General features: G+C 52.4%; 94 protein-coding genes and 2 tRNA genes (1 of these 96 running past the window's edge). 59 read left to right on the forward strand and 37 right to left on the reverse strand.

Annotated features, from left to right (window positions below):
* Window positions 1-29: 29 nt before the first annotated feature.
* The 4 genes from MWU62_RS13310 to MWU62_RS13325 form a co-directional block, all read right to left on the reverse strand.
* Window positions 30-299, reverse strand: a complete 270-nt coding sequence (locus MWU62_RS13310; protein ID WP_247115376.1) for a hypothetical protein — start codon at window positions 297-299, stop codon at window positions 30-32.
* Window positions 289-1,872 carry an IS66 family transposase gene (locus MWU62_RS13315; protein ID WP_247115488.1) on the reverse strand — a complete coding sequence of 528 codons (1,584 nt, stop codon included), beginning with the start codon at window positions 1,870-1,872 and terminating at the stop codon, window positions 289-291. Before MWU62_RS13315 ends, MWU62_RS13310 begins: the two co-directional genes overlap by 11 nt.
* Before the next feature lie 97 nt (window positions 1,873-1,969).
* On the reverse strand, window positions 1,970-2,314 hold the full coding sequence (gene tnpB / locus MWU62_RS13320; RefSeq protein WP_247115377.1) for an IS66 family insertion sequence element accessory protein TnpB: 345 nt from the start codon (window positions 2,312-2,314) through the stop codon (window positions 1,970-1,972).
* On the reverse strand, window positions 2,311-2,595 hold the full coding sequence (locus MWU62_RS13325) for an IS66 family insertion sequence element accessory protein TnpB (RefSeq protein WP_247115378.1): 285 nt from the start codon (window positions 2,593-2,595) through the stop codon (window positions 2,311-2,313). The genes tnpB and MWU62_RS13325 overlap by 4 nt, the downstream gene beginning before the upstream one ends.
* 73 nt (window positions 2,596-2,668) lie before the next feature.
* Here MWU62_RS13325 and MWU62_RS13330 point away from each other — a divergent pair, with 73 nt between their 5' ends.
* Entirely contained in the window at window positions 2,669-3,064 is a 396-nt protein-coding gene (locus MWU62_RS13330; RefSeq protein ID WP_247115379.1) for a hypothetical protein, read from the forward strand.
* Between the two features lie 423 nt (window positions 3,065-3,487).
* Here the strand turns inward: MWU62_RS13330 and MWU62_RS13335 are convergent.
* Together MWU62_RS13335 and MWU62_RS13340 are read right to left on the reverse strand one after the other, a co-directional pair.
* Window positions 3,488-3,564, reverse strand: a tRNA-Pro gene (locus MWU62_RS13335).
* Between the two features lie 148 nt (window positions 3,565-3,712).
* Window positions 3,713-5,356, reverse strand: a complete 1,644-nt coding sequence (locus tag MWU62_RS13340) for an FMN-binding glutamate synthase family protein (RefSeq protein WP_247115380.1) — start codon at window positions 5,354-5,356, stop codon at window positions 3,713-3,715.
* Window positions 5,357-5,619: 263 nt separating this feature from the next.
* Here MWU62_RS13340 and MWU62_RS13345 point away from each other — a divergent pair, with 263 nt between their 5' ends.
* On the forward strand, window positions 5,620-7,209 hold the full coding sequence (locus MWU62_RS13345; protein WP_247115381.1) for a BCCT family transporter: 1,590 nt from the start codon (window positions 5,620-5,622) through the stop codon (window positions 7,207-7,209).
* Between the two features lie 64 nt (window positions 7,210-7,273).
* Here the strand turns inward: MWU62_RS13345 and MWU62_RS13350 are convergent, their stop codons facing one another.
* From MWU62_RS13350 to MWU62_RS13365, 4 genes are all read right to left on the reverse strand, one after another.
* Window positions 7,274-8,221 carry an alpha-L-glutamate ligase-like protein gene (locus MWU62_RS13350; protein WP_200365733.1) on the reverse strand — a complete coding sequence of 316 codons (948 nt, stop codon included), beginning with the start codon at window positions 8,219-8,221 and terminating at the stop codon, window positions 7,274-7,276.
* Between the two features lies 1 nt (window position 8,222).
* Window positions 8,223-9,740 carry an inactive transglutaminase family protein gene (locus MWU62_RS13355; RefSeq protein ID WP_200365730.1) on the reverse strand — a complete coding sequence of 506 codons (1,518 nt, stop codon included), beginning with the start codon at window positions 9,738-9,740 and terminating at the stop codon, window positions 8,223-8,225.
* A 2-nt stretch (window positions 9,741-9,742) separates the two neighbouring features.
* Window positions 9,743-10,534: a RimK/LysX family protein gene (locus MWU62_RS13360; RefSeq protein WP_200365728.1), complete on the reverse strand. Its 792-nt coding sequence runs from the start codon at window positions 10,532-10,534 to the stop codon at window positions 9,743-9,745.
* Between the two features lie 163 nt (window positions 10,535-10,697).
* Window positions 10,698-11,072 carry a hypothetical protein gene (locus MWU62_RS13365; protein ID WP_200365726.1) on the reverse strand — a complete coding sequence of 125 codons (375 nt, stop codon included), beginning with the start codon at window positions 11,070-11,072 and terminating at the stop codon, window positions 10,698-10,700.
* Between the two features lie 282 nt (window positions 11,073-11,354).
* Here MWU62_RS13365 and rmuC point away from each other — a divergent pair, with 282 nt between their 5' ends.
* Entirely contained in the window at window positions 11,355-12,773 is a 1,419-nt protein-coding gene (gene rmuC / locus MWU62_RS13370) for a DNA recombination protein RmuC (RefSeq protein ID WP_200365724.1), read from the forward strand.
* Between the two features lie 5 nt (window positions 12,774-12,778).
* The gene (locus MWU62_RS13375) at window positions 12,779-13,657 is read left to right on the forward strand and encodes a hypothetical protein (protein WP_227714361.1); all 879 of its coding nucleotides are present in this window, start codon (window positions 12,779-12,781) and stop codon (window positions 13,655-13,657) included.
* A gap of 28 nt (window positions 13,658-13,685) precedes the next feature.
* Here the strand turns inward: MWU62_RS13375 and MWU62_RS13380 are convergent, their stop codons facing one another.
* The gene (locus MWU62_RS13380) at window positions 13,686-14,693 is read right to left on the reverse strand and encodes an AraC family transcriptional regulator (RefSeq protein WP_247115382.1); all 1,008 of its coding nucleotides are present in this window, start codon (window positions 14,691-14,693) and stop codon (window positions 13,686-13,688) included.
* 177 nt (window positions 14,694-14,870) lie between these two features.
* Between MWU62_RS13380 and MWU62_RS13385 the strand changes: the two genes are divergently transcribed.
* Together MWU62_RS13385 and MWU62_RS13390 are read left to right on the forward strand one after the other, a co-directional pair.
* Window positions 14,871-15,974, forward strand: coding sequence for a CaiB/BaiF CoA-transferase family protein (locus tag MWU62_RS13385; protein WP_200365705.1), 1,104 nt, complete (start codon window positions 14,871-14,873; stop codon window positions 15,972-15,974).
* 119 nt (window positions 15,975-16,093) lie between these two features.
* A complete protein-coding gene (locus MWU62_RS13390; RefSeq protein WP_247115383.1) occupies window positions 16,094-18,763 on the forward strand; it encodes a penicillin acylase family protein in 2,670 nt (889 codons plus the stop codon).
* A gap of 141 nt (window positions 18,764-18,904) precedes the next feature.
* Here the strand turns inward: MWU62_RS13390 and MWU62_RS13395 are convergent, their stop codons facing one another.
* Both MWU62_RS13395 and MWU62_RS13400 read right to left on the reverse strand, forming a co-directional pair.
* Window positions 18,905-21,766: an MECDP-synthase gene (locus tag MWU62_RS13395; RefSeq protein WP_200365682.1), complete on the reverse strand. Its 2,862-nt coding sequence runs from the start codon at window positions 21,764-21,766 to the stop codon at window positions 18,905-18,907.
* A gap of 352 nt (window positions 21,767-22,118) precedes the next feature.
* Window positions 22,119-22,892, reverse strand: coding sequence for an enoyl-CoA hydratase (locus MWU62_RS13400; RefSeq protein WP_200365680.1), 774 nt, complete (start codon window positions 22,890-22,892; stop codon window positions 22,119-22,121).
* Window positions 22,893-23,069: 177 nt separating this feature from the next.
* On the opposite strand from MWU62_RS13400, the gene MWU62_RS13405 reads away from it, so the two are divergent.
* Entirely contained in the window at window positions 23,070-24,584 is a 1,515-nt protein-coding gene (locus MWU62_RS13405; RefSeq protein WP_200365678.1) for a fumarate hydratase, read from the forward strand.
* 75 nt (window positions 24,585-24,659) lie between these two features.
* Here the strand turns inward: MWU62_RS13405 and MWU62_RS13410 are convergent, their stop codons facing one another.
* Window positions 24,660-26,114: a protein adenylyltransferase SelO gene (locus MWU62_RS13410; RefSeq protein WP_247115384.1), complete on the reverse strand. Its 1,455-nt coding sequence runs from the start codon at window positions 26,112-26,114 to the stop codon at window positions 24,660-24,662.
* Between the two features lie 111 nt (window positions 26,115-26,225).
* Here MWU62_RS13410 and MWU62_RS13415 point away from each other — a divergent pair, with 111 nt between their 5' ends.
* Window positions 26,226-27,191: an NAD(P)H-quinone oxidoreductase gene (locus MWU62_RS13415; protein ID WP_247115489.1), complete on the forward strand. Its 966-nt coding sequence runs from the start codon at window positions 26,226-26,228 to the stop codon at window positions 27,189-27,191.
* A 28-nt stretch (window positions 27,192-27,219) separates the two neighbouring features.
* On the opposite strand, the gene MWU62_RS13420 is transcribed toward MWU62_RS13415, so the two are convergent.
* Window positions 27,220-28,245 carry an NADP-dependent oxidoreductase gene (locus MWU62_RS13420; protein ID WP_247115385.1) on the reverse strand — a complete coding sequence of 342 codons (1,026 nt, stop codon included), beginning with the start codon at window positions 28,243-28,245 and terminating at the stop codon, window positions 27,220-27,222.
* Between the two features lie 111 nt (window positions 28,246-28,356).
* Window positions 28,357-29,277, reverse strand: a complete 921-nt coding sequence (locus MWU62_RS13425; protein WP_247115386.1) for a DUF1853 family protein — start codon at window positions 29,275-29,277, stop codon at window positions 28,357-28,359.
* A gap of 139 nt (window positions 29,278-29,416) precedes the next feature.
* Between MWU62_RS13425 and MWU62_RS13430 the strand changes: the two genes are divergently transcribed.
* The 3 genes from MWU62_RS13430 to MWU62_RS13440 all read left to right on the forward strand — a co-directional run bounded on the left by MWU62_RS13430 (window position 29,417) and on the right by MWU62_RS13440 (window position 31,782).
* The gene (locus MWU62_RS13430) at window positions 29,417-29,857 is read left to right on the forward strand and encodes a VOC family protein (protein ID WP_247115387.1); all 441 of its coding nucleotides are present in this window, start codon (window positions 29,417-29,419) and stop codon (window positions 29,855-29,857) included.
* Between the two features lie 127 nt (window positions 29,858-29,984).
* Window positions 29,985-31,421 carry a hypothetical protein gene (locus tag MWU62_RS13435; protein ID WP_247115388.1) on the forward strand — a complete coding sequence of 479 codons (1,437 nt, stop codon included), beginning with the start codon at window positions 29,985-29,987 and terminating at the stop codon, window positions 31,419-31,421.
* Window positions 31,408-31,782 carry a hypothetical protein gene (locus MWU62_RS13440; protein ID WP_247115389.1) on the forward strand — a complete coding sequence of 125 codons (375 nt, stop codon included), beginning with the start codon at window positions 31,408-31,410 and terminating at the stop codon, window positions 31,780-31,782. Before MWU62_RS13435 ends, MWU62_RS13440 begins: the two co-directional genes overlap by 14 nt.
* 343 nt (window positions 31,783-32,125) lie before the next feature.
* Here the strand turns inward: MWU62_RS13440 and MWU62_RS18940 are convergent, their stop codons facing one another.
* Window positions 32,126-32,677 (reverse strand): cold-shock protein, encoded by a 552-nt coding sequence (locus tag MWU62_RS18940; RefSeq protein WP_281494908.1) that lies wholly within the window; start codon window positions 32,675-32,677, stop codon window positions 32,126-32,128.
* Between the two features lie 250 nt (window positions 32,678-32,927).
* Between MWU62_RS18940 and MWU62_RS13450 the strand changes: the two genes are divergently transcribed.
* Window positions 32,928-33,146: a SlyX family protein gene (locus MWU62_RS13450; protein WP_200365652.1), complete on the forward strand. Its 219-nt coding sequence runs from the start codon at window positions 32,928-32,930 to the stop codon at window positions 33,144-33,146.
* A gap of 68 nt (window positions 33,147-33,214) precedes the next feature.
* Here the strand turns inward: MWU62_RS13450 and dapE are convergent, their stop codons facing one another.
* The 6 genes from dapE to map are packed head-to-tail and all read right to left on the reverse strand — an operon-like array spanning window position 33,215 to window position 40,352.
* Window positions 33,215-34,345: a succinyl-diaminopimelate desuccinylase gene (dapE, locus tag MWU62_RS13455; RefSeq protein ID WP_247115490.1), complete on the reverse strand. Its 1,131-nt coding sequence runs from the start codon at window positions 34,343-34,345 to the stop codon at window positions 33,215-33,217.
* Window positions 34,338-35,366: a 2,3,4,5-tetrahydropyridine-2,6-dicarboxylate N-succinyltransferase gene (gene dapD / locus MWU62_RS13460; protein ID WP_247115390.1), complete on the reverse strand. Its 1,029-nt coding sequence runs from the start codon at window positions 35,364-35,366 to the stop codon at window positions 34,338-34,340. Before dapD ends, dapE begins: the two co-directional genes overlap by 8 nt.
* A gap of 31 nt (window positions 35,367-35,397) precedes the next feature.
* Complete coding sequence (locus tag MWU62_RS13465) at window positions 35,398-35,739, reverse strand: ArsC family reductase (protein ID WP_247115391.1); 342 nt, start codon at window positions 35,737-35,739, stop codon at window positions 35,398-35,400.
* Window positions 35,740-35,742: 3 nt separating this feature from the next.
* The gene (gene dapC, locus MWU62_RS13470) at window positions 35,743-36,939 is read right to left on the reverse strand and encodes a succinyldiaminopimelate transaminase (RefSeq protein ID WP_247115392.1); all 1,197 of its coding nucleotides are present in this window, start codon (window positions 36,937-36,939) and stop codon (window positions 35,743-35,745) included.
* Window positions 36,936-39,581: a [protein-PII] uridylyltransferase gene (locus MWU62_RS13475; RefSeq protein ID WP_247115393.1), complete on the reverse strand. Its 2,646-nt coding sequence runs from the start codon at window positions 39,579-39,581 to the stop codon at window positions 36,936-36,938. Before MWU62_RS13475 ends, dapC begins: the two co-directional genes overlap by 4 nt.
* Entirely contained in the window at window positions 39,582-40,352 is a 771-nt protein-coding gene (map, locus tag MWU62_RS13480) for a type I methionyl aminopeptidase (RefSeq protein ID WP_247115394.1), read from the reverse strand.
* A 263-nt stretch (window positions 40,353-40,615) separates the two neighbouring features.
* Here map and rpsB point away from each other — a divergent pair, with 263 nt between their 5' ends.
* The 17 genes from rpsB (at window position 40,616) to MWU62_RS13565 (ending at window position 57,757) form a co-directional block, all read left to right on the forward strand.
* A complete protein-coding gene (gene rpsB / locus MWU62_RS13485) occupies window positions 40,616-41,362 on the forward strand; it encodes a 30S ribosomal protein S2 (protein ID WP_247115395.1) in 747 nt (248 codons plus the stop codon).
* A 93-nt stretch (window positions 41,363-41,455) separates the two neighbouring features.
* On the forward strand, window positions 41,456-42,325 hold the full coding sequence (gene tsf / locus MWU62_RS13490) for a translation elongation factor Ts (protein WP_247115396.1): 870 nt from the start codon (window positions 41,456-41,458) through the stop codon (window positions 42,323-42,325).
* Between the two features lie 181 nt (window positions 42,326-42,506).
* Complete coding sequence (gene pyrH, locus MWU62_RS13495; protein ID WP_247115397.1) at window positions 42,507-43,235, forward strand: UMP kinase; 729 nt, start codon at window positions 42,507-42,509, stop codon at window positions 43,233-43,235.
* Window positions 43,236-43,277: 42 nt separating this feature from the next.
* Window positions 43,278-43,835 carry a ribosome recycling factor gene (gene frr / locus MWU62_RS13500; protein WP_247115398.1) on the forward strand — a complete coding sequence of 186 codons (558 nt, stop codon included), beginning with the start codon at window positions 43,278-43,280 and terminating at the stop codon, window positions 43,833-43,835.
* A 70-nt stretch (window positions 43,836-43,905) separates the two neighbouring features.
* A complete protein-coding gene (uppS, locus tag MWU62_RS13505) occupies window positions 43,906-44,676 on the forward strand; it encodes a polyprenyl diphosphate synthase (protein WP_247115399.1) in 771 nt (256 codons plus the stop codon).
* A gap of 21 nt (window positions 44,677-44,697) precedes the next feature.
* On the forward strand, window positions 44,698-45,537 hold the full coding sequence (locus tag MWU62_RS13510) for a phosphatidate cytidylyltransferase (protein WP_247115400.1): 840 nt from the start codon (window positions 44,698-44,700) through the stop codon (window positions 45,535-45,537).
* 2 nt (window positions 45,538-45,539) lie between these two features.
* Window positions 45,540-46,724 (forward strand): 1-deoxy-D-xylulose-5-phosphate reductoisomerase, encoded by a 1,185-nt coding sequence (gene ispC / locus MWU62_RS13515; RefSeq protein WP_247115491.1) that lies wholly within the window; start codon window positions 45,540-45,542, stop codon window positions 46,722-46,724.
* Window positions 46,725-46,771: 47 nt separating this feature from the next.
* Window positions 46,772-48,121 (forward strand): RIP metalloprotease RseP, encoded by a 1,350-nt coding sequence (gene rseP, locus MWU62_RS13520; RefSeq protein ID WP_247115401.1) that lies wholly within the window; start codon window positions 46,772-46,774, stop codon window positions 48,119-48,121.
* A 44-nt stretch (window positions 48,122-48,165) separates the two neighbouring features.
* Entirely contained in the window at window positions 48,166-50,484 is a 2,319-nt protein-coding gene (bamA, locus tag MWU62_RS13525) for an outer membrane protein assembly factor BamA (RefSeq protein WP_247115402.1), read from the forward strand.
* 63 nt (window positions 50,485-50,547) lie between these two features.
* Complete coding sequence (locus tag MWU62_RS13530) at window positions 50,548-51,042, forward strand: OmpH family outer membrane protein (RefSeq protein WP_247115403.1); 495 nt, start codon at window positions 50,548-50,550, stop codon at window positions 51,040-51,042.
* Window positions 51,043-51,090: 48 nt separating this feature from the next.
* Window positions 51,091-52,116 carry a UDP-3-O-(3-hydroxymyristoyl)glucosamine N-acyltransferase gene (gene lpxD, locus MWU62_RS13535; RefSeq protein WP_247115404.1) on the forward strand — a complete coding sequence of 342 codons (1,026 nt, stop codon included), beginning with the start codon at window positions 51,091-51,093 and terminating at the stop codon, window positions 52,114-52,116.
* A gap of 11 nt (window positions 52,117-52,127) precedes the next feature.
* On the forward strand, window positions 52,128-52,565 hold the full coding sequence (gene fabZ / locus MWU62_RS13540; RefSeq protein WP_247115405.1) for a 3-hydroxyacyl-ACP dehydratase FabZ: 438 nt from the start codon (window positions 52,128-52,130) through the stop codon (window positions 52,563-52,565).
* The gene (gene lpxA / locus MWU62_RS13545) at window positions 52,565-53,356 is read left to right on the forward strand and encodes an acyl-ACP--UDP-N-acetylglucosamine O-acyltransferase (RefSeq protein WP_247115406.1); all 792 of its coding nucleotides are present in this window, start codon (window positions 52,565-52,567) and stop codon (window positions 53,354-53,356) included. The genes fabZ and lpxA overlap by 1 nt, the downstream gene beginning before the upstream one ends.
* A 20-nt stretch (window positions 53,357-53,376) precedes the next feature.
* A complete protein-coding gene (gene lpxB, locus MWU62_RS13550) occupies window positions 53,377-54,558 on the forward strand; it encodes a lipid-A-disaccharide synthase (RefSeq protein ID WP_247115407.1) in 1,182 nt (393 codons plus the stop codon).
* The gene (gene rnhB, locus MWU62_RS13555) at window positions 54,559-55,248 is read left to right on the forward strand and encodes a ribonuclease HII (RefSeq protein ID WP_247115408.1); all 690 of its coding nucleotides are present in this window, start codon (window positions 54,559-54,561) and stop codon (window positions 55,246-55,248) included.
* A 67-nt stretch (window positions 55,249-55,315) separates the two neighbouring features.
* A tRNA-Met gene (locus tag MWU62_RS13560) sits at window positions 55,316-55,392 on the forward strand.
* Window positions 55,393-55,618: 226 nt separating this feature from the next.
* Entirely contained in the window at window positions 55,619-57,757 is a 2,139-nt protein-coding gene (locus tag MWU62_RS13565) for an autotransporter domain-containing protein (protein ID WP_247115409.1), read from the forward strand.
* Between the two features lie 42 nt (window positions 57,758-57,799).
* Here MWU62_RS13565 and MWU62_RS13570 read toward each other — a convergent pair whose 3' ends face one another.
* A complete protein-coding gene (locus MWU62_RS13570; RefSeq protein ID WP_247115410.1) occupies window positions 57,800-58,381 on the reverse strand; it encodes a DUF2799 domain-containing protein in 582 nt (193 codons plus the stop codon).
* Between the two features lie 265 nt (window positions 58,382-58,646).
* On the opposite strand from MWU62_RS13570, the gene MWU62_RS13575 reads away from it, so the two are divergent.
* Window positions 58,647-59,651 carry a hypothetical protein gene (locus tag MWU62_RS13575; RefSeq protein WP_247115411.1) on the forward strand — a complete coding sequence of 335 codons (1,005 nt, stop codon included), beginning with the start codon at window positions 58,647-58,649 and terminating at the stop codon, window positions 59,649-59,651.
* Window positions 59,652-59,710: 59 nt separating this feature from the next.
* Here MWU62_RS13575 and MWU62_RS13580 read toward each other — a convergent pair whose 3' ends face one another.
* Complete coding sequence (locus MWU62_RS13580; RefSeq protein WP_247115412.1) at window positions 59,711-60,745, reverse strand: AraC family transcriptional regulator; 1,035 nt, start codon at window positions 60,743-60,745, stop codon at window positions 59,711-59,713.
* A gap of 130 nt (window positions 60,746-60,875) precedes the next feature.
* On the opposite strand from MWU62_RS13580, the gene MWU62_RS13585 reads away from it, so the two are divergent.
* Window positions 60,876-61,733, forward strand: a complete 858-nt coding sequence (locus tag MWU62_RS13585) for a sterol desaturase family protein (RefSeq protein WP_247115413.1) — start codon at window positions 60,876-60,878, stop codon at window positions 61,731-61,733.
* Here the strand turns inward: MWU62_RS13585 and MWU62_RS13590 are convergent.
* Entirely contained in the window at window positions 61,693-62,592 is a 900-nt protein-coding gene (locus MWU62_RS13590) for a LysR family transcriptional regulator (RefSeq protein WP_247115414.1), read from the reverse strand. The genes MWU62_RS13585 and MWU62_RS13590 overlap by 41 nt on opposite strands.
* A gap of 162 nt (window positions 62,593-62,754) precedes the next feature.
* On the opposite strand from MWU62_RS13590, the gene MWU62_RS13595 reads away from it, so the two are divergent.
* The 11 genes from MWU62_RS13595 (at window position 62,755) to MWU62_RS13645 (ending at window position 75,173) form a co-directional block, all read left to right on the forward strand.
* Window positions 62,755-63,213, forward strand: coding sequence for a DoxX family protein (locus MWU62_RS13595; protein ID WP_247115415.1), 459 nt, complete (start codon window positions 62,755-62,757; stop codon window positions 63,211-63,213).
* 61 nt (window positions 63,214-63,274) lie between these two features.
* Window positions 63,275-64,234 carry a zinc-binding alcohol dehydrogenase family protein gene (locus MWU62_RS13600; protein WP_247115416.1) on the forward strand — a complete coding sequence of 320 codons (960 nt, stop codon included), beginning with the start codon at window positions 63,275-63,277 and terminating at the stop codon, window positions 64,232-64,234.
* A gap of 49 nt (window positions 64,235-64,283) precedes the next feature.
* Window positions 64,284-64,982: a pirin family protein gene (locus MWU62_RS13605; protein WP_247115417.1), complete on the forward strand. Its 699-nt coding sequence runs from the start codon at window positions 64,284-64,286 to the stop codon at window positions 64,980-64,982.
* Window positions 64,983-65,098: 116 nt separating this feature from the next.
* Window positions 65,099-65,698: an NAD(P)H:quinone oxidoreductase gene (gene wrbA / locus MWU62_RS13610; RefSeq protein ID WP_200365594.1), complete on the forward strand. Its 600-nt coding sequence runs from the start codon at window positions 65,099-65,101 to the stop codon at window positions 65,696-65,698.
* Between the two features lie 154 nt (window positions 65,699-65,852).
* Window positions 65,853-69,578 carry an ATP-binding protein gene (locus MWU62_RS13615; protein ID WP_247115418.1) on the forward strand — a complete coding sequence of 1,242 codons (3,726 nt, stop codon included), beginning with the start codon at window positions 65,853-65,855 and terminating at the stop codon, window positions 69,576-69,578.
* Window positions 69,571-70,206, forward strand: coding sequence for a hypothetical protein (locus MWU62_RS13620; RefSeq protein WP_247115419.1), 636 nt, complete (start codon window positions 69,571-69,573; stop codon window positions 70,204-70,206). The genes MWU62_RS13615 and MWU62_RS13620 overlap by 8 nt, the downstream gene beginning before the upstream one ends.
* Window positions 70,206-71,450 (forward strand): hypothetical protein, encoded by a 1,245-nt coding sequence (locus MWU62_RS13625; RefSeq protein ID WP_247115420.1) that lies wholly within the window; start codon window positions 70,206-70,208, stop codon window positions 71,448-71,450. Before MWU62_RS13620 ends, MWU62_RS13625 begins: the two co-directional genes overlap by 1 nt.
* Entirely contained in the window at window positions 71,440-72,288 is an 849-nt protein-coding gene (locus MWU62_RS13630) for a hypothetical protein (protein ID WP_247115421.1), read from the forward strand. Before MWU62_RS13625 ends, MWU62_RS13630 begins: the two co-directional genes overlap by 11 nt.
* Before the next feature lie 328 nt (window positions 72,289-72,616).
* Entirely contained in the window at window positions 72,617-73,165 is a 549-nt protein-coding gene (locus tag MWU62_RS13635; RefSeq protein ID WP_247115422.1) for an outer membrane beta-barrel protein, read from the forward strand.
* A gap of 219 nt (window positions 73,166-73,384) precedes the next feature.
* On the forward strand, window positions 73,385-74,596 hold the full coding sequence (locus MWU62_RS13640) for a hypothetical protein (RefSeq protein ID WP_247115423.1): 1,212 nt from the start codon (window positions 73,385-73,387) through the stop codon (window positions 74,594-74,596).
* A 178-nt stretch (window positions 74,597-74,774) separates the two neighbouring features.
* Complete coding sequence (locus MWU62_RS13645) at window positions 74,775-75,173, forward strand: fibronectin type III domain-containing protein (RefSeq protein ID WP_247115424.1); 399 nt, start codon at window positions 74,775-74,777, stop codon at window positions 75,171-75,173.
* Window positions 75,174-75,219: 46 nt separating this feature from the next.
* Here MWU62_RS13645 and MWU62_RS13650 read toward each other — a convergent pair whose 3' ends face one another.
* The 4 genes from MWU62_RS13650 to MWU62_RS13665 form a co-directional block, all read right to left on the reverse strand.
* Complete coding sequence (locus MWU62_RS13650; RefSeq protein ID WP_247115425.1) at window positions 75,220-77,787, reverse strand: CHASE2 domain-containing protein; 2,568 nt, start codon at window positions 77,785-77,787, stop codon at window positions 75,220-75,222.
* A 30-nt stretch (window positions 77,788-77,817) separates the two neighbouring features.
* Window positions 77,818-79,455 (reverse strand): FecR domain-containing protein, encoded by a 1,638-nt coding sequence (locus tag MWU62_RS13655; RefSeq protein ID WP_247115426.1) that lies wholly within the window; start codon window positions 79,453-79,455, stop codon window positions 77,818-77,820.
* Complete coding sequence (locus MWU62_RS13660) at window positions 79,452-80,156, reverse strand: response regulator transcription factor (RefSeq protein ID WP_247115427.1); 705 nt, start codon at window positions 80,154-80,156, stop codon at window positions 79,452-79,454. The genes MWU62_RS13655 and MWU62_RS13660 overlap by 4 nt, the downstream gene beginning before the upstream one ends.
* Window positions 80,157-80,269: 113 nt before the next feature.
* Complete coding sequence (locus tag MWU62_RS13665) at window positions 80,270-82,432, reverse strand: DNA topoisomerase III (protein WP_247115428.1); 2,163 nt, start codon at window positions 82,430-82,432, stop codon at window positions 80,270-80,272.
* A 278-nt stretch (window positions 82,433-82,710) separates the two neighbouring features.
* Between MWU62_RS13665 and MWU62_RS13670 the strand changes: the two genes are divergently transcribed.
* Together MWU62_RS13670 and MWU62_RS13675 are read left to right on the forward strand one after the other, a co-directional pair.
* Entirely contained in the window at window positions 82,711-83,037 is a 327-nt protein-coding gene (locus MWU62_RS13670; RefSeq protein ID WP_247115429.1) for a BolA/IbaG family iron-sulfur metabolism protein, read from the forward strand.
* Between the two features lie 42 nt (window positions 83,038-83,079).
* A complete protein-coding gene (locus tag MWU62_RS13675; protein ID WP_247115430.1) occupies window positions 83,080-83,700 on the forward strand; it encodes an L-threonylcarbamoyladenylate synthase in 621 nt (206 codons plus the stop codon).
* Between the two features lie 6 nt (window positions 83,701-83,706).
* On the opposite strand, the gene MWU62_RS13680 is transcribed toward MWU62_RS13675, so the two are convergent.
* Window positions 83,707-84,372 carry a hypothetical protein gene (locus tag MWU62_RS13680; RefSeq protein WP_247115431.1) on the reverse strand — a complete coding sequence of 222 codons (666 nt, stop codon included), beginning with the start codon at window positions 84,370-84,372 and terminating at the stop codon, window positions 83,707-83,709.
* Window positions 84,373-84,598: 226 nt separating this feature from the next.
* On the opposite strand from MWU62_RS13680, the gene MWU62_RS13685 reads away from it, so the two are divergent.
* Window positions 84,599-86,221, forward strand: coding sequence for a methyl-accepting chemotaxis protein (locus MWU62_RS13685; protein ID WP_247115432.1), 1,623 nt, complete (start codon window positions 84,599-84,601; stop codon window positions 86,219-86,221).
* 45 nt (window positions 86,222-86,266) lie between these two features.
* On the opposite strand, the gene rnk is transcribed toward MWU62_RS13685, so the two are convergent.
* Window positions 86,267-86,650 carry a nucleoside diphosphate kinase regulator gene (rnk, locus tag MWU62_RS13690; protein WP_247115433.1) on the reverse strand — a complete coding sequence of 128 codons (384 nt, stop codon included), beginning with the start codon at window positions 86,648-86,650 and terminating at the stop codon, window positions 86,267-86,269.
* Between the two features lie 375 nt (window positions 86,651-87,025).
* On the opposite strand from rnk, the gene MWU62_RS13695 reads away from it, so the two are divergent.
* The 5 genes from MWU62_RS13695 to MWU62_RS13715 all read left to right on the forward strand — a co-directional run bounded on the left by MWU62_RS13695 (window position 87,026) and on the right by MWU62_RS13715 (window position 92,144).
* Window positions 87,026-88,156, forward strand: coding sequence for an aminotransferase class V-fold PLP-dependent enzyme (locus MWU62_RS13695; RefSeq protein WP_247115434.1), 1,131 nt, complete (start codon window positions 87,026-87,028; stop codon window positions 88,154-88,156).
* 261 nt (window positions 88,157-88,417) lie between these two features.
* A complete protein-coding gene (locus tag MWU62_RS13700) occupies window positions 88,418-89,290 on the forward strand; it encodes an ABC transporter substrate-binding protein (RefSeq protein WP_247115492.1) in 873 nt (290 codons plus the stop codon).
* 3 nt (window positions 89,291-89,293) lie between these two features.
* Complete coding sequence (locus MWU62_RS13705) at window positions 89,294-90,454, forward strand: ABC transporter permease (RefSeq protein WP_247115435.1); 1,161 nt, start codon at window positions 89,294-89,296, stop codon at window positions 90,452-90,454.
* Window positions 90,451-91,398: an ABC transporter ATP-binding protein gene (locus MWU62_RS13710; RefSeq protein WP_247115436.1), complete on the forward strand. Its 948-nt coding sequence runs from the start codon at window positions 90,451-90,453 to the stop codon at window positions 91,396-91,398. The genes MWU62_RS13705 and MWU62_RS13710 overlap by 4 nt, the downstream gene beginning before the upstream one ends.
* Window positions 91,398-92,144 (forward strand): ABC transporter permease, encoded by a 747-nt coding sequence (locus MWU62_RS13715; protein ID WP_247115437.1) that lies wholly within the window; start codon window positions 91,398-91,400, stop codon window positions 92,142-92,144. The genes MWU62_RS13710 and MWU62_RS13715 overlap by 1 nt, the downstream gene beginning before the upstream one ends.
* Window positions 92,145-92,292: 148 nt before the next feature.
* On the opposite strand, the gene MWU62_RS13720 is transcribed toward MWU62_RS13715, so the two are convergent.
* Complete coding sequence (locus MWU62_RS13720; RefSeq protein WP_247115438.1) at window positions 92,293-92,922, reverse strand: PEP-CTERM sorting domain-containing protein; 630 nt, start codon at window positions 92,920-92,922, stop codon at window positions 92,293-92,295.
* Between the two features lie 143 nt (window positions 92,923-93,065).
* A complete protein-coding gene (locus MWU62_RS13725; RefSeq protein ID WP_247115439.1) occupies window positions 93,066-93,440 on the reverse strand; it encodes a MerR family transcriptional regulator in 375 nt (124 codons plus the stop codon).
* 81 nt (window positions 93,441-93,521) lie between these two features.
* Here MWU62_RS13725 and MWU62_RS13730 point away from each other — a divergent pair, with 81 nt between their 5' ends.
* Window positions 93,522-94,592, forward strand: a complete 1,071-nt coding sequence (locus tag MWU62_RS13730) for an SDR family oxidoreductase (RefSeq protein WP_247115440.1) — start codon at window positions 93,522-93,524, stop codon at window positions 94,590-94,592.
* Window positions 94,593-94,819: 227 nt separating this feature from the next.
* Complete coding sequence (locus MWU62_RS13735) at window positions 94,820-96,175, forward strand: site-specific integrase (RefSeq protein WP_247115441.1); 1,356 nt, start codon at window positions 94,820-94,822, stop codon at window positions 96,173-96,175.
* A gap of 306 nt (window positions 96,176-96,481) precedes the next feature.
* Here the strand turns inward: MWU62_RS13735 and MWU62_RS13740 are convergent, their stop codons facing one another.
* Complete coding sequence (locus tag MWU62_RS13740; RefSeq protein ID WP_247115442.1) at window positions 96,482-96,835, reverse strand: hypothetical protein; 354 nt, start codon at window positions 96,833-96,835, stop codon at window positions 96,482-96,484.
* A gap of 162 nt (window positions 96,836-96,997) precedes the next feature.
* Between MWU62_RS13740 and MWU62_RS13745 the strand changes: the two genes are divergently transcribed.
* The gene (locus MWU62_RS13745; RefSeq protein ID WP_247115443.1) at window positions 96,998-98,251 is read left to right on the forward strand and encodes a hypothetical protein; all 1,254 of its coding nucleotides are present in this window, start codon (window positions 96,998-97,000) and stop codon (window positions 98,249-98,251) included.
* 1,075 nt (window positions 98,252-99,326) lie between these two features.
* Here the strand turns inward: MWU62_RS13745 and MWU62_RS13750 are convergent.
* Together MWU62_RS13750 and MWU62_RS13755 are read right to left on the reverse strand one after the other, a co-directional pair.
* Window positions 99,327-100,316: an integrase domain-containing protein gene (locus MWU62_RS13750; RefSeq protein ID WP_247115444.1), complete on the reverse strand. Its 990-nt coding sequence runs from the start codon at window positions 100,314-100,316 to the stop codon at window positions 99,327-99,329.
* A 968-nt stretch (window positions 100,317-101,284) separates the two neighbouring features.
* A complete protein-coding gene (locus MWU62_RS13755) occupies window positions 101,285-101,503 on the reverse strand; it encodes an antitoxin Xre/MbcA/ParS toxin-binding domain-containing protein (protein ID WP_247115445.1) in 219 nt (72 codons plus the stop codon).
* Between the two features lie 254 nt (window positions 101,504-101,757).
* Here MWU62_RS13755 and MWU62_RS13760 point away from each other — a divergent pair, with 254 nt between their 5' ends.
* The 6 genes from MWU62_RS13760 to MWU62_RS13785 form a co-directional block, all read left to right on the forward strand.
* The gene (locus tag MWU62_RS13760; RefSeq protein ID WP_247115446.1) at window positions 101,758-102,240 is read left to right on the forward strand and encodes a hypothetical protein; all 483 of its coding nucleotides are present in this window, start codon (window positions 101,758-101,760) and stop codon (window positions 102,238-102,240) included.
* 47 nt (window positions 102,241-102,287) lie between these two features.
* Window positions 102,288-103,508 (forward strand): hypothetical protein, encoded by a 1,221-nt coding sequence (locus tag MWU62_RS13765; protein WP_247115447.1) that lies wholly within the window; start codon window positions 102,288-102,290, stop codon window positions 103,506-103,508.
* Complete coding sequence (locus tag MWU62_RS13770) at window positions 103,501-105,537, forward strand: phospholipase D-like domain-containing protein (protein ID WP_247115448.1); 2,037 nt, start codon at window positions 103,501-103,503, stop codon at window positions 105,535-105,537. The genes MWU62_RS13765 and MWU62_RS13770 overlap by 8 nt, the downstream gene beginning before the upstream one ends.
* The gene (locus MWU62_RS13775; RefSeq protein ID WP_247115449.1) at window positions 105,534-109,427 is read left to right on the forward strand and encodes a DEAD/DEAH box helicase; all 3,894 of its coding nucleotides are present in this window, start codon (window positions 105,534-105,536) and stop codon (window positions 109,425-109,427) included. Before MWU62_RS13770 ends, MWU62_RS13775 begins: the two co-directional genes overlap by 4 nt.
* Window positions 109,428-109,642: 215 nt before the next feature.
* Window positions 109,643-113,050: a site-specific DNA-methyltransferase gene (locus tag MWU62_RS13780; RefSeq protein ID WP_247115450.1), complete on the forward strand. Its 3,408-nt coding sequence runs from the start codon at window positions 109,643-109,645 to the stop codon at window positions 113,048-113,050.
* Between the two features lie 10 nt (window positions 113,051-113,060).
* Window positions 113,061-115,343, forward strand: the 5' portion of a protein-coding gene (locus tag MWU62_RS13785) for a DEAD/DEAH box helicase family protein (protein ID WP_247115451.1). It continues 579 nt past the right edge of the window; the window shows 2,283 of its 2,862 coding nt (coding positions 1-2,283); the start codon lies at window positions 113,061-113,063; its stop codon lies off the right edge, out of view.

Below are 115,343 nucleotides of genomic sequence, written 5' to 3' on the forward strand. Positions count from 1 at the left end.
GTAAGCGTTCATTCCGCGACGTAGTTGACTTACTTCACATCTCGAAGCGGTCGTAATAAGCCCGGTGAGATCTTGTATTGCCGGGCACCATCGTCACCTAACACGATCACACTCTTGCGGTTGATCTTGGTAACTATCCCCAGCACCGGACCCTCCCGACCTTCGAAGGTCACTTTCAGACCAACCCGCAGTTGACTCAGAGCCTGCAGGTTTTCCCGATCTTGCAACTCATCGATGCGCCGGCAGATGTATTTGTTCAGTTCCAGCAGTTGATCAATGCTCATGTCGTCAATGCGCATGGACGGTGGCCTCCGGCTGTGGGCTCTGTCGATCTGGGTGGCGTCGGTCGATCAGCGAGCGTAACGGTTGGTTTGCGAACCGGATTTTCCAGAGTCGCGGTGTCAGATCCACTACGTCGCGGGCCGGATGTTGGCTGATACGTTGCAGTACATCCACCAGATAAGTGTACGGGTTCAAGCCGTGCAGTTTGCAGGTGGCGATCAGACTCTGGATGATGCCAAGGTGCTCCGCACCCAGTTCGGTCCAGCAGAACATCCAGTTTTTCTTACCCATTGGAATGGGCCGCAAGGCCCGCTCCAGGTGGTTGGTGTCCGGCTGCACATCCGGATCTTCCAGGAACACGGTCAGACTGGTTTCCCGGCTGAGCACGTAGTTCAGGGCTTTGGTCAGTGGATCACTGGGCAGCAGGCCGCCGTGTTCCAGTTGATCCCGGCACCATTGGAAGAAGTCACTGACCACCGGTTTCGAGTGGTTCAGCCGGTACTGGCGTTTCTTCTCGCCAGCCAAGCTTTGGGTTTTGATAGCTTCTTCGTTCTGGTACAGCTTCGCAATCTGTTGCAGAGCCTCCGTCGCTTTCTCAGGATGCTCCTTCTGCGCCTCAATAAAGTAACGGCGACTGTGCACCCAGCATTGGGCGTGGGTGATGTTTTGTTGTGTGGCGGCATAGCGGGCATAAGCCGCGTAACCGTCACTGATCAGGGTGCCGCTGAACTGATCGTTCAGAACCTGTTCGATATGGGCGCGCCCTCGGCTGTTCGAGTAGGTGAACACCACTTCGTCGGCATCGCCGTACAGTGGCCAGAACCAGCCAGACTTCATTTTGCCTTTTTGCGGGCCCGCCCGGCCCTGGTGGCCAGCCTTGATGGGTGTTTCGTCCATCGCCAGCACTCGGCTTCTCAGAACGTTGTCGGTCTGGGCATCCACAATGGGGCGCAACAGGTCAATAGCGCGCTTGACCAGGTTGGTCAGGGTGCTTCGACTGACGGTGACACCGGCCTGCTGGATGCGCTGGTGTTGGCGATACAACGGCAGATGGAACTGGAACTTGTCTACCAGCAAACCCGCCAACAGGCTGACGTCGGCCAAGCTGTTATCCAATACATTGAACGGAGCCGGTGTGGTGATGGGCTTCTCGCTGCCCTTGCGCCGGAACACCGGGCGTTCGATTTTCAGCACCACATAGCTGGACGCCCACTGGGCCAGTCGGTAGGTGGTTTTGGTGCCAAGGATGTCGTACTGATCGGCCTGCGGGCCAGTCAGCTCCGGGGGCAGGTGTTCAATCACTTCCACAGGCACATCGGCGGTAAAGCGCAGACCGGTGTCATTCAGGCAATCGTCGTCTCGCTGTTTTTGACCGGTACCACGTTGATAGGCTTTGATGGTGCGCTTTTCTTCATCGGCAGGCTTCTCCGGTGCAGGTGCGTCTTCGGGCTGGAACAAATCATCTTGGCCCGGCAGGTCATAGACCTGCTTCTCGGATTTGGGGCCGAACAGCTGTTTTTTGAACCAGTCCAACTGACGGGCCAGCTGTCGAATCGCGTCTGCCTGAGCATCCAGCTGCGCCCGCAACATGGCGTTCTCTTCGGCCAGAGCCGAGGAGGAAGATGTGTTGGAATGGAGAGCGGAAGCCGTTGAATTCATGACCGATATTATACCGGAAGCTCGCGTTTTATACCCCTCTAAAACGCTTGAACTGACGGTATTTTTGCACTTCAATACCGTCAATCAGTAGCTGTAAATCCGTCAGGGTCAGGGCCCGTTGGCCAGAGGACGAGGGGCGCACCCGGAACTGCCCTTGCTCCAGGCGCTTGGCCCACAAACAGTACCCGGTAGGCGTGAAGTACAGCATTTTCATCTGGGTCTTGCGGCGATTGACGAAAACAAAATACTGGCCGCTGAGCGGGTTCTGCTTCAACTGATTCCGCACTAACGCACTCAGGCCCCGGAAGGATTTGCGCATGTCGGTGGGTTCCGTGCACAGCCAGATCCGGGCCTGGCTATCCAGACCGATCATCCGTTCTGGCTCAGCCGCAACTCCACGCCGTTGCCCAGACTCAACACAATATTCCAGCCCGGCCCAGCGGAAGCGCCCATCAATGAGGACACATCCAGAAAGCCGGCATTGTCAGAGTGGGACGTCTCGCTCTCCGGCTCAACTGACAGGCGCTTGCGCCAGTTGCAGAAACTGGCATAGCCAATGGCCTCTCGCTGACAAAACTGTGGTGCTGATAAACCACTGTCACGCTGCTGATCAAGCAGGGCCTGCCACTGCTCGGGAGTGCGGTGTTTTCTCATGGGGGTAACCTCGTGTTGATGAGTGAGAGGTTACTGTAGGGCGGAATTCAGCGGGGTGGCAGGGTGTCCTGGAATGAACGCTTACAGCCATGACGGACTGGGACTGAAAACGCCTCAGCCAGAATCGGAGCCCGAGCCAGTTCCAGAACCAATGGTGACATTCCCCGACTGGCAAGATATTAGCCAAGCGGGCGGTATTTTCGACGATTCAGAGGCTGAGCCTGTGGTCGATGATGAAAGCATGCTCACAGGCGACTTGCTTGATGATTGCTCCAGCCTATTAGGCAATGACGGCGGTATCTCAGGCGGTGGCATCAACCCCGCGACCGGGCTGCCTATGGCAGACAGCATGATTGATGTCGGTGGTAACGTTTACGGAATGAGCGACGATAGTATGAGCATCGGGACTGGGATGGATAGCGGCTTTGGCATAGACACCTTTGGCAGTCCCGATGATGGTTTCTTGTAGCCTTCCCTAAATTCCGGCCTGCCGTTCAATCTTCGCCTTGTTCGGTACTTACGTAACGCCTGATCCACTCCATAACTTCTGATTCACTCCACCTGGCGTCGGTTCCACGGAGTGTCGCCGGCGCCATGGTTGGAGCCGGTCTTCCAGGTAGTGGCCATTGCGCTTATGTACGTTTTCTCGACTTACGCGGTGAGCATAATGCTTGGCAAGGAAAAACAATCTCTTTGGTGCTGGCCAGCCGTTGTGATTTTTTCGCTCATTTTAACCACGTTCATGGGCTCGGAATGGTCATTCGCGGGTACTTCTGAAATTGTAAGTCAAATATTGATGATGTAATGGAGAGGGCAAAAATTGAAAATTGGGACAATCTTGGGACATAAAAAAATCAGCCACCGCTAAGTGACTGATTCTTTTGTAAGGAATTGGTCGGGACGGTAGGATTTGAACCTACGACCCCTTGCACCCCATGCAAGTGCGCTACCAAGCTGCGCTACGCCCCGATTCGCTAATTGTTGCCTTTTCAAAGCTGAGCCTTGACGGCGATTGCCAAAGAGACTTAAAGAGGAATCTCAGTGGCTTAGCGGGAGCGAAGTCTACACTAGCCCGGATTGAAAATAAACAGGCATTGTAGGAATTGCCCCTGAATTTTTAGCGCAACTTAGTTTCTCTGAGCTGCCGTATGAATTCCGGCGGATCAAAGCTGTCCGGTTGCGAGTCGGCCCAATATTTATCGAAGACTGCCATGCCGGTTTTGCCTTCAAGCAGGGCACCGGGTTCCAGAAAAGGAAACAAGTCGATGTAGGAATGCACCTCGGTTTTTGAAACCCGGCGAACAACATGTTCGGGGCCAAGTTCCGAAGTGTCCCCCAAGCCAGCGGCTTCTAGCAGGTTTTGTAGGGCTTCCAGAGTTTTTTTATGGAAGTTGTATACTCTCTGACTTTTGTCCTGCACGTCCAACTTGCTGCCCCTTCTGGGGTCTTGGGTAGCTACTCCACTCGGGCAGCGCCCTGTGTGGCAGTTCAAGGCTTGAATGCAACCCAGCGAGAACATGTATCCACGGGCTGAATTGCACCAGTCGGCCCCCAAGGCCAAGGTGCGAGCAATATTAAAGGCCGAAGTAATTTTGCCAGCGGCGCCTATGGATATGTCCTCTCTCAGGTTGGTGCCTACCAGCGTGTTGTGCACGAGAAGCAGGGCTTCTGTCATGGGGGTGCCGATACGGTTAATGAACTCCAGCGGCGCGGCACCTGTGCCGCCTTCGCCCCCATCAACAACAATAAAGTCCGGTTTGCGACCGGTTTCGAGCATGGCTTTTACAATGGCGAACCATTCCCAGGGGTGACCGATTGCGAGTTTGAAGCCAACCGGCTTGCCGCCCGAAAGCTCACGGAGCTGATCAAGAAACTCTAACATTTCAATGGGTGTTGAAAATGCCGAATGCTGTGCAGGCGATACGCAGTCTTCGCCTACAGAAACGCCCCGTGCTTCGGCAATTTCCGGTGTTACTTTGGCGCCCGGAAGGATGCCTCCATGGCCGGGCTTTGCGCCCTGAGATAGTTTGACTTCTATCATTTTTACCTGATCTAGGGTGGCGTTTTTCCGGAACGCCTCAGCGTCGAAAGTCCCGTCTGTGTTACGGCAGCCAAAATATCCCGAGCCAATTTCCCACACCAGATCGCCGCCGGGCTGCTTGTGGTATCGGGAAATCGAACCCTCGCCTGTGTCATGGTAAAACCCGCCCATGTTTGCGCCCGCGTTCAAACTTAAAATAGCGTTAGCAGAGAGAGCCCCAAAACTCATTGCGGAAATGTTGAAAACGCTGGCGCTGTAGGGCTTTGCGCAGCGTGAGCCGATCTGAACGCGAAAGTTGCTGTCTTGTATTTTTGAAGGTCGGAGGGAGTGGTTGATCCACTCGAAACCGTCTTCGTACATTTTCAATTGTGAGCCGAAAGGGCGCTTGTCCAGTACGTTCTTGGCGCGCTGGTAAACGAGCGTGCGTTGGTCGCGGGAAAACGGCTGCTCGTCGTTGTCAGACTGGATGAAGTACTGGCGAATCTCGGGGCCTATGGATTCAAACAGGTAACGAAAATGCACCATGATGGGATAGTTGCGGCTGATTGTGCGCTTCTTTTGCAGCAGGTCATAGGTGCCAAGAACAGTCAGGGCGCCAAAAATAACAGGGAAAAAATACCCTGCCTCAAAGTGTAGACTCAGCGCCAATGAAACAAGGGAGCCCGTAATACTCATAACGTAGGCCGAGTAGCGCATTGGGAAGGTTGTCGTTTTCTCCATAAATATCTCGCTTGGCTCCGTAATACTTTGAGTAGAGTGCGTTACGCCATGTGATATCCAGTATATCGATACGGCACCGGACTGATAGTCGATTGCTTGAGCTTTTAGCTTTTAGCGCGTCCCCTTTGGTCTATGCTGAGGTGAACGCGTTGCGCTTTTGATGTTTTGAGCTCAAAACATTAACATGGCGCGTCTGTAATGTTTGAGTCCAGATTTATGACGAGTTTTCGATACCAAATTCAGAAATCAGGAGGCGCCAACACGTGGGCGACGTAGTGAAAGACGAGTATCAAACGGATTACGTAGCTGGTCAGGATAATATAAGACCTTTCGGGCTGGATCTGCACGCACCGGTTTTTCCGATTACCGCAATACTGGTGGTGGTTTTTGTTATTGGAACCTTGATGTTTCCAACGGTTGCCAAAGAATTGCTGGATGGCGCCAAGAACGACATCATCGAAACCTTTGACTGGTTCTTTCTCCTCAGCGCCAACATTTTTGTCATCGTGTGCATTGCGTTGATTTTTATGCCCGTGGGGAAAATTCGCTTGGGCGGTATGGACGCCAAGCCGGAGTTTTCAACCATCTCCTGGTTCGCGATGCTCTTTGCGGCTGGCATGGGTATCGGCCTGATGTTTTGGGCTGTAGCAGAGCCAGTGGCCTATTACACGGGTTGGTTCGGCACGCCGTTTGGCGTAGAGGCGAACACGCCAGAGGCCCGTAATCTGGCCATGGGCGCTACCATGTACCACTGGGGGCTTCACCCTTGGGCTGTGTACTCTATTGTTGCGCTTTCTTTGGCCTTTTTTGCTTATAACAAGAACATGCCGTTAACTATCCGGTCGGCGTTTTTCCCGTTGCTGAAAGACAAAGTGTGGGGTTGGCCTGGTCATATCATCGATAGTCTGGCGGTTGTGGCTACCATTTTTGGCTTGGCAACGTCCCTAGGCTTTGGTGCACAACAAGCAGCTTCCGGCCTTAATTATCTGTTTGGTATGGGCTCCGGCATCAACGTTCAGATGGCCATTATTGTTGGTGTAACAGCGGTTGCGCTTGTGTCGGTGCTGCGAGGCCTCGACGGCGGCGTGAAAGTGCTGAGTAATATCAACATGTCGCTGGCAGGCATTCTTTTGTTCTTCGTAATTTTTGCCGGGCCTACCATGAGTATTCTGGAAAACCTGTGGGCGACCAGTTCCAGCTATGTGAGCAACGTTGTGGCGTTCAGCAACCCGTTTGGCCGTGACGATGAAGCTTGGATGCGGGGTTGGACTGTATTCTATTGGGCCTGGTGGATTTCTTGGTCACCGTTTGTGGGGATGTTCATCGCCAGAGTGTCCAAGGGTAGAACGGTTCGTGAATTTGTCATGGCGGTTCTGATTATTCCGACGGTGATTACAGCCGTATGGATGAGCTCCTTTGGCGGTGCGGCACTTGAGCAGATCGATCAGGGCATTGGTGCGCTAGCGGAAAACGGTATTACCGAGGTTTCTCTGGCGACCTTCCAAATGTTCGCAAACCTTCCGCTGACCGGCATTCTTTCGTTTATTGGTATTATTCTGGTTTTGGTGTTTTTCATTACGTCTTCGGATTCCGGCTCGTTGGTTATCGACAGCATAACGGCTGGCGGTAAAACCGATGCGCCAACCGCGCAGCGCGTGTTCTGGGTCGTTATGGAGGGGGCGATTGCAGCCGCATTGATCTTTGGTGGCGGTGCGGATGCCTTGGGCGCTATTCAGGCGACTGCGGTGAGTGCAGGCTTACCGTTCACGGTGATTCTCCTGATCATGACCTGGGGCTTGCTGAAAGGTCTTACTCATGAGCGCAAGTTGCTGATCGCCAGAGGCGAGATGTAATAAGCAATGAGGCATAAAAAAACCGGAGCAACAATCTCCGGTTTTTTTATGCCTGTTATACAGGTCAAAGGCTCGCAAATGTTTTCATGGCGTAGTTAGCCCGTTCTCTCGGGGTAAAGTGAGGACGTTTCAGGCTTTCTACGGCACGCAGTCGGGGCAGTAGCCCACGGCCATTTGCCATTTGAATGGCTAGACCGGGCCGGGCGTTGAGTTCAAGTAGTAATGGCCCTTCGTTGGCATCTACCACAAGATCAACCCCCATATAGCCTAGGCCTGTCGCTTCATAACAGCGGGAGGCCATTTCCAGCATTTCTTCCCAATCATCAATATTGATATTTTCTAAAGCCAAACCTGTGTCGGGATGAAGTGTTATAGGGCGGTTAAACTGTACCGCATTGAGGCTCCTCCCAGTGCCTATATCCAGACCAACCCCTACAGCGCCTTGGTGCAGATTGGCTTTGCCGTCGGAGTCTGTGGTTGCAAGGCGCAACATAGCCATTACCGGGTAGCCTTGGAACACCACTATGCGTATGTCAGGTACGCCTTGATGGGAATAGCGGGCTAGTGCCGGAGCTGATTCCACCAAGCTCTCGACAATGGCCACATCGGGTGTGCCAGCAAGCGAATAAAGCCCGGCCAGAATGTTGGTGAGGTGTCGCTCCAGCACAGAGGCACCCACGCGAGCGCCAGAGGCTTTTACATAGTCGTCTCCATCACGGCCGGTGATTACCGTGATGCCTTTGCCGCCAGAACCTTTTGCGGGCTTGATGGCAAACCCTGCAAGCCCTTCGGCCATTTGCCTAAAACGGGAGATCTCGTGCTGCTGTTTTACGACCTGCAAGAGCTTTGGCGTTTTTACGCCATATTCAGCAACGGCCAGCTTTGTTTTAAGCTTGTTGTCTACCAGCGGATAGGACGAACGTTCGTTATAACGGGCGATGTAGTCTACATTGCGCCGGTTCATATTCAGCATGCCCAGCCGGTTTAGTGCGCGCGGAGAGATCCAGTCCATATCAGTCGTAGACCTTCATTGGCGTGAAACGTCTGAGCTCGCTGAGTTTGTAGCCTGTGTACTGGCCCATCAGCAGAATCAGCCCCAGAATCGCGAAGTGCAACTCGGGGAAGTTGAACGTTAAGTGGCCCGCCAAGGGTGTGCTCATTAGCAAGTAGGCGCAGATAGCAACGAACAGGCTGCCAGAACCTTGTACAAGGACCTCTTGGCCGCCCTCTTCTTCCCACAGGATGGACATGCGCTCAATCGTCCAGGCAATAATAACCATGGGGAAGAAGGTTACGGTCATGCCTGTGTTAAAGCCCATTTGGTAACCGAAGATACTTAGGCCCGCGGTAATGAAAATAACCAGAATGATCAGCGCCGATATTCGCGATACCAACAATAAGTTCAGGCTGGAAAGGTAGCCCCGCATTGCTAAGCCAATGGCTACGACGGACAGAAAGGCAACGAGCCCGGGTACCAGTGTGGTTTGAACAAAGGCAACGGCAATCAGTACCGGCATGAATGTGCCTGACGTGCGAATACCAATGACAATCCGCATAAACGCAACCACAAGGGCCCCGAGTGGCAGCAACAGGAGCATGCGGAACATGCTTTGCTCTTCAATGGGAAGTTCATAGAAGCTTAAAAAACCCAGACCGTCGCCGTCGGATTGCATGGCAGCAAGCTGCAAGGCAGGGACAGTTTGGCGCAGCATGGAGAAGCTGATTTCGGAGTTGTCACCACCAACCACATCCAGCAAAGACTCAGAGCCCTGCCGCCACAGTAGTAGATCTTCCGGCACGCCTTGGGCGGCGGTTTTCGGGTTTAGGGTAAGCCATCGCTCACCGTTGTATATCTGCAGGAAAGGCGTGAGTTGTTGCCGCCGACGGGCGTCTTCAAGCTTTAAGCCATCGGCTGTCCGTGCCGGAATCCCCGAGTGGTTCAGCATGTTCACGAGCAGCTGAAGATAATTTTCCTCGGATACAAGAAGAGTTGTGTTCTGAACACGGGTGTCAGGCTGCATTAGTCGGATCAGCTCACGGGTCATGCTTTCAGGTGTGCTTGAGCGAGCCTCGGCTTGAGCCAAAATTTCCCGTACTGCGGTGGCTTGGGGCTCTTCCCAAAACAATCGTTTGGTCTTGGGTGGCTGGGCAGGAGGAATAGGTTCTGCATTGGGGTCTGGTATGAACTGGGCTTTGAAGTACAGTGTTTGCGGGCCAACTACTTCTCGCTTGGTCCACTCAGCCCGCCGACTGCCGGCCTTATCAATAATCGAAAAGCCATAACCTGGTGAAGCGGCTTGTTCAGTCAAAATCCGGAACCCGGGCGGTTGCTCGGGAACGTTCAGGCTGGCTACCACAGATTCATTTGAGCCATCAAAATCTACCCGTGCCTCAACCATCCAGACCGGGCGCTGCTCCCCGGTTAGCCAGGGGATTCCAAGTTCAACATGTCGCCAAACGGCAAGTGAGATACCGGCAGCAATGAGCAGAAATACAGCAATATAAAAGGGTAGGCGGGAGGGGCTGGTCACTATTATTTCCCGTTGTCTGTACGGATGGATTCAGGCAACTCGGTTGCGTACTCTTTGCCGACGTCAATCAGCATGACGTCCCTAAGCACGTTGCGGCCAATAAGGGCCTGATAAGTGAGATTGCTTCGGTCTGCGAGCGTAAACTCTGCCACTTGCTGGTGGTCACCAATAGAAAACTGAAGCTCTACAACGACACGTCTTTCTGCGCCATCTGCACTGGCTTGAATAACCTTGACGCGTCGGGAAATTTCTTTCTCAAGGGTAACAAACTCTTCAGCGCCGGGAACAGGAACATCAAAACGAACCCAATTGCTGCCATCGCGTTCGAACCGAGTAATGTTTCGCGCGTCTATAGAGGATGTTTCCGCTCCGCTATCAATGCGAGCTTTGTAGATAAGCCCGGGGCCAGCCAGATAAAAGTTCTCTACCTCGCCAACAATGACTTTTCCTTTCAGACGATCAGCCCGCCCTTTTGATTTGTCGGAGGCTGGGCAGGCTTTCTGAGCTGGTATGGGAGGGCAGGAAGGCTTGGCAACTTGCGTTGCAATGGCTTCAAGGACCTTTTGGGTTGAGGCATCGGTATGCTCCAGAACCTTTTCATGTCGAACCTTGGCATTATCTTCCATGGTGACCAATGTGGCACGCTGACTCTGAACCGAGGTTTTGAGCTCGCCAAGATCGGATTTTGGAACCATGAAATAGCTGTCTGTCGAACAACCCGCTAGCAATACAGTGCCGGTAAGAACCGTTACGGAGAGCGCCGATAGACCAGCCCGCAATCGTTTAAAACACATGAAAAACCCCTGAGCCCGTTGTCGGTCACACCCCGAAAAAGAAAATGTGACGGTCTGAAAGTTTATACGGAGAAGATCCGGAGCGGGAGTATACAACAACCAACGTGTGTAGTTGTTTTACAGTTGGTTAAGGGGATGCATTTTATCCGTCTGAAGAAGCGGTTCAGCGGGATAAGAAATGACTGGTGCCAAGCACTTCATCAGAACGCAAATGCTCCTGCACCACTGGCGAACAGTTGAGATAAAAAAGAAGCAGTTCTTTTTGTATGTCTTGGTCCTGAATGCGCGCGGCAAAAACGATTAGATCACGTATCGCATCGTCACTAAGGGCGCTTTCCGCTTCCGAACTTTTTCCATATCGGCTTTTCAGCAGCGCCGTGAGCCGTTCAAGGTGAAACTCGCCGGTGTGGGTGATATGGGGGAGAATCCTAAAATCCGCTGAACCATAACCTTCAGGTGCTATGTCTCTGCACTCGTCATATGGGCTGTCGGCTTGTAGCAAATCTGCACCTAGCTTTCGCCAGAGTTCTTTCAGCATTGTTAGTAATCCAGTTTGGTTCTGTGCCGACCTGAAAGCCGTTAAAAAAGTGTAATGCCATTTGTTGCGGACGACACTACTCTTTTAATCGATATTGTGTTTTGCGTCCAGAGCCGACTCTGGGTGTGTGACTAAAATGCCAAGCAGTCGTGGTGCAGGCCGTGCATGTGCCTCACGACACACAAGGCCAGCGAAAAAATCGTTATGTTCCTATAGAATGTAATACGCGATTAACATTACGCAAATCCATAGAAATACGGATAATCCAGAGGAGTTTTACTTGTGCCTACGGCCGTGAGCGAACTGATGTTATCCCGGCCAGAGATGATGGCGGCACTTGTTGCCCTGCTGTTCGTAACCACGGTTGTCATTGTGGGGCTTCTGGTTAGGGCCAAATCGGAAAGGCGGGCGGCTGGCCTGCAATCGGATGTGGCTGCACAAAGCAGGCGAATAGAAGAGCTGTTAGAAGAGCGCCAAAACCAGCAAGCGAAGATGGATAGGCTCGGCGGGGAGTTGGGCGAAGCCCGCGCCTTGTTGCGGGAACAGCAGGCTGTCCTGAAAGAGGAAAGGCGCTCGGCTACGGAGAAACTCGCGCTGCTTGAGCGTAACCGGGATGCCTTGAAACAGGAATTCGAAAATCTTGCCAACCGTATTTTCGAACAGAAGAGTGAGCGCTTCACCCAGCAAACGCGCACCAGTCTGGATACTCTGCTCAACCCCTTCCGTGACCAGTTACAGGATTTTCGAAAGCGGGTGGAAGATGTATACACCACTGAAACTCGGGACAGACAGGCTCTTCGCAGTGAGATAAAGTCGCTTCAGGATCTAAACCGGCAAATTACCGAAGAGGCCGCTAACTTGACCCGCGCCCTTAAGGGCGACAAAAAGGTTCAGGGCAACTGGGGCGAGTTGATTCTCGAGCGTGTTTTGGAAAAATCCGGGTTGCGCAAAGGCATTGAGTACGACACGCAAGGCAGTTACCGGGACACCGAGAACCAGTTGCTACGGCCGGATGTGGTGGTGCATCTCCCGGATAACCGTAATTTGGTGATTGATTCAAAAGTATCCTTGGTGGCCTATCAGAAGTGGATCACGGAAGAAGATGATAGTGCTCGGGAAGATGCTCTAAAAACTCATGTGGACGCTGTGCGCAATCATATTCGCACGCTCAGTGAGAAAGACTATAGTCAATTGGACGGCCTGCACTCGCCAGATTTTGTTTTTCTTTTCATGCCCATCGAGCCAGCATTTGTGGCGGCTTTTCAGCAAGACGAGAACCTTTTCTCGGAAGCCTTCGAACGAAAGATTATTGTAGTAACACCCACAACACTGCTGGCAACCCTGCGCACTGTTGAAAACATCTGGCGATACGAGCGCCAGAGCCAGAATGCGCGGTTGATAGCAGAGCGCGCGGGCGCTGTTTATGACAAACTCAGGGTGTTTGTTGAAGCCATGGAGCGCCTTGGCGGGCAGCTTCATACCGCTCAGGTTACATACGACTCCGCCATGAACACGCTGACTCGGGGTCGGGGCAACCTTATTTCACAAGCGAATAGGTTTGTTGAGCTTGGCGTGAGGGTAAAGAGAGAACTGCCTAAAGCTATCGTGGATCAGGCAGAGGTGGATTCCGAGCCGGAGCTAACCCGTGAAGAGGCGGATTCGGAGACGCAGGCAATTGGTGCAGATAACGATCAGGAGTAAGTACCATGGCAGTATGTTTTGGGAATAGCCGCTTACCGGTTTGGAGGTTAAAAGGTCGCCAAATGGTTAAAGTGGCGGTTATGGCTTCGGCACTGATGGCCGGGCAGGTGGCAGCGCTTGCGCCCGAGCACGAAGCGCGTCGGCTAATGCTTGCTATTGAAGAAGCGGTAACAGAGGAGAGCTGGGGCGAAGCCGGTGAATACCTAAACCGCTTGCAGTTGTTGGAGGCAGAAAAACCGGTCGACTATCACTATTACCGTGGCAAGGTAATGCTGCAATCTTCGCACTTCAACGAAGCTCAATCAGCACTTGAAGCCTATGTGACGAAAGCGGGCACGGAAGGCGAGCATTATCAGGACGCCCTAAAACTCCTGACCAACATCGAGCGCGCGCGCAAAGCAAAAGCTCAGGCGCCGCAAACCAGCAGCGATACCAAAATAGCCGTGATTGAGCCTGCCGGTGACAGCCGGCTTGAATCTTTGCGGAAGCTGTACTTGGCAGACTCCGACCGAGAAGCCTTGGTGTTGCACCTCAACAGTTTGTTGGGCACCGCAGCATGGCGGGAAGATCAGGGGGTTGTGCGCCTCGATAAGCGGCCGGATATCGAATATCGCGTAAACGTGAGCGGAAATGCCATTGCCGTTCAGGAAATTAAACGGAACAGTGCTGGCGGTGCTACCCGAACAACGGCGCAGGTGCAGGTCTTTGGTGTAAATCCCCAAGTCGAGTGGGGCTGTGAGCCAGCGGTAGCGACCTGTTGGGTATATGACCCACGAGACGGCTCGCGCTTGTTCCAGCTGGCGCCAAATCGAACCCAGGTAGAAGAAGTTGCCCAGACACTGGGCAAACTGATTCGCAACCTGCAGGTCCCTTCGGGCTCCTAATGATTAGAAGGCAGACTGCCAGCGATTTTCAACCCCGTTCGCCCTCACGATAGGCGCCCGGGGTTACGCCGGTCCACTTCTTGAAGGCCCGGTGGAAAGTTGAAGGCTCAGTGAACCCGACTTTCTCGGCAATATCGTTAATCGATAAGTCTTGCCGCCCCAAATAATAGATCGCCATATCTCTGCGTAGTAAATCCTTTATCTCCTGAAATGACGTGTTTTCCTGCTTCAGCCTGCGACGCAAAGTTTGAGGGCTGGTGTGCAGCTCGCTTGCAATCCATTCGAAATCCGGCAGGGGCTTTGAAAAATCTCTGCCGATGAGGGCCCTGATCTTGCCGGTGAAAGTATTGCTCTCGTCCGGACGGGACAGCAGGTCTGCAGGTGAGGTTTTCAGAAACTGCAATATCTCCGGCTTGTCTCTTATCACCGGTGCCGACAGAAAGCGTTTATCAAACGTTAGTGCTGTGCGGTCAGAATCAAATTCTAGGGGACAATGAAAGATATGACGGTATTCGTCGCCATGAGCGGGTCGGGGGTAATTAAACTCGGCTTTTTCCAGCTCTACCGGTTGGCCTACCAGCCAGCTGCCCAAACGGTGCCAGATAACCAGAATGCTCTCGCGCAGAAAATAATCCGGGTCGTGAATCTCGCCTTCAATGCGTGACACCAGTTGTGCTTTCTGACCACTGGTTTCCAGCTCCATTGTGGCCATGGGATCAAACAGCCGGGAAAACTGATACGCGCGGCGATAAACAGCTTCAAGGGTAGGGCATTCGATAACCAGCGCACACATGGTGGCAAAGGTGCCGGCCCGGGCGCGCCGAGGCCCCATTCCCAGAAATTCATCATCCATACGGTGCCAGGCAATCTGTAGCAGCGAACTGAATTGATCGCTATTAACCCGGGCCATTTCAATGCGCAAAAGATCAGGTGATATACCTGCGTCGCGGAGCATGTCGCCGGTATTAAGCCCCAAGCGTTTTGCGCCCGACAGAGCAGCCTGCACAAAGTGCCGTGAAACCGTCAGATCAGACATTAATTTCGCCATTCGATAAGAAGCAGCCCCATCATAAAACCCCCTAGCCACAATGCAACCGGAGCTGCTGTAACAATTGGCTAATTGTTATGGCGCAACAGGCAGTTGGCCCCCATTGCAAAACCGTGCAGCATGGGGCTATAGAGAACAATACATGGCACAACAAAGGAGAACACCATGGCAGGTCCGTTGACCTCAATGAAGATTCTGGACTTCAGCACCCTGCTGCCCGGGCCATACGCAACCATGCTTTTGGCCGACATGGGTGCAGAGGTGCTGAGAGTTGAGGCGCCAGACCGGGTAGACCTAACCCGCGTGATGCCGCCCCACGATGCTGGAGTAAGTACCGCCCATGCTTTTTTGAATCGAGGCAAACAAACCCTTGCACTGAACCTGAAAAAAGAAGGCAGCAAAGAAAAGATTCTGGAGCTGGTTAAGCACTATGACATTGTGATTGAGCAGTTCCGCCCGGGTGTAATGGACCGGTTGGGTATTGGTTACGAAACCTTGAAGGCGGTTAACCCTAAGCTGATTTACTGCGCCATCACAGGTTATGGCCAGACCGGTCCCTACAAAGATCGAGCCGGGCACGACATAAATTACCTCTCTCTTGCTGGCGTGAGCAGCCACTGCGGCCGTGAAGAAACTGGCCCTCCACCCATGGGCATCCAGATTGCCGACGTTGCAGGGGGCTCCCACCATGCGGTAATGGGCATATTGGCGGCGGTGATCCATCGCCAACAGACCGGAGAGGGGCAGTTTGTAGACATCAGCATGACAGACGCCGCTTTTGCGCTTAACGGCATGGCCGGCGCCGCTAATCTGGCGGGTGCTCAGGAGCAGAAGCCCGAAAGCTCTATGCTCAATGGTGGTTCTTTTTATGACTACTATAAAACGCAGGACAACCGCTGGCTCTCGGTGGGAAGCCTGGAGCCACAGTTTTCTGCGCGACTGTGCGACATTCTTGAGTTGGCTGATATGAAGAGCTTTGCCATGAGCCAAAACCCCGAGCATCAAACGTCATTCAAAGCCGCACTCAGTGAAAAGATACAGCAAAAAACGCTAGAGCAGTGGCAGGCTGTTTTCGCCGATGTCGACGCATGTGTAGAGCCGGTTTTGAGTATTGCGGAGGCGGCAGAACACCCACAGCTCAAAGCGCGGGATATGGTGATTGGGGTTGATCGAGGTGACGGCACGATGCAGAAGCAAATAGGGTTTCCGATTAAGTTTGAGAAAACGCCCGCGTCGACCACACGAATCGGGCGGCCTATGGGCGAGTAATTAAAAGCGTAGCCGGGATTTAATCTGAATATAGGTTCAGTTTTCCCGGCCTTCTGCTAGGTTTAATAGTGTCGCCGACGACGGCGAATCCTGCAGTTAACAATTATAAGGATGACACTATGCAAACCTGGAGTAATCGGGCCGCGCGATCAGCGCGCGGCGCAGCGCTGGTGCTTTTAGGCAGCACAATGCTGGCAGGCTGTTTTGATGGCAGTAGCTCATCATCGGGATCAACCGAGCCTGAACTCAACACCAACTTGTTTCCCGCCGATGGAAAGCTGGAAGCAACCATAAGGAGAACCGAAGGGGGTGTTCCCCATATTAAAGCCGACAACTTGAAATCAGCGGCATTCGGGCATGGTTATGCGCAAGCGCAAGATAATGTTTGTTTGCTGGCGGAGGCGGTTGTCAAGGCGCGTAGTGAGCGCTCCAAGTACTTTGGGCCGGGGCCAGACGCTGGATTCGGGGTAGGCTTGAATATTGTTACCGACTTCAGCTACAAAGCGCAGAAAATTTACAGTGGTGCGGAGTCAGAATTACCCACGCTGAGTGACGAAAGCCGCGCGTTAATCGAGGGGTTTGTTGAAGGCTATAACCGCTATATTACCGAAACAGATCCGGCGACTCTACCGGCTGAGTGCCGGAGCCAGCAATGGGTTAAAACGATTACGCCGGTTGATCTACTCGCTCATTATCGGATCGTAGGGCAATACGCTAGCGGGAACTCCTTTGCCACCGGTGTAGCTTTTCTTGCGGTGCCCCCGGGTGTGAGCCCGGCGCCGAACCCGGTGGCTGCGGTTGGTGCCAGCGATGCCGTTGAAAAGTTACAACAAAATGTTGTTAAGACAGCCTTAGCCTCCGCACAATCCGTTCAAGACTTTAGCGATACAGGTCTGGCAAGTAACGCTTGGGGTATCGGTAAGACTATGACCGAGCAGGGGCGTGGAGCACTGCTGGCGAACCCCCACTTCCCCTACACAGGCCACCGTCGCTTGTATGAAACGCAAATGACTGTGCCGGGTTATATTAATGTTCATGGTGCGGGGCTACTCGGTACGGCCATTCCACTGATTAACTTCAATGAAAATCTAGCTTGGTCACATACCGTGACAACAAGCCGCCGTTTCACTTGGTATGAACTGGTGCTGAAAGATGGCGATGACCTAACCTATGTTAAAGATGGTCAGGAAAAGCCGATTACCGTTGAAACCTACCAAATCGAAGTGGCTATGCCGGGCATGGCAGACCCGCTGGTGCTGGAGCGGGACTTCTACTTCTCCGAGTATGGCCCCATGATCGCAGCCAATGCAATCAACCCGCAGTTGCCCGCGTGGGGAGGGAATGGCGCTCTGAACTCCGGGAAGAGAATCGCGATGACCTATCGCGATGCCAATGCCAATACCGGTGGTCTGCTGGATACTTGGCTGCAGATGAGCCTTGCAAAAAACCTTACCGAGTTTCAGGACGTTTTTAAAAACTGCGGCTCGACGCTTTGGACGAACACCACCTATGCCGACGATCAGGGAAATGCGTTCTACATAGACAGCAGCTCCGTGCCGAATCTTTCGGATAAGGCAGCTGCACTCGTTAATTTAAGGCGGTTGCAGCCGTCCTATGCAGGGCTGTTTGACCAAGGCGTTACTTTGCTTGATGGCAGCAAGTCTATTGAAGATTGGGTAGAAACCGAGTGTGGTGCCCTCACAACTTATGAGCAGAAGCCGAAGCTGTTGCGCACGGACTGGGTTCAGAACTCTAACAGTAGCCACTGGGCAACCAATCCAAGCGAATTCTTGACCGGGTACTCACCGCTCTATGGTGACGAGAATGCACCCATTAATGCCCGGACTCGCCTTGGTATTAAGATGCTGCAGAACCCAATGGCTTCCGGTTTCCCTTCAGCTCCGCTCATTGCTGGCCAAGATGGAAAGTTCAGTGCTGAAGAGCTTTTAGGTGTTATCTGGAATAACAGAGCATGGTACGCAGAGCAGCTTCTCCCTGAGTTACGGAATCGTTGCAACACTATTGGTACCACTCCAGTCGATGGCCGTGATCTGACCCCCTGGTGTCAGGCGCTTGATAATTGGGATGGCCTTTATAACCTTGATAGCAAAGGCGCGCATATCTTCCGGGTGTTCATGGCGAACTATCTGAGTGATATGGATTCTGACCTGACCAAGCCGTTCAGCCCGGCAGACCCCGTAGGAACGCCTGCGCTACCTAATACCCAGAATGCTGGAACGCCAGCTGACACCATGCTTCAGGCTCTCTCTGCGGGAGTTGGTGCACTGCAATCCCAAGGTATTCAGCCAACCGATGAACTTGGCACTCTCCAATACTATCGTGCATCCGGCGGTGCAGCACCTGACTCCGGCGACACACCGACCTTCCAAATGGTTGGGATTCCCTGGCATGGCGGCGACGGTAATATCGATGGCGCTTTTAATGCTATAGGCGTTGTCGGTAGTCCGGTTGCTGAGGACACGAGACTGCCTCGAATTGCGCCCAGCACGATCCCCAACACCGCAGGACTTTCTGATGGCAGTGACGGGATTGATGGTTGGCTGATGTCCAGAGGGACAAGCTGGCACTTTGGGCTTGAGTTCACTGAAAGCGGACCAGAGGCTTATGGCCTTGTAAGTTACTCACAGTCATCTGACCCTATGTCGCCTTACTTCAAGGATCAGAGTCAGATGTATTCCGATAAAATGTATCGCAAGTTGCCGTTCACGGAGGATGAAATTGCGGCGAGCCTAGTTACCAGTGGTGAGTCGACTATAAGCAGTCAGTAGGCAATTTATAGTGAAGAGAATGTGATTGAGTCCGACCCTATGGAAGGGGTCGATACAAAAAAACCGGCGGATGATCAGTCATCCGCCGGTTTTTTATTTTTGCGCCCCGGCCAAGCTCGGGGCTTTGGTGCTTATAGTGGCTTACTGGTTTTGGTCCAGAGCCTTGTCGATTGTCTGGCTGCTGCCAAGCGAAGCGCCAACGGCAGGGGCAGATTGCCCCGGGATGGGCTGTGCGCTGAGGGCTTGAGCGGTTTGAGTGATCATTGCACTAAATGCAACGCTAGTATCCGCCGCTCCGCCGGGGCAGTTTTCGTTAGGCGCAATTGGCCCAATAAAGGTACCGTGGTTCGCGTCGGCGCATGGATTGGTTCCATCGAAGAAACTCGCAACGGGCATTGCACTACCGGTTGGCGTAGTTGTATCGATGATGCCAAGGCCTTCAGATCCATCAGCCAAAGAACTTCCGCCAGCACCCAGATCGATTAGGGCCATGAGCGGCTCGGTTCCCGCCAGCGGCGCTGAGAAGGCACTACCAAGCGTATTCACGTTTGCTTCATTGGGGACAGTAGTGTCGCCAACAACTTCTGTGATCAGGATGTTGTTTGTTGAAGCACCTAGATCTTTAGCGAAATTGACAGGGTCCGATGCATCCACAACAGACTGGAACACATAAAAGAAGCTCTCGAAGTTGGAACTTCCCTGAGTAACTCCAGCGGCTTCCAATCCCCCGAGCAGGCTGCCAGCGAGGGATGTGGAGTTTTCGATCAGTCGGGTTACCTGCCCACTACTGTTATGCAGTACAACAGAGTTCAAACTGGGGAATGAGAAACTACTTAATGGTGTGCCAGCAGACTGGTAGATTCCATTGAGAGTGGTATTTAACGTTCCATCATTTGCAAGTGATGCAAATGCGGTTCCGGAAATACCGCCCAGAGAATGCCCTACGAAATTTACTGGAACGCCAGCAAGGTCACCTTGTGTGGCGTAGTTGCCATCTATGTCAAAGGTTTGAATAGACGCTGCGACGTTCAACAGATCCACAACACCTTGGCGCAAGTTATCACGGCTGTTCATCATGTTGCCCGGGTTGATAAACAGGCTGCCTGAGGAGATGTCAGCTGCACCAGCTTCAACGGGCTGCAACTGAGCGTTACTGGTGTAGCCGAAGTGACGCTCACCAATATAGTCCGCATTGATCAAGGCGTTTAGCTGAGGTTCCAGCGGTGAGCCAGCAACGCCGGGGGCCTGAAGAACCTGACCAATCGTTGCCGTCAGAGTCGCTTCATCGAGCGTATCAAGACCCGGCACACGGCCATTTGTTGCGCCCGCCAAACCGTGCAGTGGCTGGTCAATAGCAACAACGGTTTGGCACGCGCCCTGAGCAAGTGCTATGCCCGGAAGCATTGAGCCACTGCGGTCTACGGTAATGCCATGCTGGAAGATGGTCACGCCGTTAGGCTTGCCAGACTCTGCATTGACGCAGGCCGCAGGCTGCGCAGCTGTTCCATCCAGTACCGGATGGAAAACAACCACTGGTACGGTGGTGTTTGCTTTTTGTTGCGGGAACGGGAAGTAGCCGTTCACGTTCAGTTTACCGTCGATGTCCCTTAGGAATGAGAAGGTCTGCTCGCCCGGTTGTAGGCTCTCATTCAGGCCAGCCTCTAGGCTGGTACTGCCAGACCAGCTACCCGTTACAATGCCTGTGCCGTCGTCACCGGGGAGGGATTGGAAGTACGGCAGAGTAATTGCGCCCTGAGATACCTGTACTTGCTGTGCGGCCGCCTTGATGGGATTTGCGTCATCTAAATTGGCAATGGTCGCCAAGGTGGCCGCAGATTTTGCTGGATAGAAGAACGACGGGCGTGGAATCGGAATATGCAGGGATTTTCCAACTTCGTTCGCTATTGCAGCACCAATGTTCTCCGGAGTAATACGCGGCGTGATTTGGCTCAACCGGGTAATTGACGCCAATTCAGCGGCTGTAAGCGTGCTTGGGTCAAGCTCGCCTTGTTGCAGTTGGCCAGCCTTAACAGCTATAGCTCCAAGCTTTTCCGTAAGTTGTGAAAAGTTCAGAGTGGGGTAGTTGTCTCTAATAACCTTCAACTGTGCCGTAAAGCCGATTTTTTGGCCTAGAGCTGTGCCGAAGGCGGCCGGTGCCATCATGGCTTTCAGAACGTTTTTGTCTGAGTTCGTAGTAAACGAATAAGCGAGGGCCGAATTGGACCCAGTGTTGTTGGCTTCGAGGAATCCGTTTGCCAAAGCATCCAGATTTTGAAGCAGGGACTTAACATTGCCTAGAGCTGGGTTGCCAAGAACACCGTTAGCCAGTTCAACGTCTTGTACAGAGCGCGTAATTGATTTGCCGTTTGCGCCTTGGACAGCGTCAGAAACAATGACCAGATACTTCTGGCCTTCCTCAAGTGGCTCAAGAGGCACCACGCGGATTGCGTTGTCGGTACCGCCATCCAGACTGACTACATCGGCTCGGAATTTGGGCTGCACAAGAGGCGTCTCTAGCCCTTGGCCGAACGGATCGGCAGTTACGATACTAGTTGGGTTAGTGTTCGGAAGCGCCAGTGGTGCTGAAGCTACGGCTGGACCTACGTTAAGCGGAACTAGAAAAACAGATGCATTGGCCAGCACAGACGCAGGGTTCAGGGATCCATCAAACTTTAGGCTAAACGCACCGGAAGTGGAAAACCCGGAGAGGCGGTTTACGGCATCGTCGGCAGGAGTAGACCCAGTTGAGAGGCCGGTAAAATCAAAATTTGCACTCTGAGTTGCACCCAGCAGCAGGATCAGGTCCGAGTTAATCGGGAAGGCAGCATTTTCACCAGCTAACGGGTTAGGATGATAAACCGGCCTTACAAGGCTGCGATCAATGGTTGTATCGTCAATTTTATAATCCGGGTTAGCATTTGCCCCCTCGTCAGCGCCGCTAAGGCAGCCTGTTAGCCCAAGGGAAGACGCCACGGCAAGACTTATTAGTGTTTTCTTGAACATGGGTGGAACCTTTTCCTGTTGTTGTATCGTTATGTTCGGCAACTAACGGGGCCGGTCTGATGCGGTAAACCCGATGTCAGTGGCCTGTTCTGCTTAAACGGTTGTCTGAAATTGTAGCCAGCGCTTCAAGCCAATTTCTGTATTTATGACTATAGCGACACTAAAGCCAGTGTTGATCAGCCAAAAGTGTGATTCTTGCTATTTGGATCCTCCTCGCACAAAAGGGGAGCTTGGCCTTAATGAAAAATAGTCGGCTGGGCGGCGTTTGTCGAGCCCAAGCCAAAGATATGCTGGGGTTTTTACAAAATGTATCAAATGCCCACCAGACTGGGTGTTCCGGCGGGCGAGTGGGTTATTTGAATCGCGAGAAATCGGGTTTGCGCTTTTGCATAAAAGCACTGAAAGCTTCGGCTGCTTCCGGCGATTTCAGGCGCTCTGCAAATAGCTCACCCTCGGCCATCATAGTGGCGGTAAGTGCTTCTTGAGTTGGGCTGCCTAGCAACTTTTTGGTGGCGCGGATGGCGGCCGGAGGTTGGCTGGCGAGTTTCTGGCAGGCTTCCCGAGCGACGTTGTCCGTTTCGGCGGGATCACATATTCGATTTATCAAGCCCATACGATACGCATCCTCTGCACTGAAAGCTCCGCCCAGCATTAACAGTTCGGCGGCACGCACCCGGCCTAACCAAGTAGGTAACAGCAGGCTGGAACCGCCCTCCGGGCACAGTCCCAGACTGGCAAAGGGCATTTGGAAGCGGGCATTGCTGCCTGCAAACACCATATCGCAGTGCAGGAGCATGGTGGTGCCCACACCTACCGCTGGCCCATTTACCGAAACCACTACCGGCTTCGTAGCCTTTGCCAAAAGAAGCAAGAAGCGCCCCACGGGCGTTTCTGTGAAGGCGCCTTGCAAACCGCTGGCAAAATCGCCCAAGTCGTTTCCAGCGGTAAAGCAGTCTTGGCTGCCGGAAAATAAAACGCAACGGATATCAGCATCCGCTTCAGCCTGCTCAAGCGCATCGCCAAGCGCGGTATACATGGCGTGGGTAAGGGCGTTTTTGCGTTCTGGGCGGTTAATGCGAACGGTAAGAATCTGGTTGCTGAGTTCGGTTTGAATGAAATCTGCCACGGTCTCTCCTAACTGGGTGTTTTTTGTCATTTGGTTAGGATGATACCTTTTTTCCGGCAATTGTTAAGAAAACCTTTGCCTTCTGTCCAGTGCCTCGTGCTCATGAATTTCTGGTAAACTGTGCCACCTGTTTTTTTGACGTATCTACCATAACGAGACCAACCTGATGAGGCGCCTATGACCACTGTAATCCGCCAGGATGACCTGATTGAAAGCGTAGCGGACGCGCTGCAGTTCATTTCTTACTATCACCCGAAAGATTTCATTCAGGGTGTTTACGAGGCTTACCAGAAGGAAGAGTCTCAGGCGGCCAAGGATGCTATGGCACAAATTTTGATCAACTCGCGTATGTGCGCGCAGGGCCACCGTCCGCTTTGCCAAGATACCGGTATTGTGACCGTGTTCGTTAACATTGGCATGAATGTTCAGTGGGACTGCGAGATGGCTCTGGACGATGTCATCAATGAGGGCGTGCGTCGTGCCTATGCCAACCCGGACAACGTACTGCGGGCGTCAATTCTTGCCGACCCTGATGGCAAGCGCCAGAACACGGGTGATAACACACCAGCGATTATTCATTACAAAATGGTGCCGGGTGATACGGTTGAGGTTCATGTAGCGGCCAAAGGCGGCGGCTCTGAAGCGAAATCCAAATTCGCTATGCTGAATCCATCCGATTCCGTTGTGGACTGGGTTCTGAAAATGGTGCCGCAAATGGGTGCGGGCTGGTGCCCGCCCGGTATGCTGGGTATTGGTATTGGCGGCACGGCTGAAAAGGCTATGCAGTTGGCGAAAGAATCGCTGCTGGACCCTATCGACATCCACGATCTACAGGCGCGCGGTGCATCCAACCGTGCCGAAGAACTGCGCCTTGAGCTGTTCGACAAGGTGAATGATCTGGGCATTGGTGCTCAGGGTCTTGGTGGCCTGACAACCGTGCTGGATGTGAAGGTAAAAGACTATCCTACCCATGCAGCGAACAAGCCTGTAGCGATTATCCCGAACTGTGCCGCCACCCGCCACGCACACTTTACGCTTGATGGCAGTGGCCCCTCTCTACAAACCCCGCCAAGCCTAGAAGACTGGCCTGAAATCACTTGGGAAGTAGGCGAGGGTGTACGCCGGGTTAACCTGAATACCGTCACGCCGGAAGAAGTAAAAGAGTGGCAGCCGGGTGAAACCGTTCTGTTGTCTGGCAAGATGTTGACAGGCCGTGATGCAGCCCACAAGAAGATGGTGGATATGATCAACGCAGGCGAAGAACTGCCGGTGGACCTGAAAGGCCGTTTCATTTATTACGTGGGCCCGGTAGACCCAGTACGTGAAGAAGTGGTTGGCCCCGCAGGTCCAACTACTGCGACCCGTATGGATAAGTTTACTCACACAATGCTTGAGAAAACCGGCCTAACCGGCATGATTGGTAAAGCCGAGCGTGGCCAGGTGGCCATCGATGCCATCAAGGAATTTGGCGCCGTGTATCTCATGGCTGTGGGTGGTTCAGCCTACTTGGTCTCCAAAGCCATCAAGCACGCGGAAGTAGTTGCTTTCCCAGAGCTGGGTATGGAGGCCATTTACGAGTTTGATGTGGAAGACATGCCGGTAACCGTGGCGGTGGACTCCAAAGGCACGTCGGTTCACCAAACAGGTCCGGTGGAGTGGCAAGAGAAGATTATCGCTGCGAAGGCATTGTGACATTAGCTAGGCCTTGACACTGAGGGCCAGATTTCTAAATCTGGCCCTCAGTTTTCCTATCCTGTTTCTCCGCAGTTAACTTGAACAGCTAATGTTCAAATGCTTGCCCCAATCTGGCGGTAGCTCTGCATATTTTTCAAAGTCTGGTTGCTCGTCGAAGGGCTTCTCCAGAACCTTTAACAGTTCCTTCATTGGCTCAAAGTCGCCGTTCTGTGCCTCCAGAATCACTTTCTGCGCCAGATAGTTCCTCAGAATGTACTTAGGGTTCACCCTGCGCATTTCGTATTCCCGTTCATCCCGGGCGCGGGTTTCTTTTTTAAGCCGTTGCTCATAACGCGCAAGCCATTCATCTGCCACTTGGCGGTCTACGAATAGATCCCTCAGGGGCGCGTGGCCGTGGTCATAAAGGTTGGACAGTGCGCGGAAGAAGGCCGTGTAGTCGGTGCGGTGCTCGTTGAGCATGCTGAAGGTGTCCATAACCAGCCCGAGATCGCCTTCGTCCTCCTGAACAAGTCCAAGTTTGTCCCGCATGTTTTGTAAAAAGCGCCCGTTGTAGGCCGTTTCGTAGCGCTGCAAACCCTTGCGAATGGTGTCTTCATCCATTGCCGGCAGCAACGCATTGGCAAGGTACTGACAGTTTGCAAAGCCTACCTGAGGCTGGCGGTTGTATGCGTATCTGCCACCTTGATCGGTATGGTTGGATATGTAACCGGCATCAAAATCATCCAGAAAGGCGAAAGGTCCGTAGTCGAAGGTGTCGCCGATGATGGACATGTTGTCGCTGTTCATCACGCCATGGCAGAAGCCTACGGCTTGCCAGTCGGCAATAAGGCGGGCCGTGCGCTCAACGACTTCTTCAAACCAGCGCCCATGGCGCTCTTCCTCGGCTAGCTGTATCAGGTGGGGGAAGTGAAGCGATATAACGTGTTCGAGAAGGGTTTTAACGGTTTCCGGACCTTCGTGGTGCGCCGCAAACTCGAAGTGGCCAAAGCGGATATGGCTTTGTGCTACACGCACCAGTGCGGCTGCAGTTTCAATAGACTCTCTTCGAACCGGGTCCCGGGCACTGACCATGAACAGGGCGCGGGTGGTGGGAATGCCCAGCCCGTGCATGGCTTCGCTGCACAGGTATTCGCGGATAGTGGAGCGCAGAACTGCTCGGCCATCACCAAAACGGGAGTAGGGCGTTGTCCCCGCGCCCTTCAGGTGCCAGTCCCAGCGGCGGCCATCAGGGCCTATGGTTTCCCATAAGAGCAGGCCTCGGCCATCACCCAGTTCCGGGTTGTACATGCCAAATTGGTGGCCGGTGTATTTCATGGCCACCGGGTCCATACCTTCGAGCAGTTCCGTGCCGCCACCAATCTTTGCCCAATCGGCTTCGTTGGTAACGTGAAAACCCATTTCTCGCGCCAACTTGTGGTTAAAGCACGCCATTTTCGCGTCTTTGAGCGGCGTGGGCTGAACCCGGGTGTAGAAGCTATCCGGGAGTTCCAAATAGCGGTGTTCTACACGAAAACCCTTGTTGCCCATAAAGTAATTGCACTCCCATGAAGGCGACTCTTTACAACCCTGAAGGCAGTTGGGGTATCCTGACGTGATATTCCCTGACCTGCTATTCAGAGCGCTGAGATTTAAAACATGATGAAAGCAATCAAGATAACCGATGGCTCCCTTGCATGGGAAGACTGCGCGAGCTATGAAGAACTGCCAGCGGATCACGTGGCAATCGATGTTGTCTGGAGTGCCGTTAACCGTGCGGATCTGTCGCAACGCGCCGGTGTTTACCCTCCGCCTCCGGGTGCGTCTGAAATTTTGGGACTGGAGGTGAGCGGTCGTATCTCTGCCGTTGGCGAGGCCGTTACGGGCTTTGCGCCGGGCGACGAAGTGTGTGCCCTGCTCACCGGTGGTGGTTACGCCACTCAGGTAGTGGCTCCTGCCGCACAGGTGTTGCCTATTCCGAAAGGGTTCTCACTGAAAAAAGCAGCGGCACTGCCAGAGGTGTATGCAACGGCATGGCTGAACCTGTATCAAGAAGCAGACCTGAGACCCGGTGAGAGGGTTTTGTTGCATGCGGCCGGCAGTGGTCTAGGGACCACCGTTATTCAAATTGCTACGGCTTTTGGTAATCCGGTATTCGCGACCGCAGGAGATGACGAAAAGCTGGAAGTCTGCCGCAAATTGGGTGCAACCGGCACCTGGAACCGCAAAAATGGCTCATTTGTTGACGCAGTGAAGAGCTGGGGTGGTGTGGATATGGTGCTGGACCCGGTTGGTGGCAGTTATATCAAGGATGACCAAAAGGTTCTCAGTGCCGATGGTCGGATTGTTTTAATCGGTCTTCTCGGGGGGCGTTATGCGGAGGTCGACTTGGGCTTGATGTTAGTTAAGCGCCACAAGTTGATTGGTTCTACACTGCGTTCCCGGTCAGTAGCAGACAAGGAGCGTGTGATGCAGGACCTATACCGTCACGTTTGGCCGCTTCTGGTCGCCGGGCAAATTGAGCCTGTGATCGACAGTGCATGGCCCATCGAGCAGGCTGAGGAAGCCATGGCGCACGTGGCGGCGAACAAAAATACCGGAAAGGTACTCCTCCAGATAGGGGAGTAGCCTTCCCGGTGCTCTAAGGCAGCTTAAGTTAGTCGGCGATGTGTACCAGTTGCTTGCCGAAGTTTTTGCCCTTCAGCATTCCCTTGAAGGCCTCAACTGCGTTTTCGAGGCCTTCAGCAACGGTTTCCCGATACTTGATCTCGCCGGACGCAATGCGGCTTGTGAGGATATCGGTTATTTCCTGATGCTTGTCCTGCCACTCGGTTACCAGAAAGAAGCGGTGCTCAGGTACCGGGTCGAGGCGCTTGAGAATATCAAACGGCGTCTCTACTTTGTCTGTGCTCTTGGCATTGTAAGCCGAGACATAGCCGCAAATCGGCACTCTTGCTCCTGCATTCAGCAGTGGCGCAACGGCTCTGGTTACATCACCCCCCACGTTTTCGTAGTAGATGTCGATGCCGTCGGGGCAGGCAGCTTTCAAGTCGGCTTCCAAATTACCGGCTTTGTAGTCTACGCAAGCGTCAAAACCAAGCTCGTCAACGACATAGCCGCACTTCTCCGGACCACCGGCAACACCGACAACACGGCAACCGTTAGTTTTTGCAGTTTGGCCAACCACTGTGCCCACGGGGCCTGATGCGGCGGAAACCACGACGGTCTCTCCCGCTTTAGGCTTGCCTACATAGGTTAAACCGCAGTAACCGGTGCGGCCAGGCATACCGGCAACACCAAGGTATGTTTGCAGCGGAACGCCTTCTTTTTGATGGATTTTGTAAACCATTGGGGCGTCTGCCGGAAAGGTTACATACTCCTGCCAGCCTGAGTAACAGGTGATTAAATCACCGACTTTTAGTTTGTCTGAACGAGACTCGACAATCCTCGCTACACTCTCGCCTACGATGGGTTCGTCGATCCCGATAGGATCCATGTAGCCCTTGGCATCGTTCATGCGTGGGCGCATGTATGGGTCTAATGATAACCAAAGAACCTGTGCAACAACTTCACCCTCTTCGGGTTTGCGCACTGGGCGATCTTCCATAACGAGATCACCGTCTTGGATTTCCCCGTTGGGGCGTTTTTTCAGTACGATGGCATGATTTTGATACTGACTCATAGTATTCCTCCCTATCTGTAGTGAGGCTTTTCGGAGCAGGCTTGCTCCTTGGGTTGCGTAACGAAACCAGATTAGCCTGCAGCAGAATAGCTTTGGGGTCAACCGCCCGACTTATTGGAATGCTGACCGATTTACTCCCGGCCAAACTCCCGGCACTACAAACACTCGATCTATTTCTAACCAGTATCCTGTTTCCGGGTCTTTTTGCATCATAGCGAACAGTTGGGGCACGGCTCTGTGTTCCGCGCGTTCCAGTGCTTCCAGAGTGTGCGTAGTATTAGGCGGATCACTCTGATACCAGTTACCAATCCAGTGCGGTTTGTTAAGAACAACCCAGTGTGACGTGTCCAGAGCCTTGGCCTCGGCAATATACATCCAACTCCCGCGCAGGTGCCCATCGGGAACATAAGCGGGCGTTTGCACCTGTTCGTTGGTGGGATAGAACAGGTATCCCGGCATGAACACTCGCGGTGTCAGTGGGCCAGCTATGTCGAATTCAGAAAGGAGTGCGAGGGTTTCAGGACGCTGTGTTCGTTGGCTTTGTTGCTTAAGCAGGCTGGTTGTTTTTATATCCAGCCTGTCCCGGGCATTGGGACCGTACCAGAAGGTACGGCCGTCTGACGCCGGTACACCAAGATAAAACTTGATGGCGATTTCGTGGTGCTCAATCCGGTCGTCTATTAGGTTGTGCACTACAAAGTCGAGCTCTCCGATGGTGCGCCCGCTCGATTGGATTTGCTGGTTTTTTAGTAGGATGGGCCAACCTAGCAAGTCGTTTAATAAAATTTGATACAGCCGCTCAAAATAAAAACCCAGCCTCCGCTGCGGTGGTTCGCTCAGCAGGAGCGGTGCGGTTTCAGGTTTCTGGTCCCAGCGTTTGAGTAAATCGGGGTAGTTTGGGGGCAAATAGTGCGAGGGATCGATTGTGATCGGCGAGTGCAGCAGTTGCGGTGTTTGGCACAACCAAGCGAGATGTCGTATAGCTGGTGTTTGGTAAGAATTGATCAGCTTGGCGGCTAGGTTTGCATTCATACACCCAGAATACCGTAAACTGTCGGTGAATAAAGGTGCGAGGTTTGAAAGGGCTGCTAGCTTAATCGAAAGGCCCGCAGGCCTAATCGCAACAAGTTGCCGCACAAAGCGCCAGAGAACAGAGAAGGGAGAGAGCAACATGCAATTTCTACACACGATGATTCGCGTTAGTAATCTCGAACAAACTTTGCACTTCTTTTGCGACTTGTTGGGCATGGTTGAGATTGACCGTAAAAGCAGCGAAAAAGGCCGATTTACTCTAGTATTTCTGGCGGCACCGCAAGATGAGGCGCAAGCTCGTGAAAACAGGGCTCCCATGCTGGAGTTAACCTATAACTGGGACCCGGAAGCGTACGAAGGTGGGCGTAATTTTGGTCATTTGGCATACCGGGTGGACGATATCTACTCGCTTTGCGAGTCATTACAGGCGAACGGCGTTACCATCAACCGCCCACCGAGAGATGGGCGCATGGCGTTTATCCGCACCCCGGATAATATATCTATAGAGTTACTGCAGAACGGGGAGCCACTGGCGCCTAGGGAACCTTGGGCAAGCATGGAGAATACGGGCACCTGGTAAGCTGAATAGGCTTGCGGGAATTGCAGATGTAAGAAAACGTCCATAGAATCATTGGATCACTTTTACTTTGCTTGTTGGTATCACGCTCAAAGCATCAGGACGATGCGCTAAAACAGGGAGATAATTCATGGAAGACTGGCAAGGATGCTTGGCCCCTCAATGTCAGACTGCATTGCTGAATGCCCGTGAAGATGTTGATCGTCGCGGCGGCGCAGTAATTACGGTCGAAGATTTTCTGCTTGCATTGCTGAACACCAGCCCTTCTATAAGCCGCTTTTTGCGTGGATCCGGTGTCGATATGGATGAGCTTATCCGCACCGTTCAGTGTGAACAGCCGATTGTGACCGAAGTGGGCGGTGAAGGGCTGCTTTCTTCTCAGCTGATCTACTGGTTGGCGACTGCACGAGAAACTTATGGGACGCCTGCTTGGCTCGATTGGCCGCAACTCCTAGAGGTGCTTGCACGATACGCAGAGCGCCTGCAGGAAAAGGCGTATGTTTCGGTTCTTGAGTTGGTTTCACGGTGGCCGACCGCAATTGACCAGATGGATAGCAATCACTTGGATAGTGATCAACTAAATAGTGACGGAAGCCTCGCAAACTCAGGAATTAATGAGGAAACGGCTCCTGTTGTTATTACCGATACGGACTGGATTGAACTGGCGGAAGACGTTGCTATCACTCTGGCCGCAACACCAAATGCGCTAGTTTGGGTAAGGGGAGAGCGTGGCGCGGGTAAATCTGCTTGGCTGCGTTCGCTGTTATCATCGTTCGCGCAACCCTATGTTGAAATGGACCTGCGCCGCGAAGCGGAATTAATGGCTAGCGAACTCGCCGTTATTCCGGCCACTGGCAAAAGGTCCTGGCCAGTGTTGGTGCTAGATAATGTGACACCGGCCGACTTGCTTATGTTGATGGGTAGCCCGTCGGGTCTTGCTTCTGAACTGGTTCAGCGGTGGCAGGGGTCCGTGATGCTTTTGGGGCCGGATGTGCAGCCTGAAGGTGCGGAAAGCTGTCGTACATTGGAGCAGCGGCTTGGGCGGGCACTGGAGGTCTATAATGCGCCGCTTTCCAGTGAGATGCAGCGCAAGGCAATCTTGGTCGCACATCAGGCAGCTATAGAGCGCCGATGGAACATTCATTTGCCGCAACCGGTGATTCAGTTTGCAGCCTCCCGGCGTAGCCGGTGTGTTTCTACCCCGGGCGGAATGCTCCAGTGGGTAGAGCGAGCTGCTGCACGGCTGGAGATATTTGCCCGGCGTGGGCCCGTGAAGTCGGTAGCGCTTTCCGGGCAAGAAGATACGCTCCGGCGCCAGAGTCTTGTTGCCATGGCGAGGCAAGAACCACTGGATGAAATAGCCCAGTCGCTTGAAGATGTGCAATTGTTGCGTGTGGCTGCGGAAGTCGACTGGTACGAACGGCAAGCAGCAGGCACATTGCGCCAGCTTACGGTGGACGATTTACGGTATGAACTGGAACGCTGGCTTGCAGCGCGGCCCGGGCCGGTTCACTATGTGCTGCATTGTGATCACCAGCATGGAGAATCTGCGAGTGCAGGATCTTGAAATCTACATTCGTGACCTGAAAGCAGGTGCCGTTTCCCGTTGGCTGGAAAGCCATATAAAGCAGTTGGTATTTGATGACAGTGATGTTGCATCCGTTATCAAAGGCTCCGCGTATTTTGGCGAAGTGCGGCTTAAAATCACCTTGTATCCACAGGCTTTTGGTAAGCGATTTACCTCGTTGATTATTGAAGGTGAGAAGTTACCTTGGAGTAGCGATCTGGATTGTGCACGCAGTGCATGGCGAGCGATGGAGACCGAAGTCCGTTGCAGCCCGGGGGAGTGGCAAGAGGGTGAGGCGGTGGAAGATGAAAAATGGTGGCGGTTGGACGACCGGGGAGAGCAGCTTGTTGTTTGGAATTGACTAGTGTCCCGTCTGGCTAATTCGCTGACCTACTGCGAGCCGCTAAGGCTTCTGGCCAAGGCGCCAGTGCGCAGGTGTGGTGGTTCCACATCAAGGGCTGGCAACACCGGCCAGAAGCCTTAGCGGCTCGCCCTTTGGGAGCCCCTGCGGGCTTTGATAGCCGCGTTGCGCTGTCTCGATTTGGAACCACCAAACCTTCGCCACCGCGCCTAGCTCTCAAAGCCCGCAGGGGCTCAGTAGGTCAACGAATTAGCCAGACGGGACACTCGCTGCGTGCCATCCAGAACGAAAAAAGGCAGCCCCTAGTCAAATAGTGGGCTGCCTTTTTGTATCGGCTTAGGTTTCAGTCGCTCAGGATTGAAACGTTATCTGCTTGCAGGCCTTTATCGGCGTCAACCACACTGAAACGAACCAGTTGGCCTTGGCGAAGAACCCTGCGACCACTTCCACGAATAGCACGGAAGTGAACAAAGACCTCGTCTCCGCTGTCGCGGACAATGAAGCCAAATCCCTTCTTGACGTTAAACCACTTTACAGTGCCTTCTTCGTCGCCTTCCGGGCTGTCGTCGTCATAGTCGGCATCATCGTTATCGGAGTTCGCATAGCCTTGGCTAGAACTCTGGCTCCGAGACGGTGAGCTGCTGCGCTGCGGCGCACTGCGTGCCGGTTGCTGTTTAGCGGCAACTGCTACGGCAATAAAGCCGGTAATACCGAAAACAATGAAGGTTATGACGTATGCGGCAATGCCACGGGTGCTGCCCAGAGCCTCTACAAATTCGCCAATGGCAATCAGGCGAAGTGGTTCAGGGGTAAATGAGAGCAGCAGGGCAAGTACCAATGGTGCTGGGATAGCGATCAGGAGAGCAACAAGGATCGCTTTGGCTGGATTACGCATTGACTGAGAATTCTCCATTTTTCATTAACGCTGACGATAAAAAACCGGATATCGGGTAAAATCGCTTATCCGGCCAGTGATTACCACCTGATTCCCTAAAAAACGGAAGCTCGGGCGGGCAAAAGCGGCATGATAGCAGATTATCCCCGCGGCATACCAAACGGCTGTGGCATCGAATGCTCTTGGCAGGATCTGGATCTCATATTTACCCATTCACGCGAACCAATTATCCAAGAGGGTTGAGTAGTTGATGAGTCAAAACGATTTGCAAACCAGGCTGGACGAACTCGAAACACGGCTTGCCTTTCAGGATGATGTTATCCATACCCTGAGCGAGCAGGTGGCGAAGCAGGAGATGGATATTCGTGAACTGTGGGATGCGAAGCGGTTACTGCATAGCCAGATCAAGGATTTTTCGTCGTCTAACATCAAGCGTGAAGAGGAAGAGTTGCCGCCACCTCACTATTGATTCGTGAAACAAAGAGGCCAGAACAATGTTCTGGCCTCTTTGTTTGCGTTAGTTTTCAAGCGAGCCGCTCAGGCTAGCAATTCCACAAGAATCTGCTCATAAATTCGGGATAGAGTGTCTAGATCCTCAGCTTTTACGCATTCGTTTACTTTGTGAATGGTCGCGTTGATGGGGCCAAGCTCTACAACCTGCGCGCCGGTTGGTGCGATGAAGCGCCCATCAGACGTTCCACCAGACGTAGAGAGCTCAGTCTCGCGCCCGGTTACGTTCCGAATGGCGCTCTGGCTGGCAGACACCAGCGCGCCCTTATCCGTTAGGAACGGGCGGCCACTGAGGTGCCATTGCAGGTCGTATTTGAGATTGTGTCGCTCAAGTGTTGCCACCACCCGCTCTTCAAGGCTCTCCGCCGTGTTTTCTGTGCAGTATCGGAAGTTGAAGTGCACCAAACATTCGCCGGGGATGATGTTGCTACCAGTGCCAGCTTCCATTTTTGTAATCTGGAAGGTTGTAGGCGGGAAATAATCGTTGCCGTTGTCCCAGAACTCATTCGCCAGCGTATGCAGAGCTGGTGCGACTGCATGGATGGCATTCTCCGCCAGATGGGGATAGGCAACATGGCCCTGAACGCCCTTTACCGTTAAGTAGCCGTGCAGCGAGCCCCGGCGGCCGTTCTTTATGACATCACCGACTTCATGAGTGCTGGAGGGTTCGCCAATCAAGCACCAGTCAATCTTTTCTGAACGGGCTTCCAGTGCTTCGATAACCTTCACAGTGCCGTTTTGGGCCGGGCCTTCCTCATCACTGGTAATCAACAGGGCGATGGAGCCGCGATGATTCGGGTGAGCACTTACGAAGCGCTCACATGCAGTGATGAAGGCCGCGAGACTGCCTTTCATGTCGGCAGCGCCCCGGCCATGGAGGTAGCCATCCTTGATAACCGGATCAAACGGCGGGTGAGTCCAGTTTTTTTCAGGCCCGGTAGGAACCACGTCGGTATGGCCAGCAAACGCAAGCACAGGCCCCTCTGAGCCTTTGCGCGCCCAGAGGTTGTCGGTGTCGCCAAACCGCATGTGCTCTCCGGCAAAACCCAAGGGAGATAGCCGCGACATCATGAGTTCTTGGCAACCCGCATCATCTGGCGTTACTGATGGCCGGCTGATCAGGTCGATGGCCAGTTTGAGTGTTGGTGAATCAGTTATTTGCATGGAGTTCGTCGTTCAGCTCGATAGCGGATTGATTGGTTTTACATTCAACCGCGCCGGTTTGGCTGTTACGGCGGAACAGAAGGTCTGGCTTGTTGGCCAGATCGCGGGCTTTGATGATTTCGACCAACTTGTTGCTGTCGTCCAGCAGAGCCACTTTGGTACCGGCAGTAATGTACAGGCCTGCCTCAACCTTGCAGCGGTCACCCAAGGGAATGCCAATACCCGCATTGGCGCCGATCAGGCAGTTTTCGCCAACAGAAATAACCATGTTGCCGCCACCAGACAGAGTACCCATGGTGGAGCAGCCGCCACCGAGGTCTGACCCCTTGCCCACCATCACGCCTGCAGAAATGCGGCCTTCAATCATGCTGGTGCCTTCGGTGCCAGCATTGAAGTTGATAAAGCCTTCGTGCATAACGGTTGTACCTTCACCCACGTATGCGCCAAGGCGCACGCGCGCTGTATCTGCAATGCGAACGCCATTGGGCACTACGTAGTCCGTCATCTGAGGGAACTTATCTACAGATTTTACTTCCAGAGAACGGCCTTCAAGGCGGGCCCTGAGCTGACGCTCCGGTAGCTCGTTCAGGTCAATGGCGCCCTCGTTGGTCCATGCCAGATTAGGCAGTAGGCCGAAGATGCCGTCCAGTTTCAGCCCGTGGGGTTTCGCTTGCCGGTGGGAGATCAGATGTAGCTTAAGATAAACCTCCGGCGTGCTTGAGGCAGTATCGTCTGTTTCCAGAACGGTCACTACAACCGGTCGTTTGCTGTCGGCGGCTTTCTCGGCGAGTGATGCCTGATTTGTTGAGCCGATTTGGCGCAGAGCCTTCGCAAATTGAACCAGTTGTTCAGCGGTTGCATGGATTGCCCGGTTTCCGCCTTTATAATCCAGAGCAGTCCCCACTACATCAATCAGCTCTGTCTCGGGTGTGATGATCGGTTGCTGGTAAAAAACCTCCAGCCATTCTCCCTGATTATTTTGGGTGCCGATACCTATGCCGAATGCAAAGCTCATGCAGTGAATGCTCCTGTCTATATGGTGATGTTTATTTGATTATTGATGCCCAATCATCGGCCTTGAAGCCGATATAAACCGCGCCGTTATATTCGACGACGGGCCGTTTAATGATGGAGGTGTTTTCCAGCATAATATCGTGGGCAGATTGGGCGCTGATAGTATCACGAACCTCGTCGCTGAGTTTGCGCCAAGTGGTGCCACGGCGGTTCAGGAGGCTTTCCCAGCCCACCGCTTTTTCCCACTGGGATAACCGGTTTTCATCCAGCCCTTCTTTTTTGAAATCGTGAAACTCGTAGCTAATGCCTTGCTCATCAAGCCATTTACGGGCTTTTTTTACGGTGTCGCAATTGCGAATGCCATAAAGCTTCATAATTCAGTTTGCCTTTACAAATTCAACGATGCGCCTTGCGGCTTCTACGCACTCTTCCAGTGGTGCAACCAATGCCATGCGAACTCTGTTCTTGCCCGGATTGTGGCCATCCACAGTACGCGATAAATAACGGCCGGGCAGAACATGAACGTTTTGCTGAGCTGACAACTCTTTTGCAAAGGTTTCATCGTCCATGGGGGTGGTAGGCCAGAGGTAAAATCCCGCATCGGGAAAGTCCACTTCCATGACTTCGCGCAGAATAGGCACCACGGCTTCAAACTTGGCACGATAAGCCGCTCGGTTCTCCCGCACGTGATCTTCATCTTGCCAAGCGGCAATGCTCGCGAGCTGGTTATGAACCGGCATGGCGCAGCCATGGTAGGTTCGGTAATTCAGATAGCCTTTCAATATGCTTGCGTCACCCGCTACAAAGCCGGATCTCAGGCCCGGCAGGTTGCTGCGTTTTGACAGGCTGTGGAAAACAACACAGCGTGCGAAGTCGTTACGACCTATAGCAGCGCAAGTCTGTAGTAGGCCTTCAGGCGGGTTGTTTTCATCAGGGTAGAGTTCCGAATAGCACTCGTCTGAGGCAACAATAAAGTCATACCTGTCTGCAAGCTCAATAACCTTGGTCAAGGTACTCCGTGGCATGACTGCCCCGCTGGGGTTTCCAGGAGAGCAAAGAAATAACACCTGACAATCCCGCCACACGGATTCCGGCACCGCGTCGAAGTCCGGAATAAAACCGTTGGAGCCATCGCAGGGCAGGTAAACCGGCGTAGCACCTGCTAAAAATGCTGCCCCTTCGTATACCTGGTAAAAGGGGTTGGGGCTCACAACTGTGGCCTGCCTGCTTGCATCAACCACCGCCTGCACAAGTGAAAAGATGGCCTCACGGGTGCCGTTTACCGGGACGATATTGTGTTCCGGGTCCAGAGAGCCTGCTTTCAGCTGAAATCGTTGAGTGGCCCATTGGCTAATGGCCACCCGCAGCTCACCCAGACCCCGGGTGGTGGGGTAGTTGGCCAGCCTGTCGAGATTGTCTGCAATCACCTGTTTTACAAACTCAGGGGACGGGTGTTTGGGCTCGCCAATACCGAGGGAAATAGCTGGCAGATGCTCTGGTACCGAAATACCGGCTTTGAGTTTCGCCAACTTCTCGAAGGGGTAGGGGTGTAGCTTTTTCAGGTTGGGGTTCATTGAGTTTCGTCCAGCATTTTGCATAGGTCTTGCTGTAGGGCGTGGCACACGGAAGGGTCGCTGATTGGTTCGCCTTGTTCGTCGGTCACAAAGAAAACGTCTTCCACGCGCTCGCCCAAGGTAGCAATTTTGGCATTACTCAAGCGTATACGATGATCCAGCAGCACCTGACCAATCCGTGCCAGAAGGCCGGGACGGTCAGGCGTAATCACTTCAATCACCGTGCGCTCGTTAATGGTGTCGTTGGAAAACAACACTTCGGTTGGGAAGGCAAAGTGCCTGAGCTGTCGCGGCGTGCGGCGGTGAATGATGTCAGGGTAATCCTCCGGATCATCCAGCTCTTCGATCAGGCGCCTGCGCACCCGCTCTTTGCGGGCAGGGTCCACACCCAGTGGTTGGCCCTTCTCGTCCAGAACCACATAGGAGCTGATGGTGAAGGGGCTATCATTCGAGCTGATGCGGGCATCAACAATGTTCAGGTTGAGTTGCTCCAGCACGGCTGTTGTTGCTGCAAACAGGGTAGCCCGGTCTTTCATGTAAATAATGATTTGGGAGAAGCCATCGGTTGGGCCGCCATGGGTATCTCGAATAAGCACCAGTGGTCCGGGCGTGTCGCCATGATTGATGATTGCGGCTGTTTGCCAAGCAATATCAACCGTGGAATCCTGCAGGAAGTAGTCCTCATCGACAGTATCCCAGATAGCATCTATCTGCTCGTTAGTGATGTTTTGGGCATGGAGAATATCCCTTGCCTCAGACTGGGTCGCGCGTACCCATTCCTGTCTGTCTACAGGGATTTCCGTGCCTTGCCTTAGGGCTCTCTTGGCTTCTAGATAAAGTTGACGCAGTAGGGATGCCCGCCAGGTGTTCCAGAGTTTTGGGTTGGTGGCGCTGATATCGCAAACCGTAAGGATGTACAGATAATCCAAATGCGCCTGGCTGGGCACTGCGCGAGCAAAGGAACGAATAATGTCCGGGTCAGAAATATCTTTTCGCTGCGCCGTCATCGACATCAAAAGGTGGTTTTCTACCAGCCAAGAAACCAGTTGGGTGTCGCGCTCACCTAAGTGGTGGCGCTCACAGAAGGATTCGGCATCTACGGCGCCAAGCTCTGAATGGTCTCCGCCACGGCCCTTAGCAATATCGTGGTATAGGCCGGCAATATAAAGCAGTTCTCGCTTGGGTAGGCCGTGGATCAACCGGGCGGCCAGCGGATAGTCGCCGCGAGCCTCCGGGCCACTCATTCGCACCATGTTGCGAACAACCCGCATGGTATGCGCGTCAACGGTGTAAATATGGAAAAGATCGTGCTGCATCTGGCCAATAATCTGGCCGAATTCGGGCAGGTAGCGGCCCAGCACGTTGTACTTTTTCATGGCGGAGAGCGTTGTATCCAGCCCGTGGGGCGTTTTCAGCAGTTCCATGAACAGGGATGTCACGGCTAAGTCAGCCCGAAAAGCGTCATCAATCAGGTGTCTGTGTGCCCGCAAAGAACGAATGGTGGTCGCCCGAATACCCTTTATTTCAGGGTGCTGCGCCATCAGTACGAAAATTTCCATAATCGCGTAGGGCGAGTAGGCAAACACCTGATTGTTTACCGCTTCTATATAGCTGTTGCGAATCTGGAACCGCTTGTTGATGGGCTGTATGTTGTCCTCTGTGCCGGTGCCGAGTATCGCCTCATCGTAGAACTGAAGAATAACGTCAGCCAGTTCGGCAAGCGCCAATACTGCCCGATAGTACGATTGCATCATAAGCTCTACGTCGAGCCGCTTGCCTTCGTCTTTAAAACCCAGCATTTGGGCTAGGGCCCGTTGGTGGTCAAACAGTAGGCGGTTTTCATTCCGGTTTGCGATCAACTGCAACCCATAGCGCAGCCGCCAAAGCAGAGTTTCACCTTGTACTAAAACTTGATGCTCTTCATCCGTTAATATGCTGAAGCGGGTGAGGTCGGCAATGCTTTGTAATCCAAAGTGCCGCTTGGTAATCCAGCCGATGGTTTGTATATCCCGCAGGGCGCCAGGGGAGCTCTTTACGTTGGGCTCGAGGTTGTACTCGGTATCGCTGTATTTTTTGTGGCGCCGCTGCTGCTCTTTGCGCTTTGCAATAAAGTAGTCGCGGTCTGTGATGATGTTGTCGGAGTATGCTTGGTCACTGAGCTCTATGCGCAGTTCGTCCGGGCCCGCGATTGTGCGGGTTTCCAATAGATTTGTGAGGGTGGCTATATCGCCCCTTGCAGCAGATTTGCTCTCCTCAATACTGCGAACGCTATGGCCGATGTCTAGCTTGAGATCCCAAAGCAGAGTGACAAAGGCGCCAAGATCTTCCTGCCATTCCGGGTTCATGCCATTTCGGGTGAGAATGAGCAGGTCTATGTCCGAATGCGGATGCAGCTCACCCCGTCCGTAGCCGCCAACGGCGATTAGAGCAATATCTGGTGAGCTGGAGAAGGGGTAGCGGTTCCAGATCAGCCCCAGAACGGTGTCTACCGTATCGGCTCTGGAACGGACCAGAGCCCTTACATCGGCGCCCTGTCGGAAGGCTTCGGCATCTGCATCATAGCGTTCTTTCAGCAGTTCTCTGGCTGCCTTGACCGGGGAGGGGTCCCCGCTGATTCTGGCCACCAGCTCCTGACGCGTCACTTAGAAAGACTCCTCCGATCGTTTCGTCAGCACTTCATAACCATCGGATGTCACTAGAATGGTGTGCTCCCATTGCGCTGAAAGTTTGTGGTCTTTGGTGACCACCGTCCACTGGTCTGGCAGCAGCTTGGTGTGGTACTTACCCTGATTGATCATAGGCTCTATGGTGAAGGTCATGCCTTCTTTGAGTTCCATGCCTGTGCCGGGTTTGCCGTAATGCATAACTTGCGGCTCTTCGTGGAACACTTTGCCGATACCGTGGCCGCAGTAATCCCGAACTACAGAAAATCGGTGTTTCTCGGCATGCTGCTGGATAACATGACCTATATCCCCCAAGCGCGCCCCGGGCTTCACCAACTCAATACCTTTATAGAGGCATTCCTGCGTGATACTGATTAGGCGCTCGGTGCCGGGCTTGGGCTTACCAACAATCCACATTTTGCTGGTGTCGCCGTGGTACTCGTCTTTTATAACCGTTACGTCAATGTTCACTATGTCGCCGTCCTTCAGAATCTTTTTTTCTGAAGGTATACCGTGGCAGACAACATGGTTTACGGATATGCACACAGACTTAGGGAAACCCTTGTAGTTCAGAGGAGCAGGGATTGCTTGCTGCTCGTTAACGATATAGTCGTGGCAAATCTGGTTAAGCTCTTCCGTGGAAACGCCGGGCTTAACGTGCTCCCCGATCATTTCGAGAACTTCTGCTGCCAGGCGGCCTGCCACACGCATCTTTTCAATTTCTTCCGGAGTCTTGATCGATACTTGCATTGAGCTTCCCATTGATTTGTGTCAAACGAGCATTTTAAGGGTCCCGCGCTCAGGGTACAAGGAACGCCCGGTGCAAAATTAATGGCGTTGGGCCGCCGATTTGTGGTATAAACGCGCCCGCTGGAAACAAATCCGGCAAATTCACACACGTGTCAGCACGTTGCCCCAGGGTGCCTGCTCCCGCTTTAAGAAGTGTAAGGGATGTCTGGTTGGGGTAATTGGACGCGTGGAGGACTAACCCGAAGCTAAACTAAGGTAATATCATGGCTCAGGTAAATATGCGTGACCTGCTCAAGGCAGGTGCTCACTTCGGTCACCAGACTCGCTACTGGAACCCGAAAATGTCGAAGTACATCTTTGGCGCCCGTAACAAAATTCATATCATCAACCTTGAGCAGACTGTTCCTGCTATGAATGAAGCTCTAGACTTCGTTCAGAAGCTGACAGAAAGCAAGAACAAGATCCTGTTTGTAGGCACCAAGCGCGCCGCAGCCAAGGTCATCAAGGAAGAAGCAGAGCGTTCCAGTCAGCCTTTCGTTAATCACCGCTGGCTTGGTGGCATGCTGACCAACTACAAGACTATTCGTCAGTCCATCCGTCGCTACCGTGATCTGGAAGCCCAGAGTAAAGACGGTACTTTCGACAAGCTGACCAAGAAAGAAGCCCTCGAGCGCACCCGTGAAATGGACAAGCTTGAGCGTTCTATCGGTGGTATCAAGGATATGGGCGGCCTGCCTGATGCCTTGTTCGTTATCGACGTAGACCACGAACGTATTGCTATTAAAGAAGCCAACAAGCTGGGTATCCCCGTTATCGGTGTTGTTGATACCAATAGCAACCCGGACGGCGTTGATTTCGTTATCCCCGGTAACGATGACGCTATCCGTGCGATCCAGATTTACGTAAAGGCTGTTGCTGATACCTGCCTGGAATCAGCACAAGCCGGTGGCGCTGACGAGTTTGTAGAAGTTGCAGAAGAATCTGCAGGTGCCGCTCCAGCTGCTGAGTGATGCATCCGCGTCACTGATGAGATGTAAGGCATGCCCGGGTGAATTGCCGGGCATGCCTCCCTACCGAATTCGGAAAAGTTAAGAGGACTGAACATGGCTGCTATTACCGCTGCAATGGTCAAAGAGCTGCGTGAGCGCACTGGCCTTGGCATGATGGAGTGCAAAAAGGCTCTGGTTGAATCTGAAGGTAGTGTAGACGCGGCAATCGAAGAGTTGCGTAAGTCTTCCGGCCTCAAAGCCGCCAAAAAAGCTGGCCGTACAGCCGCTGAAGGTGTGTCGCTGATCAAAATCTCTGACGACAACACTGTGGCTTACGTTTTGGAAGTAAACTCCGAGACAGATTTTGTTGCTCGCGATGACAACTTCCTGAACTTTGCCAACGACGTATTGAGTGTTGCTTTCGAAAAAGACGAAACCGACGTTGCCAAGCTGATGGAAGGTGACCTGGAAGCCAAGCGCGAAGCTCTGGTTCAGAAGATTGGTGAGAACATCACTGTTCGCCGTCTGGTTTCAGTGAAAGGCCCGGTTGTTGGTGGTTACGTTCACAGCACCAACAAAATTGCCTCGGTTGTGGCTTTGACAGCCGGCGACGCTGAGCTTGCCCGCGATATCGCCATGCACGCTGCTGCGGTTAATCCGCGGGTTGCCAAGCCAGAAGATATGCCTGCTGAAGAGCTGGAAAAAGAGAAAGAAGTAATCAAAGCTCAGCCCGATATGGAAGGCAAGCCTGCCGAAATCGTTGAAAAAATGATGGGCGGTCGTATTCAGAAGTTCCTCAAGGAAAACAGCCTTGTTGAGCAGCCTTTCGTAAAGAACCCAGAGCAGACTGTTGGCCAGCTTATCAAAGCGGCTGGTGGTGAGCTGGTTGGTTTCGTTCGTCTGGAAGTAGGCGAAGGCATTGAGAGAGAGGAAGTGGACTTTGCTGCCGAGGTTGCTGCTGCAGCCAGCGAAGGCAAGGCCTAATCCCTTTTAGGCGCTTTGACACCGAGTTTCAGCGCCATTCTAGTCTGCCACGTTGGCCGGTTTTTCCGGCTCTCGTGGCGGGCTTGTATCTGAGATGCCCCTTTTTTTAAGGGATATGTCAGATACAAGCCTGCAACGCGTATCACGCCGGATAGCAGCCAACACACGAAAGGGGATCAATATGCCGACATCACCTAAAAACCAGCCAAGATACAATCGGGTTTTGCTCAAGCTCAGTGGCGAAGCCCTGATGGGCGAGCACGATTTCGGTATTGATCCCAAAGTTCTTGATCGTATGGCCCTTGAAATCGGCGCACTTATCGGTATCGGTATTCAAGTGGGCCTGGTGGTTGGCGGTGGTAATTTGTTCCGGGGTGCATCGCTGAGTCAAGCAGGAATGGACAGGGTAACCGGTGATCATATGGGCATGCTGGCAACCGTTATGAACGGTTTAGCCATGCGCGATGCTCTTGAGCGCTCGAACATTCGCACCCGGGTAATGTCGGCCATTCCCATGAGTGGTATTGTTGAGCATTATGATCGTCGGCGGGCCGTTCGCGACCTGAAAGATGGTGATGTGGTTATATTTTGTGCAGGCACTGGCAACCCGTTTTTTACCACCGATTCGGCAGCCTGCTTACGTGGTATCGAAATTGAAGCAGATGCAGTACTGAAGGCAACAAAGGTTGATGGTGTCTATTCTGCGGATCCTTATCTCGACCCGACCGCCGAAAAGTATGACAAGCTGACGTACGATGAAGTGTTGGATAAGAAACTCGGCGTGATGGACCTGACCGCAATCTGTTTGGCGCGGGATCACGGCATGCCGCTGCGAGTATTTGATATGAACCGTGCGGGCGCTCTAACGCGCATCGTGACCGGTGAGAAAGAAGGTACACTGATTGAATAATGGGCGCTGTGTTTGCCCGTCGAACGAATTGAGGATGATTACGTGATTGACGATATAAAAACTGAAGCCGAAAAGAAGATGAAGAAGAGCCTGAACGCTCTGACCTCGGCGTTCAATAAAATCCGAACCGGCCGTGCCCATCCGTCTATTTTGGACAGTGTGATGGTTAACTACTACGGTCAAGAGACGCCACTGAAGCAAGTTGCCAGTGTAAACGTGGAAGATAATCGTACTTTGGCCGTGTCGCCTTGGGAAAAGAATCTGGTACCTGTTATCGAAAAGGCTATTATGGCTTCCGATCTAGGGCTCAATCCGGCCACCAGCGGCGATCTTATCCGCATTCCTATGCCTATGCTGACCCAAGAAACCCGCAAGGAAATGGTTAAGCAAGCCAAAGCGGATGCCGAGAATGCTCGTGTTTCTGTGCGCAATGCGCGCCGTGATGCCAACAGCATGATGAAAGAATTGCTGAAGGAAAAGGACATTACGGAAGATGACGAGCGCAGAGGTGAAGACGAAATCCAGAAGTTGACAGATCGCTACATCGCCGAAGTCGAGAAGATGCTCAAGGCAAAAGAAGAGGACCTGATGGCGGTTTGATCGCCTCGGTTCACTTGAAAGCGAAACATACGGCCGGCAGTGGCTTTCTGCAGGCCGTACAGGGGATTTCATGACGGGAACAGTATCCGCAGAAATTCCGGTGTCGGCTGATAACCGGCCCCGGCATGTGGCCATTATCATGGATGGTAACAACCGGTGGGCGAAAGAACGCCGGTTAAAAGGGGTGGCAGGACATAAAGCCGGTGTTGATGCTGTAAAGGCGGTTGTTGAGACCTGTGCCCGCGAGGGTGTAGAGGTGCTCACACTGTTCGCCTTTTCAAGCGAAAACTGGCGGCGACCCAAGGACGAAGTATCGGCTCTGATGAAGCTGTTTCTTTTTGCCTTGGAGCGGGAAGTTAGAAAGCTTCACCGCAATGATATTCGCCTGCGCATCATTGGTGACCGCTCTGCGTTTAATGCAACCTTGCAAGAACACATGGCTAAGGCAGAAGCCCTTACACAGCACAACACCAGAATGACACTTGTCATTGCTGCAAACTATGGCGGCCACTGGGACATCACCCAAGCGACCCGGCAGGTTGCGGAAATGGTGAAGAGCGGCGAGGTTTCACCCTCTGACATTACCGACGATCTCATTCAGCAACACCTGAGCATTGGTGATCTCCCAATGCCGGATTTAATGATCCGAACCGCAGGCGAGCAACGGATTAGCAACTTCATGCTTTGGCATCTGGCCTACACCGAACTGTACTTTTCACCCGTTTTCTGGCCTGAATTCAAAGAAGATGAAATGCGCAAAGCACTGCAGGCCTACGCAGGACGTCAGCGGCGCTTTGGTCAAACAGACGACCAAATTGCTGCCAAGCCCGTACAACAATAACGAATTACAGCGACCTTTATTGTGCTAAAAACCCGGATCATCACAGCTCTTATTCTCGCGCCCATTGCTATTGGTGGCATCTTCTTCCTACCACCAATGGGTTTTGCGTTATTTACTGCTGCGATAATTACGCTAGGGTCTTGGGAGTGGGCAAATATGTCTGGCTTTGAGCAGCAGCCGGGTCGGATTGCCTATGCTGCTGTTATCGCACTCACTCTCTACAGTCTTCTCGACGTCTCTGCTGTGCCAGTTCTTTGGTTGGCACTTATCTGGTGGGTGGTCTGTTTTTTATTGGTACGCAGTTATCCCACAGGTTCCGAACGCTGGGGTGGTGCGCCAATGAGAGCACTCATGGGCGTGTTGGTTCTAGTGCCCGCATGGGTGGGGCTAAACCACCTTCGAACCGGCGGTTTTCAGTTCGGCACCACAGACAACAATCTGCTGCTGATTTTGTATGTGTTTTGTGTGGTTTGGGTTGCAGATATAGGTGCCTATTTCTCCGGTAGAGCATTCGGCAAAGCCAAGCTAGCGCCTAGAGTCAGCCCCGGAAAGTCTTGGGCGGGAGTATACGGCGGCTTGATTGCGGTAGCCGTTTTTGCGCTGATTGTGAGCATGCTTGCCTCTGCAAGCGCTATTGAAACCATTTTGCTGGTTGTCGCTACTTTAGTGACGGGCTTGGTGTCAGTGCTTGGCGACCTGCTTGAAAGCATGCTCAAGCGCTTCCGAGGCATCAAGGACAGCAGCGGGCTGTTGCCTGGGCATGGCGGCATTATGGATCGCATTGACAGCTTAACGGCGGCCATTCCTGTGTTTGCGCTCATAATTACGCTATTAGGTTGGCTAGCGGTTGGGCCTTTGTGAATATGGTGAACCGCTCTATTACGGTGCTGGGAGCTACCGGTTCAATCGGGCTCTCCACTTTGGATGTTATCCGCCGTCACCCGGAGCGATTTTCTGTTTACGCTCTAACCGCCGGTACCCGTGCCGAAGAGCTTGCAACGCTATGCCGTGAATTTCATCCGAAAGTTGCGGTGATGGCAGATGCAACAGCCGCAAAAAAATTGACTGAATTGCTTTCAGACCTACCGGATATATCTGTTTTGAGTGGTGAGGCGGGGCTTTGTGAGGCAGCTTCCGCCCCGAGCGCCTGTACCGTAATGGCGGCGATCGTTGGAGCGGCGGGGCTGGCGCCGACATTAGCCGCCGTGCGCGCTAGTAAACGGGTGTTGTTGGCCAACAAAGAAGCGCTGGTTATGTCCGGTCAGCTTTTTATGGATGCGGTATCTGCCTCTGGGGCAGAGTTGTTGCCCATAGATTCTGAGCACAATGCAATCTTCCAGTGCTTGCCAGCAGATAAAATACGCGACCCTGAAGGCGCGGGCATTACCCGAATTCTTCTTACAGCGTCCGGAGGTCCATTCCGACAGCACAGTACGGAAGATCTAAGGTCGGTTACGCCAGCTCAGGCCTGTGCCCATCCGAATTGGTCTATGGGCCAAAAAATTTCTGTGGACTCGGCCACCTTGATGAATAAGGGCCTTGAGCTGATTGAAGCCTGTTGGTTGTTCAACACCACGCCAGAGCGCATCGAAGTTCACGTACATCCAGAGAGCATTATTCACTCCATGGTAGAGTATGCCGACGGTTCGGTGTTGGCTCAGCTCGGCAGCCCTGACATGCGCACGCCCATTGCCAACGGTTTGGCCTGGCCCGAGCGTATTGATGCGGGTGTTGCCCCCTTGGATCTTTTTTCAATCGGGCGGTTTCATTTTGAACGGCCGGATTTGTTGCGATTCCCCTGCCTGCGCCTAGCGGCAGAGGCATTTCAGTTGGGTGGAACCGCGCCCGCAGTGCTTAACGCTGCAAATGAAGTTGCGGTAGGTGAGTTCCTCAAGGGGAATCTCGCGTTTACGGACATTCCGGTTGTCATTGAGCGAACACTAGCTGCAACCCCCGTGGTGCCAGCAGACAGTTTTGATACCATCTTTGCGAAGAACTCAGAAGCACGGCAGCGGGCTCGGGAACAGATTGGCCTGTTAACTGTCTGAAATAACTTAGAGATTTTCGCCAGATTGGCGTTTACACCGGGAATGTTATGCAGATTATTCAAACCGTACTTGCTCTCGCGCTTACTCTGGGGATACTCGTTACCCTGCATGAGTACGGCCATTTTTGGGTGGCGCGTCGCTGTGGCGTGAAAGTGCTACGCTTTTCCGTGGGCTTCGGTAAACCCTTGTTCTCTTGGTACGACCGCCACGGAACTGAGTTTGCAATAGCAGCTATCCCATTGGGTGGCTATGTTAAAATGTTGGACGAGCGAGAGGGACCTGTTCCCGAAGAGCTCAGAGATCAAGCCTTTACCTCAAAACCGCCGTCTCAGCGGATCGCGATTGCAGCCGCAGGCCCGATAGCCAACTTCCTGTTTGCTATTTTCGCCTATTGGTTGCTTAGCGTTGTGGGTGTTACCCACGTCGCGCCGATTGTAGGCGATGTGGCGGTAAACAGTGTCGCCAGCAATTCCGGCTTGCAGGAAGGCATGGAAATCCATGCAATTGATGGTCACCGTGTGAGCTCGTGGCGCGATGTAAACATGCGCATTCTTGAGCGTGCCGGGGAGCAGGGTTTGATAACCTTGGATGTCTCCAGTTCAGGCGCCCGCGGAACATTGAGTGGCGAGCTTGGTGGCTGGAGTCTGAGTGATGAAACACCGAACCCACTCGGTGAGTTTGGCATTACGCCCTGGCGACCAGACGTACCTGCCATACTTGGCCAGATTGCTGACGGTGGCCGCGCCCAGGCGGCAGGTCTTCAGTCGGGAGATCGCGTAATTGCGGTCAACGGTGAGCCGGTGGGCAATTGGTTTGAGCTGGTTGATATTGTTCGTAACGCACCAGAGCAATCGCTCGATCTTACCATCGAGCGTGCCGGGGCCGAGCGATCTGTTCGAATTACACCAGCGGAAAAAGTGCAAGACAACGGCGAGACAATGGGATTTGTAGGTGTGGGCGTTCAGCCGGTCTCATGGCCAGATAGTGTCATGCGGGAAGTCCGCTATGGTCCCTTGGCGGCGATCCCCATTGCGCTGGATGAAACCTGGGCTGATACCCGCCTTACGCTTGTCGCGATCAAAAAAATGATTACAGGGCTGCTTTCACCCAGTAACCTCAGCGGCCCAATTACAATTGCCCGTGTAGCTGAAGCCAGTGTTAGTTCCGGATTTGAAGATTTCGTTCGTTTTCTGGCTTACCTAAGCGTCAGTTTGGGAATCCTGAACCTGTTACCAGTTCCTGTGCTGGATGGTGGTCATATTGTGTATTACACCATCGAAGCCATCCGCAAAAAACCGGTATCAGATGCCGTTCAGGAGCTTGGGTTACGAATTGGTATGGCAATGATTCTTACATTAATGGTGTTTGCTCTTTACAACGACCTGATGCGGTTGTGAGAATTGCGGGCTCCTTACGCGCATTAACCAGGCGAAATAATTGAATGAGACGTTCTCTTCTAGGTTTAGCCGTTGGCCTCGTTGTTGCCGCAACCGGCATGACGCCAGCATTTGCAGATGAATTTACGGTTGCAGACATTGAAGTGGAAGGCTTGCAGCGTGTTTCTGCGGGTACTGTGTTTTCTGCTTTTCCCGTTAACATTGGCGAGCAGATGGACGAAGCCGAACTGGCCGATGCGATTAAATCACTGTTTCGGACAGGCCTGTTCACCGACATAGAAGCTAGCCGCGACGCTGGCATTCTGATCCTCACCGTGCGGGAACGGCCTTCGATTACGTCAATCGACATTGAAGGCAACAAGAACATAGAGACCGATATGCTCATGGATGCTTTGGCTGGCGCCGGGCTTCAGGAAGGGCAGGTGTTCCGCCGTGCAACACTGGAACGGTTAGAGCTGGAGATCTTACGCTCGTACATCGGGCAAGGGCGCTACAACGCCCGAGTCAAAGCAACAGCTGAGGTGCTGCCGCGTAACCGTGTGGCCATTCGTCTAGACATTAACGAAGGTACCGTGGCTGCTATCCAGCATATCAACTTGGTCGGAAACCGGGAGTTTAGTGACGAGGAGCTACGCGACCTGTTCGAGCTGCGTACCACCAGTTGGTGGAATTCCCTCACAAATTCAGACAAATACGCGCGGGAACGCTTGAGCGGTGATCTCGAAACCTTGCGTTCGTTTTATCTCGACCGTGGTTATCTGGACTTCAATGTAGAATCCAGTCAGGTTTCTATCTCGCCAGATAAGCAACAGGTCTTTATTGCGATCGCATTGAATGAAGGACCGCAATACACGATTTCAGATATAAAGCTGCGCGGCAATCTCATTGTTGATGAAGAAGAGTTGCGTGAGCTGATTCCTGTGGATGCGGGCGATGTATTCTCCCGTGCCCGTATGACGGCGATTTCAGAGACGCTGGCCTTTCGGCTGGGCAAAGAGGGTTATGCCTTTGCCAACGTAAATGCCGTGCCGGAGCCCGGCCCCAACAACACAGCAGCCGTTACGTTTTATCTTGAACCCGGAAAGCGGGCCTACGTTCGTAGGATTAATTTTGACGGTAACGTATCCACCCGAGACGATGTGTTGCGTCAGGAAATGACGCAGATGGAAGGCGGTATTGCCTCATCGGACCGCATAGAGTTCTCCAAAACCCGCCTAGAACGGCTTGGTTTTTTTAAGACCGTGAATGTGGACACGGTACCGGTACCCGGAACCGATGACCTTGTAGATGTGAATTACTCAATTGAAGAGCAGCCGACAGGGAGCCTTTCGGCATCTATAGGTTTCTCTCAGGATTCAGGCATTATTCTTGGTGCGAACGTATCAGAAAACAACTTTTTTGGTACAGGTAAGCGGGTATCCTTTGGCGTAAACGCCAGTGACTCGGTCAAAAGCGCCAATATTTCTTACATGGATCCTTACTATACTGTCGATGGAGTGAGCCGAGGTTTCAGTGTGTTCGCCAGAGAGACGGATTTTGAGCAAGAGGATATTTCTTCCTACTTGCTCGACGAGTACGGTGGCCGTGTCACCTTTGGTTATCCGACCGACAACATTACTAGGCTGAACTTCGGGTTGGGCTATACGCTTTCCAAGCTGAAGGGCGGCGTGTTCACCTCGCAGGAAGTCACGAATTTTATCGACGAAGAAGGCGACTCCTTCAATAACTTTTTCCTCTTTGGTAGTTGGCGTCGTAGCACCTTAAACCGGGGCGTTCTGCCAACAGACGGCTATAGCCATTCACTGTCTGTTGATGTGGCCGTGCCGGGTAGTGACCTTACGTTTTATAAGGCCACCCATAAAACCGACTTCTACTTCCCGATCACAGACAACAATCGCTGGGTTGTGCGCACAAGAACGGAAGTAGGCTATGGCAATGGCTACGGTGATCGTTCACTTATGCCGTTTTACGAGCACTTTTATGCGGGCGGCTATGGCTCGGTTCGAGGCTATCGAGCTAACTCGCTGGGGCAGCGTGCTACCAACGCCCCCAACGATTTTTCGGATCCGGATCCTTTTGGTGGTAACCTCCTGACAGAAGGTTCTCTAGAGCTGATTTTCCCGACGCCGTTTGCCGGTGACAGTCGCTCCATGCGCACCGCATTCTTTATAGATGCAGGGCAAGTGTTTGACCCGGATCGCGGGTTCGAACCTGAACTCGAGGAGCTACGACTTTCTGCAGGTGTCGGGTTCCAGTGGATTACGGCGGTAGGCCCGCTGGCATTCAGCCTTGCCAAACCGCTGAACGATGAGCCTGGAGATGATACACAGGTATTCCAGTTCTCGCTTGGCCAGACATTCTGATTCCTCGGCATTCAGATTAAGCATTACGAGAAATAAAAACGAACGATACACAGGAGACCCAACATGTTCAGAACCCTATTGATGTTTGTAGCCGCCACTGCGCTGGCGTTGCCCGCTGTAGCAGATACTCGAATCGGTGTGGTAGATCTTCGCCAAGCCTTGTTTTCGTCGAACGATGCCAAATCATTCAGCGAAAACATGCAGAAAGATTTTGCGGGTGATGAGCAAAAAGTGCGCGAAGCTCAAGAAGCAGCACGCAGTTTGAAAGAGCGTTTGGAAAAAGACGGCGCCATGATGAACGATAGCGAGCGCAACAAGCTAGCCGGGGAGTTTCAAGAGAAGGTAAAAGAGTTCAATTTCCTCAAACAACGTCTCGATACGACTGTTAATCAGCGCAAGCAAGCGTTTCTGGAAGAGGCTCGCCCGGAAGTGGATGCGGCCGTTAAAGAATTGTTGGAAGAAAACGACCTTGACCTGATTCTTCCGAGCGAAGCGGTTGTTTACGTGAAGCCGGATATGAACCTAACACCGCAGCTTCTGGAAAAGCTTAACCGTTAATTCTTGCCGGAGAGCCTTTGGGCTCGCTAGCGTGTTGTGGAGCGCGTGATGACAGTAAAGTCTTACCGGCTTGGAGAGATTGCAAATGCGTTAGGGGCAGAGCTTCGTGGCGATCCCGACGTTATGGTTTCAGGCCTCGCAACGCTTCAGGCTGCGGGCTCGGGCCAGCTCAGCTTTCTGGCAAATCCTGCCTATGCCAAGCATTTAGCAGACACCCAAGCGGCAGCGGTCATTCTATCGCCTGCCGCTGCGGATAACTGTCCGACCAACGTCCTCTTACTTGAAAATCCGTACCTAGGCTATGCTCAACTGAGTCACTGGTTCGACCCTACGCCCGTTGCGCCGCAGGGAGTTCACCCTTCGGCCGTGGTTGATCCCGGTGCATCCGTGGCTGCCAGTGCTAGTATAGGGCCAAATGCCGTGATTGAAGCGGGTGTGGTTATCGGGGAGCAGGTTGTTATCGGTGCGGGGAGCGTGGTTGGTGCGCGCACCAGTATTGGTTCCGGCTCCATTATAAGGTCTAGAGTTAGCCTCGCCCATGATGTGGTGGTGGGTCAGCGCTGCCACATTCTAAGTGGCGCAGTGATTGGCTCTGATGGCTTTGGCTTTGCGAATGAAAAGGGCCAATGGCACAGAATTGCCCAGCTTGGCCGTGTGATCCTTGGTGATGACGTGGAGGTTGGTGCAAACACAACGATTGACCGTGGCGCTCTGGATGACACAGTTATAGGTAACGGCGTTAAACTGGATAACCTAATACAGATCGCTCACAACGTCCGCATTGGTGACCATTGCGCCATGGCTGCAATGGTTGGGATTGCGGGCAGTACAAAGATTGGCAGCCACTGTGTATTTGGTGGAGCTTCCGGAGTAGCTGGCCATCTGGAAATTGCAAATCAGGTGCACCTTACCGGCATGACTCTAGTAACCGGAGATATCCGGGAGTCAGGGGTCTATTCCTCCGGCACCAGTGCAGATACGAATCGGCAATGGCGCAAAAACGCTGTACGTTTCCGTCAGCTTGATGCTCTGGCACGGCGTGTTAAAGAGCTGGAAAAGAAAACAGAGGGCTGAGGCCGATTACGATGATGTATATTGATGAAATAATGGAACACCTGCCGCACCGTTATCCGTTTTTATTGGTGGATCGGGTTACCGAAATTGAAAAGTCCAAGTCAATTAAGGGCTACAAAAACGTTTCATTTAACGAGCCGTTTTTTACCGGCCATTTTCCCGATAATCCGATCATGCCAGGTGTGCTAATTATTGAAGCCATGGCACAGCTTTCTGGCATTCTCGGTTTTGTGACAGTGGGGCGGAAACCTTCTGACGGGCTGGTACAATACTTGGCAGGTACCAGTAAGGCGCGTTTCAAGCGCCCTGTGTTACCCGGGGATCGGCTCTGTATGGAGTCGGTGATTGTCTCGGAAAAACGTGGTATCTGGAAATTCGATTGTCGCGCACTGGTCGATGGTGAGATTGTTTGTGTGGCAGAGATACTGACCGCTGAGAGAGAAGTGTAATGGCGACTAATGATTGGTCGGGTGTCCATCCTCAAGCGATTGTAGATCCATCAGCCAAACTCGCGGATAACGTAACGGTTGGCCCTTGGAGCTACATTGGCCCGAACGTTGAAATTGGCGAAGGCACAGAGATTCTTTCCCACGTGGTTGTGAAAGGCCCAACAGTCATTGGCCGTAACAACCGTATTTTTCAGTTTTGCAGCGTTGGTGAAGAGTGCCAAGACAAAAAATATGCCGGGGAGCCGACCACGCTTATCATTGGCGATAACAACACGATTCGTGAAAACTGCACTATTCACCGTGGCACAGTTCAGGATCAGGGTGAAACTCGAATAGGCAGTAATAATCTGCTTATGGCCTATGTGCATGTGGCCCACGACTGCGTGATCGGTAACGACACAATTCTTGCAAACTGCGCAACACTCGCAGGCCATGTGTCTGTAGGTGACCATGCCATTCTGGGCGGCGGCACTATGGTTCACCAGTTCTGCCATATAGGGCCGCACAGTATGGCTGCTGGCGGCAGTATCGTACTAAAGGATATTCCCGCTTATGTTATGGCGGCGGGTCAGTCTGCGGAGCCTCACGGCATGAACGTCGAAGGCCTCAAGCGTCGTGGATTCGATAAAGAGGTGTTGATGACCCTGCGCCGAGCTTACAAGGTCATTTACCGTCAGGGCCTGACAACTGAACAGGCCGTCGAAAAGCTGGAAGAGGCATACTCCGAGGCGCCCGAAGTGCGCGTGTTGATCGACTCTCTGCGCGGAGCTCATCGCGGGATTATTCGCTGAGCGGGCAGGAGCCTTTTTGGATGGACCATCCCCAAGCTGCGGTTGTAAGTGAGCGCAGAACGACCTTTGGAATCATTGCCGGTGAGGCGTCAGGAGATATTCTGGGCGCCGGTCTGATTCGTTCACTTCGCAAGCGCTATCCAAACGCGCGTTTTGTCGGTATTGGCGGCGATGAAATGATCGCAGAAGGCTTCCACTCTCTGGTTCCTATGGAACGTCTTTCCGTTATGGGGCTGGTGGAAGTTCTAGGGCGTATCCGAGAACTTTTTAGTATCCGTGCTCGCCTCCTGAGCTATTTCTTTGCCACGCCCCCGGATGTAGTGATTGGCATTGATTCCCCGGATTTTACCCTGGCCATTGAACGGCGCTGCCGCGAAGCAGGCATCCCCTCAGTTCATTATGTGAGCCCCTCTGTTTGGGCATGGCGTCAAAAGCGCATCTTCAAAATCGCCAAGTCCGTGGACTTGATGCTCACCTTGTTGCCCTTTGAAGCCCAGTTTTATGAGGAACATCAGGTGCCAGTCGCCTTTGTGGGGCATCCTCTTGCAGATCGCATCCCGCTGGTTCCCGAGACAGGTAGAGCCCGTGAAGAGCTTGGGCTAGATGAAAGCGCCCCTTTGCTGGCGATATTGCCCGGTAGCAGAGCCGGCGAGGTTGAGCGGCTTGGCACTTTGTTTTTGGAAGCTGCGCGCTGGATACAAGCCAAGCGGGCGGATATGCAGTTGGTTATACCCTGTGTTAATCGCGAGCGTGAACAACAAGTTCGCGATCTTATCGAAGCGCTGGATGTAAAGTTGCAGGTGACTATTGTAAGAGGTCGATCCAGAGAAGTGATGGCCGCCTCTGATGTTGTTTTGTTAGCCTCAGGAACCGCGACTCTTGAAGCGATGTTGCTGAAAAAACCCATGGTTGTGGGTTATCGCTTGAGCAACGTAAGCTGGGCACTGCTTTCTCGGTTAGTGAAAGTGCCTCACGTTTCCTTGCCCAATCTGTTGGCGAAGCAACCTCTGGTTCCCGAGCTGTTGCAGGATGAAGCGACGCCAGAATCACTTGGTGCAGCAGTTCTGGAGCGTATGGAAGACCAACAAGAGCGGGATAGGCTGATACACGCCTTCACGGAACTTCATCACACATTGAGGCAGGATGCCGATGAGAAAGCTGCTCAAGCCATTTCCATGCTACTTAAAGAGCGAACAGACTGAGTGGCCCGGGCACTCGTATTGCCACCGTTCGAGTGTGCCTACCAGGGTCGACTTCTGGCCGGTGTAGATGAAGTAGGGCGTGGCCCGCTCATAGGTGCGGTAGTTACCGCTGCGGTAATTCTCAACCCTGATCGGCCCATTGCAGGGCTGGCGGACTCGAAAAAACTCACAGAAAAAAAACGCAATGCGCTGTATGACGAGATCATCGAGCATGCGACTGCCTGGTGTTTAGGCCGCTGTGAAGCTCATGAGATAGATCAGATCAACATCTATCAGGCCACGATGATTGCAATGGAGCGCGCCGTAGCCGGTCTAAGCGTTGCACCGGAATATGTCTTGGTAGACGGCAACAAATGCCCGAAGTGGCACTGGCCCTCAGAACCCGTGATAAAAGGCGATAGCCGGGTAGAGGCAATCAGCGCCGCGTCAATACTCGCCAAAGTGACCCGGGACCGGGAGATGGCGGAGATGGAAGAAAAGTACCCGGGTTATGGCCTTGCCAAACACAAAGGCTATCCGACGCCTGTACACATGGAAGCTCTATTCAGATTGGGTGTGACACCAGAGCATAGGAAATCATTTCGGCCAGTCCAGGAAGCGATGGAGCAGGTGGGTTTCTTTAAAGAGCCAGCATCGCCAGCGGCAGATAACCTCCACTATCCAACCGACCTCTTTGAAAACAGTGATTGACAACACCCTCTGGAATCCTTAGTATACGCGCACGTTGATCGGGGCAGCCCGGCAACAAACAGTTTGATGCGGGGTGGAGCAGTCTGGTAGCTCGTCGGGCTCATAACCCGAAGGTCGTAGGTTCGAATCCTGCCCCCGCTACCATCTTTAAAGGCAAATCAGTAATTTACTGGTTTGCCTTTTTTTCTTTCTGCTTTCTGAATGTCCTCTTTGCCCACGCAGCGCCCAATGTTATTTGGGAACTGTGGATTGCCTCCAAAATCAACCGCAATAGCGTGATCATTAATGTACTAGGTCTGCGGTGCTAAAGTTACGCAAAGTTTATGTTCTGCTCTATACTTAGGCTCACCTATTTTCTTTCGGTGTGATTATGGAAAATCAAATAAAAATTGTTATTAGCGCGCTGTTACTGCTTCTAACTAGCCCCTTCGTTTTTTCGGCCACTGCCGTTAATGATTTTTATTCTATCAATATGCAGAATAGCACTACGCTTTTCTTTTATCCGAGTGAAAATGATACCTTTGACAGTGGTTTTAACGGCTTCACTAATGCAAGTTTTGAGCTTATAAAAGGTCAGGGGGACATTAATATATCCCTCGATGGGCCTACGTTTGAACCGAATGCTGGGTATTCTGGAGTTGCAGAAATCCGCTATTCGATCACCGACAGCACCAGCACTTCTGAAGCTCTCATCTTTATTACGGTAGAGAATACTAACGCTATTTTTCAGGCCATAGATGATACGTTCGATGTGCCTGAAAATGCGGACGCTACGCCGTTGGATGTGCGGTTAAATGATCAACCTGTGCATGATATTATTCCGTCGCCAGTTTTATCGATCGACAACGCGACCACCTCCAATGGTGGAGCCGTTGCGATCCTCACTTTCGAAGACCGTCCTACTATCTACTACACTCCACCGGCCAATTTTTCTGGCACCGATTCATTCACCTATACTTTAACGAGAGGGAATGACACCTCCGTAGCATCCGTCACAGTGAATGTTGGTGAAGCGCCCGTCAGTTTTGAAGCCGTCGACGATACATTCGATATCCAGAAAAACGCAGACACGGTCACGTTGAATGTCCGAGAGAATGACCTACTTGCGGGCGCAAATGAGGTTGTTGATAGTATCAGCGAGACGGCGGAGGGCGGGGTGGTTGTTATCCAAAGCGAGTCATCTATTAGCTATACGCCTCCCACCGATTTTATCGGAACCGATACCTTCGCTTATACCTTGAGGGGAGAAAACGGCTTCTCTGAGGCAGTCGTCACGGTGAATGTTAGCGAGGAGTCGGGGCAGGAGGAGCTTGAGATGCCCAGTAACCTCACAGAGGAAGAGGCCCGCGTCTTCGCTGTTGTTATTGATGCTTGCGGGCAAGATTACGAAGTTCTGCCTTGTGGCGAAATCGCAAGCATGTCCCCAGATCAGCAAAAGCAACTGATACAGCAGGTCTCGGGGCGTCACACTAAGCTGCAATCACGAATTATGCGGCAGATGCTACAGCTACAAACCAGCAATATTAGTTCGCGTTTGCGAGAAATTCGTGACCAACGTAATCAACTTAGCATTGATGATTTAAATCTGGCCATCATGGGGGAAAGCACGCCTTTGGCTCAGGCCCTGCAAGGTAATTTGCGCGGCGGCGCAGCTGGCGATGGTGAGCTGGTAAGCCCTTGGGGTGCATTCGTCAATGGTAATATTAGTATAGGAAAAAGCAAAGATACGAGCACCCGGCCAAGCTATGATCAAGACGGCTACGGCCTGACGTTTGGTCTTGATTACCGTTTTAGCAATACCGTCGTGCTGGGCGCTGCCGCCGGGGTTAGTAAATCCGATACGGACTTTACCTCGATGCAAGGGCATCAGGATGCCCAGTCTATTTCCCTGATATCGTTTGGCAACTACTACCCAGTCGACAATCTCTACGTAGACGGCTTCGCTATGTGGACTGAGGGTGATATGGACATCAACCGCCGTGTTGATGTGGCAATGGTTCAACAGGATTTGGCTTCAGACACCAAGAGCCGACAATTAACGGCCGCTACCAGTGTTGGTTATGAGTTTAACTACCAGAGCTGGCAGAGCACTGTCTACGGCCGCCTACAATACTCTGACCTGGATATTGAAGGGTATACTGAAACCGGAGGCAGCATGGCGCTTACCGTAAAAGAACAAAATACTAACAGCTTTACTAGCGCTATGGGTGCGCGGATTAACCATACCTTCAGTTGGAGCCGTGGGGTTATAATTCCTAGCATTGATTTGGAATATGTTAAAGAAAACAATAAAAAATATAATATCAGTAACAACTTTGCGAATGCGGCTACCGCCGGAAATTTCAGTATTAGTGCCGATGAGTCAGACACTGAATATATGAGCTTAGGCACCTCATTAACCGCAGTATTCGGTGGCGGGCAATCAGCTTTTATTCGCTATGAACGACTGTTGCTACAGGACCGCTATGATTTTAGCTCCTACGCTCTAGGTCTTCGCATGGAGTTTTAGGGGCGCGGCTACTCGACTTTGCCGGGAGTTTGTAGAGTTTAATCAAAGATCGAGCAAGTAAAGCCGCTCCAACCGAAACAAATCACGATTCAGTTCACGTAGCTTGTCGTAGAGTTCCCGCAGCTCCCGGTGCAGTTCGAGCCGTTCCTTAGACGATGTATCATCGTCGCTAAGGAGCTGCTCCTTGCGTGATATGTCTCTCTCGACAGCATCTATGTCCATATCAATTTCGTGAATCATTTCGCCTTTGCTAAACGCAGCGAGAAACCCTTGTTCCAATTCTGCTGGGCATACGCTGCGGTAGCGGTTGCCTTCGCGTCCTTCATCAAAACCTTTTCGGGGTGTGCAGTATTGTTGTAATCCAGCCTTCCGCCCCGCGTAGTAGGGATCGTCTTGTGGTTTAACATTGTACTCAGAGCAAGCTTCATAATGTTTGTGTAAGCGGGCGCGGGTATAACCTTTGGCTCCGTCTTTTCGGCCGATTTCGTGCCAGTCGGCCGTTTTACACTCGCCTTCGGAGAGAGTGGCGCAGCCAGAAAACTCCATACAAAGTAATCCAATGAGCGCAGCCTGCGTGATGCGATGAAAGTAAGGCTTTCTGGAGAAGGTGTTAGCTTTTTGCATCTACTGTGATCTCCGTATCTGGCCCGCACTTTCATGCTTAGTAGCGGCGGCTGTCTTATTGGCTAGCTTATAACTCTATCTTTTGCAGGTGCAGAATAACAGTGATGTGCGCCAGAAGACGGCGCCTGTGCTGATACGAAATAGTGTAAAGAGGGGAGAGGCTAATGGTGGATTCTGGCAAGTGCTTGACGGGAGGTGCACGGCTACTAAATTAAGAGTTTAATAGTAATAGAATCCACTCATCTGGGAACGATAGGTAACAATCATGAAGGATTTTGAAGTAGGAACTATTATCGGACTGCTCCGGCGCACGGCGCCGTTTTTGATCTTTCGGTTTTTGATCTATTTTGGCATCACTTTAGGGTATGTAATTATCACCGGTGCTGGTGCCGGGGTTGGCTATGGTGCGGGGGCTGTGTTTGGGGATTCAGCCGTTGGTGGTACCTATGGCGGTCTTATCGGCTTTGGTCTCGCCAGTGGGATCATGTATTTCCTGCGCGAGTACCTTCTGTATATGGTCAAAGCCGGGCACATCGCTGTGTTGGTGGAGGTGATGGACGGTGGGGAGATTCCAGAAGGTCGTGGCCAAATTGATCATGCGCAATCGGTGGTGAAAGAGCGCTTTGCCGAATCCTCTGTGCTGTTTGGCGTGGACCAGCTTATAAAGGGTGTACTCAAATCATTCAATCGGGCTTTCTTCACCTTGGCTGCAATTCTGCCGATCCCCGGTATTGAAGCGGTTGCCAAGTTTCTGAACACCGTGATTCGGTTGTCGCTCACTTATCTGGACGAAGTGATCCTTGCCTACAACATACGTACTCAGTCCGACAATCCTTGGGCTTCCAGCCGCAGCGCGCTGATTCTTTACGCCCAGAATTATCAAGTTTTTCTAAAGAATGCAGCCTTTCTAGCGCTGATTATCTGGTTTTTAACCTTCATCGTTTTCTTGATTATCCTTGCTCCGGTCGCCGGGCTGGTGGCGTTATTCCCTGGTACTGCCGGGCCGCTGACCTTTGCAATTGCTTTGGTATTCGCTTGGGGTATTAAGCAGGCGGTGATTGAGCCATTCGGGATGACGGCTTTGATGCAGGTGTTCTTTAAAGTTACGGAAGGCCAGCAACCGAACCTGGAGTGGGAGCAGAAGTTGGATTCAGTTTCGGATAAGTTTGAGGAGCTGAAGGTAAAAGCGAGCCAGTGGGTCGGCAAAAACGATGCGCCAGTGAAAACGGCTGAGGCGACTGCGGGAAAAGATACGCAAACGCCTGAGTAAACTCAGCTGCCTGAATACCTTCGTTGTTATGAATTCTCCGCGCCCCCGCTATGGGGGTGCTAGCTTTTTATGGCCTTAGTCTTCTCTTGCCACTTTTTAGGCGATGAACCACAGCCCCTTAAAAAGAAATGGTTAAACGAGCTTTGCTCTCTAAACCCGAGTAGCTGGCTGATCTGCAATATGCTCAAGTTCGAATACTGCAGATAATCCTGTGCGTGGTGTAAGCGAACGTCAGCCAGTAATTGCTGGTAGCTTGTGCCCTGTTGCTTCAGCTGCCGCTGCAGGCTGCGTTCGCTTTGCCCCAGAATAGCCGCAATTTGAGCGAGTTTGGGGCTGTTCATTAAATTTTTCCCAAGCTGGTTTTTTACCTGCTCGACCGCATGCTTGGAATCTGCCTCAATAACGGAAGGGCGTGTTATCTGCTGTAGAGGCCATGCCAAAACATCGGCAGCGATCATGATGCTATTATGGCTCTGACCGAACCGGCATTGAGCCCTAAACCCATGCTGGTATTCCGCCTCGTGGTAATCATTGGGCCTTGGGTGCACAAAGCACACTTCCATTACCGGAATCAGTCGACCGGTCAGTTGTTCTGCCAAATGAATAATCCCTGCCAATACACTTTCGCACACTAGTCGAGCAGCTTTGTGCTGCTGAAAATGCGCGCGCCATATCAAGCGTACATGCCCACCATCAGACTCTATGCGAGAAGTGCCCAAACGGTGAACGAGCCGCTCTAGCGTCATAACCTGTTGAAGTGCGTGGCCCAGTGTCAATGATTTGGCCCGAGTATTGGCTAAAGCTTCGCCCAGAACATCAAAGTTTTCTAGCCCTGCATTTTGTCCTGCTTTAATACCGAGGAGGGGGTCTTGCACCAGATCGCTGGCGCTTAGAAAAAGCCGGAAATAATCTTCGACCCTTATTTTTTCCGGTGGGTTGATTAGCCAAAGGTCAGTGACTGATGCTGCATCTGCGAGCGCTGATAACCGGCCCCCTTGTTGAAGGTACGCCAGCAGGACAGGCTGAATGTACGGTCCAACCACATGATTGGTGGGATGGTTAACTAACGCTTTTGAGGCTGGTTTATCACTCATGCTTGCCGCTTTATAGTAATTTTTATTCGTAATCCAACAATTAAGCCAGAGTAGGGCAGGCTAAGATGCGATGCAAATGGCAGGTCAAAATATAAACACAATAATAGCGAGTGCCCCGTCTGGAGCAATTATGAATGTACTCGGGTATTGGGATGGATTTTATTACGACCCTTGGTTTTGGCAGTTTCCTATGGCTACGCTCGCCATCAGCATGGCGGCATTCCTTATTGTTGCAACGCCTTGGACGATTGTTGCCGGGTTAGACCCAGCACCACTGAGAAAGTACAAAATTCAGCAGAAGCCGTTTGAGGTCAGAAAGTTTCTGCTGCCATCTCTGGGCCGAATTCTTATAAACAATATTATTTTGGCCGCGCTTTTGATACTCAGTTGGCCGGTGTTGAAGCTCACTGCTGTGCACAATAACGAATTGCCGGTTTGGTATGTGATCGTCGCGCAACTCGTGTTTTTTGTATTGCTGGATGACTTCTTGTACTACTGGATGCACAGGTACATGCACGAGAATAAGTGGCTGCTCCAAAACGTGCACAGCGTGCACCATCGCGTACGCAATACTTGTGGTATTAATGGGAATTACATGCACTGGCTGGAGTTCACCTTGACCGCTGCGGTCACCCTGATAGGGCCGATTCTTTTGGGCGCGCACATTTATGTGGTTTGGCTGTGGGTGATTATTCGGCAGATTGAAGGTGCTGATGGCCACATCGGTTATGACATTCCGTGGAACCCGGTACACCTGCTTCCTGTGTATCAGGGGCCGGTATATCACGACTTCCACCATGCCAAGTTTAAAGGCAACTACGCAGGGTTTTTGCCTTATCTCGATAAATACATGGGTAAGACCTACATTCCGGCCTACTTAAGCTACCTGAAGGCTAAGAAACGTGGGCTGACGGCTGGCGAGATTGACCAACAGAGCAAGGCGGAGCTCAATCCCAGTAGGGCGGATCGCCAAAATACCCATCAATAAAATCAACAAAACTCCGAACCTTGCTGGCCAGAAGCTGCCGGTGCGCGTACACCGCATAGAGCCCCATGGGCTCGGGCTCGTACTCCTGTAGGATAACCTTCAGCTTTCCCTCCTTAATGGCCGGGCCTGAAATAAACGTAGGCTGCAAGGCGATTCCCGCTCCACCTATAGCGGCTTCCACCAGCACATCCCCGTTGTTGCTGGTAATGCCATTTCTGTCGTTCTGACCATTGTTTAGCAGCCAGCGGTGCAGTGGTTGGTTGGAATCCAATTCTATGTAGCTATAACGCAAGTAACGGTGGCCCTGAAGATCTTCGAGATGTTTGGGCGTGCCATTTTGCTTCAAGTAGTCCGGTGAAGCGCACACCGCCATTCTGATTGGGGCAATTCGTTTGGCAATCAGTGAGGAGCTTTTCAAGTGGCCGATACGCAGCACTACATCGAATCCCTCTTCAACCACATCCACTTTGCGGTCATTCAATTGCAAGTCGATGCCTACCCCCGGGTGAGCCTTTTGATACTCGCTCAGCATGGGCGCCATGTGGCGAATTGCGAAGGACACAGGCGCGCTGATTCTTAGCAGGCCGCGAGCTTCGGTTTGCAGGTCGCCAATCTGGCATTCCATATCTTCAATGTCGTGTAGCACCTGCTGTGCTCGCTGGTGATAGCTGGCGCCTGCCTCAGTCAGATGAATCTGCCGTGTGGTGCGGTTGAGCAGGCGCACCCCCAAGTGTTCTTCGAGCTGGGAAACATACTTGCTGACCAACTGTGGCGACATGTCCAGCCGGTCTGCGGCTCGGGTAAAGGCACCTTCACTCACCACCGTAACAAAGGCGCGCATGGCATCGAGGCGGTCCATTGGCTCATCCTGATTCTGCGGTTTTCATTGATTATCAACGCTGTGTTGATAGTAACTCAATAGTAGCCCGCTTATTCTTTCGATTTGGCGATAGTAAAGTGGTTCCATCATCTGGAGCGAGGCTTCAGGAGCAACCAACAAACTACCAAGTGAGGACTTACCATGGGCTCCAAACTTTCACAAGCACTGTTCAACTCCAACGGCGGATACGCTGCGCTGATTCTGCGGGTACCGGTTGGTCTGATTCTGGCAGCACATGGTGCTCAGAAACTCTTCGGTTGGTTCGGCGGCTATGGACTTGAAGGAACCGGTCAGTGGATGGCCAGTATCGGGCTGGAGCCGGGCTACTTGATGGCTTTGATGGCCGGTAGTGTCGAGTTCTTCGGCGGGCTGGCAATGGTTCTGGGCGTGCTGACACGGCCTGCCGCGCTGGCTTCGGCCTTTGCCATGCTGATCGCTGTGTTCGCCGTACATATCGGTAACGGTCTGTTCATGGAAAACAATGGTTATGAGTTCGCACTCACGTTAGTTGTAGTCTCTCTGGCTCTTGTTGTTCAGGGCGGCGGGCGCTTTGCAATGGATAATGTGCTTTTGGAACGTTTCGGTGGAACTAGCCGGTAAGGCTTCGCAGTAACGGTTCACGGATAAAGTAAAACTCTAAACCTAATTATCGAGGTCGATTATGCAAGCCTTACAGTTTTCAGCAACCGGCTCACTCGATTCGCTGCAAATTAACGATATACCCAAGCCGGTGCCGGGTGTTGGCGAGGTTTTGGTAGAGGTTCGCGCTGCAGGCCTGAACCCCAGCGATTTGAAAAACGTGCTGGGGCTTTTTCCCTACACCACAACGCCGCGTATTCCCGGTAGGGATTTCTCTGGTGTAGTTGCAGACGGGCCAGCAGAGCTTATAGGCAAGGCAGTTTGGGGCGGCACAGGTAAAGGCTTTAGCTTCACTCAAGATGGCTGTCATGCGCAGTATGTGGTTGTGCCCGCGAATGCCGTGGCGCCCAAACCGGAATCGCTTACCTTTGCCCAGGCAGCCACGTTTGGCGTTCCGTACATTACAGCTTGGGATGCCTTGGAACGGACCCAAGTTGCGGAGGGTACCCGGTTTTTGATCATCGGTGCTGGAGCTGTAGCCAAGGCAGCGCAGGCGCTGGCTAAAACCAGAGGCGCCAATGTTGTACTGGGTGTTCGCCGTGCCGAGGTTGCGCAAGAGTTGGAAGCACAGGGTATTAGTGCGTTTCAACTACCAGAAACCGAGAAGCTGCCGCAGCAGGCACAAACTCGCTTTCAGGGGCAGTCGCCGGAGGTCATTTTCGATACCACTGGCCACTGGCTACCAGCTGCGGTGAAGGCGCTCGGGCCCTTCGGGCGCATAGCGGTTATTGCTGCACCGGCAGACGGGCTGATTAGCATGCCCATTCTTGACCTTTACCGCCGTGGCGGCTCGGTCATCGGGGTTAACTCGCTGCTATACAGCTTGGAAGATTGCGCAAAGATGTTTGAGCGAATCAGTGCAGCGTTTGATGGCGACTTGCCTATTCCTGACAGCTTTACCGAGATGCCGCTCTCGGAAGCTATTGCGGCTTACAGCAAGGTACATAAGGGTGGGTCTGAAAAGATCGTTTTAATCCCTTAAAGCAACATGATTTGACCGTCATGATTTACACGAAACAGGAGATCACACAATGATTGAACTTAGACCCCACAGTGAACTCGGCGGTGCCCATCACGGTTGGTTGGATACTCGCCACCACTTTTCATTCGCAGAATATTACGACCCGAATCGCATGCACTGGGGAAATCTCAGAGTATGGAATGACGATACTATCGCTCCGCGCTCTGGCTTTCCCCGCCACCCGCACCGCGACATGGAAATCATTACCTATGTCCGCAAGGGAGCCATAACGCACCAAGACAGCCTTGGCAACAAAGGCCGTACCGAGGCCGGTGATGTGCAGGTGATGAGCGCGGGAACAGGCATTGCCCACAGCGAGATGAATGAAGAAGATGAAACCACGCAGATCTTCCAGATCTGGATTATGCCTAATGAAGCGGGCCTGCCGCCCACCTGGGGCACTAAGCCATTTCCCAAGGGTGAGCGCAGTGGATCATTCGTTACTCTCGCCAGCGGTATTCCCGGCGATGACGATGCTTTGCCTATACGAACGGATGCCCGGATGGTGGCGGCAACGATTGAGGCAGGTAAGAGCACTGAATACCGTATTGCCGCTGGGCGCAAAGTCTACTTGGTGCCTGCAACCGGCAAGATAGATGTTAACGGAGTCGTCGCTTCTGCGGGCGATGGCGTTGCGATCAGTGACGAGGAATTGCTGAATGTGAGTGCTCTGGAAGACAGCGAAATTGTGCTGGTAGATGTTGCGTAAGAAGCCAGCTTGGCTTGTTGGAAGCGGGCTGCACTACTACATTGAGTTGGAGTGTTGCCCGCCTCTGTCCTGAAAACATGTACACGTTTAAACCAAAACAGAAAAGGGATATATAAATGACGAAGATTCTGGTTCTTTACTACTCCATGTACGGCCATATCGAAACCATGGCAAACGAAGTGGCTGAAGGGGCCCGCAGCGTGGCGGGTGTGGAAGTTACCCTGAAGCGTATACCAGAAACCATGGATGCCGAAGCTTTCAAAGGCGCGGGCGGCAAGGTTGATCAAGCGGCACCTGTTGCTTCACCCACCGAATTGGGTGACTACGACGCCATTATCGTTGGTACACCGACCCGTTTCGGTAACATGGCGGGACAGGTACGTACCTTCTTCGACCAAACCGGCGGTCTCTGGGCGAAAGGTGCTCTGGCAGGCAAGGTGGCGAGTGTGTTCACTTCGACAGGCACCGGTGGTGGTCAGGAAATGACGATCACGTCGACCTGGACCACTCTGGCACATCATGGCATGGTTATCGTTCCAATCGGCTACACCACGCCAGCGTTGTTTGATGTTTCGCAAGTAGGTGGTGGCACGCCGTATGGCGCATCCACAATTGCCGGTGGCGACGGCTCACGCCAGCCAGACGAACGTGAGCTAGGCATTGCCCGCCATCAGGGTGAGCATGTCGCAAAAATTGCAGCCAAGCTTAAAGGCTGATCCGGCTGCCATAGCGAGATCCAGAGCCGTTGGGCAGATAGATTATGCCCAGCGGCGCTGAGCGATGTTTGAACCAGCTCCATAGCTTTGTCCGGAAACTAATCCCTGTATACTGCGGGTATCAAGAACGACCTGCCGTTACGGGGAAATCAGTTTGTCTGGCGAGACTGTTAGCTACGGACTAGAAAGCATCATCCTGCATCACTCCTTCAAGCAAGTGAAGGGGCGAACCATCAAAATCGACTGCCACGAACGTACGCACCTGGGTGGCGTGAACGGGGCCGGTAAAACCTCTATCTTGGCGTTGATACCGGCATTTTTTGGCGAAGAGCCTGAGCGCATCGTTACCAAGGCATCGGGCAAACTGTCCTTTCTGGACTACTACCTGCCCACCTTCCAAAGCCTGATCATATTTGAGTACCGACGAAGCACAGGGCTGCACTGTGCGGTGATGTATCGCCATGCACAGGGGAAGCCTTGCTACAGGTTTGTGGCTGGCTCTGCTGAGGAGACCTTTTTCTCGCCAGAGGTGAAGCCGTTGCTTCAAGCCGGGGCCAGTGCAGATGACGTGTTTGCCGCGCTACGTAGCCGGGGTGTTAACCCTTCGAAAATGATCGATACCATTACCAGCTACCGGGCCATTATTCAGCGGAATCAAAAGTTGCTGAAGCGGTTGCCTGCGGATGCACGGGCCCTCCGCGCTATGGCTGCCGAGCATGGCCTGGGTGACAGCGACACCCAGATGACCAACATTGAACGGCTTACCCACGTGGTGTTGAACAAACACCGGCTCCTAAGCAGCTTCAAGACCATGATCTGCGAAACCCAGTTTGAGAATATCCATCAGCATGCCAAGCCTCGCGCCATTGATCGCAAAGATCTGATAGAGGATATACGCAGCCTTTCTGCCTTTGCAGGTGAAGAAGCAAAAATTCGTGAATGCTTGAGAAAGGATGCTGAGCGCAGGGCAATTCATGAACAGGCGGATAAATCAGTAGCCAACTTGCACGCATCTGTTGATGAAGCCCGAGAGAAGGTCAGCGAACTGGGGGAGCAGAAAGAGCGGCTTGAGGCGGATAGAAGCAATCGAAGAGCGGAGTTTGAAGACAGCGATCGCCAGCTGGCCCGCGAGGTTACGGATCATAATGCCGAGTTTGAATCCCTGGATGGGCAAGTTGCAGCTTTACACAAGCAGAACGATAGATATGAAGAGGATGGGCTCTCAGAGTTGGCCCAGAGTTTCGATAATCTTGCCGACTACCGCCAGCGTTTGGCAACAGCGCAAGCAGATTACGACAGCCTGACGGGTAAGGCCTCTGAGATAGAAGGTGAGTATGAGCAAGAAAAGCTGAATATCCAGCGCGAGCACGAAAAGCAACAGGCCCAACGCCAGCAGCGTTTAAGGGAAGCCACTGACGCGCTTACTTCAGCAAAGCATGCCTATGACCTGAAACTGAATACCATCAAAACAAACCAGGTTGCTGCGGTATCCGAGTACAAAGGTGGTCGCTCAGAGGAGCGCTCGGAGCTAACGAGTGAGCAGGCTCGCCTGTTAGCACTGAGGGAGAATCCTGGCCAAACGGAAGCTGAGCAGCAGGAAATTGCAATTGCGGAGCAGGCCGCAGAAGAAGCGTCGGATCAGGTGTCCCAAGCCCATGAAAATCGCTTGGAAGCTGGGCGTAAAAGAGATCAGGCAGACCGGGACTGGAAAACAGCACAGGATCAGGTTCAGCAAATGGATGACAAGGTCCAGGTGCTGGAAGACAGGTTCAACGAACTGCAGCGACAGATTGCTCCTGAAGACGGCACCTGGTTATCAAGTCTTCGCGCCCAGGACCCTGAGTGGGGCAACCACCTGGCGAAGGTCGTCAATCCCGACCTGCTGCACAGAAAACACCTTGCGCCTACCCGCGATCATGAGGCGAATAGCACGGCTGTTATGGGTTGGCAGCTTGCGCTGGATGCCTTGCCCATTCCGGATTTTGCCGCCTCTGAAGAAGCCTTGCAGGAAAGCAGCCGGAGCATAGATGCAGAGCGCCAGGCAGCGTTCAAACAACGGACGGAAACCGAGCGTGAGGCTCAGCGCAGGCATGAAACCTACAAGGAGCGAGCCGCCGCTGCCGATCGTCTGGAAACCGAGTTCTCGCTGTTCAAACGTGCCCGCGATAACGCGCAGAATAAACTGGCTAACGTGCGCCAGCGTGTCAAAGAAGCGCAGGCTGCCCGGATCGCAAAGATCACCAACGAGCTTGAGGCCGTCCAGAGGAAACTTCAGGCCTTTGATGAGCAAACGGGCGAAGGTGTGCGAGAGGTTGAATCCGGATTCCAGCAACAAGTGTTGGACATGCGGGCTCATTGGGCGGAGAAAGAGTCTGAGCTGCAATCCAGCATAGACCACCAAAGCGAGCTAATTGCGACCGCAGAATCCGACCACAAAGCCCGGCTCAAGAGCAAACGCCAGATATACGATCAGCGCCTTTCGGAGGAGGGCATTGATCCAAAAGAAGTTCAGAAGGCTCGCGAGGCGTTAGCCAAGCTTAAAGACACCGTCGAAACCATTGTGGCGTCTGAAGACCTTGTTCGTGGCTATCGCAAATGGCGCGAGCAGGAGTGGTGCAAGGTTGAAGTGCTTACCGAGCAAGCCAATCAGGCCAAAGCCAAGTGTGAGGCTGCCGCGCGTACCCGAGAGCAAGCAGAGCGCGCGTGGAAGGAGCAGGACAACAAGCTGAAGGTATCTATTGCCGAGCATCAAGCGGCAATCAAGAACCTGAGGAATCAAACGGAAGCGGCCGATGCCGTGCTCAAGCATTTTCAGGCGAATACCTTCTCCGAAGGTTTTCCGGGCAATATGGCCGATCTTACCCAGGAGCTTCAGGGTGCTTACCAAAAACTGGAGCAGCTGCGCAGGGAGGTCGTGGGCACGTTCGATCAGGCAACAGCAATCCTGAACCGATACGACAACACCCAAATCCAGCAGGCGTGGCAGAAGCTGTCAGCCTATCGGCGCGGACAGATGACGGGCGAGGTGTTGGACCATGAGGAAAGCTTCAAGCTGGCGCGGGTTCCGGATTTGCGAGAGTTATTGGATACCGATATACCCCAGCTTCGCGATGCACTGATTGACCAGTTTGTATCGGAAGCCGGCAGCCTGGTGAAGTATTTCGACAGCCTGGAAGTCATGGCTAGAGAAGTGAAGGCGGTTTCCAGCCTTCTGAAAAGAAAAATTAATACCGATCAGCAGATAGAAAGCCTGAGCGATATACAGGTTGTGCTCGAACCCAGAATTTACGAGGACGAAACCTGGCAGCCGTTGAAGGAGTTTGTGGATCAATGGCAAAACTGGATTCAAATGAACCGGCGCTCTTTGCCCAGTGATGCCATTCTGCGGCGCTTTAAACTGGTCACAGACACACTCAGTGATGCCAAGGTAAAAGACAGCGTTGAATCGATGATAGACATGCGTCTGGAAATGAAAGAAAACGATCGTCAGGTGGTCATCCGCACCGATGCGGACTTCCTGTCAGCCAGTTCCACTGGCCTGACCTATCTGGCCATCATGACCGTGTTCATGGGGCTCACCCGTTACCTGTGCCCGGATTTGAACACGCGTATCACCTGGCCCATTGATGAACTGGGCACACTCAGCCCCAACAACATCTCTCATCTTGCAGATATGCTGGAAGCCAACAATCTGACGATGATTTCTGCCTGCCCTAAGCTCGACAGAAGCTTGAGGAAGTTCTTTGAGAACAAGATCTCCCTCAAACAGGGACGGATTCACACCTACGAATCCTCCGGGATTGAAGGAAAACACGCGGAGCTATTCTCCAGCGTGAGCCAGGATGATAACTCAACAGCAGAGGAGGCAAACCATGAGTAGTCCGTTGTTCGAGCGAACCGTAACGGCCTTGCTGCAGGAGCGGGTTATCTGTGAAGTCAGTGATGATGAGCTCTACAACTACCTGCTGATGCCCGCCAATCAGGACTCTGTGAATCGCTTTCTGGGGCAGATAAACCGAACGCTTCGTCAGACCAGCGCTCACGATGCCTTCGTTTGTGCGTATCTGGATACTTCAGACGCAGACACCAAAGATGCGATTCGGCACCAGTTCCGGGACGTTGCCAACAACCTTGAAGCCTTTGTGCAGTTCCTGCGACTTGTGATGATGCTGGAAGCAAATGATCGGCCGATACTGCCCGGCGACAAGCTGTCTGAAGGTGCCATACTGGATCGCATTGCGGCAGCGCCAGCACTGGAGTCGAAACTGAGATCGTTGGCGGAGAAAAGGGTATTTCACACCAAGCGAGCAGATTCTGCCGGCCAGATTCGTGCGGTGCTTTCCAGCCTGGAAAAGATGGGCTACTTGAAGGCCGTAGGTACCAGCGGCAGCCTTTTCAGAGCCACCGGCCGTTGGAGTTGGCTGTACGACGCCATGACATTCATAAAGACCCACGAAGGCATTCAGGGCTCTGACGATACAGATTCCGAGCAAATGAGGCTGCACTGATGGCGCGCGCTCATGATGCCCACGGAACCCTTCGTGCGCTTGCCAAGTATGGCGAAGCCATTCTGGAGGCGCACCTGCGTAACGGTAACCGGGTGCCGGATTCCGATGACAACCTTGGCCTGATCGAAACCCTTGAGCACCACCGCCTGGTTTGGCGGATTGGTGACAACGAAGATCTGCAGCTGAAGAAGGTGCTGGTTCAGTTTCTGGATCACATCACCGAGTCTGAGCGGCGCCGATACGCCAATGCCCAGGTGGATATTCTTTGGCAGCAACTCAGTGAACTGTTTCTGGAATATAAAGAAGCTAAAAAGCGATCGGCTCTGAGCGATATTGATCGGCTGGAAGGGGAAATCAAAGAATGCCTGGCGGACGTCATTGAGGACATCCGAAACGCCACTGAGGCGTTTGCCACCTACATTAATACCGGCTTTGCCTACATCACCGATCTGCAACTGCGCTTTCGTGAAAACGAGCGAGTCATCGAACGGGCGGGTCGCCTCATCACCTTGTTTGAAAGTTTCCGTATTCGCGAGTTGGCGGAGCAGGCGGGTTCCGATGCCTTCCTGAAACGATTGTTATTGCGGCATTTGCCAGCGACTTTGGAATCCTCACAGAAGAACCTTTCCTATGCCCTTAACCAGCTGCGAAAAATGCTGGTGCGCATGCGTGAGGACCAGCGGCTGAGCCGAATGGTGGGTGCCTTCGAGGCGCACTTTATTAACAACCGCGGATTTGAACCCTCCATAGATCACCTGGACTTGAGATATGTTCCAGAGTTTTTGAATACGGTAGAGCCGTTCCAGATAAAGGGCTTTGGCGATATTTACGATTCGTCTGACGATCTGGAGTTGATAGAGATTGCCGCAAAGGCGCGCACCATCGCTATAGAACTGGAAGATAAGCCTGTTCCAGACGGCGTCGCCACAGTCAACTTCGACGTTGAGGGTGAAATTGAAATTGAGGAAGACGACCCGGTGGAAGAAGCTATCGAAGAGCTGATTCAGTTGGTGGTTGATGGTGCACTTGGTGAACGGAGTATTCTTGCCTCAGAAGCCCTGGCCAGCACGGGACTGGAGATAGATAAGGCCGATTGGCTGCAGGCCATTGTTTCAGAAATTGAATCCTTGTCGGATGGCGATCAGCAGTATATCGAGGTGGTCTACCATCAGATGCCACACCGGACTTTTCCAGACAATGTGATGGTTTCTGATCTCACCCTAAGGCACAACAATGCTGGCTGAAATCGCAGCGATTGAGCGTCTGCTAAGGACTGGAAAAGCCAACGTTAGACGCGGCAAAGTCTGGGATCAGATATGCGCAGAGACGGGTGTAGGGCAGGTTATTGGCAAGGAAATTCACTTCACCCCGGAAGAGCGGCAGAGGTTGCGAGAATACGCCAAAGCCGAGCATGGGTTAGACCCGCAATATGATTCCCGCGCTGGCGGCCGCATGGCGATGGCCCACCACGACGCCAGCGAAAAGCTCAGCCCGGATTCGGTCTTCGGTGAGCTGCTTGTATTGGCGACCGCCGGTGCTGCGATTGTAAAGGTGAACGGCAAAAATGCCTCAACTCCTTCGGGTAGTGTGCTCAGCGTGCGACCGCACTGCCTGGACCTTAAACACCTTCAAACTCAGAATTTGGTCATCATAGAAAATGGTGGTTTGATGCCTTACTGGGCGGATATCAAGCTTCCGGATTCCCTTGCCAACGCAATCATTCTGTATCGTGGGCACCGGGAAAATGTTCGCTCTGTTGCGGAGATAGTCAGCCATCAGCCCGCAGACAAACTGGCGTGGTTTTTCGATTTTGATCCTGCGGGGCAATGCCTTGCATTCGATCAGGCAAAAGGCAGTACGCTCGTACCTTCTGGCTGGCGTAAACTTGGTAGGCACACGCCTTTTAACCAATCGAAAGTGCACCATAAGCAATGTATAGCGCTACAAAGGCTCAGAAGCCGGGCCACTGGAGAGCTTCTCTCCATTGCTGACCACATGGCGAGCGAAGAGCTCGCCTTGATGCAGGAGCATTTGGTTTTACGCTCTGTGCAAATGTCGAAGGTACTTCTAACGGGTTACTAATTTTCAGCCAAAGCTCAAAGCCTGTCTTTGTATTTTTCAGGCCGCTGCATCGGTTTAGCAGCTTGAATGCATAAGCCAAATAAAATATCACCAAGTTTTACATTGCTCCCCTTTATCTGCCATTGGTATTGGCTCATCATTACATCGAATTAAATACGTCCCCCGCCAAAGGCGACAATGGATGTCGGTCACGTAAATATCCCCCCAGTCACTAAAAGATCGTTACCGCTTTCTGAGTTACGTAGTGTCGACCCTGTGTGTCCAAAGTTTCCCATGAGTGAGTGGTGGATTTTAAAACGGATAACCCATAACTAGCGAGAGATCAGTAATGTTCAAGAAAGCGATTTGTATGGCCGTCTTAGCCACAGCTAGCGCGCAGACAGTTGCGGCAGAACCTGTTGAAGAAAAGCACTTTTCTTTAGGTATTGCTTCGTTTGCAACAATTATTAGCGTTGAAATTCCGTATTATGGCACTGAAAGAGACGATTTTTCTGGATTTGGTCTTTTTGGTACAGGTGCTGTCAACGATAACCTAGGTTTCCGTTTGTCATATGCGAAGCAAAGTCTTGATGACAACTCAGATCTAAAGCTTGATGTAGTTGAAGGTAGTCTACTAGCGGGCACGGGGTTGGCCACGACCGGCTTCAAAGCTTATGGCTCTTTCGGATTTTACAGTGAAACACTCAAAGCGAATGGTGCAAGTGAGGAGCTTGATTTTAGTGGCGCTATGTTTGGTGGAGGTGTTGGCTATAACTGGAACCCAGTTTCATTGGAGTTCTGGATCAATTTCCGAAGTACTAGTGATTATGAAGATCTTTCTGGCGGAGCTGATGTAACTGCTGCATCTGGAGGCTTGGGCTTGTCCGCTCGTTTTTAAGGTAAATGTGCTCTAATTGCAAAAAAACTTGAATCCTTAGGAAATCACGGATTCAAGTGTCTATAAAAACGACGCTGGCCCAGAAGCCCGGGCCTGTGTCATTTCTGCCATGCACGATGCTTTTTGGCGTTGCTACAGTTTTGCGCCGACCGGGATAGACGTTTTGTCTCGTAGTGGTTGGGCTGGGTTAAACCAACAACTACAAAAAGGGACTGAATCGTGAGACCAATCAGAGTTTCTCTCTTACTACTCATTACGTTGTCATTCAATGTGTTTGCCGGTACTGAGGGCAATGCCCGTGAGGCAGTATTTGTCGGCAATAACTGGGAAGGCATGATCGATGTTATTGATGCCGAAACCTATGAAAAGATCAGCCGTATAAATGGCATTCCTGACCGAAGAAAGCGCCTGCGGGAAATAATCTGGCGCCCGGATAAGCTATTTTTCTTCCAGATTGTGCGTCATCTGATCGGTGAGGGTAACGACCAATACGTGGATGACATGTACAGCACCCGTGACGGAAAATTGCTTATCGTCTCCCGCCCCAGCTTTGCGGATGTGGTTGCTATAGACATTGCAACCAACAGGGTTGTCTGGCGCTTTGAGGTTGAGGGGTATCGTTCGGATCATATGGCTTTGTCGCCTGATGGAACCGAAGTTGCCGTATCTGCTTCCACTGGCAAAGTTGTACATATACTAGACGTTCTTACCGGCAAAGAGCGGGGGCGGTTTCCTACAGGAGATTCACCCCACGAAAACGTTTACTCCAAAGATGGCAATAAAATCTATCACGCCAGTATTGGCCACGTATTCACATTGGCCGATAGGGGTGCGCTCAGGGATATCAAGGGGAATCGTATTTTCAAGGTTGTGAATGCCGATACGCTTGAGGAAATCAAAAGCTTTGATATCAGTGACAAGCTGGCAGAGGCGGGCTACCCCGGTATGAGCCCGGCGATTCGTCCGATGGCGCACACCGAAGATGAGAAGTTCTTCTATTTTCAGCTTTCATTTTTTCACGGGTTCGTGGAATACGATATGGAGAATGACCAAATCACCCGCGTAGCCAACTTGCCTAATTTGGTTCCAAACATGCCTGTTGAGCGCTATGTGAATGATTCTGCCCACCACGGCATTTCTATGGGCGGCAACGATGAAAAGCTTTGTGTTGCGGGCACCATGAGCGATTACGTGGCGATTGTTGATCGTGAGAGTTTCGAGTACGAAATTCTGGAAGGTCTTGGGGAGAAGCCTTACTGGATCACCCGCGATAAATCCGGAGAAAACTGCTTCGTATCCTGGAGTGGCACTGACCAGATATCTGTGATCAACATAGATCGCGCTGAAGAAGTCGCCCGAATAGATGTTGGTGACCACCCTCAGCGGATTCGTGAAGGTTCGGTTCCGCAAGGCTGGGCCACTGGTTATTAATTACTGAGTTCAGTTGCATGGCCTCTTCCATGAGAGGTCATGCAATATGCCGCAGCTTGTGGCCATCCTGATATTCTAATCGCAATAAGCTCTTACTAATCTCCCCGTTTTTATATCGATCCATGCCTGCATTTTGTACAATTTACCAATTGCGACGATATATTGGTGGAATCATGCTATGGAGCGCGTTATCAAACTGTCACAGGCATGGATTGCCACATTTGCACTGGGAATATTGCTGACAGGCTGTGGCGGTTCTTCTGATCCCACCTATTCAGGTTTGAACTCCCTTGATAGACAAAAAACGGCAGTACTGAGCTGGAGTGCCCCAAGGAGCCGGGTAAACGGTGAAGGCATAAGGATGGCCGAGCTGGATAAGTACATCATTCGCTACGGTACAAATGCCAGCGCTTTGGATAAGGAGATCATTATTGCGGATGCCCAGAAAGACGCGGACATGGTGTACGTGGTGCGCGGTTTAGATGCCGGGGTTTGGTATTTTACGATTCTGGTTCAGGACACTGGTGGTTTGCTTAGCGCGCCTTCCGAAATGGTTAGTAAAGGAATTGAATTCTAGAAAGCCTCGGCATCCGCCGATTGGTTACTGTTGCCGCTACTACCGGCTAAGGTAAGGGTTCGGCGATCGGAAGTTTAAGCGTGAACGATGCCCCTTCTCCCGGGCGGGAAACAACGTATATCTCGCCTCGGTGCTTCTCCACCACTGTTTTCACGAACGAAAGCCCCAACCCGGTTCCATGAACGCCCGCCAGCTCACTGCTTTTTTGGCGCCGATATCGGTCAAATAGGTAAGGCAGTTCTTCCGGGTCAATCCCCGCACCATCGTCAACAATGGTCAGGCAAGCCTGATGTCCGGCACGAAATACTTGAATACTCACCGCTGAGCCGGCCGGGCTGTACTGTACGGCGTTGGTTAGCAGGTTGATAACGGCTCTTTCGAGCAGTTCTGCATTTCCCCTTAACCACAAATCCTCTGTACCTTGCAGTTGTAGGGCAATGTGCTTCTCTACTGCTTGCTCGCTAACGCTGTCACGGGCATTTTCAACAATGGCTAAAAACTCGCATTCGTAAAAGCGGGTTTCGGTGAGCTGCTCTGCACGGGCCAGCTGCACAAACTCTTCAGCTAGATGGTAGCTTCGTCTGGCTAACCGCCCAAGTTGCTCCAATTGGCTTCGGTCAATGTGAGTGGGGTCGCGTTTCAGTTGCTCAATAAGTGCCAGTTGAGACACCAGAGGAGAGCGCACATCGTGGGAAATAAAGTCAATCGCCTCCCGGTGCTGGCGCTGCTGTTCTCTCAGCTCGGATATATCCGAAATATTGGCAATGATGCCGTATTGCACGCTATCGGGGAGGGCGAAGGGGGCAAAATGGATGAGAAAATCCTTATCCCGTATTTTTAGATCCACTGTGCGGCTTTGCAGCATCGTAAGCGTTTCAGAAACGGTCTCGTACCAGGGTGGTGTTTCGCGTGGGTCGTGACCCTCTAAAAGCCGGGTTAGGGGGAGCCCGCCAAGGCTGGGCATGGGTTCGCCAAACCACTCTTCAATGTGGCCGTTGGCGAACCGTATGATGCCAAGTTCATCGGTCACAATGATGCCATCCGGCATACGCTCGAAACTGCGCCGGATAAATTCCTGCATGTGGTTTAAGCGCTCTGTAGCTACTTTAACCCGTTCAATACGAGCTGAAATATTCTCGCTGGGGCCAAGCCTTTTTTCGAAGGCTTCTGTGCTTGAGAGCTTAAGGCGCCGCAGGTAGCGTTGCATTGCTTCTAGGTTCAAATTGTTGGGTAGGATAAGCCCTAAGGTGTAGCAAACGTTGCCACGGTCGAGCCGGATCCAGCTTTGGTTGCCGCTGTGATGCCATAGCCCCGCCTTCAGATTGGCGGGGACATCCGTCAGGTTCAGGTTTTGGTTCGATAGAATGTCGGCAGCTTCCGTCAGCAGCCAGCCTTGCGGCTGAAACAGTGCTTGGAAGTGTTCAAGGAGCTGGCTCGCTGGGTGCTTTGCCGGCTCGGGTAGCGCTACTCTGGGGGTGCGCACCAGTTCGTCCAGCTGGCGGTTCAGAAAGTGGTTGGTCATCGCTAGGCGCATGCCGCTGGCAACAGGAAAGGCGACCAGAGGCATGATCAAAGCGTGAGCCACAGGAAGCCATATATTGAGTGTGTGCAGCAATACTAAATACAGACTTAGAATGGCGCCGCCAGCGGTGATGCATGCCAAGAGCGTGCGCGCCGGGCGCACTCGGGGTACCAAGGTAGCCAGAGCCACAAGTGTGATCAAGGCGAGGGCTATGCCCGTCCATTTCGGGGCTGGGCTGATTAGGCGCTGCTGTTGAATGGCTGAAAGCGTATTGGCGTGGAACTCCACACCAGACATGGGTTGGCTGAGGCCAGAAAAGGGCGTTGGCAAGATGTCTCCCAACCCGGCTGCCGTGGCGCCAACAAAGACCGTTTTCCCGTGAAAGGCATCGGGTGCCGGTGCCGCGTTAAGCACATCGCTATAGGAGTAGGTGAATAACGTGCCCGCCCTGCCTGCGAGCGGCACAACCCGGTAATCGTCTCGTACATTTATAAATGCCGGTAACCCTTGTGTATCGGGTTCTCGGGGGCTGGCGCCCGAGGCCGCAAGTGCGAGGCTAGGCCATAGTTGGCGCTCCATGCCATTAAATAGGTAAAGCCCTCTGGCAATGCCATCATAATCCAGCTCAACGTGTGCATGGCCTAGGCGTGACGCTGCTGATATCAAGTTACCGGGAGGTAGCTGCTCGCTTAGCTGCAAACGCGGGTTTGAGGGTGCCAGATGAATTGGCAGCACTACATCCCCGTGGGCCTGCATAGCGCTTGCGAGCTTGGGATCATCCGTGGAGGGTTCGGTGAACAGAACATCGAACACAATGGTTTTTGCGCCAGCTTGATGCAGTTTATGTATCAAGCTTGCGTGGGTTTCGCGAGGCCATGGCCAGCGGCCCTGGCGGGCTAGGCTGAGATCATCAATAGCCACAATTGCGATGTTCGGAGAGGCAGCAGTGGGGTTGGCTAGTAGGGCAGAATCCAGAAGCCAGTAATCAATTCGCTGCGGTAAGTCTGTTGTTTCGGCGAGCAAAAATAGGAATAAAAGTGCAAGACCGAGTGTCCATGGGGTCGTTTTTATTGGCAACCAATCCCGGTTCATGAGTCCTACTTGTGCGTCAGTTGTTCGATACTATTCTAGATACAGCTCCCTCCCTGGGCCCCAGCGGCTTTCCAGTGGGCCATCGGAAAGCGCTTTCAGGCGCACAAAATACCGCCTTCCGGGAATAAGACGCAAGGCCGCTGTTGTGTCTGGTAGCGTAGCTTCCTTAATTATATCGTTGAAACTAGGCTCTTCGGAGAGTTGCATGCGGTAATTTGCGGCGGTATCAACTTTCTCCCAAAACACCCGAACCTGACTGTCTATGTAGTTAATACTGATAATGCGCACCGGCGGGAGCGTGCCATTTACAACCAGTTTTCTGGGTTGAGTCGTTGCTACAGAGTTTCCGCCAGCTTCTGTCACTACACGCCAATAGTACTGGCCGGGGCTTAGGGGGCGGGAGGGTAAAGCGGTGGTTCCTGGCGCCCACTCGCTGGTTGCAACCAAGTCCCTGAAGGCTTCATCTTCCGCAATTTCAACTCGCGCTACTTCGTTCTCGCCCTTGAGCTCCCAGCGGAATTCCGGCATGTCATCATTCACACTGCCACCATTTTCCGGGGTTAGCAGTTTGGCGGTTCGTGCTTGTAGGTCAACTTCTATGGGCAGTATGCCGGGCATTCCTGTCATGCCTTGTTGATCGAACGCGGCCAAATGTATCTCATACTGGCCGTTGTCCAAACGGCTTATGTCAAAGCGGTTACCGCTGACTTCGCGGCTTTCAATCCAACGTCCACTTTCTGTCTCAAAAATATCCAAGCGGTAGGCGCTTGCCGGGCTTGATTTCCAAGTTAGCTCCGCCGGCAGTTGCGAAAGTACCGGTGGGAGAGGATTTAGCTCGGGCGCCGGCGGCATCTTGCGAATGCTTAGCTTGTTCCCGTTATTGCTGGCAACAGTCGCGCTGTAACCAGCAGGAATACGATGGATTTGCTTAGGAGAGCCGAAATCGACAACGCCTTCGGTGACCTGCAGGTGCGTGCCTTCTGGCCCGGCGTGTAATGAAAAAGCTGTACCGCGCACAGCAGCTACCGCAGATGGGGTCTCGATTTCAAAACGAGCGCCTCCTTCAATCACTGGCTTAACACGAGTGTGTACCTCCCCGCGGTCAAGCCTCAGGCGCGTATCGACCATGCCGGATTTACCGTACTGGGTTAGTCGATTGAAGATCAATCTGGAATTTGGAGACACGCGCACTTCCGATCCATCAGCCAGCATAATAGTCGCGGCGCCAGCAGCTGAGAGCACCTCATCGCCCACTCTTATGAGCGCTTCTTCTGTTAGGATTCTTTTCCGGCCATCAATACCGGATATCAGTTGAACACTGCCCGAAACCGAGGTGACGCGAGCAGGGTTGGGCTGCCGTTTTAGCCAGGACAATGGAATGCGAATACGGTCGCCTTCCCCAAGAATAGCGGCGTTTCCAATAGTGTTATATCGCAGGAGTTGAGCTGGGCTGTGCTGTCTAACCAGAAGGTCATTGGCCACTTCCGCAAAGCTCTCGCCGCGTTTCAGAGTATAGATCCACTCAGGCACGGTTTCGCCAGCGGAGCTTGCGACGGTTGTTGCTGAGCCGCGGGTAATGGAAAGCTCTGCACCCGCGGGCATGCCCAATGCTAACAGCGCTAGCATTAGACACGCTTTGGTAATCGAGGACAAAGAGGGTACTGTCATTCTGTAACTGTTGCCTCGGCTTTCATGGCTTCAAGGCGATATCCGCGCTGGTAGATTGTCTTTATGCGGAAGCCATTTTCCGGGTTTAGGCCTAATCGACGCCGCAACCGGCTCATATGAGTGTCTACAGTTCGGGTATTGATATCTTTTGCCATTCCCCACACTCGCTCCAGAAGCACGTCACGAGTGAGTAACCGGCCCTGATTCTGAAACAGGAATAGCGTTAAATCGAAGTCTTTGTCTGTCAGCGAGAGTGCTTCACCATGAAGAGTTATGGTTCTTTGCTGCGTATTGACTTCGAAAGGCCCATATTTAAGGACTTCTTTTTCGTTATCCGGGTTAGCGCGGCGAGCCAGAGCGTTTATACGTGCAACCAGTTCTGCTGCACGGGCAGGCTTTGCAATAAAGTCGTCTGCGCCTGCGTCTAGCGCCTCAACAATGTCGGCTTCACTGTCTCGCTGGGTGAGGAATACCACAGGAATAGGCCAGTTAATTTGTGCTCTTACGCTCTTTAGCACGTCAATACCGGTCATGTCGGGGATCTGCCAGTCAAGAATCATCAGGTCGTAACTGCGGTGCAGTGCGGCGCTGATAAAGCTCTGACCCGTAGGAAAGCTGTCGCAGTCGTGCCCACGCTCAGACAAAATAGACTGAATGTGCTGCGCCTGTTCCTGTTGGTCTTCAAGCAGAGCAATACGCATTGCGCCTCTCCCGGATTAGATGACTCGTTGCGATTCGGTTTCGCTGTGTGTGATACAGGATAACCTGCCATATCATGTAATTATCACAAATTGCTCTGCTATATTCAGTGTTGTTATGTAGCCTTGCGTAAGCGAACTGCAGGTTTTCCGTTGTCGTCATCTAAGGTTTGTCGGCAGGAGGGATAATTACTGCAGCCCCAGAACCAGCCTTTCTTGCCTTTTCTGCGCACTAGGGGCGAAAAGCAGTGCGGGCAGGGCACTGGTTTTTCGCCGGTGCCATCCTTCGGTGCTGAATCTTCAATTGGTCGGGTTCCTCGGCACTCGGGGTATCTGGTGCAGGCGAAAAATCGGCCGAATTTGCCATCCCTTTCGGTCATTAGCGCGCGGCACTTGGGGCAGTTTGGTGCCTTGCTTTGAGGCTCTGAAACCCGCGTTCCCACATTAGGGCCAATAAACAGCCTTATTTCTGCTTTTAATGTTTCCAGAAATTTACGCGGGTCGTCTTCACCTCTGCGAATGCTCTCAAGGGTCGCCTCCCAAACTGCCGTTCTGTCCGGCGTACTAACCGATTCCGGCAGTGCACCGATCAGGGTTTTGCCCTTGTCGGTCGCGCGAATATGTTTGCTGTCACGGTATAAATAGTCGCGCTTGAAAAGCGTGTCGATAATGCTCGCGCGGGTTGCCTCCGTGCCTAAGCCATCAGTCTCACGCAGGGTTTTTCTAAGCTCGGGGTCAGTTACAAATCGGGCGATGTTGGTCATTGCCGAAAGCAGCGTTGCATCAGTGAAGTGCTGGGGTGGCTGAGTTTTGCGCTCGTTTACACTGCTATCTTCGCAGAGTACCGGTTCGCCTTTACTCAGGCGTGGCAGTGGTGGCTTCTCTGCCTCTCTACTCGTTTCACGCAGTTTTAACTCCAGTTTTTTCCAACCTGGCGTGAGTACCGCTGTCTCTGTAGCTCGAAACTTATGCTCTGCAACCCGCACGGTCAATCGGCCTTCGCGGTGAATGGCATCCGCAAAAAACTGCATGAGGTAGTAGCGGCTGATTAAATTATAGATTTTTTGTTCAGCGTCGCTGAGTTTTCCGTTCGGTGCCGTTCGGCTAGTTGGAATAATGGCATGGTGCGCATCGACTTTTTTATCGTTCCAAGCCGCGGTTCTGCGGCTCAAGTCTGCACTGCTACAGGCGTTTGAAAGGTCTGCTGAGACTCGTGCAATCGCGCCCACAACCTGCTCGCGCTGGGCAAAGTGGCCTTCTGGCAGGTATCGAGAATCGGAACGGGGGTAGGTGATGAGTTGGTGGCGTTCGTAAAGATTCTGGGCTGTGTCGAGTACGTCTTTGGCACCCATGCGAAAAAGACGACCCGCTTCAATTTGCAGAGCCGACAGAGATAAGGGCAAAGGCGGCGCTTCTGGTCGGTCGCGAAAGCGGGATTCGACGATTGAACCGGGTCGGCTATGAATGCTGGCGGCAATTTGCTCGGCGGTGGCTCGGTCTAGCAAGCAGTTTTCTTCGTCCAGATAGTCCTGAAACTGCTCATCCGGCAGCCATCGCGCCGTGAACACTTGCTGGTCGGCTTCTTCTTCCTGTGCTTTGAAGCGGGCTTCAATGCGGAAGTAGGGTTTGGGCTCAAAATTCTCAATGGTGTTATCGCGCTCAACCACCAGTCCCAGTACCGGGGTTTGTACTCGCCCCACGGAGTAGACGCCTTTTTGCCCTTGCTGTTGGTAGTTCAACGTGTAGAAGCGGGTTAGGTTGATGCCATAAAGCCAGTCGGCGCGTTGTCGGGCGAGGGCTGAGTGGGACAGCCGCCTGAATTCCTGGTTATCTCTGGGCTGTTGTATGGCTTTGGCGACTGCTGCAGGCGTCAGGTCGTTAATAAGTATGCGTTTTACCGGCGCTCTGGTTCCGAAGTAGCGTATTACCTCGTCTACTAGCAACTGGCCTTCCCGGTCTGGATCGCCTGCATGAACGATGGTCGTTGCCTTCCGGATTAGGGCCTCCAAGGCATTCAGCTGTTGGCGTACGCTGTCTTTAGGAGTTAGCTGCCATTTGTCCGGATACATGGGTAGGTCGTGCTGACGCCATGTTTTCCATGCCGGGTTGTAGCTGGCGGGTTCTGCTGGTTCTAGCAGGTGGCCAATACACCAGCTTACGGTGGCCGCTTCGCTGCCTTGGCCACAACGAATCCAGCCCTGACCTTTTTGGTAGGGGCCGGGGAGTGCGGCGGCAATGGCCCTGCCAAGGCTGGGTTTTTCGGCGATATAGAGGAGCATGTTTGGGTATGGCTGTGTCTGGTTTTGGGGTGGTGGGGAATGTGGCGGTTTGGGTGTGGGGTGTCAAGGTTCGGGGGCTGCTTGTTCTGTAGTAGACTGTTGTTTTGGAGTTAGTGGACGTGGGGCTGGCCTTTCCAAAACACGCCGTGAACCCGTCCGTGGGGGCTTGGTGTTGCCATCCTTGGCAACACACAGTTTTGGAAAGGCCAGCCCCACGCCCACTTCATACTCCGGAGTATCGTCATTTATTTCAGAACGAATGTTGAGAGTTGATTCTTATGAAAATGCAGAACGCAATTGAAGCCAAGCTGAATGACGCGTTTAGCGCCAGCATTCTTCAGGTAGAGAACGAGAGCCATAAGCACAGTGTGCCGCCTAACTCCGAAACGCATTTCAAGGTGACCATGGTGTCACCAGCGTTTGCAGGGCAGATGAAGGTTAGGCGGCATCAAGCTATTTACAAGGTGCTTTCTGAGGAGTTGGAGATGGCTGGTGGCGTGCATGCGTTGGCGTTGCATCTATACTCTCCAGAGGAGTGGGAGGCGTCTGGGCAGGTTGCGCCTTCTTCGCCGAATTGTATGGGTGGTTCCAAGGCTGATGCTTAATAAGCGGCTTCAGGCGGTTAAAAAACAAAATGGAGGGCTTTTATGAGCCAGTTTTTTCAGATTCATCCGGAAAATCCTCAAAAGCGGTTGATCAAGCAGGCTGTTGAGATTCTTCGTGGTGGCGGTGTGATTGTGTATCCCACTGACTCCGGGTATGCCCTTGGGTGCCATTTGGGTGAGAAGCCGGCTGCGGACAAGATAAAGCGTATTCGAAAGCTGGATGATAAGCATAACTTCACACTCGTGTGCCGGGACCTCTCGGATATCGGCGTTTATGCCAAGGTAGATAACACTCAGTACCGGCTACTGAAAACCTTCACGCCGGGGCCGTATACCTTTATTCTGGATGCAACGAGTGAAGTGCCAAGACGTTTGCTGAACCCGAAGCGGCGCACGATTGGCGTGCGGGTTCCTGATAATGCGATAGTCCGCGATCTGTTGGGTGAGCTTGGCGAGCCTATTATGAGCAGCACGCTGATTTTACCGGGTGAGTCGGACCCTATGACGGACCCTTACGATATCCGAGATACGCTGCAGCATGAGCTTGATCTGATTATCGATGGTGGGTTTTGTGGCATGGAGCCAACCACAGTGGTGAACTTCACTGGCGATTTGCCGGAGGTTACCCGAGTGGGCAAGGGTGATCCTGCACCCTTTGAGTGAGTTTGCTTAGGCCCGAGTATTTAGGTTGAAAGCGTAGTTACCCCGGTTCGCGGCGGCTTCAAACTGGTCTGTTGGGGCAGAACGGCGCAGGGTGTCGTAGCGGTGTACGAGATCCTGCAGGCCGTTAAATTGCTGATTTTCACTGACCAGTGTATCGAGCAGTGAATTATTTACCCCATAGGCCTGATTGAGCTTTAGGGCGTTGTCCATAAAGTGCAATGTGGGTTCGTTGACGCTCAGGCGGCTGAAGGCATCCTCAAAATTCTTGTTCACGTTTAAGTCGTTTTCGATTCGGGTGCGGGTTTCTTCCGCCAAATTTCCACCCACTTCAATTTTACCGTTTTCGTTTTTGTTGACACTTATCGCCGAGTTGGGATTTAAGTTGTACTCGGCAAGTTTGTGCCGCAGCGTTTCCCGTATGAAGGCAAGATCCTGCCCCACCGTTTGCTTATAGTCAGCCAGAGGCAGCTTCTGTGATTTCAGCCTGCTAGCATCACCTAGCGATGCCCCGGATGGTGTAAAACGGTCGTCCCCCGGGCCTGCAGGTTGAAGCGGGTCTGCGCCGCCCATGCCTTTAGCTTTCTGGCCCTCCGCATCACTTATCGCCGAGCGCTTCTCCAAGCTCTGCTGGAAGCGGGTGCTTGCCTGTATAAGAGATGTCAGCAACGACATAGCGTGTATTCCTCCACCGGCCCGCAGAAGCGCGCCAGAAAATTATCGTCTATGATCTAGTGGAAGCACATTCCGGGCCAGTCGATGATAATCCCGGTTTCTGATCTAAATCAGTAAATATTTGACGCATATCTATAAAGTTAAACGTCGTTTTGCCGTCAACCACTTAGGATGCTCTAAATTGCCGGGTTGAGCTGGCGTTCATTGTTCTTGTGACCGGGTCGCTATGAAAAAACAATATTCCATTCGCTTTTTGCTGCTCGCTGCACTGGCAGCGGCATTCTCTCTTATTCTGGTTTTCACCATACTGTTTAGCGCGAGTGCGCAGCGCGATCACATGGAGGAGTTCAGCCATAAGTACGTGGATGGCCTAGCCAAATCCTATTTTGATGGCCTGAACACCATGATGGTTACTGGCACTATCAGCAACCGCGATGTACTTCGGGACAAAGTAATGGCCCCGGCAGACGTGCTAGACGTGAGAGTAATCCGCAGCGATCAGCTGAACCGCATGTTTGGCAGCGGCACCGCAGCAGAGAAAACCCGTGATTCTGATGACAGAAAAGCGCTGGCTGGCCAGCGAATTGAGCGCTACTCAAATAACGAGGATGGGCGTGTTTATACGTTGATTGACCCGGTTATCGCCCGAGAAGATTACCAGGGTGTAAATTGCTTGGGTTGCCATCAGGCACAAGAGGGCGATGTGCTTGGTGCGATACGTGTGGACTACTCTCTTGCTGAAAGCGATGACGCCTTGCACCAGCAATTATTCGCCAGTGGTGGAATTCAAATAGCTATCTTTGTTGCGGTGTTTTTCCTGACCGGGTTGGTTTTGAATCGATTGGTTTTCTCCCGGTTGCGTCGGCTTCAGCGGAGTATGGATGAGATTTCCCAAAACTCCGATCTCACCATTGAGCTGGATGTCTCTCGCAATGACGAAATCGGCTCCGTCTCTCTGGCATTTAATCGCATGATGGCGAAAATCCGTGAAAGCATGCATACGGTTATGGATAACGCTGCAAAGGTTGAGCAGGCAGCGCGCAGTATCGCTGCAAAAGCTGAAACCACGGGCCGTGAAGTTATGGCTCAGAAAGACAACACCGATCAGGTTGCCAGCGCCACCACCGAAATGGCCGCATCGGCTGTGCAGGTGCGTGAAAACGCCATTCATACAACTCGCAAGTCGTCTGAAACTGCTGAGTCTGCGAACAGTGGCGAGCAACTTGCGCGCGCCGCCGTTGAGGGCATTGAAGCATTGAATACAGAGGTTGAAGGCGGCGCTAAGAGAATCGAAGATCTCAATCAGCGCACAGGCCAGATGGCGAGCATGTTGGAAGAGATTTCCAATATTGCCGAACAAACCAACTTACTGGCGCTGAATGCAGCTATCGAGGCCGCCAGAGCTGGGGAGCAGGGGCGTGGTTTCTCGGTTGTAGCGGACGAGGTTCGGGCTTTGGCATCGCGTACTCAGGTTTCCACAGAGGAAATCCGGAAAACCATTAACGATCTTAAAAGTGAAGTGGTGGACTGTGTTGCAACTATGAGCCATGCGTCTGATATGGCGGGGCAACAGGTAGAAGCTATCTTGAAAGTAGAATCCGAGTTGCAGGACATTGCAGCTGCAGTTCGCGAGATTGCATCGCTCAATCTGGAAATGGAAAGCGCGGCGAATGAGCAAAGTGATGTGTCGGAAGCCATCAATCAGAATGTTATTGAAATCAGCCGTTCGGCAGAGCAGGCATCCACAGATGCTCAGGAAACGGCGAATATAGCGGGGGATTTGTTGGTTATGGCGGAAACGCTCAGGGAGACCATCGAGCAATTTCGCTTGGCCGAAAAGAACCGCTAACCGGGCGCCCCTTTTGGGGCAGCTCCGGTAAGCCTTGCCCGTGGGCTAGCCCTCTCGGGTAACTTCAATGATCTTGAGATGGATATTGTTGCGGCCACGGATTGGCCATTCGATAGAGTCACCTACCGCAAGCCCTAGCAAAGCGGAGCCCGCAGGGGCCAGAATCGAAATCTTGCCTTCGCCGGTGCCCACTTCATGGGGGTAAACCAGCGTCAGTTCCTGTTCCTGGCCGCTGTCTTCATTTTGAAAGCGAACCTTTGAATTCATAGTTACTACGTGCGCGGGCATATCTGCCAGCGGTACCAGTGTGGCGCGGCTCAGCTCATCATCCAGTCCGTCTACCACATCTGAGTCACCCTGTTTTTCAATCAGGGTAGTCAGCCGATTAAAGTCTTCTTCAGCAACCAAAACTTCCGGCATATCTGCCATAGTAATCTCCAAAAATAAAATGAGTATTTGAAACTTAAGGGTTCAGGCGCCGAACCCGACATGTAAAAACGGATTCAGCGAGAAAAGAGGAACGCAGGCAACACACCGGCAGTGCCTGCCTGATGGCGGGCACTTAAATAGTAGAAAGGAATGATCTCTGAGAAAAACGTTCTCACAGCTTCACCTAGTGCGTTGTCTGGATAAATAAAGGAAAAGCGGCAACTTGGCCGCTCTGGTTAATTTATAAGCTTTTGTCGGGTTCCACAAGTGGGCTTATGGAAAACGTAAGAAATAAAGCGCATAACGCCATATTTGTTAGACTGACACCTTAGACGATTCATTCATAAACTGCATCAGGCAAGGAATTTCTTACCCATGTCCAAATTGTTTCCTTCTGTTGACCCAGACGGGTTGCTGGAATACTCCGTGGTTTTCAACGACCGCTCGCTAAATCACATGTCTGCACCGTTTCAGCAAGTTATGCGAGATATCTCGTCAACGCTCCGACAGGTGTACAACGCTAAGGGCGCCGTAATTGTACCCGGTGGCGGTAGTTTTGGGATGGAGGCTGTAGCCCGCCAGTTCGCGAACGGCGAGCGGTGTCTAATTGTTCGCAACGGCTGGTTCAGCTATCGCTGGACACAGATACTTGAAGCAGGGCGAATCACTGACAACATCACTGTGCTTCAGGCGCAGGCTTCGGATAACACCGCCAAAGCGGCTTACGCTCCGGTGCCGGCAGAACAGGTTGCAGAGCGCATCAGAGCCGAAAAGCCTGCAGTGGTATTTGTTCCCCATGTTGAGACCGCTTCCGGGATTGTGCTACCAGACGATTATCTAAAAACCGTTGGCGATGCAGTAAAAGACGTCAACGGTCTGTTTGTGCTGGACTGTGTTGCTTCCGGTGCTCTTTGGGTTGATACCAAAGCCTGTGGTGTGGATGTGCTGATCACGGCGCCGCAAAAAGGTTGGAGCGCCTCACCCTGTGCTGCACTGATCACACTGAGCGAGCGTGCCATTGCACGCATGAATGAAACAACGAGCACCAGTTTTGCGGCAGACCTGCGCAAATGGTCTCAAATCATGCAGGCTTATGAGTCTGGCAATCACGCCTACCATGCAACCATGCCGACTGACACTTTAGTTGTTCTCCGCGATGCCATGCTCGAAACGGTAAAAGCTGGTCCGGACCAGCTTTATCAGCGGCAAGAAGAGCTTGGCAAACAGGTGCGTGAGCTGTTTTACAGTGCCGGCTTCCAAAGCGTTGCCGGGAAAGGTTTCGAATCGTCCAGTGTTGTGGTTTTACACACCGACGATATCAACATTCATAACACCAGCTTATTCCGTGAGCAGGGCTTGCAGGTAGCCGCCGGTGTACCTCTGATGTGTGGAGAATCGGAGAACTTTCGTACCTTCCGCATGGGGCTGTTTGGTTTGGAAAAACTGAACAATCTGGATAGAACGGTTGAGAACCTGAGAGTGGCTTTGGAGGCGATACAAGGCTGATTTCAGGCCGGTAATGGCGCTGGCATGGCAGAGCCATTAGGATTTCGTGTCGTTCGTTGTAGTAATTTCGTTAAACTCACTGAACTCTGGGCTGCGTAAAGCGGCCCAATGACCAAGAGAGGAATACCTGTGACCCTCGTAAATATCAAAGCTCGTCTAGCACGTCTACCCCATGAAGCTCTGGCCCATGGAAATCTGGCCTTAAACAGGGTGCATCGGCGCATATCGCGATCGCTGGTTCGGTGTGTGGCATTTGCATTGATGTGTGTAACGGGCGCAGTTTCAGCGCAGGGCTCGGTGGTCGTTTCTTCAAAGATCGACACGGAGGGTGGTGTGCTTGGTCAGATGATTCTGCAGCGTTTGGAGAGCGGCGGTATTCCCGTAGAAAACCGGTTACAGCTTGGCAGCACCAGCATAGTGCGCAGCGCAATTAAAGCGGGTGAAATTGACCTGTACCCTGAATATACCGGCAATGCTGCATTCTTTTACGACAAGGCAGATAGCCCAGTTTGGAAGGATGCTGCAAAGGCATACGACATGGCAGCGGAGCTTGACAGCACCGCTGAAAACATTGTCTGGCTAACGCCTGCGAACGCCAACAATACCTGGGCCATGAGTGTGCGCGGCGATTTGGCGCAGAAGAATAACCTAAAAACACTGGAAGATTTGGCCGACTATATCAATGCTGGCAAGCCGTTTAAATTTGCCGCAAGCGCTGAGTTTGTGGAGTCTGCCAGTGCCTTGCCTGCGTTCCAGAAGGCTTACGGGTTCGAGCTAACATCTGATCAGCTTCTGATCCTCTCCGGTGGTAATACCGCAGCGACCCTAAGGGCAGCGGCCATTAACTCCAATGACGTAAATGGCGCTATGGCTTATGGCACCGACGGCGGCCTCAACGCTTTGGGCCTGAAGGTGATGCAAGACACCAAAGGCGTACAGCCGGTTTATCAACCAACACCCATAATCAGAGCAAGCGTATTGAAGGAATACCCCAACATACGCCCGCTATTAAAGCCGGTGTTTGAATCGCTTGATCTGGAAACCCTGCAAGCATTGAATGCAAAAGTAGCCGTTGAAGGCGCCCCTGCAGCTGCGGTGGCGAAGGACTATCTGGAAAGCCTTAACCTGGACTAATCAGTGCCTTCATCGACTGGGCTACCGAACCGCGTAATACCTGTATTAGCGCTTGCTGCGTTCGTTTTGGTGTGGCTGCTGAATCTGGGTGTGGTTCAGCCTAATCGCATTGTGGCTGGTGCGGGCTACGGGCTTTTTGGTGCCACAGGCTGGCTCGGGGCTGGCATTGTTTCGTCCCTGCTATTTGTTGCGGTTGTGCTCGCGACAAAGCCTATCCGTAACCGTTTCTGGGTGCTGTCGTTTTTGCTGACGGCTGCACTCATGAGCCTGCCCCTGCTGCTTGAAGTGTTTGCGCTGCGCAAGCTACCAGCGGATTCCGCTTACGCTCGAATCGGCATAGGTGCCGGGTTTTGGTGTTTGGCTTTTTTTCTCGCTCTAATGCTCTTAGAAACCTTAAGTCAGCTCAAAGCTTCCCGTCGCCTTCAGTTATCAGTAGTGCTGTTGGTTGCTGCCGGTTGGTGGCTTTGCGCCGCCCGTGAAGGGCTTTCTAGCCTATCGCTGATCCGCGAATACGCTAACCGGGCAGACCAATTCTCACAAGCTCTAACCGTACATTTGTCTCTGTCATTAGGCGCTGTTGCCATTAGCGCGGTACTGGCTTTTGGCTTGGCGCTGGCCATGGTGAGGCGGGAGCGGCTGCGTCGCCCCCTACTGGGGCTGGTGAGTTTCATGCAAACCATTCCCAGTCTGGCGCTTTTCGGGCTGTTGATTGCGCCTTTGGGGGCATTGTCGGCAGCCTTTCCCGCTCTGCAGGCCTTGGGAATACGAGGCATCGGTTGGGCGCCCGCTTTGCTCGCGTTGATTGCCTATAGCCTGTTACCAATGGTGCGCAACACCTACGTTGCCCTGATGGAAGTGCCCGAGCCGGTAGTAGACGCTGGCCGAGGTATGGGGATGAGCGAGCGGCAGGTTTTTCTGCAAGTGAAGCTTCCTCTCGCTTTGCCGGTCATTATTGAAGGTGTGCGAATTACTACCATCCAAGCGATCGGCCTAACCGCCGTCGCGGCACTGATTGGCGCTGGGGGCTTTGGCACGTTTATTTTTCAGGGGTTAGGCCAAGCCGCTATGGACCTTGTGCTGCTGGGCGCCTTGCCCACCGTCTTTTTGGCATTGGCGGCGGATGCCATCCTGTCTGCATTGAAATTTCAGGAGACACCAAGGTGATTGAGCTGAAAGGCGTCACTCGACGGTTCGGTGAAGCTGTGGCTGTTGATAATATTGACCTGACCATCGAAACCGGTGAAGTCTGCGTGCTCGTGGGCAGTTCCGGATGCGGGAAATCCACCACGCTTCGGATGATCAATCGTCTTTTGCCTCGCACCAGCGGCGAAATTCTTGTGGATGGCGAGGATATCAACAAAGCGGATCCTGAGGCGCTGCGGTTGAATATGGGCTACGCCATACAAAGCACCGGCTTGTTCCCCCACTGGACGGTCGCTCGCAATATCGGCGTGGTGCCCACCCTGCTTAAATGGCCTGCTCAAAAACGTGATGAACGGGTAACCGAACTCTTGGCTCTTTTGGGGCTGGACCCGGAAACCGATGCTAGAAAATACCCCCATCAGCTTTCCGGTGGTCAGGCCCAGCGCGTGGGTGTGGCGCGGGCACTGGCGGGCGATCCGAATATTCTTTTGATGGACGAGCCATTTGGAGCACTGGATGCCATCACCCGAGAAAACCTGCAGCAGGAAATGCTGCGAATCCAACGGCAGCTGAATAAAACCACGGTGTTTGTCACCCACGATATCGATGAGGCGCTGAAGCTGGCCTCACGTATTGCCGTGATGGACCAAGGGCGGATTATTCAACACGACACGCCCGAAGCAATTCTTCGGCGGCCGGCATCCGCCTTTGTGGAGAACCTGATCGGGAAGGGCGATCGTGGGTTGAAGCTTCTGGCTTTGCGCACCGTAAGCGACCTGATGGAGCGGCATCCTGAGCCCCGATATTCCGAACCCGGTTCCGATAGCCTGAATGAATCAGACAGCCTGCGCATTGCATTATCTATGATGCTCTGGACCAACACAGAAAGACTCGCGGTTCTAGATGCGACAGGGGCAGAGGTGGGCATAGTAAACCGAGAGCAACTGCTGAAGGTGGGCGCCTGATGCGCTTGTGGCTCACTCCGGTTATCTGGGTTGCATTCTTGTGCGCTCTAGCAGCGTTGCTCCCCGCAATGGCGCCACTATTTTCATGGGTGGAAGGCGGCACAGACAATCTGATTTATACCAGAAACAGCTTTTACACCTTACTACAAAGCCACATTTGGCTTGTGTTGGCGTCTGCCACCATGGGCACCTTGGTGGCAGTATCTGCAGGCATTTTCGTGACACGCCCAGCAGGCTGCGACTTTATGCCGTTGGTCAGCCAAATGGCCTCAATTGGTCAAACCGTGCCGCCGGTGGCGGTTTTGGCTCTGGCAGTACCCGCGATGGGTTTTGGTGAAAAGCCTACACTGTTTGCATTGATACTATATGGTTTACTGCCGATACTAAGGAATACTCTGGCAGGGCTGGGTGGTATTAACCCTGCGGTGCTCGATTCCGCTAAAGGGATGGGCATGTCTTCCGTGCAAGTGCTGTTTAAGGTTGAGCTTCCTCTGGCTGGGCGAGTGATACTGGCGGGGATCCGTACGTCCGTTACCATCAACATTGCCACTGCAGCGATAGGGTCCACCATCGGCGCCCGCACACTTGGCGACCCGGTGATTGCGGGATTGGTTAACGGCAATACTGCCTACGTACTGCAAGGCGCTATCCTGATCGGCTTGCTGGCACTGGCGACTGATAGTTTGTTCGAAGCGTTAGAGCGGACATGGGCCAGAGCATTTTCTGCAAGGGCGCACAAAGCATAGGGCGGACTGACGATGAGACCATAGTCCCCAAATGTTCCGCTCAGTGAGTCGTATTGATGGGCAATCCAGCAGGAGCTCTCGATACCACTCTGATACGAAAAAAGGCAGCGAACGCTGCCCTTTTCAAAGTGTACTTAAGGTATTGCAATCAAGCGCGACGGCGACGGGCGGCTATCAAGCCGAGAAGGCCAGCGCCAAGTAGGCCAAGGGTGCCCGGCTCAGGTACTGTTGCGGTCACTCTTACGTCATCCAGAAAGTTGCCAACAGTGCCAGTCAAAGGATTCACAGAGGTGAACATGATAGTGGTTGTTGTATCTGCAGCTACGAAAGAGCTCGAAAATATGCTCCAACCATTTGTTGTGTGGTCGTCTAGCAGCCAGTCCAAGGTATTTGTGCCGGAAATGATATCGAAAGAGAACTCTTCTTGGTTGTTAGCCCGTGCCCGATAGGCAAAGCTAATGTCGTAGGACTGGTTGGTAACGGTCGCAAACTCCTGAAAGATGCTGAACGCAGTACCTGAGCCAGGATGGGCATTCAGTTCGGCAAATTGGTTGCCTTCGGCGGCGGTTACGCCGTTATAGTTGTTCCATATTTCGAATCGTTCATTATTGGCGTTGGCTTCCCATCCGGCTATGTCAGAGAACGATTGCCAGCTATTTCCAGGTATAACGTCATCTTCAAAACTGCCATTCTGAATAAGGTTGGCGTTGGCAGGAGCTGCAATGGCAAGCGAGAGGCTTAGAGCACTGAAAGCGGCTATGCGGTTGAGTAAGGCCATGAGATTTTCCTTCACTGTGTTATTTGCTAGATTACTTAAATCTAAGCAAAATAAATGCCAGCAAAGTTTTGTTGTTTTATTTCAATGCGCTGAAAGATTTGCTCGTGAGTTAATGGAGACGAGTGTAAATTTATCCGACATATCTACTGATGTTGTAAATCTTGCGCCTTAGCACTGCGTTCCAGTTGTTGCTGCTCTTCGGTTAGCAGTAGCCTGAGCGCCTCCAATTCTGCAATTTTCGCGTCTACAACTGCACGTTTTTGTGCCATCAACACAGCGCCTTGTGCACAATCCATAGTGTCTTTACGAAGCGCGTCTAGCACATCAAAGATTTCCCTGAGAGAAAATCCCAGATCTTTCAGTTGTCGCACCATGTTGACCCGCTTAACTGCCTGCTCTGGGTAGTCTCTGTAGTTGTTGCCTTGCCGACTTACCTCCAGCAACAAACCCTGTTTTTCGTAGTAACGCAACGTATGACGGCTAACGCCGGTGCGTTGCTCAAGCTCGGAAATTTTCATAATTAAGTCGTCCTGACTCTTGACCTTCGAGTTCACTCTATACCTTAGAGTTATCGCGAACTCAATCAAATGGAGCTTAATATGAATCTGTTAATCACTGGCGCGACAGGCTTTATTGGCCGTCATCTATGTGCTCACCTGACCGCTCAACACCATACCGTTGTTGCGCTGATGCGCCGGCCTCATGAACTCCCAAACCTTCAGGCAAACGTAAATAGCCTAGGCGGAAGAGGAACGTTAATAAAAGCGATATCTGGAGATTTGGCGAAGCCCAAGTTAGGCATTACTGAATCATTAGCTGACGTGGATGCCGTCATTCATCTTGGTGCTCGTTTTGCCTGGCAACTTGAGTATAAAAGCGCCTACACAACTAACGTAGAAGGTAGCCTAGCCATTGCAGAACTGGCTAAGGACCTTGGTTGCCGGCTGGTATTTATTAGCGGGTTTATGCTTGAAAATTTGCAGCATTTGAATCAATTGGGCATTGACCCTGCCCAACCAGACAGGACGAACTGGCGGAAGGTGTACCGGCATGCTGGCGCCTATGAAGCTAGCAAGCTAGAAGCTGCGTTGAAGGTTCGATCATTTGCTGCAAACACAGCGCTTGATATGGTGGAAGTTCAGCCCGCGACAGTTGCAGGCCACAGCCAAACCGGTGAGTTGGACGCTGCACAACCGCTCTTCCAACTAATCGACAACTTGTCCCGAGGTCGCCTTGCACTGGTTCCCGGTACGAGTGAACATTGGCTACCACTTACCACTGTGGATCATCTGGTTGCTTTGATCACCGCAGCCGCGATAGCGAAGAATGTGCCGGAGCGATTGTTGTGCTTGGACTCAGATACACCGACACTTCAGCAAATGCTAGCGTTGGTTGGTGGTTCGATAGGCGTTAAGCCGCCACGTCGGTATGTTCCAATACCGGTGCTGCGAGCGCTGTTGTCTATTCCCGGAATCCCTAAACTCATGAATACCTATCCCGAAGCGTTGAATTTCATTCAAACAAAGCGCTTCGATACCTCTATTACGGATCAATTTCTTGAACACCAGAGGTTACTCCGGCCCGAGATAGGGTTGGCTATTGAGGCGAGTGCTCGGTGGTATCTACAAAGTGCACTTGAACAGCGCAGAGTCGGAGAGGTTGTGGAATAGCGTATTGAAACTTGAATTTGGAAGGGTATTTGGTACCCCCGGCAGGTTCCACACTAATGTCCCAGTTAGTCTCAGAATGTCCCATATGGTAACTAACGAACTGATTTTAAAATAAATTAATTGTGCGATTTGATTTTGATGGTATCGTTGAGTAACAAGTATGCCCATCTAACGACAGGTGTTTTGGGGGGTAGGATGATGGGTAGATAGAAAGGTGGAGCTAGACGATGCCAAAAAAAGTGCCTGAAATGAGCCCCGCTCAAGTTCGCAACCTACGCCATGGGGTGGTGAAAAAGGACAGTAAAACGCGAAAAGCTGGAGAGCCTTGTGTTGCTTATCACAGGGTGGGTGGGGTAGACGGTCTAGTTTTGCAATGTCGTCCGCCAGCGGCTGGACAGGAAATCGGCTCACGCTCTTGGCTTCTGGTCACGACGGTGGGCCTACGTCGTCGCGAGATTGGCCTGGGAGGCTATCCCGATGTGAGCCTAGGGGAGGCGCGAGAGCAGGCCCGCCAGAAAAAGGAGGAAATCCGTAATGGCGTAGATCCTGTTGAACAGAATCAAGAGCGAAAGGCCAGAGATCGTGAGCGTCAGCGGAAACAAGTCACCTTCGGAGAGCTCGCGGAGGAATATTACAAGATTAAAGAGGTGACTTTTCGCGGCAAGAACCCGCAGCGGCAGCGAAACCGCTTACGGAAGTCGATTGATCGCTGTCTAGGGGAGATTGGTGATACCCAAATCGGCGACCTCAGCGTTGAGGACGTTGTACGAGTTCTGAATCCGCTATGGACCACCCAAACACCAACGGCCACCAGAATCCGTCAGACTATTGCCCAAGTCTGGAAGCTGGCGGTATCTCGCAACTTGGTTTCCGGGAAGAATCCTGCAGATTGGGACGACAATTTGGATGGCTGGCTGCCACCGGCAAAGCGTATCCATCACACTAAGCATAAACCTGCGATGCGGCATCATGACTTGCCTGAGTTTATGAAATTCCTGCTGGAGCGAGACACGACACCCGCCCGCGCACTGGAGTTTCAAATACTGACTATCGCCAGACCCACAGAGGTTCAGTTTGCTGAATGGCCGGAAATCAATCTTGAGGAGGGAACTTGGACGATCCCAGGCTCGAAAATGAAGAACAGAAATCCGAATGAGCTCCACGTGGTGCCTTTGGTGCCGCGGGCAATAGAAATTCTACGGAGTATGCCTCAGTCGGGCCGTTACGTATTTCCGGGTTATCAAGGAAAAGAGCAGATTAGCGAGAACGCGTTGAACAACACGGTGAAGGCAATTCATCAAGAGTCTCTGAAGTCTGGCGGCAAAGGATTTATGGACCCTCGGTATAACAAGATCGCGTGCGCCCATGGAATGAGAAGCTGCTTCAAAAATTTTGCTGCAGCTAGGACAGATTTTGATGATGTGGTCTCCGAGCTCAGTTTGGCGCACCTGGACAGCGATGAGACCCGCGCAGCTTATCTGAGCGAGCAGATCTTGGATCGTCGCCTGCAACTGCTCAACGCCTACTCCAGGTACGCATACACAGGAAAATTGCCACGGAAACGCCAGCGCAAGGATTATTAACCAAAAATCCGGAGTTTCTGCACTTTTCTGGCAATTACACGCGCCAACCAGTCCTTGTTTCCGATTAACCTATTGAGTACCAATTAATCGGAATGAGGTACATAACGTGTTCTACAGCATTAAAGAAGTCAGCGAGCGTTACGGGGTTGCTCCCAAGTCCATTTGGCGTTGGATTCGCGAAGGACGTTTTCCGAAACCGCTCAAACTTTCACCTAAAACCGCTCGTTGGCGCGAGGCCGACTTGCAAGCTTATGAGGAGGGCCTCAAAAAGTAGCGGTCTGAAAATCTCGATTGGCCATAACAATGCTAATGGCGGGTTCTGTTCGTTTCGAACCCGCCACACAGTACCGCTCTTTTCATCGCATCATGATTTTTCCGGCCTCCGGTGGCCCTGCTATTCCGGAACAGCGGGTGTGTTGGCGGGAAGCAAGCACGCTGTTTCCTCTCCCTCTCAGTTCGACGCTGTAGTGCCAGTTTCTCTCGTTGAATCTCGTCCTGATGTAATTGCTGCTTGAGTTGGCGTAATACCGCTTTGGCGTTCGATGCGTTGCGAAGCTGGCGGGCCAGTCTCCTGCATGCCCCCACGTTGCCTGCTCGGGCACCCCGGGCGAGCGCCAGAAGGTGAGGGAGGTTCTTGGGTTCCAATATGCCGGTTTTCATGCGTTCGTTCCTCAGGTTTTATTGTTGGTTGACCTTCAGCAACATTGATTTATCGACGCTTCAAAGCCTAGTGGAGGATGATGGCCATAAACCTTTTGAAATGTGATCAAATGTGGCGGCGTCTGAATTCCAGGGTTTTGTCGCCACTGTATCGAGGAGCATATGAAGAACAGAATCAGAGTTACACTTCCGCCACTCGATGTGTTCTTCCTGCCGCACGTGTCTGATTTTCTGCGAATCGCGCTCGGCGACTCAGGTTCGTTTCCCCGGTTGGTAAAGACAATGGCGAATGCTGCCGGGGTTGAGGCACCGCATCCGAACACGTTAAAGAAAGCTGAGCAGCAGCCAGTAACACCCAGCACCGCGATGAAAATTAAACGCGTCTGGCGCGCAAGTTTTCCCGACAAGCAATTCCTGGAATCGATCGAAGCTGCAGTGGAGCCCTGGAACGGCCTCCAACTTAAGAACAATGGCTCCTCGTGGGTAGCTGCACTGGCGGGTGCTGACAAGTCGAAAATTGGCTCGGCCCTCAAAGGATCCAGAGTTGCCAGCTTCCTTGAGAAGCGGATGGCTCAAGAGAAGGCTTTTCTCGACTGGGTCAAACAGGAGACCAGCCGACAGCCGAATAAACAGCATGAGCCCGCCGTCTGGATTCGACGGGGTCAAGAGTTCTTGAGGGAGCACACCCTGGTGGATCCGGAACTCATCTCCCTGATCGCTGAGATCGACCACACAGCCAGAAATCCAGAGGGCGCAGAGTGGCTCAAGGGAAAGAGCATACTGCACTTGGTTAACCACCAACTGCGAGTTGATTTCTACTACACGCTGCTCTGTGAGTTAGCTTTGGATGTGGCCGATTATCTTGTTGCGCATGGGGCATATGAAACGCACAAACAACAGTTGGTCGATCAGGGATTTGTGGGAGATATTGCTCCCCGATCATCGGCTCAGGAAGCTCTCTCTGAAAAGGACAGGCCCTTAATTCGGCTATTTGAGGTATGGAAGTATCGATTGTCTGCGCTCAATGATTGTGACGTTAGCTATAGGCGAATGGCCAGCTATTTGCCTTTGCCCGGAGACTGCTCTGAGGACGAGTTTGCTTCTCGTGCATTTGAAACCCCTGCGGATCATAAGTACGGAAAGCTGAAGCGCTGGCGCAAAGGCACGATTCCCGATTTATCCGATTTTGAAATATTCATTGCCAGACTCTGTGCTGGCCACGACTCAGACCATTATCTGGCGTGGATGAAAGCCCAGGCTGCACTGGCATGGGGGCGATTGATCGATGAGGAAGAAGAGGCCCTTGCCTCAATTTTCACTACGCATCCAGATCTTCAATGTTTCAATGCCATTGGGTCCTACAGCACATACTGGAACCGTTATCACAAAAAGGCCGCCGACATTGCAGCGGCCTGATCTTGCATCGCTATTTACCCTTGGAGGGGGCGTTCCCTCGGCCTCCTCCGGATGGCCGGCCGGTTGTGCTTGGCCAGTTGCCACCCGGATGGCCGTTGGAGGGACGAGTGCTACCCTTATCTTTTGACATAGGAATCTACTCCAGTTCTTGAGTGTGTTTTAAGGGGTTGCATCGTGAGGCACTATTGTTTGGTCAGATGCCAACCCGTTTGGTAGGGGCATTCATATACCCGCAAATGAATGTGGTTTTCGCAACCAATGATCTTTGCCCGAGCCTCTGCTCCCGCCTTAGTTGAATACAGCTCCTTGGTTTCTCCGTCGCTATCGGTGCAGAACTCGCAGGGTTTACTGGGTGTGTATCGCTCCTTGGGGGTTAAATGCCAATGTTGGCATTGAGGACACCGGTAATATGTGAAATCTTGACCGTAGAACAGGCTCGCGTGGTCGGAAGCGCTCCAAGCCTCATATTCACAGTCGTAGGCTGCCAGTGGTTTGCCTGTTCGTTTGCTGACGCAACTGTCGAATGTGTGTCTCATCGGGTACTCCAGTTCAGATTGTGGGTTTGCGTTTTACAAGTGATGAGCTCTCTCATCACCTAAAGCGATCATCGGGAATCTGAACTGGCGTGGGGAGGGGGCTCGGCCTGTGAAATTTTCCAAAGAACCCCACCCGAACAGTCGGACGATCGTTTATCGACGATTTCGGGACCTCGTTTTCGTTACTCGTGAAACCACTCTCCGCCCTCCGCGTGTGGGGTCCTGGACCAGGCCCAGGTGACCGAACCAATGCCGTTCTTTCCCCAGAGCCTTAATCATGAGCCGCATGGCACGGGTGTAATCAGCCATGGTTGACGGAGCGAAACCCTCATTGTCGAACCAGGCTTCCTTGAGGTATTTCATGTGTTTCAGCTTAATTTGGTTGCAGTATCGAACGCTTGGAAACTGGGCCTCAATAGCATCTGCCATCGTTTGAATGCGCTTAATCGTACGATATTTGGTCGCATCAGAAGTACCCTTCGGCGACTCGGGAGTCCCCTCTTGCCATTTAATGCGCTGCGTAATGTCCCGGATATTCATCAGTAGCCTCCGATGTAAGAGGAAGCCACCTGGGGACGACCATGCCCCAGCAAGCGCGCAACGGTCTGACGGGCAACGCGATCCAGTACCCGATCCCCAATAGGGCCGCGGAGTGGGCTGGGTCCACGGACGATTTCCTCGTACACATCCTGTGCAAACCCGCTGCGCAGTTCACGGAAGGACGGAATTCCGCATTTTTTCAGGATTCTCCTGCAGCGACCGAGCTCCCGACGGTAGAAGGTGATCGCGCTGTCTGCTTCCAACAGCAGGCACTTGGAACCAGCAGGCCGAACCGAGAGAGCGAATTCAAGAGCTTCGCGCTGAAACTCACCAGCGCTGATTGTCCGGGACCGGCACCTCCTGCCGCCTTTTGTGCCCTCCAGAATTGCGGCAGAGCCTGTTGCAGCTACCTCTCGCATCATACGCTCCAGGTCCTGAAGATAAGCTTCTTCCGTTCGCATTCCCCAGGCGCGCGTTAGCAGGACTACGGCAGCTCCAAGCTCATTGCCAGAGGCGATCATGCGATCTGCTGCGGATTTTGTATCCGCCATGTCTGCATGAATCTGGGTTTTTCGTACGTTGGATCTGGCCACGCCCAGTGCTTTGCGAGCGGAAAGGTGCAGCTTCTCATCCCGACGTAGTGCGTACATACATGTGTTAACCGTCGAGATCAGATTATGTGCATACGACGCGGCAACAGTGTTGTCTCGTCTCCCATCGGCCCACTCGTAGGCGTGATGCAGCCGGTGACGCAGATAATTTCCGTACGCTTCCACGAGCTCCAGATCAATATCGCGGGCATCCCGAATGCCATGCCGCTGGCAGAATTCGACGAAAACCCTGATCCGAATGCGGTGCGTCCGCCGAGTCCCAAAATGGTCTTGCTGACCAAGGAGGGCGTTCAAGGCCATAGAAAAGGCATACAGCAACTGCTTGCCGTAGCCATAATTGCGCTTTTCGCTGCGCGGCGTTTTCTGTTTCCGTTTCATTGGTAAATCACCTGTCTCTAGAAAGTTGAAATCGAGTGCAGCTGATGCGAGGCAAACCCTGCGGCTTTTGGGGCAGAGCCTGGTTCCCTCGCTGACACCCCGCCCCATCACCGCAGTCAGATACGTAACCATGAGAAATCTCCTCTGATCGTTGGGGGTGTCGTTCGTGCCGCCGCAGGCACAGTTTGGTCCGTTGCAAGCCGTAGTTAACAAATCAGCTAATGCTGTTTGTTGGGGTAGCGGAGTTGTCACACGGTCAGCGTGACGATGCAAAAGAGGGGCGCCTGAAGCTTGGCTCAGGCTTAAGGGCGAACAGATCGAATCGAGCATGCCGGTGGTGACGCACCGGGGGAGCGAATCCGCACGAATCTGGTTTTAGTCAGGGTTTTCGACCAGTTCTAGTCCGTTGAACGGCTTGAAAGCATTGGAATTGCTGGGTTCCCAGCTCCAGGTCAGGTCATCTCTCTAACGTTCGGTTTTCGATCGTAGAGGTGACGAATGCCCAGAAGGGCGATTGGGTTAGCGAACTTGACGTCCGCTTCGGCTATTTTTAGCAGTTTGGGTCGGGCCATGCCCGGCGGGATACCAGTCGATAATCGACGGTGAGACACATGCTGTTTATTCTACCAAGCCAGCTACCTGGCCGAGTGATTCCACCCGATTGAGCCTTCATTATCAGAACCTAGAGTGGTCTTGTCCACTCGTTAAAACGCAGAATTTCTGTAATAAGACCAATGTGATACATGTCACCACGCTGCACTATGTGGACCGCGGATGCAGTCCTGGGTTGGTTTGTGGCCTCCAAGTGGACTCTAAATGGACTTTTTGCTAGCTATCCGTGTGAAGCAGCGAGCACATTTGCCAGTTAAGTCCACTGCAGGTCGACTTGGAGGACACTACGGTACGACTGGGGAGAGTTTGACAGCGATCAGCTTGGTTTATGCAGGGAAAGTGGTGAACGAAAATCTCTACGTCCAAACACCATGCTCAAATCGATTGATGATGCCGAGTAAGTGCTTTGCCCGTTCAGGCGAGTCCATGTAGTTGTATGGAGTTTCGTTACCGATTATCGGCACTGGGCTCGAAAGCCAGCTCTCAGCCATTTGCCTGTCTCCCTCAAAAAGCTCCACCGCAGCGGATTTTACCTGAGCCTGCAGCGTTTCAAGCTCAGTCTGTTGGTCAGTCATAGGAATTGTCTCCCTGATGAAAGTGCGTGCGGCTGTTTTCTCAGTTAACACTAGATAGTAAAGCACGGCCGTCAGGAACACGCATCAAAGCTGACTCTCCTGGTTCGCCCGGCACAAGGATTATCCGCGTCTATTGGAAAACTTCATCAGTTCAAGCAATATTGAGGGGCCGACCAACGTTTGCAGGCTAACTATTGTTCGGCAAAATTTTGGCGCAGTTGCTTAATAGATGGTTCAGCGCTTCAGGAGGTCAAATGATCGAGCTCGTGGAATCATGGATTGATGAGTTAAACGAGGCGTACAAGCCTTATCGCCAATCCTGCTCAGTTTTTCAGCATCAGTTTGACGGCTTCTATGGCCCGGAGCTGCTCCGCTCATCCTATTTCGTGGTCGTGAAGGCTCTCCCCATGCCAAAGATGCCGGAGCTCAGAGAAGCAGGGTTGGGTGACTTCCTGGATAATGGTGATCAGCTCGGCGGCATCACCTACAAAAACACTTACTACCTTGTACCAAATGGGGCAAAGGACCTTGGCATCCACTTTCACGAACTAGTCCACGTGATTCAGTGGCGCAGTTTGGGCCCCCGACGGTTTATCCAAAGATATATCAACGAAATGCAAAAATTCGGATACAGCGAAAAGGCACCACTTGAGAGCATGGCTTACGGTCTACAGGAAAGATTCGAGAATGCATTCAGGCCCTTCGATGTGGAGAAAGAGGTAGTCGCGACCCTCTGACGAAAAGCGGGGGTTCCAGAATAATAAACAGATGGATCTGAAACGATATGCCTTTCCTTTCACTCCTTGATGACCGAGCCAAACCCAAAGGATCGCGAGACCCGCTTGGCTTCGAATTAGTGTGGACCCATTTCGGCCGAAAAGTAGTTGGCAACCTGACCACCATCACCAGTTCCGTCGAAAACTTTACCGTTGCGTTGCTCGGTTTCTATTGGGCACACCAGATTCATGGGAATGCCGACAAAGACAGTCGCGAGCGGCTAATTAGGGAGACGTTCCTCCGCTACGAGCAGCTTGCCGCCTACCTCCGGCACCAGTCCGGTAGCAAAGAAATCATGGGTATTACCCGCGTCCACAAAAATATGACTGCTCAGGCGGAGTCGTTAGCTATTAGCTTGAAAGCGCAGATTCTGAGCAATCAGGCAAGCTATGGATTGTGGGGCCTGTACAGTTCGGCCCTGAAAGATTCCGGGCTTGCGGAAGGGAGCGATCGAAAGCTGACAGCTGAAGGGATGGAGCTTGCTGAGACAATCGCGAGGGATCTGAACTCCAATGAATTCATTCAGCTGTTCAGAGTCGACGGTCAGCTTTCCAGAGATGAATGCGAACGCTTGGCCCCCCAATTTTGGCAGGCAATTCGTAAGGAGGTTGTCCGACAAAAACTCACTCATGTACTACTTCGTGGGCACCAGAATCAGAATGCCTCGGTACAAGAGGGTCTTTTCGCCGCGACCGAGAAGCTCGTGAGAGCGGGCAAGCTAACCGGTGAGTTTTCCCAGAATTTGAATCACGTTCAAAACGCCGGGTCGCCTGATTTGCAGAAGTGTCTGGACGAAATCCAGCGAGTAGAGCGTGTGCTGGTCGCTGCTAACAACGTTTTCTATTACCTGCTCACACAGGATCATCAACCGGTCTCTTCAGTTGTGGAGCAGATTGAAAGCCAGACTTATGACTATGAGCACCTACCAGAGACTTTGCCCCAAGGGATGACGCGACGGAACGCGCTTTGTGAGATCAACGACAATCTGAGAGCTGGCAACCATTGGGGAGCAGTGAAAGCCGTCACTAAGTTAAATGCGGACGTGATGAAAGCGAGGGGTGGTGCTCCCTGGGTAACCTGTGACGGCGACATTCTCAACGTCAAAGTGAAGTCAGAAACGGCCGTTCTTCGGTCTAGGCAGGCTCTCCTGGAGGACTGGGATTACGATTACTTCCTGGGCTCCTATTTTCGCATTGCCAAAGCGAATCTGGAGGAGCGTAATGGATAATGCGCAGATATCCCAATACCTTGAAGAACGCCTGGGAGGGCGCCCGGTTAAAGCCGCTGTCTTTACCAGTTACACCTTCGATCCCGCATTTTTTGAGCTGGAAGTTGTTCCTCTTCTGTTATCAGAAAACAGCTCTTTCTCGATCGATGAGCGGGTGAAACAGTTCCAGGTGCGAGAATCCCTCAGGGAAGCCGAACTGCCGATTGATGTCTTTTACGATCAGAACATTTTCCGTATTCAGGGTGAAAGCTCACCTGGAATGGAATACGGCTGCCACGGTGTTTCTGAAGGAAATCGTGCTTTCCACCCGAAGCTATCGTTTCTGCTTGTAGGTAACGGCGCTGGGGAAAGTGACTCCTTACTGATATCCGCCGGTTCTAATAACCTCACTAAGGCTGGTTGGTGGGATAACATTGAATGCCAGCACTGGGAGGAGATTGGCCAACGCGGTGGTGACGGCGAGTTTCTGCGAGTACTGAAACGCGATCTGGACTACCTGCAAAAGAAGCGGATAGTCCAGTCGGAGAATAGTGCTGTTTTTGAAATTCAGAGATTTTTGGCTAAGTGCGTAGCAGATCCTGCAGCACCACCAACCCTCTACTTCGGATTATCCAGTACAACGCGGTTTCTGGATTTTCTATCGGCAGAGACCAGCCAGCTTAAAAAGCCCGTTGAACTGGAGATTATCTCGCCATTTTTCGCCGACGACTCCAGGAATAATCTGCATGAGGCATTTCAAGATTTGGGCGTAAGTAATGTGCGCCTAATGTTGCCGCGCGATGACAAGCAAGAAGCGCTCTGTAACCTCGATTATTTAGCTCACATTGATAGTTTGGAGAACGTCTCCTGGTCTGATTGGGTGAAAACAACATCGGACCCATTGGGAGTAGGGAAAGAGCCTCATAGGGAACTGCACGCCAAGATTTTCAATCTCATTGGCGCTGATCGGGCTCTAACCTTTGTTGGGTCAGTGAATTTCACGTACAAAGCGCTCAATGAGAATGTCGAAGCCGGTTTTCTAGTAGCTACAGATCCGGAGTCGTTGTTGAAAACTATCTCCGAAGATCTGCCGGAAGTTAGCCAAAGATCTCTCGACCTGGCACCCGGCGAAGTGGACCACGAAGCTCAGGGCAGCATGCCCCAGATTTCCCTCACGTTTGATTGGCTGACCAAAACCCTGAGCGGGAGAGTGGAATCTGAAAGCCAGATCGAAATTGATCTAATCGGCCCGGACGGGGTAGATAGCACGGCAGTGAAGGGCTGGCGTCTCGGCAACTGTTTGAGCGACTACACTGGCGACACTGAAGCTTTGGAGAAGGCGCTAGCCAACGGCTCCCTGATCCTAGTTTCTGGGCGAGTTTGTGATTCCGATGAATTAGTCGCCCCGCACCGTGTTTTACTTCAGCAAACGCACTGGTCGCATAAACCGCAACCCGATCTCGCCACACTGTCTCCTCAGCAGATCCTGGCGATCTATGCCGGAATGTCTCCGGAACGCCGTCAGCTGCTGCTGACGGACGCACGGGTTAAACGGCTTTTCGAACTGGGCGAGCGAGGGGAGACCAGCCTGATCGAAGAGGCGCCTATGGAGAACGAGTTCTTTTCCGAGTATGCCGAACTGTTCCACGCATTTCGCATGCTGAGGCGAGACCTCAGCAACGAGCAATCCACACCGAAAAAGCAGGATTACTATCTCACCGGTACCGGCGTGGATAGCTTACCAACATTAGTTGGCCGAGCTGCGGCTGTACTCGAACCCACTGAGGAGAGTGATCAGCCGTTGCATCCTGTCAGTGCGTATCTTTTATTGCTCAGTGCCAAGGAAGTCTATCGATCAGCCGAATTTGCAGATCGGCCTCATGTCGCAGAGCAATTGGAGTTTATTGAAACGCTTCTTCAGCAAATACGTGAGAGCAAATTAATCAAGCTATCCAGTGAACGCGAAGCCGATCGAGACAACTTTTTCGATTGGTTTGAGGCTCAATTCCTGGAGCAGTACCGGATCGAAAGAGCGGTGGGTAGCGCATGAAACCTTACCCTATTCTCGACCTGGACTCTGCACGCCATATTCTTGATTTCAGTGGTGGTAGGGATGAGCTCAAATCGCTCGGCGAGGTACAGCTCCGTGGCGCGGTTGCCCTCTACAATATGATCAACACCGAGAGTATTGGGTTAGGTTATCTCGCTGATGAAGTAGGAATGGGAAAAACCTACATAGCGCTGGGAGTCGTTGCGCTGATGAGGTATTTCAATCCAGCTCTGCGGGTTCTCTATATATGCCCGAGTGCCAATGTTCAGGATAAATGGCTACGTGAGCACGCCAGTTTTATTGACCGAAACGTCTGTACCGCCAGCTATCGTGTGCGGACTCCAGAGGGTAAGCCTGCTGCCCCAGTAACTAAATGCGATAGCCTGGAAGACCTTATCCGCACAGCAGCCTCCGGCTTCTATGCTGAATTTTTCGTTCGCAATGGGAGTTTTAGCTTTGGCTTGAAAAAAGCCTCTGATGACCATGATGAGGAAGCGATCAGGAGCTGGAACGAGCAGCGTAAAAAACTGCAGAAGATGTTACCGGCATTTTCGGTCCCAAGTGGCGACCCCACTCATCGTGGAGTAAAAGACGAGTTCGCTCTGGCATTAAATTACGTGCTGCCGACCTTTGATCTGGTGTGTATCGACGAGAGCCACAACTTCAAACACAACTTCGAGAGCAGTGACCGAAACCGTGTCCTTTCTCAGGTATTGGGGTTCTATCAAAGCGGAAGCGCTGATGACAGGCCCTATCAGCGTCGTGTACGTAATGCTCTGCTACTCTCAGCTACACCTTATGATCGCAATCTCGAACAGCTAAGAAACCAGCTTGCTTTGGTAGGGAAAGAAGATTTACTGAGTCGCGCCCAGTCCGTAACGGACAAGGAAGAGATCGCCAAATTTATGGTGCGTCGCCTCAACCGGCTGAGAATAGGCAATCGGGAATACACTCGTAATATGTATCGTACAGAGCTGCGCGATGGTCCAAAGGCTGCGATTGAACTGGAAACGGATGAGCAAAAGCTGGTCACGGCCCTGGTTCAAAAGAAAGTTGGCGATGCACTTGGTCACAAGCATGGCTCTCCGTCCTTCCAGATGGGGATGCTCGCATCTTTTGAGAGCTATGGTGAAACCACTCGGTCGCCCCGAGTGGAGTTCGATAGCGAAGACCCAGATGACAGAGGGCGTGATGCACAGGACCGGAACGTAGTTGGCGCTATTGTCGACAGCTATGTAAATGCAAACCTCGGTCGGTCACTGCCACACCCCAAAATGGATACGGTTGCAAAGCAGCTGGCCAATGCAGTGTTTCAGGAGAACCGTAAGCAGCTTGTATTTGTGCGCAGGGTAAAAAGTGTCAAAGAGCTGAAGCAGAAACTTGATGAATGCTATGACGATTGGCTGATCAATTACCTGAACTTCCGCCTGCAAGGTCGCACAAAAGCACTAAGGCCTATGCAAGGTGTGATCGGCGAATACCGTGATATCAGCCGATTCAGGGACGAACGCATAGATGAAGGCCTCGCAGAGGAAGGCAAGGCTGGAGAGGCCGAACTCCGGCAACCACCCAAAAACGACAATCTCTTCAACTGGTTCTTTCGAGGCGATGCACCAAAGCCTCAAAAACAGAAGAATTGGGGAGATCTTTTAACTCCGGATCAGGTAAGGCAAAGCCTGTCCCAATCCACGCGCCTTGCTAGCCCGCTGTTAGAAGTGAATTGGGCACAGCTCATTTGCTTTTTCAGCGGCGTGGACCTACGCCAAACTATCGAGCAATGCCTGACCGCAGCAACCGAAACGTCCCTTGCTGAACTTGGAAAGGTTCAGCCGCAGGAGTACCTCCGGAAATTCAGGCTGTCGCAATTGGTCTTTCTGGATGCCTGGGTCAACCAGCTCGGCCACAGTGCTTATAAGCCACTTCTCGATCATTTGCAGGCTTCTCTCAGCGAGCAGAAATTGCAGGAAGACGGAGCCATCATCACCCGGCAGGACGTTCGAGAGCAGCTCCGCTTACCAACATTGTTTTCTGAACTGGAAGCCAGTGATGAGATAAGGGGGCAAATCCTGCCAAGTTTAGGAAAGCTGCTTAGTCAGCTGACTGAAACGCCCGATTGCACTAACCCTGATGACATACAAGTGCTGCTGAGAACAGTGGATATACACGCGGCAATTGTATCGACATTGCTACGCACGGGGCACGGCATGATTGATCTGTACGTGTCGCGTCTGAGGCAGGGAGAGGGAGATCTCAGTAGTGGCGTTCTCGCTGGCTGGATTACTGATTTTGTCGCAGAGCTGTCTCGACAATCCCAGGCTCCAGGGTTTTCCACCTATCTTGAGTTAAAAGGGCTGGCGGATGAGCTGCCGGCAATATTGAAAGCTAACCTTCCAGGCATTTTTGACTTGGGTACCAATGAATATCGTCGCTATCTGAGTAACCAGCTAAACCCGATCGCTCCGATTATTGGTGCCACAGGCGATACAAATGCGCCGGGACAACGCTCAGCCCAAGCCCGCAAATTTCGTATGCCGGGGTATCCATTGGTACTGGTAAGCACGAACGTGTTCCAGGAGGGCGAAGACCTGCATCTGTTCTGTGACAGCGTTGTCCACTACGGCGTTTCGGGCTCGCCAGTGAGCATCGAGCAGAAGAACGGCCGAGTGGACCGTGTTGGCTCACTGGCACAGCGGCGGCTCACTCGTGAAGGCTTAAGTGATCCGGAAGAGGATGACTTAATACAGGTGAGCTTCCCCCACGTGAAGGAAAGCATTGAGCGGGTTCAGATTCGCCGACTCTCGGAAAACATCAATCGCTACATGGCCTCACTCCATGAGATCGGAAACTCCGTCGCTTCAGACAGGGAGGAGATCGCCGAATCCGAAATCGCCGATCGCACCCGAATAGAGCCCCAGATAAGAGATTTCCTAGAAAGTCCTTTTGATCCCGCAGATCCAAGATCGGATCTGGAACACTTGAGTTCACTTAAGCAGCAGATAAGGGAAACTCAGGAGCAAGTGCTGGCAAACGTCAGTCAAGCGAAGCAGCTGATTGCCTCGGCGCTCGGTGTTAGTGAGGGCGTTCGTTGGCCACTGAGCGTTAACCTGAAGGTCAGCGACCTGGTTGGACAGGTATCGGATATAGCTGAAGTCCGGCTGACGACAGCCAGAGCCTCTGGAGAAATCCTTGCCCGAGTCGTGGTCGATCACCAGGACGGTCGTGGAACTCAAGTCCAGATAGGATCCCACGCTGAACTGGCGACGTTGATGCACCAGCAGTCCTGGACCACGCTCCATAGAACCTTTGCCTTTCAAACCGCCAAGAATGTTTGGCGACTGGCCTACGATGCGGAAATGCTGGTAGGGGATGAGAACGTAACGGTTGAGAGGGATATGGCGGCGCTACTTGATCGGTTTCATGAAAAACACGATCCGCAGGAATACCGCTCCCCAGGCTCTGTCGTCTTTCGACATCTGGAACGACTTCGGCAAGAACAAGAAGTTCAAGTAGGTCAACAGACCCTGAAGGTCGATGTGATCGATTCAGGGGCGACTGTCGGTTTCCGGTTTTGGTTCAAAGAGGGAGAGCTGCGTCGATCTCAAACAGTTTTCCTGTCGGAGTCCGACGGGCAGTGTGTATTTATCAGTCCTGCCGTGCCCTCAAACGTCGCTAGCGCAATGCTTGTTGAGAAAATTGTAGAGTTAACCTGGGAACGGAATCGATATACCGATGTGGTTGAGTTCATGCTTAATGACGAACAGGAGATCGTTGGCCGCTGCGTGCATCCGATTGATAGCCTGCATTGGCGAGAGTTCGTCTACTGCGCTCACGTGCTGGCGGTGGAGAGTGACCGGCTGGAATACCTGATCTGTGAGGAAGACCAGTTTTGATCCTTGTCTCTGAAACGCAAACAAAATGCTAAATAGCACTCCGATGACGAGAACTAGATGAGATAAGCAACTGATATTTATGTCTCTTTCTGCTACTTTTAGCGACTGACAATATTAGAGAGCGTGGCCGAAGCTTGAGCCAATCAACCTGGCCACTTGGCAGCCCTGTCGCAACGATAGGGCGGATGGAACCCAGTATTCGCAGCGAGTATTCCATGAACACCAATATCGAGCAGATCAAGTCCCTGTTGCTTTCCTTGCTACCCAAGGATGGATCAACCGTTGGCAACATGAGCCTCAAAGACCAGATTCGCAACGACCATCAACTTGCTATCAGCGACGAGGATTTTGATGCGGCTCGAAACCAGCTCCTCGATGAGGGGGGCATTGGGAAAGGGCGTGGACGCGGTGGTGCAACCTATCTAAGCCAGCCTGCGGCAGGCGAGCAAGCTATGCATGATGGTTTTGAGCTGCAAGCCCAGCAAGCGCCTTCACAGGAAGATCTCGTCTATTCCAGTCAGAAGCCAGCCTCTCCGAAAGCGCCTCGCCAGCTGGGAAAGAAAAAGGGAGAGCACAGTCAGGTGTTGTCGTACCGATACGACGAGAAACGGAAGAACAACCCGCATGTGGGCATGGTGGATACCCATTCTGACGGTGAGGAGCAAAAAACGACCTGGCAGTATGATCCGCACCTCGCGCCGGAGCTGCAATTCGATTCAACCAGGTCGCAAGTCGAAGACCTGATTGAGGATGCGCTTCACGCCCGAGAGGTCGAAGCAAAACAGGCGAAAGATGACCTGTTAATGTGGCTGGATCATGCCCTGGCCGCTGACAATGAGTCTGCTATCCGAGAAGTGGTAACCAATCTTCGCAAGAGAGTAGCTGATAAGGAATTTCTGGAGCGGGAGCGAGGCGATCTGTCTGAGCTTAAGCGTATGCAGGCTCCCTACCTTAATTGGACTGGAAAAGCTGAGCGCACCAGTTTTGACGTGGATACCGTTTCGCTTCATGTGCATGAGCGGATTGATCCGGCAACCATTTTGGCGGCAGTTCAGAAGCGAATTAAAGATGCAAAGGGAAAGTCCTCCCCAGCTCTTCAGCCTGACTTGTTTCATGCTCCGTTCGAGAACTTACCGCTGAGGGACGCAATAGATTTTTACAAACATGAGCGGGACTGGGCCAACCGCATGATTGCGGGGGATTCTCTCCTCGTTATGAACTCGCTTCTCCAAAAAGAAGGGATGTCGGGCCAAGTACAAATGATCTTTCTCGATCCACCATATGGAATCAAGTATGGATCTAACTTTCAACCATTTGTGAATAAAAAGGATGTTAAAGACCGGCGTGATGAGGATCTTACTCAGGAACCCGAAATGATAAAGGCCTTTAGAGATACTTGGGAATTGGGTATCCATTCGTACCTGGCTTATCTTAGAGACCGATTGTTACTTTGTCAGGAATTGCTCCATGAGTCTGGTAGTATTTTTGTGCAAATTTCAGATGAAAATGAGCATTACATTAGAATGCTTATGGAAGAAGTTTTTGGAAAGGAATGCTTTGTCGCAATAGTGCCTTTTAGAAAAAAGCTAATGCCTTTAGGGGCTAAGACGCTGGAGCAAATGTCTGATTTTCTCATCTGGTTCTGCAAGGACTTTAGTAAACTAAAGTATCGTCACCTTTATAGAGAAACTCAGCCAGATTCAAAAGGACGCTGGACAGGGTTGATTGATGAAAATAAGAACCTCAGACGTTTGTCCAAGGATGATAGGGCTGCTCTGAAGAAAGGTATTGCTCCGGACAATATCTTCGGAACTATATCCCAGTGGGCGCCATCCTTCTCACCGGAAGGTGTTTTTGATTATGAGTTTCAGGGTCATAATTTTCAGCCATCATCGGGTCAGTGTTGGGTTTCGTCTAAGCCTAAAATGAATAGGTTGAATTATGCGAATCGCCTCTTTGTAGAAAAAGACAGTCCAAGGTTCGTGAGTCCCCATAGTGATTTTCCGTATGCCAAGATAACAAGCCCTTGGCACGATACTGCGCCTGCATCAGACAAAAGCTACGTAGTTCAGACCAATGAAAATGTTATCGAGCGCTGCATGGCTATGACTACTGATCCCGGGGACTTAATTTTGGACCCCACATGTGGATCTGGAACAACTGCATTAGTGTCAGAAAAGTTGGGCCGCAGGTGGATTACGTGTGATACATCCCGAATAGCAATAGCTTTGGCTAAGCAGAGACTTGTGACAGCAAGCTTTGACTATTACGAGCTTAAGTATCCTCAGGAAGGGCTTAACGGTGGTTTCGTCTATAAGACAGCTCCTCACATAACTGCAAAATCGATTGCCAATAATCCGGAGATCGATGAAATATATAATAGTTTTCATCCGTCAATAAAATCTGCTTTAGAAAAGCTGAATAATGAATTGCGAAATTACGGATGCCAATTTCATGTGAAGGTTGGTGCGAGAAGCGGAAGTGAAATTAAATTTCGCAAAGGCAGCGGAGAAAAAATAACGCTACCTTCAGGGGAAGCTGTTTTCAACAATGAGTTGACCGAATGGGAAGTCCCACCATCATTCCCAGATGATTGGCCTTCAGTCATTGAACCCGCTTTCGAGCATTTTCAGGCCCTGCGGCGTGAAATGCACGAGCGCATGGATTCTTCAATTCAAAATCATGCAATTCAAGAGGTGCTTTACGATCAGCCTTTTGTTAGTAAAAACAAGCTGAGGATAACGGGGCCTTTTACTGTTGAGGCTGTACCTTTCGCTACAGTTCTGGGATTGGAGGAGTTTCAGAAGCCTGCCGAAGCCGACATAACTGTAGCTAGAGCCGGAGCGACATCTCGGCATAGCCAATGGCGAGAGGAACTTCTGAAGGTTGGTATTCGAGGAAAGGGGGGGCAACATCTTAAATTGCTGGACTTAGAGACACTGCCTGATTCGCGTTATTTACACGCGGTTGGAACATTGGCAGAAAGCGGGGATCGAGTCGCAATCAGCTTCGGACCTGAGCATACCGCGTTGGAACAACGACAGGTCGAGATTGCGAAGAGTGATGCTGGAGATCTTTTCCCACTCCCCAAAATGCTTGTGTTTTGTGCTTTCAATTTTGACCCCGAAGCGGCTAAGGATATCGATAACATAAAAGGTATTCAGGCGCTCAAAGTGCACATGAATACAGACTTGCTTACTGAAGACCTGAAAAAAGGACGGTCGAGCAACCAGTCTTTCTGGCTCATGGGGCAGCCAGATATCGAGGTGCATGAACTCAAGGGCGGCAAACTGCAGGTCGAGGTTCATGGCTTCGACTATTTCGACACCAAAACCGGTGAGCTGAAATCTGGCGGCAAGAAGAATATCGCCATGTGGCAGCTTGATACGGATTACGACAACCGTTCACTATATGCCCGTCAGGTTTTCTTCCCCATGGCTGGCAAGAAGGATGGTTGGTACAAGCTCAAGAAAGATATTCGTGCCGAACTCAATGAAGACCTGTTGGACAAGTTCCACGGGACGAAATCTATACCCTTTGAACCAGGTGACAATCGCTGTATTGCCGTCAAGATTGTCGACGATCGAGGTATCGAGTCACTGAAAGTCATCAGGCTGGATTGAGGAGGGGATCATGGCTGATAAACCGAATTCCCTGGTGATCAATTCACCTTATGACAAGCCCAACCAATACTGGTCTCAGGACGACAATGGCCGGGTTGCTGGGGTAGTTGATGGGCGAAGACCTGCCGCCTACGAGCTTTACGACCCTCGTAACAACACCAGACGGGTAGAGGAACTGGAAACGGTCAACCGGATCCGCCAGCGCGTTGATGAGTGGCGCGATGCCGGTTGGCCAGGCGTAACTAGCGTATCCCGAGAGTTGCTCAACCACTGGTATTCCAGAGGTGAGTGGGATCCCGACTCAAAACGCTGGAACGGTGGTCCGAGACCATACCCGTTTTACTATTGTCAGCTTGAAGCCATCGAGTCCTTGATCTGGTGGTTGGAGGCTCCGGAGGAATTCCGACAAGGTATCTTTTTCCAAGGTGATGGCGGTCCGTGGGAGCGTATCTGCAACAAGATGGCTACCGGGTCTGGTAAAACTTCCTTGATGGCGCTGATTATCACCTGGCAAACCCTCAACGCAATCACCTATCCGAAAGACAAGCGGTACTCCAAAGCCGTTTTCGTGGTGGCCCCTGGTCTGACGGTGAAAAGCCGACTTCAGGTTCTGCACCCAGGCAATGAAAACAACGTTTACGACGAGTTTGTCTTATGCCCTAACGAAGCAATGCGTCAAAAGCTGAACCAGGTAGCGTTGGTGATAGAGAACTGGCATAGCCTCATGCCGTTGAAGGAACAAACTCGCTCTGTAGTGAAAAAGGGCAAGGAAAGCGATGAAGCTTTCACCCGTCGGGTACTTGGCAAGCTGGCTTCCTTTAAAGACATCCTGGTCATCAACGATGAAGCCCATCACGCATACCGCCAGAAAGCTGAAGTGAAGGTCAGTAAGAAAGAAGCGGAGGAAATGGGGATCGATCTGGAGGAAGCGACTCGATGGATTGAGGGGCTGGATCGCATTCATAAAACCCGCCGCATTCGTCGCTGCTTCGATGTGACGGCGACGCCGTTTTCTCCGACCGGCAAAAAGAACACTGAGAAAGGGCTCTTTGAGTGGATCATCTCGGACTTTGGGTTGAACGATGCGATTGAGGCGGGGTTGGTCAAAACGCCTCGAATCGTGGTTCGGGATGATGCATTGCCTGATGCGAAGACCTATGCTAGCAAGCTTTACCACATTTATCGCGATGACGGTGTCAAGCAGGACTTGGCCAGGAGAGCTCAGCCCACCGATCCACTTCCGGATCTGGTCCAGAAAGCCTATGCGATCCTTGCCTATGACTGGCGGGAGACGGCAAAGAGCTGGGAAGAAAATGGCCATACCATCCCGCCCGTACTGCTTACTGTCTGTAACAGGACGGAAACTGCTTCCCGTATCGAACATTTTTTCAACAGCGGTGATTGCCTGATTTCTGGCACCCAGAACCCAAAGGCCACCTTACGCGTGGATTCAAAGGTTCTGGAAAAAGCAGAGCGTGGTGAGAGCATCACGAAGGATAAAGATTACGTTGCTCGGCTTGAGGAAATTATAGAGGCATCCGGTTTGCCCGCTGATAAGAAAGAGGCCCTGCTGAAGGAGAAACAAGAGGTTCAGCTACGAGCATTGGTCGATACAGTAGGTAAGCGTGGTAAGCCGGGACAGAATCTTCAGAACGTGGTTTCGGTAGCCATGCTTTCAGAAGGCTGGGATGCAGCTAACGTAACTCACATCATGGGCCTAAGAGCATTCAGCAGCCAGCTGCTTTGTGAGCAGGTGATTGGTCGTGGTCTACGCCGTGTCGCTCACGACATGGACGAGAGTGGTAAGTTTATTCCTGAGTATGTAAATGTGTTCGGCGTGCCGCTTTCGATATTTCAGGAGGTCGGTGAGGGTGGCGAAACACCTCCGCCACCGAAACCGAGTGTGCGTGTTGAAGTGGAGCCAGGCAGAAACCACTTCGAAATACGCTGGCCAAATATTGACCGCGTTCAGACCGTTCTGAAACCTGAACTGAAGATGGATTGGAGCGCAGTGGAGCCTTTAACCCTGGATCCTGCTCAGACACCGCTCAACGCCGAGATTGCCCCTGCGTTGACTGGTATTCCAAATCTTGCGCAGGTTTCTCAGATCGACCTTGAGAAGGCAGTAGAAGACTTCCGCTTGCAACACCTGATCTTTCGGGCCGCACGAAAGCTTTTCCTGACTAGTAGCGACGGTTTTGAAGGAGATAAGCAGTATCTGGCGGTGCAGCTGATTCGAATTGTTGAGCAATTCCTGGAGTCAGACAAACTCGATATCCCAAGCCTCTGGCAC

This window comes from Marinobacter sp. S6332 (assembly GCF_023016045.1).
In the GTDB taxonomy this organism is placed as follows: Bacteria; Pseudomonadota; Gammaproteobacteria; order Pseudomonadales; family Oleiphilaceae; genus Marinobacter.

What these genes read in the sequence shown, in the direction of transcription:
- MWU62_RS13670 (WP_247115429.1), top strand. Translation starts at nt 82,711, where the DNA reads ATGAAAATGCAGAACGCAATTGAAGCCAAGCTGAATGACGCGTTTAGC.
- MWU62_RS13310 (WP_247115376.1), bottom strand. Translation starts at nt 299, where the DNA reads ATGCGCATTGACGACATGAGCATTGATCAACTGCTGGAACTGAACAAA.
- map (WP_247115394.1), bottom strand. Translation starts at nt 40,352, where the DNA reads ATGCAAGTATCGATCAAGACTCCGGAAGAAATTGAAAAGATGCGTGTG.
- MWU62_RS13650 (WP_247115425.1), bottom strand. Translation starts at nt 77,787, where the DNA reads ATGAACCGGGATTGGTTGCCAATAAAAACGACCCCATGGACACTCGGT.
- MWU62_RS13360 (WP_200365728.1), bottom strand. Translation starts at nt 10,534, where the DNA reads ATGTGTTTTAAACGATTGCGGGCTGGTCTATCGGCGCTCTCCGTAACG.
- MWU62_RS13750 (WP_247115444.1), bottom strand. Translation starts at nt 100,316, where the DNA reads ATGAAACGGAAACAGAAAACGCCGCGCAGCGAAAAGCGCAATTATGGC.
- MWU62_RS13755 (WP_247115445.1), bottom strand. Translation starts at nt 101,503, where the DNA reads ATGACTGACCAACAGACTGAGCTTGAAACGCTGCAGGCTCAGGTAAAA.
- MWU62_RS13635 (WP_247115422.1), top strand. Translation starts at nt 72,617, where the DNA reads ATGTTCAAGAAAGCGATTTGTATGGCCGTCTTAGCCACAGCTAGCGCG.
- MWU62_RS13590 (WP_247115414.1), bottom strand. Translation starts at nt 62,592, where the DNA reads ATGGACCGCCTCGATGCCATGCGCGCCTTTGTTACGGTGGTGAGTGAA.
- MWU62_RS18940 (WP_281494908.1), bottom strand. Translation starts at nt 32,677, where the DNA reads ATGCGTAATCCAGCCAAAGCGATCCTTGTTGCTCTCCTGATCGCTATC.
- MWU62_RS13375 (WP_227714361.1), top strand. Translation starts at nt 12,779, where the DNA reads ATGGCAGTATGTTTTGGGAATAGCCGCTTACCGGTTTGGAGGTTAAAA.
- MWU62_RS13765 (WP_247115447.1), top strand. Translation starts at nt 102,288, where the DNA reads ATGCCTTTCCTTTCACTCCTTGATGACCGAGCCAAACCCAAAGGATCG.
- MWU62_RS13365 (WP_200365726.1), bottom strand. Translation starts at nt 11,072, where the DNA reads ATGCTGAAAGAACTCTGGCGAAAGCTAGGTGCAGATTTGCTACAAGCC.
- MWU62_RS13575 (WP_247115411.1), top strand. Translation starts at nt 58,647, where the DNA reads ATGAAGGATTTTGAAGTAGGAACTATTATCGGACTGCTCCGGCGCACG.
- lpxA (WP_247115406.1), top strand. Translation starts at nt 52,565, where the DNA reads ATGGCGACTAATGATTGGTCGGGTGTCCATCCTCAAGCGATTGTAGAT.
- ispC (WP_247115491.1), top strand. Translation starts at nt 45,540, where the DNA reads ATGGTGAACCGCTCTATTACGGTGCTGGGAGCTACCGGTTCAATCGGG.
- MWU62_RS13580 (WP_247115412.1), bottom strand. Translation starts at nt 60,745, where the DNA reads ATGAGTGATAAACCAGCCTCAAAAGCGTTAGTTAACCATCCCACCAAT.
- MWU62_RS13630 (WP_247115421.1), top strand. Translation starts at nt 71,440, where the DNA reads ATGCTGGCTGAAATCGCAGCGATTGAGCGTCTGCTAAGGACTGGAAAA.
- rseP (WP_247115401.1), top strand. Translation starts at nt 46,772, where the DNA reads ATGCAGATTATTCAAACCGTACTTGCTCTCGCGCTTACTCTGGGGATA.
- MWU62_RS13775 (WP_247115449.1), top strand. Translation starts at nt 105,534, where the DNA reads ATGAAACCTTACCCTATTCTCGACCTGGACTCTGCACGCCATATTCTT.
- MWU62_RS13730 (WP_247115440.1), top strand. Translation starts at nt 93,522, where the DNA reads ATGAATCTGTTAATCACTGGCGCGACAGGCTTTATTGGCCGTCATCTA.
- lpxB (WP_247115407.1), top strand. Translation starts at nt 53,377, where the DNA reads ATGGACCATCCCCAAGCTGCGGTTGTAAGTGAGCGCAGAACGACCTTT.
- MWU62_RS13390 (WP_247115383.1), top strand. Translation starts at nt 16,094, where the DNA reads ATGCAAACCTGGAGTAATCGGGCCGCGCGATCAGCGCGCGGCGCAGCG.
- MWU62_RS13410 (WP_247115384.1), bottom strand. Translation starts at nt 26,114, where the DNA reads ATGGGCAACAAGGGTTTTCGTGTAGAACACCGCTATTTGGAACTCCCG.
- MWU62_RS13760 (WP_247115446.1), top strand. Translation starts at nt 101,758, where the DNA reads ATGATCGAGCTCGTGGAATCATGGATTGATGAGTTAAACGAGGCGTAC.
- MWU62_RS13340 (WP_247115380.1), bottom strand. Translation starts at nt 5,356, where the DNA reads ATGGAGAAAACGACAACCTTCCCAATGCGCTACTCGGCCTACGTTATG.
- MWU62_RS13425 (WP_247115386.1), bottom strand. Translation starts at nt 29,277, where the DNA reads ATGAATGCAAACCTAGCCGCCAAGCTGATCAATTCTTACCAAACACCA.
- MWU62_RS13720 (WP_247115438.1), bottom strand. Translation starts at nt 92,922, where the DNA reads ATGGCCTTACTCAACCGCATAGCCGCTTTCAGTGCTCTAAGCCTCTCG.
- MWU62_RS13625 (WP_247115420.1), top strand. Translation starts at nt 70,206, where the DNA reads ATGGCGCGCGCTCATGATGCCCACGGAACCCTTCGTGCGCTTGCCAAG.
- MWU62_RS13380 (WP_247115382.1), bottom strand. Translation starts at nt 14,693, where the DNA reads ATGTCTGATCTGACGGTTTCACGGCACTTTGTGCAGGCTGCTCTGTCG.
- MWU62_RS13600 (WP_247115416.1), top strand. Translation starts at nt 63,275, where the DNA reads ATGCAAGCCTTACAGTTTTCAGCAACCGGCTCACTCGATTCGCTGCAA.
- MWU62_RS13655 (WP_247115426.1), bottom strand. Translation starts at nt 79,455, where the DNA reads ATGACAGTACCCTCTTTGTCCTCGATTACCAAAGCGTGTCTAATGCTA.
- MWU62_RS13570 (WP_247115410.1), bottom strand. Translation starts at nt 58,381, where the DNA reads ATGCAAAAAGCTAACACCTTCTCCAGAAAGCCTTACTTTCATCGCATC.
- dapD (WP_247115390.1), bottom strand. Translation starts at nt 35,366, where the DNA reads ATGAGCTTTGCATTCGGCATAGGTATCGGCACCCAAAATAATCAGGGA.
- MWU62_RS13450 (WP_200365652.1), top strand. Translation starts at nt 32,928, where the DNA reads ATGAGTCAAAACGATTTGCAAACCAGGCTGGACGAACTCGAAACACGG.
- MWU62_RS13395 (WP_200365682.1), bottom strand. Translation starts at nt 21,766, where the DNA reads ATGTTCAAGAAAACACTAATAAGTCTTGCCGTGGCGTCTTCCCTTGGG.
- MWU62_RS13660 (WP_247115427.1), bottom strand. Translation starts at nt 80,156, where the DNA reads ATGCGTATTGCTCTGCTTGAAGACCAACAGGAACAGGCGCAGCACATT.
- MWU62_RS13620 (WP_247115419.1), top strand. Translation starts at nt 69,571, where the DNA reads ATGAGTAGTCCGTTGTTCGAGCGAACCGTAACGGCCTTGCTGCAGGAG.
- MWU62_RS13685 (WP_247115432.1), top strand. Translation starts at nt 84,599, where the DNA reads ATGAAAAAACAATATTCCATTCGCTTTTTGCTGCTCGCTGCACTGGCA.
- bamA (WP_247115402.1), top strand. Translation starts at nt 48,166, where the DNA reads ATGAGACGTTCTCTTCTAGGTTTAGCCGTTGGCCTCGTTGTTGCCGCA.
- MWU62_RS13465 (WP_247115391.1), bottom strand. Translation starts at nt 35,739, where the DNA reads ATGAAGCTTTATGGCATTCGCAATTGCGACACCGTAAAAAAAGCCCGT.
- MWU62_RS13770 (WP_247115448.1), top strand. Translation starts at nt 103,501, where the DNA reads ATGGATAATGCGCAGATATCCCAATACCTTGAAGAACGCCTGGGAGGG.
- MWU62_RS13780 (WP_247115450.1), top strand. Translation starts at nt 109,643, where the DNA reads ATGAACACCAATATCGAGCAGATCAAGTCCCTGTTGCTTTCCTTGCTA.
- MWU62_RS13435 (WP_247115388.1), top strand. Translation starts at nt 29,985, where the DNA reads ATGGAAGACTGGCAAGGATGCTTGGCCCCTCAATGTCAGACTGCATTG.
- MWU62_RS13680 (WP_247115431.1), bottom strand. Translation starts at nt 84,372, where the DNA reads ATGTCGTTGCTGACATCTCTTATACAGGCAAGCACCCGCTTCCAGCAG.
- MWU62_RS13605 (WP_247115417.1), top strand. Translation starts at nt 64,284, where the DNA reads ATGATTGAACTTAGACCCCACAGTGAACTCGGCGGTGCCCATCACGGT.
- MWU62_RS13745 (WP_247115443.1), top strand. Translation starts at nt 96,998, where the DNA reads ATGAAGAACAGAATCAGAGTTACACTTCCGCCACTCGATGTGTTCTTC.
- MWU62_RS13405 (WP_200365678.1), top strand. Translation starts at nt 23,070, where the DNA reads ATGACCACTGTAATCCGCCAGGATGACCTGATTGAAAGCGTAGCGGAC.
- wrbA (WP_200365594.1), top strand. Translation starts at nt 65,099, where the DNA reads ATGACGAAGATTCTGGTTCTTTACTACTCCATGTACGGCCATATCGAA.
- lpxD (WP_247115404.1), top strand. Translation starts at nt 51,091, where the DNA reads ATGACAGTAAAGTCTTACCGGCTTGGAGAGATTGCAAATGCGTTAGGG.
- MWU62_RS13715 (WP_247115437.1), top strand. Translation starts at nt 91,398, where the DNA reads ATGCGCTTGTGGCTCACTCCGGTTATCTGGGTTGCATTCTTGTGCGCT.
- MWU62_RS13565 (WP_247115409.1), top strand. Translation starts at nt 55,619, where the DNA reads ATGGAAAATCAAATAAAAATTGTTATTAGCGCGCTGTTACTGCTTCTA.
- MWU62_RS13430 (WP_247115387.1), top strand. Translation starts at nt 29,417, where the DNA reads ATGCAATTTCTACACACGATGATTCGCGTTAGTAATCTCGAACAAACT.
- rpsB (WP_247115395.1), top strand. Translation starts at nt 40,616, where the DNA reads ATGGCTCAGGTAAATATGCGTGACCTGCTCAAGGCAGGTGCTCACTTC.
- MWU62_RS13585 (WP_247115413.1), top strand. Translation starts at nt 60,876, where the DNA reads ATGAATGTACTCGGGTATTGGGATGGATTTTATTACGACCCTTGGTTT.
- fabZ (WP_247115405.1), top strand. Translation starts at nt 52,128, where the DNA reads ATGATGTATATTGATGAAATAATGGAACACCTGCCGCACCGTTATCCG.
- MWU62_RS13595 (WP_247115415.1), top strand. Translation starts at nt 62,755, where the DNA reads ATGGGCTCCAAACTTTCACAAGCACTGTTCAACTCCAACGGCGGATAC.
- MWU62_RS13330 (WP_247115379.1), top strand. Translation starts at nt 2,669, where the DNA reads ATGAACGCTTACAGCCATGACGGACTGGGACTGAAAACGCCTCAGCCA.
- MWU62_RS13700 (WP_247115492.1), top strand. Translation starts at nt 88,418, where the DNA reads ATGTGTGTAACGGGCGCAGTTTCAGCGCAGGGCTCGGTGGTCGTTTCT.
- MWU62_RS13420 (WP_247115385.1), bottom strand. Translation starts at nt 28,245, where the DNA reads ATGAGTCAGTATCAAAATCATGCCATCGTACTGAAAAAACGCCCCAAC.
- MWU62_RS13725 (WP_247115439.1), bottom strand. Translation starts at nt 93,440, where the DNA reads ATGAAAATTTCCGAGCTTGAGCAACGCACCGGCGTTAGCCGTCATACG.
- MWU62_RS13315 (WP_247115488.1), bottom strand. Translation starts at nt 1,872, where the DNA reads ATGTTGCGGGCGCAGCTGGATGCTCAGGCAGACGCGATTCGACAGCTG.
- tnpB (WP_247115377.1), bottom strand. Translation starts at nt 2,314, where the DNA reads ATGATCGGTCTGGATAGCCAGGCCCGGATCTGGCTGTGCACGGAACCC.
- MWU62_RS13695 (WP_247115434.1), top strand. Translation starts at nt 87,026, where the DNA reads ATGTCCAAATTGTTTCCTTCTGTTGACCCAGACGGGTTGCTGGAATAC.
- MWU62_RS13735 (WP_247115441.1), top strand. Translation starts at nt 94,820, where the DNA reads ATGCCAAAAAAAGTGCCTGAAATGAGCCCCGCTCAAGTTCGCAACCTA.
- MWU62_RS13530 (WP_247115403.1), top strand. Translation starts at nt 50,548, where the DNA reads ATGTTCAGAACCCTATTGATGTTTGTAGCCGCCACTGCGCTGGCGTTG.
- MWU62_RS13385 (WP_200365705.1), top strand. Translation starts at nt 14,871, where the DNA reads ATGGCAGGTCCGTTGACCTCAATGAAGATTCTGGACTTCAGCACCCTG.
- MWU62_RS13415 (WP_247115489.1), top strand. Translation starts at nt 26,226, where the DNA reads ATGAAAGCAATCAAGATAACCGATGGCTCCCTTGCATGGGAAGACTGC.
- tsf (WP_247115396.1), top strand. Translation starts at nt 41,456, where the DNA reads ATGGCTGCTATTACCGCTGCAATGGTCAAAGAGCTGCGTGAGCGCACT.
- MWU62_RS13325 (WP_247115378.1), bottom strand. Translation starts at nt 2,595, where the DNA reads ATGAGAAAACACCGCACTCCCGAGCAGTGGCAGGCCCTGCTTGATCAG.
- MWU62_RS13675 (WP_247115430.1), top strand. Translation starts at nt 83,080, where the DNA reads ATGAGCCAGTTTTTTCAGATTCATCCGGAAAATCCTCAAAAGCGGTTG.
- MWU62_RS13350 (WP_200365733.1), bottom strand. Translation starts at nt 8,221, where the DNA reads ATGGACTGGATCTCTCCGCGCGCACTAAACCGGCTGGGCATGCTGAAT.
- pyrH (WP_247115397.1), top strand. Translation starts at nt 42,507, where the DNA reads ATGCCGACATCACCTAAAAACCAGCCAAGATACAATCGGGTTTTGCTC.
- MWU62_RS13665 (WP_247115428.1), bottom strand. Translation starts at nt 82,432, where the DNA reads ATGCTCCTCTATATCGCCGAAAAACCCAGCCTTGGCAGGGCCATTGCC.
- rnk (WP_247115433.1), bottom strand. Translation starts at nt 86,650, where the DNA reads ATGGCAGATATGCCGGAAGTTTTGGTTGCTGAAGAAGACTTTAATCGG.
- dapC (WP_247115392.1), bottom strand. Translation starts at nt 36,939, where the DNA reads ATGAACCCCAACCTGAAAAAGCTACACCCCTACCCCTTCGAGAAGTTG.
- MWU62_RS13740 (WP_247115442.1), bottom strand. Translation starts at nt 96,835, where the DNA reads ATGAAAACCGGCATATTGGAACCCAAGAACCTCCCTCACCTTCTGGCG.
- MWU62_RS13645 (WP_247115424.1), top strand. Translation starts at nt 74,775, where the DNA reads ATGGAGCGCGTTATCAAACTGTCACAGGCATGGATTGCCACATTTGCA.
- uppS (WP_247115399.1), top strand. Translation starts at nt 43,906, where the DNA reads ATGACGGGAACAGTATCCGCAGAAATTCCGGTGTCGGCTGATAACCGG.